At 63.9% G+C, this 95373-nt stretch carries 88 protein-coding genes, 1 tRNA gene, 1 other RNA gene and 1 riboswitch (1 of these 91 running past the window's edge); of the genes, 45 read left to right on the plus strand and 45 right to left on the minus strand.

Annotated features, from left to right (window positions below; genetic code table 11):
- The 8 genes from prmC to argS form a co-directional block, all read right to left on the minus strand.
- Window positions 1–156, minus strand: partial view of a peptide chain release factor N(5)-glutamine methyltransferase gene (gene prmC / locus ACX80M_RS04175; protein ID WP_104061165.1) — the 5' end (the start) only. The gene continues 714 nt to the left of window position 1, outside the view; 156 of the gene's 870 nt are visible here — the first part of the coding sequence; the start codon lies at window positions 154–156; its stop codon lies off the left edge, out of view.
- A gap of 12 nt (window positions 157–168) precedes the next feature.
- On the minus strand, window positions 169–1242 hold the full coding sequence (prfA, locus tag ACX80M_RS04180) for a peptide chain release factor 1 (protein WP_058932004.1): 1074 nt from the start codon (window positions 1240–1242) through the stop codon (window positions 169–171).
- 108 nt (window positions 1243–1350) lie between these two features.
- Window positions 1351–3570 carry a transcription termination factor Rho gene (rho, locus tag ACX80M_RS04185; RefSeq protein ID WP_459308972.1) on the minus strand — a complete coding sequence of 740 codons (2220 nt, stop codon included), beginning with the start codon at window positions 3568–3570 and terminating at the stop codon, window positions 1351–1353.
- Between the two features lie 296 nt (window positions 3571–3866).
- Entirely contained in the window at window positions 3867–4841 is a 975-nt protein-coding gene (gene thrB / locus ACX80M_RS04190) for a homoserine kinase (protein ID WP_252600094.1), read from the minus strand.
- 2 nt (window positions 4842–4843) lie between these two features.
- The gene (gene thrC, locus ACX80M_RS04195) at window positions 4844–5950 is read right to left on the minus strand and encodes a threonine synthase (RefSeq protein ID WP_141140976.1); all 1107 of its coding nucleotides are present in this window, start codon (window positions 5948–5950) and stop codon (window positions 4844–4846) included.
- Window positions 5951–7267, minus strand: coding sequence for a homoserine dehydrogenase (locus ACX80M_RS04200; RefSeq protein ID WP_252600095.1), 1317 nt, complete (start codon window positions 7265–7267; stop codon window positions 5951–5953). It abuts the gene before it with no gap.
- Entirely contained in the window at window positions 7260–8765 is a 1506-nt protein-coding gene (gene lysA, locus ACX80M_RS04205; RefSeq protein ID WP_252600096.1) for a diaminopimelate decarboxylase, read from the minus strand. The genes ACX80M_RS04200 and lysA overlap by 8 nt, the downstream gene beginning before the upstream one ends.
- Window positions 8766–8770: 5 nt before the next feature.
- Entirely contained in the window at window positions 8771–10420 is a 1650-nt protein-coding gene (argS, locus tag ACX80M_RS04210; RefSeq protein WP_252600097.1) for an arginine--tRNA ligase, read from the minus strand.
- Window positions 10421–10591: 171 nt separating this feature from the next.
- Here argS and ACX80M_RS04215 point away from each other — a divergent pair, with 171 nt between their 5' ends.
- The 8 genes from ACX80M_RS04215 (at window position 10592) to ACX80M_RS04250 (ending at window position 24690) form a co-directional block, all read left to right on the plus strand.
- Window positions 10592–11065, plus strand: coding sequence for an FMN-binding protein (locus tag ACX80M_RS04215; protein WP_252600098.1), 474 nt, complete (start codon window positions 10592–10594; stop codon window positions 11063–11065).
- A 3-nt stretch (window positions 11066–11068) separates the two neighbouring features.
- Window positions 11069–11935: an FAD:protein FMN transferase gene (locus ACX80M_RS04220; protein ID WP_252613426.1), complete on the plus strand. Its 867-nt coding sequence runs from the start codon at window positions 11069–11071 to the stop codon at window positions 11933–11935.
- A complete protein-coding gene (locus ACX80M_RS04225; RefSeq protein WP_252613424.1) occupies window positions 11932–13494 on the plus strand; it encodes a ferredoxin--NADP reductase in 1563 nt (520 codons plus the stop codon). The genes ACX80M_RS04220 and ACX80M_RS04225 overlap by 4 nt, the downstream gene beginning before the upstream one ends.
- A gap of 78 nt (window positions 13495–13572) precedes the next feature.
- Window positions 13573–13645: transfer RNA gene (locus tag ACX80M_RS04230), tRNA-Arg, on the plus strand.
- A gap of 731 nt (window positions 13646–14376) precedes the next feature.
- Entirely contained in the window at window positions 14377–17787 is a 3411-nt protein-coding gene (locus ACX80M_RS04235; RefSeq protein ID WP_459308977.1) for a helicase-related protein, read from the plus strand.
- Window positions 17788–17917: 130 nt separating this feature from the next.
- Entirely contained in the window at window positions 17918–20632 is a 2715-nt protein-coding gene (locus ACX80M_RS04240; protein ID WP_459308979.1) for a DUF1156 domain-containing protein, read from the plus strand.
- Between the two features lies 1 nt (window position 20633).
- The gene (locus ACX80M_RS04245) at window positions 20634–23996 is read left to right on the plus strand and encodes a DUF499 domain-containing protein (protein ID WP_459308981.1); all 3363 of its coding nucleotides are present in this window, start codon (window positions 20634–20636) and stop codon (window positions 23994–23996) included.
- 550 nt (window positions 23997–24546) lie between these two features.
- Window positions 24547–24690 (plus strand): excisionase family DNA-binding protein, encoded by a 144-nt coding sequence (locus ACX80M_RS04250; protein ID WP_459308983.1) that lies wholly within the window; start codon window positions 24547–24549, stop codon window positions 24688–24690.
- Between the two features lie 257 nt (window positions 24691–24947).
- Here the strand turns inward: ACX80M_RS04250 and ACX80M_RS04255 are convergent, their stop codons facing one another.
- Window positions 24948–25046 (minus strand): three-helix bundle dimerization domain-containing protein, encoded by a 99-nt coding sequence (locus ACX80M_RS04255; RefSeq protein WP_459309081.1) that lies wholly within the window; start codon window positions 25044–25046, stop codon window positions 24948–24950.
- Between the two features lie 305 nt (window positions 25047–25351).
- Here ACX80M_RS04255 and ACX80M_RS04260 point away from each other — a divergent pair, with 305 nt between their 5' ends.
- The 11 genes from ACX80M_RS04260 (at window position 25352) to ACX80M_RS04310 (ending at window position 34485) form a co-directional block, all read left to right on the plus strand.
- Window positions 25352–25783, plus strand: coding sequence for a LexA family protein (locus ACX80M_RS04260; RefSeq protein WP_459308985.1), 432 nt, complete (start codon window positions 25352–25354; stop codon window positions 25781–25783).
- Window positions 25776–27074 (plus strand): Y-family DNA polymerase, encoded by a 1299-nt coding sequence (locus ACX80M_RS04265; protein WP_459308987.1) that lies wholly within the window; start codon window positions 25776–25778, stop codon window positions 27072–27074. Before ACX80M_RS04260 ends, ACX80M_RS04265 begins: the two co-directional genes overlap by 8 nt.
- A 51-nt stretch (window positions 27075–27125) precedes the next feature.
- On the plus strand, window positions 27126–27449 hold the full coding sequence (locus tag ACX80M_RS04270) for a hypothetical protein (protein ID WP_459308989.1): 324 nt from the start codon (window positions 27126–27128) through the stop codon (window positions 27447–27449).
- Entirely contained in the window at window positions 27449–27856 is a 408-nt protein-coding gene (locus ACX80M_RS04275; RefSeq protein ID WP_459308991.1) for a hypothetical protein, read from the plus strand. Before ACX80M_RS04270 ends, ACX80M_RS04275 begins: the two co-directional genes overlap by 1 nt.
- Window positions 27857–27865: 9 nt before the next feature.
- Complete coding sequence (locus tag ACX80M_RS04280; protein ID WP_459308993.1) at window positions 27866–28012, plus strand: hypothetical protein; 147 nt, start codon at window positions 27866–27868, stop codon at window positions 28010–28012.
- 5 nt (window positions 28013–28017) lie between these two features.
- Window positions 28018–28689: a Helicase associated domain protein gene (locus ACX80M_RS04285; protein WP_459308995.1), complete on the plus strand. Its 672-nt coding sequence runs from the start codon at window positions 28018–28020 to the stop codon at window positions 28687–28689.
- A 916-nt stretch (window positions 28690–29605) separates the two neighbouring features.
- Entirely contained in the window at window positions 29606–30238 is a 633-nt protein-coding gene (locus ACX80M_RS04290) for a hypothetical protein (protein WP_459308997.1), read from the plus strand.
- 237 nt (window positions 30239–30475) lie between these two features.
- Complete coding sequence (locus ACX80M_RS04295) at window positions 30476–31213, plus strand: hypothetical protein (RefSeq protein WP_252565085.1); 738 nt, start codon at window positions 30476–30478, stop codon at window positions 31211–31213.
- Window positions 31206–32810 carry a hypothetical protein gene (locus tag ACX80M_RS04300; RefSeq protein ID WP_459308999.1) on the plus strand — a complete coding sequence of 535 codons (1605 nt, stop codon included), beginning with the start codon at window positions 31206–31208 and terminating at the stop codon, window positions 32808–32810. The genes ACX80M_RS04295 and ACX80M_RS04300 overlap by 8 nt, the downstream gene beginning before the upstream one ends.
- 212 nt (window positions 32811–33022) lie before the next feature.
- A complete protein-coding gene (locus ACX80M_RS04305) occupies window positions 33023–34036 on the plus strand; it encodes an EcsC family protein (protein WP_459309001.1) in 1014 nt (337 codons plus the stop codon).
- A 74-nt stretch (window positions 34037–34110) separates the two neighbouring features.
- Window positions 34111–34485 carry a hypothetical protein gene (locus tag ACX80M_RS04310; RefSeq protein WP_459309003.1) on the plus strand — a complete coding sequence of 125 codons (375 nt, stop codon included), beginning with the start codon at window positions 34111–34113 and terminating at the stop codon, window positions 34483–34485.
- A gap of 340 nt (window positions 34486–34825) precedes the next feature.
- On the opposite strand, the gene ACX80M_RS04315 is transcribed toward ACX80M_RS04310, so the two are convergent.
- The 4 genes from ACX80M_RS04315 to ACX80M_RS04330 all read right to left on the minus strand — a co-directional run bounded on the left by ACX80M_RS04315 (window position 34826) and on the right by ACX80M_RS04330 (window position 37916).
- Window positions 34826–35530 (minus strand): hypothetical protein, encoded by a 705-nt coding sequence (locus tag ACX80M_RS04315; RefSeq protein ID WP_459309005.1) that lies wholly within the window; start codon window positions 35528–35530, stop codon window positions 34826–34828.
- A 302-nt stretch (window positions 35531–35832) separates the two neighbouring features.
- The gene (locus ACX80M_RS04320; RefSeq protein WP_459309007.1) at window positions 35833–36438 is read right to left on the minus strand and encodes a S1 family peptidase; all 606 of its coding nucleotides are present in this window, start codon (window positions 36436–36438) and stop codon (window positions 35833–35835) included.
- Between the two features lie 131 nt (window positions 36439–36569).
- Window positions 36570–37091, minus strand: coding sequence for a hypothetical protein (locus ACX80M_RS04325; protein WP_459309009.1), 522 nt, complete (start codon window positions 37089–37091; stop codon window positions 36570–36572).
- Between the two features lie 513 nt (window positions 37092–37604).
- On the minus strand, window positions 37605–37916 hold the full coding sequence (locus tag ACX80M_RS04330; protein WP_459309011.1) for a helix-turn-helix domain-containing protein: 312 nt from the start codon (window positions 37914–37916) through the stop codon (window positions 37605–37607).
- A 377-nt stretch (window positions 37917–38293) separates the two neighbouring features.
- Between ACX80M_RS04330 and ACX80M_RS04335 the strand changes: the two genes are divergently transcribed.
- The gene (locus ACX80M_RS04335; protein WP_459309013.1) at window positions 38294–39250 is read left to right on the plus strand and encodes an LAGLIDADG family homing endonuclease; all 957 of its coding nucleotides are present in this window, start codon (window positions 38294–38296) and stop codon (window positions 39248–39250) included.
- A gap of 1419 nt (window positions 39251–40669) precedes the next feature.
- Here ACX80M_RS04335 and ACX80M_RS04340 read toward each other — a convergent pair.
- The 4 genes from ACX80M_RS04340 to ACX80M_RS04355 form a co-directional block, all read right to left on the minus strand.
- Window positions 40670–40975, minus strand: a complete 306-nt coding sequence (locus ACX80M_RS04340) for a hypothetical protein (protein ID WP_459309015.1) — start codon at window positions 40973–40975, stop codon at window positions 40670–40672.
- Window positions 40976–41426: 451 nt separating this feature from the next.
- Window positions 41427–42119: an HNH endonuclease family protein gene (locus ACX80M_RS04345; RefSeq protein WP_459309017.1), complete on the minus strand. Its 693-nt coding sequence runs from the start codon at window positions 42117–42119 to the stop codon at window positions 41427–41429.
- Window positions 42120–43026: 907 nt separating this feature from the next.
- Window positions 43027–43455, minus strand: coding sequence for a hypothetical protein (locus ACX80M_RS04350; RefSeq protein ID WP_459309019.1), 429 nt, complete (start codon window positions 43453–43455; stop codon window positions 43027–43029).
- 259 nt (window positions 43456–43714) lie between these two features.
- On the minus strand, window positions 43715–43945 hold the full coding sequence (locus ACX80M_RS04355) for a helix-turn-helix domain-containing protein (RefSeq protein ID WP_459309021.1): 231 nt from the start codon (window positions 43943–43945) through the stop codon (window positions 43715–43717).
- Window positions 43946–44088: 143 nt separating this feature from the next.
- On the opposite strand from ACX80M_RS04355, the gene ACX80M_RS04360 reads away from it, so the two are divergent.
- A complete protein-coding gene (locus tag ACX80M_RS04360; protein ID WP_459309023.1) occupies window positions 44089–44730 on the plus strand; it encodes a hypothetical protein in 642 nt (213 codons plus the stop codon).
- A 163-nt stretch (window positions 44731–44893) separates the two neighbouring features.
- Window positions 44894–46075, plus strand: a complete 1182-nt coding sequence (locus tag ACX80M_RS04365; protein WP_459309025.1) for a tyrosine-type recombinase/integrase — start codon at window positions 44894–44896, stop codon at window positions 46073–46075.
- A gap of 391 nt (window positions 46076–46466) precedes the next feature.
- Here the strand turns inward: ACX80M_RS04365 and ACX80M_RS04370 are convergent, their stop codons facing one another.
- Complete coding sequence (locus tag ACX80M_RS04370; RefSeq protein ID WP_459309027.1) at window positions 46467–47915, minus strand: HNH endonuclease signature motif containing protein; 1449 nt, start codon at window positions 47913–47915, stop codon at window positions 46467–46469.
- A gap of 227 nt (window positions 47916–48142) precedes the next feature.
- Here ACX80M_RS04370 and ACX80M_RS04375 point away from each other — a divergent pair, with 227 nt between their 5' ends.
- Together ACX80M_RS04375 and ACX80M_RS04380 are read left to right on the plus strand one after the other, a co-directional pair.
- Window positions 48143–49201: a M4 family metallopeptidase gene (locus tag ACX80M_RS04375; RefSeq protein WP_252600102.1), complete on the plus strand. Its 1059-nt coding sequence runs from the start codon at window positions 48143–48145 to the stop codon at window positions 49199–49201.
- A 60-nt stretch (window positions 49202–49261) separates the two neighbouring features.
- Window positions 49262–49585, plus strand: a complete 324-nt coding sequence (locus tag ACX80M_RS04380) for a protealysin inhibitor emfourin (RefSeq protein WP_252611714.1) — start codon at window positions 49262–49264, stop codon at window positions 49583–49585.
- A 12-nt stretch (window positions 49586–49597) separates the two neighbouring features.
- Here the strand turns inward: ACX80M_RS04380 and ACX80M_RS04385 are convergent, their stop codons facing one another.
- Window positions 49598–50566 carry a GlxA family transcriptional regulator gene (locus ACX80M_RS04385; protein WP_252600104.1) on the minus strand — a complete coding sequence of 323 codons (969 nt, stop codon included), beginning with the start codon at window positions 50564–50566 and terminating at the stop codon, window positions 49598–49600.
- Between the two features lie 81 nt (window positions 50567–50647).
- On the opposite strand from ACX80M_RS04385, the gene ACX80M_RS04390 reads away from it, so the two are divergent.
- Window positions 50648–50815 (plus strand): hypothetical protein, encoded by a 168-nt coding sequence (locus tag ACX80M_RS04390; RefSeq protein WP_181037140.1) that lies wholly within the window; start codon window positions 50648–50650, stop codon window positions 50813–50815.
- A 62-nt stretch (window positions 50816–50877) separates the two neighbouring features.
- Here the strand turns inward: ACX80M_RS04390 and ACX80M_RS04395 are convergent, their stop codons facing one another.
- Entirely contained in the window at window positions 50878–51024 is a 147-nt protein-coding gene (locus ACX80M_RS04395) for a hypothetical protein (protein WP_252600105.1), read from the minus strand.
- Here ACX80M_RS04395 and hrpA point away from each other — a divergent pair.
- Entirely contained in the window at window positions 51023–54976 is a 3954-nt protein-coding gene (gene hrpA / locus ACX80M_RS04400) for an ATP-dependent RNA helicase HrpA (RefSeq protein WP_459309031.1), read from the plus strand. The two genes, ACX80M_RS04395 and hrpA, sit on opposite strands and share 2 nt — an antisense overlap.
- Before the next feature lie 65 nt (window positions 54977–55041).
- Here the strand turns inward: hrpA and ACX80M_RS04405 are convergent, their stop codons facing one another.
- Genes ACX80M_RS04405 through ACX80M_RS04415 form a run of 3 tightly spaced genes read right to left on the minus strand, consistent with a single transcriptional unit; the run spans window position 55042 to window position 57535 of the window.
- Entirely contained in the window at window positions 55042–55470 is a 429-nt protein-coding gene (locus ACX80M_RS04405; RefSeq protein WP_459309033.1) for an HIT family protein, read from the minus strand.
- Complete coding sequence (locus ACX80M_RS04410) at window positions 55467–56651, minus strand: NAD(P)-dependent alcohol dehydrogenase (protein WP_256471263.1); 1185 nt, start codon at window positions 56649–56651, stop codon at window positions 55467–55469. The genes ACX80M_RS04405 and ACX80M_RS04410 overlap by 4 nt, the downstream gene beginning before the upstream one ends.
- A complete protein-coding gene (locus tag ACX80M_RS04415; protein ID WP_252611708.1) occupies window positions 56648–57535 on the minus strand; it encodes a sulfurtransferase in 888 nt (295 codons plus the stop codon). Before ACX80M_RS04415 ends, ACX80M_RS04410 begins: the two co-directional genes overlap by 4 nt.
- Before the next feature lie 100 nt (window positions 57536–57635).
- On the opposite strand from ACX80M_RS04415, the gene ACX80M_RS04420 reads away from it, so the two are divergent.
- Entirely contained in the window at window positions 57636–58715 is a 1080-nt protein-coding gene (locus ACX80M_RS04420; protein ID WP_459309036.1) for a PLP-dependent cysteine synthase family protein, read from the plus strand.
- A 4-nt stretch (window positions 58716–58719) separates the two neighbouring features.
- Here ACX80M_RS04420 and ACX80M_RS04425 read toward each other — a convergent pair whose 3' ends face one another.
- Window positions 58720–59376 carry an MBL fold metallo-hydrolase gene (locus ACX80M_RS04425; protein WP_252611704.1) on the minus strand — a complete coding sequence of 219 codons (657 nt, stop codon included), beginning with the start codon at window positions 59374–59376 and terminating at the stop codon, window positions 58720–58722.
- 110 nt (window positions 59377–59486) lie between these two features.
- On the opposite strand from ACX80M_RS04425, the gene ACX80M_RS04430 reads away from it, so the two are divergent.
- Window positions 59487–59969: a Fur family transcriptional regulator gene (locus ACX80M_RS04430; protein ID WP_459309038.1), complete on the plus strand. Its 483-nt coding sequence runs from the start codon at window positions 59487–59489 to the stop codon at window positions 59967–59969.
- Between the two features lie 42 nt (window positions 59970–60011).
- On the opposite strand, the gene ACX80M_RS04435 is transcribed toward ACX80M_RS04430, so the two are convergent.
- From ACX80M_RS04435 to ACX80M_RS04455, 5 genes are all read right to left on the minus strand, one after another.
- Entirely contained in the window at window positions 60012–60887 is an 876-nt protein-coding gene (locus tag ACX80M_RS04435; protein WP_459309040.1) for a metal ABC transporter permease, read from the minus strand.
- Entirely contained in the window at window positions 60887–61702 is an 816-nt protein-coding gene (locus ACX80M_RS04440; protein ID WP_459309042.1) for a metal ABC transporter ATP-binding protein, read from the minus strand. The genes ACX80M_RS04435 and ACX80M_RS04440 overlap by 1 nt, the downstream gene beginning before the upstream one ends.
- A complete protein-coding gene (locus tag ACX80M_RS04445; RefSeq protein WP_459309044.1) occupies window positions 61699–62697 on the minus strand; it encodes a metal ABC transporter solute-binding protein, Zn/Mn family in 999 nt (332 codons plus the stop codon). The genes ACX80M_RS04440 and ACX80M_RS04445 overlap by 4 nt, the downstream gene beginning before the upstream one ends.
- Window positions 62698–62810: 113 nt before the next feature.
- Window positions 62811–63881: a hemolysin family protein gene (locus tag ACX80M_RS04450; protein WP_459309046.1), complete on the minus strand. Its 1071-nt coding sequence runs from the start codon at window positions 63879–63881 to the stop codon at window positions 62811–62813.
- Window positions 63878–65212, minus strand: a complete 1335-nt coding sequence (locus tag ACX80M_RS04455) for a hemolysin family protein (protein WP_252611695.1) — start codon at window positions 65210–65212, stop codon at window positions 63878–63880. The genes ACX80M_RS04450 and ACX80M_RS04455 overlap by 4 nt, the downstream gene beginning before the upstream one ends.
- Before the next feature lie 500 nt (window positions 65213–65712).
- On the opposite strand from ACX80M_RS04455, the gene ACX80M_RS04460 reads away from it, so the two are divergent.
- The 5 genes from ACX80M_RS04460 (at window position 65713) to ACX80M_RS04480 (ending at window position 72016) form a co-directional block, all read left to right on the plus strand.
- Window positions 65713–69513, plus strand: a complete 3801-nt coding sequence (locus ACX80M_RS04460) for a multifunctional oxoglutarate decarboxylase/oxoglutarate dehydrogenase thiamine pyrophosphate-binding subunit/dihydrolipoyllysine-residue succinyltransferase subunit (RefSeq protein ID WP_459309048.1) — start codon at window positions 65713–65715, stop codon at window positions 69511–69513.
- A 121-nt stretch (window positions 69514–69634) separates the two neighbouring features.
- Window positions 69635–70234, plus strand: coding sequence for a GDSL-type esterase/lipase family protein (locus ACX80M_RS04465; protein WP_252614324.1), 600 nt, complete (start codon window positions 69635–69637; stop codon window positions 70232–70234).
- A 99-nt stretch (window positions 70235–70333) separates the two neighbouring features.
- Window positions 70334–71176, plus strand: coding sequence for a DUF4097 family beta strand repeat-containing protein (locus ACX80M_RS04470; RefSeq protein ID WP_252614325.1), 843 nt, complete (start codon window positions 70334–70336; stop codon window positions 71174–71176).
- Complete coding sequence (locus ACX80M_RS04475) at window positions 71176–71787, plus strand: PadR family transcriptional regulator (protein WP_252614326.1); 612 nt, start codon at window positions 71176–71178, stop codon at window positions 71785–71787. The genes ACX80M_RS04470 and ACX80M_RS04475 overlap by 1 nt, the downstream gene beginning before the upstream one ends.
- 154 nt (window positions 71788–71941) lie before the next feature.
- On the plus strand, window positions 71942–72016 hold the full coding sequence (locus ACX80M_RS04480; protein ID WP_104061284.1) for a 50S ribosomal protein bL37: 75 nt from the start codon (window positions 71942–71944) through the stop codon (window positions 72014–72016).
- Between the two features lie 167 nt (window positions 72017–72183).
- On the opposite strand, the gene rsrA is transcribed toward ACX80M_RS04480, so the two are convergent.
- Window positions 72184–72444 carry a mycothiol system anti-sigma-R factor gene (gene rsrA / locus ACX80M_RS04485; RefSeq protein WP_185260958.1) on the minus strand — a complete coding sequence of 87 codons (261 nt, stop codon included), beginning with the start codon at window positions 72442–72444 and terminating at the stop codon, window positions 72184–72186.
- A complete protein-coding gene (locus tag ACX80M_RS04490) occupies window positions 72441–73265 on the minus strand; it encodes a sigma-70 family RNA polymerase sigma factor (RefSeq protein WP_459309051.1) in 825 nt (274 codons plus the stop codon). The genes rsrA and ACX80M_RS04490 overlap by 4 nt, the downstream gene beginning before the upstream one ends.
- A gap of 316 nt (window positions 73266–73581) precedes the next feature.
- Between ACX80M_RS04490 and ACX80M_RS04495 the strand changes: the two genes are divergently transcribed.
- From ACX80M_RS04495 to ACX80M_RS04545, 11 genes are all read left to right on the plus strand, one after another.
- Window positions 73582–74118: a DoxX family protein gene (locus ACX80M_RS04495; protein ID WP_252600117.1), complete on the plus strand. Its 537-nt coding sequence runs from the start codon at window positions 73582–73584 to the stop codon at window positions 74116–74118.
- 6 nt (window positions 74119–74124) lie between these two features.
- Entirely contained in the window at window positions 74125–75525 is a 1401-nt protein-coding gene (gene aroA / locus ACX80M_RS04500) for a 3-phosphoshikimate 1-carboxyvinyltransferase (RefSeq protein WP_459309054.1), read from the plus strand.
- Window positions 75509–76624, plus strand: coding sequence for a ribosome small subunit-dependent GTPase A (gene rsgA / locus ACX80M_RS04505; RefSeq protein WP_058931974.1), 1116 nt, complete (start codon window positions 75509–75511; stop codon window positions 76622–76624). The genes aroA and rsgA overlap by 17 nt, the downstream gene beginning before the upstream one ends.
- 52 nt (window positions 76625–76676) lie before the next feature.
- On the plus strand, window positions 76677–77489 hold the full coding sequence (hisN, locus tag ACX80M_RS04510; protein ID WP_104061136.1) for a histidinol-phosphatase: 813 nt from the start codon (window positions 76677–76679) through the stop codon (window positions 77487–77489).
- Between the two features lie 159 nt (window positions 77490–77648).
- Window positions 77649–77762, plus strand: a riboswitch (SAM riboswitch).
- A gap of 35 nt (window positions 77763–77797) precedes the next feature.
- On the plus strand, window positions 77798–79237 hold the full coding sequence (locus ACX80M_RS04515; RefSeq protein WP_252611687.1) for an aminotransferase class V-fold PLP-dependent enzyme: 1440 nt from the start codon (window positions 77798–77800) through the stop codon (window positions 79235–79237).
- A 121-nt stretch (window positions 79238–79358) separates the two neighbouring features.
- Window positions 79359–80117 carry a class I SAM-dependent methyltransferase gene (locus ACX80M_RS04520; RefSeq protein WP_252611685.1) on the plus strand — a complete coding sequence of 253 codons (759 nt, stop codon included), beginning with the start codon at window positions 79359–79361 and terminating at the stop codon, window positions 80115–80117.
- A gap of 31 nt (window positions 80118–80148) precedes the next feature.
- Complete coding sequence (locus ACX80M_RS04525) at window positions 80149–80862, plus strand: metal-dependent transcriptional regulator (RefSeq protein ID WP_252611683.1); 714 nt, start codon at window positions 80149–80151, stop codon at window positions 80860–80862.
- A complete protein-coding gene (locus tag ACX80M_RS04530) occupies window positions 80863–81297 on the plus strand; it encodes a fluoride efflux transporter FluC (protein ID WP_252611681.1) in 435 nt (144 codons plus the stop codon). It abuts the gene before it with no gap.
- Window positions 81297–81692 (plus strand): fluoride efflux transporter FluC, encoded by a 396-nt coding sequence (locus ACX80M_RS04535; protein WP_252600147.1) that lies wholly within the window; start codon window positions 81297–81299, stop codon window positions 81690–81692. The genes ACX80M_RS04530 and ACX80M_RS04535 overlap by 1 nt, the downstream gene beginning before the upstream one ends.
- 43 nt (window positions 81693–81735) lie before the next feature.
- Window positions 81736–82104, plus strand: a complete 369-nt coding sequence (locus ACX80M_RS04540) for a hypothetical protein (RefSeq protein WP_056343264.1) — start codon at window positions 81736–81738, stop codon at window positions 82102–82104.
- An 81-nt stretch (window positions 82105–82185) separates the two neighbouring features.
- Window positions 82186–82323 (plus strand): hypothetical protein, encoded by a 138-nt coding sequence (locus ACX80M_RS04545; RefSeq protein ID WP_167349845.1) that lies wholly within the window; start codon window positions 82186–82188, stop codon window positions 82321–82323.
- A gap of 4 nt (window positions 82324–82327) precedes the next feature.
- Here the strand turns inward: ACX80M_RS04545 and ACX80M_RS04550 are convergent, their stop codons facing one another.
- The 14 genes from ACX80M_RS04550 to ACX80M_RS04615 all read right to left on the minus strand — a co-directional run bounded on the left by ACX80M_RS04550 (window position 82328) and on the right by ACX80M_RS04615 (window position 93774).
- Complete coding sequence (locus ACX80M_RS04550; RefSeq protein ID WP_459309059.1) at window positions 82328–83305, minus strand: S1C family serine protease; 978 nt, start codon at window positions 83303–83305, stop codon at window positions 82328–82330.
- Window positions 83306–83508: 203 nt separating this feature from the next.
- Window positions 83509–83877: a transfer-messenger RNA gene (gene ssrA, locus ACX80M_RS04555) on the minus strand.
- A gap of 87 nt (window positions 83878–83964) precedes the next feature.
- The gene (gene smpB / locus ACX80M_RS04560; protein WP_056343258.1) at window positions 83965–84435 is read right to left on the minus strand and encodes an SsrA-binding protein SmpB; all 471 of its coding nucleotides are present in this window, start codon (window positions 84433–84435) and stop codon (window positions 83965–83967) included.
- Between the two features lie 87 nt (window positions 84436–84522).
- Window positions 84523–85929: a peptidoglycan DD-metalloendopeptidase family protein gene (locus ACX80M_RS04565; RefSeq protein ID WP_252600125.1), complete on the minus strand. Its 1407-nt coding sequence runs from the start codon at window positions 85927–85929 to the stop codon at window positions 84523–84525.
- Between the two features lie 27 nt (window positions 85930–85956).
- Window positions 85957–86871: a permease-like cell division protein FtsX gene (gene ftsX / locus ACX80M_RS04570; RefSeq protein ID WP_252600126.1), complete on the minus strand. Its 915-nt coding sequence runs from the start codon at window positions 86869–86871 to the stop codon at window positions 85957–85959.
- Window positions 86868–87662, minus strand: a complete 795-nt coding sequence (ftsE, locus tag ACX80M_RS04575; protein WP_252600127.1) for a cell division ATP-binding protein FtsE — start codon at window positions 87660–87662, stop codon at window positions 86868–86870. The genes ftsX and ftsE overlap by 4 nt, the downstream gene beginning before the upstream one ends.
- Before the next feature lie 175 nt (window positions 87663–87837).
- The gene (prfB, locus tag ACX80M_RS04580; RefSeq protein ID WP_058931963.1) at window positions 87838–88956 is read right to left on the minus strand and encodes a peptide chain release factor 2; all 1119 of its coding nucleotides are present in this window, start codon (window positions 88954–88956) and stop codon (window positions 87838–87840) included.
- A 63-nt stretch (window positions 88957–89019) separates the two neighbouring features.
- Window positions 89020–89433, minus strand: a complete 414-nt coding sequence (locus tag ACX80M_RS04585) for a pilus assembly protein TadG-related protein (protein WP_252600148.1) — start codon at window positions 89431–89433, stop codon at window positions 89020–89022.
- Window positions 89434–89497: 64 nt separating this feature from the next.
- A complete protein-coding gene (locus ACX80M_RS04590) occupies window positions 89498–89890 on the minus strand; it encodes a hypothetical protein (protein WP_252600128.1) in 393 nt (130 codons plus the stop codon).
- A gap of 73 nt (window positions 89891–89963) precedes the next feature.
- Complete coding sequence (locus ACX80M_RS04595; protein ID WP_252600149.1) at window positions 89964–90386, minus strand: TadE family protein; 423 nt, start codon at window positions 90384–90386, stop codon at window positions 89964–89966.
- Between the two features lie 24 nt (window positions 90387–90410).
- A complete protein-coding gene (locus ACX80M_RS04600) occupies window positions 90411–90677 on the minus strand; it encodes a hypothetical protein (protein ID WP_252611669.1) in 267 nt (88 codons plus the stop codon).
- An 81-nt stretch (window positions 90678–90758) separates the two neighbouring features.
- Window positions 90759–91700 carry a type II secretion system F family protein gene (locus tag ACX80M_RS04605; protein ID WP_459309063.1) on the minus strand — a complete coding sequence of 314 codons (942 nt, stop codon included), beginning with the start codon at window positions 91698–91700 and terminating at the stop codon, window positions 90759–90761.
- Window positions 91697–92551, minus strand: a complete 855-nt coding sequence (locus ACX80M_RS04610; protein ID WP_252611665.1) for a type II secretion system F family protein — start codon at window positions 92549–92551, stop codon at window positions 91697–91699. Before ACX80M_RS04610 ends, ACX80M_RS04605 begins: the two co-directional genes overlap by 4 nt.
- The gene (locus ACX80M_RS04615) at window positions 92551–93774 is read right to left on the minus strand and encodes a CpaF family protein (RefSeq protein ID WP_459309066.1); all 1224 of its coding nucleotides are present in this window, start codon (window positions 93772–93774) and stop codon (window positions 92551–92553) included. Before ACX80M_RS04615 ends, ACX80M_RS04610 begins: the two co-directional genes overlap by 1 nt.
- A 272-nt stretch (window positions 93775–94046) precedes the next feature.
- Between ACX80M_RS04615 and ACX80M_RS04620 the strand changes: the two genes are divergently transcribed.
- Window positions 94047–95373, plus strand: a 1327-nt coding sequence (locus ACX80M_RS04620) for a GH25 family lysozyme (RefSeq protein ID WP_459309068.1), incomplete at its 3' end; no start/stop codon positions are given.

Here is a 95373-nt window from a genome sequence, read left to right on the forward strand (position 1 = left end):
CAGCATCATCGCCCGGAGCCTCCCGAGCCCCACACCAAGCAGGTGGTCCGCCAGGAGTTCCGCGTCGACGCGGGGGCTGGGGACCCCGGCGTCCCGGAGGATCACCGTGGCCTCGCTGACGGCAGCCGCGAGGGACTGCCCAGACCCGAGTGTCATGGGTGCCGGCGGCTAGTCGCCGATGGCGTCCAGGCGTGCCTGTTCGTCCATCTCGATGGCGGACTGGATGACCGGTTCCAGGTCCCCGTTCATGACCTGGTCCAGGTTGTAGGCCTTGTAGCCGGTGCGGTGGTCCGCGATCCGGTTTTCCGGGTAGTTGTACGTGCGGATGCGCTCAGAACGGTCCATGGTGCGGATCTGGGATTTACGCTGGGCCGAGTTCTCGGCGTCGATGATTTCCTGCTGGTGCGCCAGAATGCGGGCGCGGAGCACGCGCATGCCGGCTTCGCGGTTCTGCAGCTGGGATTTCTCGTTCTGCATGGCCACCACGATGCCGGTGGGAAGGTGCGTGATACGGACAGCGGAGTCCGTAGTGTTCACGGACTGGCCACCGGGACCCGACGAGCGGTAGACGTCGATCTTGAGGTCGTTCTGGTTGATGTCCAGCTCTTCGGGCTCGTCAACTTCGGGAAGGACCAGGACGCCGGCGGCAGAGGTGTGGATGCGGCCCTGGGATTCGGTGACGGGCACACGCTGCACGCGGTGGACGCCGCCTTCGAACTTGAGCCGTGCGTAGACGCCCTCGGCAGGATCGTTCGAGTTGCCCTTGACGGCCATCTGGACGTCCTTGTAGCCACCGAGATCGGATTCGTTGGCCGAGATGAGTTCAGTCTTCCAGCCGCGTGATTCCGCGTACCGGGTGTACATCCGCAGGAGGTCGCCGGCGAAGAGCGCGGCTTCGTCGCCGCCTTCGCCGCCTTTGACCTCCAGGATCACATTGCGGGCGTCGTCGGGGTCCCGCGGAATGAGGAGCCTGCGCAGCTTCGCAGAAGCCTGCTCCAGCGCTTCTTCCAGCACGGGAACCTCGGCAGCAAACTCAGGGTCCTCCGAGGCCATTTCCTTCGCAGCGGCGAGGTCGTCCTCCAGGGCATGCCACTTGTTGTATGCCTCCACGATGCCATTGAGCTGCGCAGAACGCCGCCCCAGCTTCCGGGCCAGCCGCTGGTCAGCATAGACAGCAGGATCACCAAGCTGCGCCTGGATAGCATCATGCTCATCAAGCAGGCCCTGTACGGACTCAAACATTTTCAAAACCTCTTTCGACTCTTACAAGTCTAGTTTCACGAGACTTAACGACGAACCGCTCAAAATATGCCGGCCAAAGGGCCGGCATATTTTGAGCGGTGAGCGTAGCTACTTGTCGTTATCCGACTTCGCACCAAGCGTTGTCTTCTGGACCTGCATGAGGAACTCGACGTTGCTCCCGGTCTCCCGGATCTTGTTGGTCAGCAGCTCAAGGCTCTGCTGCGTTTCGAGTCCGGAAAGGACGCGCCGCAGCTTCCACATGATCTTGACTTCCTCGGGGGAAAGCAGGTTCTCTTCGCGGCGTGTGCCGGACGCGTTGACGTCCACGGCCGGGAAGATGCGTTTGTCCGCCAGCTGGCGGGACAGGCGGAGCTCCATGTTGCCGGTGCCCTTGAACTCTTCGAAGATGACCTCGTCCATCTTGGAACCGGTCTCCACGAGGGCGGTTGCCAGGATGGTCAGCGAGCCTCCGTTTTCGATGTTGCGGGCTGCACCGAAGAAACGCTTCGGCGGGTACAGCGCGGCGGAGTCGACGCCACCGGACAGGATACGGCCGGAGGCCGGTGCTGCCAGGTTGTAGGCGCGGCCCAGGCGGGTCATGGAGTCCAGGAGGACCACCACGTCCATGCCCATTTCCACCAAGCGCTTGGCGCGTTCGATGGAGAGCTCGGCCACGGTGGTGTGGTCATCGGCCGGACGGTCGAAGGTGGAGGCAATAACCTCACCCTTGACAGTGCGCTGCATGTCCGTGACTTCTTCGGGACGCTCGTCAACGAGCACCATCATGAGGTGGACCTCAGGATTATTGATGGTGATGGCGTTAGCGATGGACTGCAGGATGAGCGTCTTGCCGGCCTTCGGCGGGGAGACGATCAGGCCACGCTGGCCCTTGCCGATCGGGGCGACCAGGTCGATGACGCGGGGGCCGATCTTCTTGGGATCCGTCTCAAGGCGCAGGCGCTCGGACGGGTACAGCGGAACCAGCTTGGCGAATTCGACGCGGTCCTTGAGCTCTTCCGGCGTCTTTCCGTTGACGGAGGTGACGCGGACCAGGGCGTTGAATTTCTGGCGGGCGGTCTGCTGGCTGCGGTCTTCGCCTTCACGCGGTGCACGAATGGCACCGACGCAGGCGTCGCCCTTGCGCAGGTTGTACTTCTTGACCTGGGCGAGGGAGACGTAAACGTCGTTCGGACCCGGCAGGTAACCGGAGGTGCGGATGAACGCGTAGTTCTCCAGCACGTCCAGGATGCCAGCGACGGGCAGCAGGACGTCGTCCTCGGTGACCTCGACGTCGTCGACGTCCGGTCCCTGGGTGCGTCCCCGACGGCGGTCGTTGCGGTCGCGGAAGCGGTCGTTGCGGGAGTTGTCCCGGCTGTCCTGGCCACCCTGGCCGCCGGAGCGGTCATTGCGGTCGTTCCGGTCGCGGCGGTTGCGGCGGTTGCGGCGGCTGCCGCCGTCGGAATCGTCGTTATCGCGGCTGTCATCGCGACGGGCGCCGTCACGCTGGCCGGAGTCACGGTTGCCTGCGTTGTCGCGGCCACCATCGGTGGTCTCGCGGGCGGTGGTTTCACGAGCCGTGGTTTCACGGGCTGTGCTGTCACGGGCCGTGGTGTCGCGGGCGCCACGGGTGCGGCCGCTCTCGCGGCGGTCAGCACGCTGGCTGTCGCCGGATTCGGCGCCCTGGGTTTCCGTGCGCTGGGAATCGGCACGCTGGGTTTCGGTGCGGTCAGCCTGGCGCTGCTCAGCGGCGGGCTGCTCGGCCGGAGCCTCAGTGGCTTCTGCCTGCGTAGACGTGGCAGCCGCATCGCCGCGGCGCCGGTTCCGGGTGCGCGGCTGGCGGCGTTCGCCCTCAGCTGCTGCGCCGGCCTCAACGGGCGCTGACGCCGGAGCCTCAACGGGCGCGGCGGCCGGAGCTTCAATGGCCGTTGCCGCGGCGGGGGCCGCAACTACTCCGTCACTGACAGCGCGGCGGCTGCGTCCACGGCCACGGGCACGGGTCCCCTCAGTGGCCGGGGCCTCCGAGGTTTCGCTGGCGGCAGCCACCGGTACGGTAGCGGCCGGGGCTACGTGGTTTTCGGTCGCCTTCTCGGCAGCCTTGGCCGGGGCCTTGCTGGCTGACGTGCCTGCGCGATGGGCGGAAATGGCGGTCACCAGATCCCCCTTACGCATGCGGGATCCACCGGAAATCCCCAGCTGGCTGGCAAGTGCCTGCAGCTGGGCGAGCTTGAGGCCGGCGAGGCCACTGCTCTTGGCGGGTACGGCCGTTGACGATCCGGCAGCAGAAGTTGATGGTTCCACAGCTGAAGACAGCTCAGTGGTTTCGGTCACGAAGGATCCTTCCCCCTCGACGGCGTCCAGACTGGGAGCTGGACGCGATGATTTGATCTGGGCTGCAGTTCAGATCTGCAGCCGCATTTTCGGTCTTGCCGGTTGGATTTCGGCCAGCAGGGCCGGATACTGATTCACCTCACGCACCGATTAATGGCGGGGCGCTGGGCTGACTATTCAGGGGCAGACAATTCAGCTGCAGATTCCTGCGACAGACCAAGCAGGCGGCACCGGAAAATATTGCGCAGTAGGAGATCACTAACAACTGAATGCAGCTGCCGATCAGATAGGCGGAATTACCGCCGGTGCAAGTCCACCTTAGCACCTTCGACGTCCACTGCCAGCTTTAGCACGCGCCAGCCGATGCCCGGCGTGTTCGCCTCTGTAAAGGACTCAATAAACCCAAGGACCTCGGCGGCTTCGGCTTCGCCGTCGGCGAGAACCAGGACCGTAGGTCCGGCACCCGAAACCACTGCCGCGTGGCCCGCGTTGCGCAGTGCCCTGATGAGGGACGCGCTGGGCCGCATCGCCTCGGCCCGGTAGCTCTGGTGCAGGTAATCCTCGGTGCCGGCGTGCAGGAACTCGGGCTTCTGGGTCAGCGCATGGATCAGCAGCGCAGCCCGTCCGGAGTTCATGGCCGCGGCATGATGGCCCACAGACGCCGGCAGCAGGGCGCGCGCGGCCTCGGTGGACAATTCAAAATCGGGGACGGCCACGATGGGAATCACGGAACCGGCCACGGAAGCGCACGTGCTGCTGTACCGGTCACTGTCCTGCCATGACAGCGCCAGTCCGCCGAAAATCGCGGGCGCGACGTTGTCCGGATGGCCTTCCATCTCGCTGGTCAACTGCAGGATCCAGTCCCGCCCGCGACGCGCCGCTTCGGGCACCATGGCATTGGCGGCCGAGACGGCCGCCACCACTGCCGACGCCGATGATCCCAGGCCCCGGCCATGGGGGTTGACGTTCGTCGCCGTGATCCTGAGGCCGCCGTGCCGGTATCCAAGCCGGGAAAAGGCAGCCTCCATCGCCCTGACCACCAGGTGGCTGGCGTCCTGCGGCAGCGTGTCCGCCCCCTCACCGCTGAGCTCGAAGACGAGCTCAGCGGATTCGAGGCTTTCCACCGTCAGGGTGTCGTGCAGTGCCAGGGCGAGGCCCAGGCTGTCGTAACCCGGTCCGAGGTTTGCGCTGGTGGCCGGGACCCTGACGGTGACGCGCTGGCCTGCTTCGATGACGGGCAGGTCAACGGCGGTGGGCGAGGTGGTTTCCAAGGCTACTTTTCTTCCAGTCCCAGTTCAGCTGCGACTGTCACGACATCGTTTGAGACCTTGACCGGCTGCACTTCACTGCCGTCCTCGGTCCGGAGGGCCCACTGGGGGTCCTTGAGGCCGTGGCCGGTCACGGTGATGACGATGGTCTTGCCGGTCGGAACTTCACCGGCGGCGTGCTTCTTGAGCAGTCCGGCCACACCGGCGGCGGAGCCGGGCTCCACAAAAACGCCTTCGCGGGCGGACAGCCAGCGGTGGGCATCCAGGATCTGTTCGTCAGTCACGGCGTCGATGAATCCGCCGGACTCGTCACGTGCCGCGATGGCACCGTCCCAGGACGCCGGGTTGCCGATCCGGATGGCAGTGGCGATGGTGTCCGGTTCCGTGATGGGGTGCCCTGCCACGAACGGTGCCGCGCCGGCGGCCTGGAAGCCCCACATCTGGGGGGTTTTGGTGGATACGGCGGGCAAGGTTCCGGCCGTGTCGGATTCGAACGGCGCCGAGTACTCCTTGTAGCCCTTCCAGTACGCCGTGATGTTGCCGGCGTTGCCTACGGGCAGGACGTGGATGTCCGGAGCATCGCCGAGCGAATCAACAATCTCAAACGCGCCCGTCTTCTGGCCCTGGATGCGGGCCGGGTTCACGGAGTTGACCAGGAACACCGGGTAGGACTCCCCCAGCTTCCGTGCAATGTCCAGGCAGTTATCGAAGTTGCCGTCCACCTGGAGCAGCGTGGCGCCGTGCGCGATGGCCTGGCTCAGCTTGCCCATGGAGATCTTGCCTTCGGGGACCAGCACAGCGCATTTCAGTCCCGCTGCCGTGGCGTAGGCCGCGGCGGACGCTGAGGTGTTGCCGGTTGACGCGCACACGACGGCCTTGGCGCCGGACGCGACGGCGGCCGTCATGGCCATGGTCATGCCGCGGTCCTTGAACGAACCGGTGGGGTTCATCCCCTCGACCTTTAGGTACACCGTGGAACCGGTGAGCTCGGAGAGCTTCTGCGCGTGGACCAGCGGAGTGCCGCCTTCGCCCAGCGTGATGACCCTGGTGGATTCCGTTACGGGCAGCCGGTCAGCGTATTCGCGGATAACGCCGCGCCATTGGTGAGCCACTTAGACTCCTTCTACCCGCAGAACGGATGTCACTGAATTGATGACGTCCAGGCCTTTGACGGCCTCGACGGTGGCTGCGAGGGCAGCCTCTGATGCGCGGTGGGTAACGATCCGCAGTTCGGCAGACTCCACGTTGGACTCTGCGTCCCGGTGGATGGTCTGCCGCATGATTTCGATGGACACGCCGTGCTCCGCAAAGAGCTGGGCGATCCGGGCCAGCACGCCGGGCTGGTCAGCGACGTCCAGGCCGATGTAGTAGCTGGTGATGGCTGAGGCGATGGGCAGGGCCGGGACGTGGCCGGTGGTGGTCTCCGTGCGTCCCGGGCCGCCCAGCACAATGCGGCGGGCGGCCGAGACAAGGTCACCCAGGACGGCGGACGCCGTCGGGGTTCCGCCGGCACCCTGGCCGTAGAACATCAGCTCGCCGGCGTTTTCCGCCTCGATGAAGACCGCATTGAACGCGCCACGAACGGCGGCCAGCGGGTGCTCGCGCGGCAGCAGCGTGGGGTGCACGCGCACGGAAACGCCTTCGCCGCCGTCGGCATCCGTGAGCTTTTCGGCAATGGCCAGCAGTTTGATGACAAATCCGGCGTCCTTGGCTGCAGCGATGTCCGCCGCGCTGACGGACGTGATGCCTTCGCAGTGGACGTTCTCCAGGGCGAAGCGGGTGTGGAAGGACAGCGACGCGAGAATGGCGGCCTTGGAGGCGGCGTCGTGGCCTTCGATATCGGCGGTGGGGTCAGCTTCGGCGTAGCCAAGGCGCTGGGCCTCGGCGAGGGCGTCAGCGAACTGCGCGCCGGTGGAGTCCATCTGGTCCAGGATGAAGTTGGTGGTGCCGTTGACGATACCCAGCACGCGGGTAATGCGGTCGCCGGCCAGACTGTCCCGGATGGGGCGCAGGATGGGGATGGCACCGGCTACGGCGGCCTCGTAGGACAGCTGCACGCCGGCCTTGTCCGCCTCTTCGTAGAGAGTGGGGCCGTCCTGGGCGAGCAGGGCTTTGTTGCCGGTGACTACACAGGCGCCGTTGCGCAGCGCGGAGAGGATCAGCGTGCGGGCAGGCTCGATCCCGCCCATAAGCTCGATCACCAGGTCGGCGTCCTTGACCAGGGTGTCGGCGTCGGTGGTGAAGAGGTCCTGCGGCAGGTCCACATCCCGCTTGGCATTGACGTTGCGCACCGCGATGCCGCTGAGCTGCAGGCGGGCCCCGGTACGGGCGGCAAGGGCGTCGGCGTCCTCAATGAGAATCCGCGCAACCTGGGCCCCAACGTTGCCACAGCCCAGCAGGGCTACTTTCAGGGTTCGCAATTCAGTCATTCGGCACTCCCATGTCGCGGTTAAGCAGATCTTCTTCGGTTTCCCCGCGGACAATCAGCCGGGCAGATCCGCCGCGCACCGCGACAACGCCCGGCCGGGCCAGATAGTTGTAGTTGCTTGACAGGGCCCAGCAATAGGCGCCGGTCCCCGGTACAGCAAGCAGATCACCGGCTGCCACGTCCTCGGGCAGATATACATCTCTAACAACTATGTCGCCGCTCTCGCAATGTTTGCCCACTACGCGGGACAGCTGCGGGGACGCGGCGGACGTGCGTGAGGCCAGAATCGCCGAATAATCCGCGTCGTAGAGCACCGGGCGGGCGTTATCGCTCATGCCTCCGTCCACTGACACATAGCGGCGCGGATGCGTAACGTTCTCGTTGGCCTCTGAATCGCCCGGCGCGTCGACGCGGACAGTTTTCAGGGTACCCACCTCGTACAACGTGAAGGTGGTGCTGCCGACAATCGCGCGTCCGGGTTCGATCGAAATCCGGGGAGCAGTTATACCCAGCTCAGCACACGTGGAACGCACGACGGCGGCCATCGCCTGCGCGACGTCAGCTGCGGGGCGCGGGGTGTCCACCGGGGTATAGGCAATGCCGTAGCCGCCGCCGAGGTCCAGCTCGGGCATCACGATGGAGTACTTTTCCTGCATGGCAGCGTGGAAGCGCAGGAGCTTCTGCGCGGCGAGTTCAAAGCCGTCCGGCTCGAAGATCTGCGAGCCGATGTGGCAGTGCAGGCCCAGCAGTTCGATGCTGGCGTATTCCGTGGCCGCAGCCACGGCCTCCTCCGCTGCTGACAGTCCGGCCTGCTCGGTGGTATCCCCGGCCATGGATAGACCGAACTTCTGGTCCTCGTGGGCGGTGGCGATGAACTCGTGGGTGTGCGCGTGGACGCCGGGAGTCAGGCGCAGCATAACGTTGGCAATTTCGCCGCGGCCCGAGGCGATTTTGGCAACGCGGTCCAGCTCATCGAGGCTGTCCACCACAATTCGTCCCAGCTTCATATCCAGCGCCCGGTTGATCTCGGCGTCGGATTTGTTGTTGCCGTGCAGGCCCAGGTTTTCGCCCTTGATGCCGGCCCGGGCCGCCACCGCGAGCTCGCCGCCGGAACACGTGTCCAGCCGGAGTCCTTCGTCTGCCACCCAGGCGGCTACTGCTGTGCACAGGAAGGACTTGCCAGCATAGTAGACGTCCACTCCCCCGCAGATGTCGGCAAACGCGGCATCAAAGGCGTCCTTGAAGGAACGTGCGCGGGCCCGGAAGTCTGTCTCGCTCATCACAAAGAGCGGCGTGCCGAACTGCGCCTTGAGCTCGCTGACGGCGATGCCATCGATGGCGAGCTCACCGGCGTCGTTCTTCCGCACATCCTGCGCCCACATGGGCTCGTGGAGCGCATTCAGGTCCGCGGGAACGGCCAGCCACTCGGGAGCCAGCGGGGATCCGCTGTTGGTGTCCTCTGCTGACACCTTCTGCGTCGAAGTTTCCTGTGCCGACATCAGTTTCACATCCGTTCCGGTGCGGACACGCCCAGCAGATCCAGTCCGTTGGCCAGCACCTGGCTGGTGGCGTCGTTCAGCCACAGGCGAGTGCGGTTGACGTCGGTGACGGCTTCGTCGCCCTGCGGGGCAACACGGCAGGCGTCGTACCAGCGGTGGTAGGCGCCGGCAATGACCTCGAGATGGCGGGCCACACGGTGGGGTTCACGCAGTTCGGCGGCTTTGGCCACAATCGAGGGGTAGCTGCCCAGGTAGGAGAGCAGTTCGTTTTCCGTGGCGTGATCCAGAAGTGAAGCATCGAACGCGCTCCGATCCACGCCGGCAGCCACAGCGTTGCGGGCGGTGCCGCGGGACCGGGCGTGGGCGTACTGGACGTAGAACACCGGGTTCTCGTTGCTGTGCTTCTTCAGCAGATCGGGATCCAGGGTGAGCGGGGAATCTGCCGGGAAGCGGGCCAGGGAATAACGAACGGCGTCCTTGCCCAGCCAGTCGATAAGGTCCTTGAGCTCGATGATGTTGCCGGCACGCTTGGACAGCTTGGCGCCGTTAACGGACACCAGTTGGCCGATCAGCACCTCGATGTTCACCTCGGGATCATCGCCCGCGCAGGCCGCAATGGCCTTGAGGCGGTTGATGTAACCGTGGTGGTCCGCGCCCAGGAGGTAGATCTTTTCCGTAAAGCCGCGGTCCTTCTTGGAGAGGTAGTACGCGGCGTCCGCGGCAAAGTAGGTGGGTTCACCGTTCGCGCGGATCATCACGCGGTCCTTGTCGTCCCCGAAGTCGGTGGTGCGCAACCAGACCGCACCGCCGTCGTCGAACACGTGGCCCTGCTCGCGAAGGCGGGCGACGGCATTTTCGATGTGGCCGGTGTCGTGCAGTTCCTGTTCTGAGAAGTAGACGTCAAACGCAACGCCAAAATCGGCAAGGGTGTCCTTGATGTCCTTCATCTGGGCCTTGTAGGCGGCGGCGCGGATGACAGGAAGTGCCGCCACCTCGGTGAGTTCGCGGATGTCGGGGTGCTGGGTGAGGACGTCGTGGCCGAGGTCGGCGATGTACTGGCCCGGGTAGCCGCCGTCCGGCACCGGAAGTCCATGCAGCCGCGAGTAAACAGAGTTTGCGAACACGTTCATCTGCGAACCGGCGTCGTTGATGTAGTACTCGGCGGTGACCTCCGCGCCCGAAGCACGCAGCACACGTGCGATGGCATCGCCCAAGGCTGCCCAGCGTGTGTGGCCGATGTGCAGCGGACCGGTGGGGTTCGCCGACACAAATTCCATGTTCACCACGTGGCCGGCGAGCGTGGTGGTGGTGCCGTAGTCACGTCCGGCTTCCACGATGGCCTTCGCCAGGGCACCCGCAGCGGCGGCGTCCACGGTGATGTTCAGGAAGCCGGGGCCAGCGATATCCACGGCAGCGACGCCGTTGATGGACTTCAGCCGGGCGCTCAGGACGGTGGCGAATTCGCGCGGGTTGGTGCCGGCCTGCTTGGACAGCTGGAGGGCGATGCTGGTGGCCCAGTCGCCGTGTTCCCGGTTCTTCGGTCGCTCCACGCGCACCTCATCAGGGACAGCTGATGCGGAAAGCGCGATTTCGCCGGCGGCGACGGCGTCTTTTAGGCAGGCGGATATGGCGAGGGAGAGTTCTTCGGGAGTCACCCCTCTAGCCTACCGGGGGCCGCCACTGGGACGAATTTGGGGGTGGTGCGTGACTGGTTCCGCACAACTTTTCCTCACAGCGGACGCACTGCTGATTCACAGGGTGAACCATTACGCTGAATCCGACGTTGAGTACAGCGCAAGCACCCAGCCCACGAAACGAGCCCCATCATGAGACCGTCAGTCCGCAAGAGTGTTTTCGTCGGCATCGCCGGCCTGTCCCTCGCTGGAACGGTGGCCGGCTGCGCGCCGTCGGCCACGCCCGCGGTGCCCGCCGCGGCTTCCGACAGCACGTCCGGCGCCACGACGGCCCCTTCCGGCACGGCATCATCGCCGGCCAGCAGCGCCTCCCTCTACCAGGACGGCACCTACAGCGCTGACGGCACCTATGTTTCCCCCAACGGGACCGAAACCGTGGGGGTTGAGCTGACGCTCGCCGCGGGCACGGTCACGGCCGTGAACATCACCCAGCACCACTCGAACCCCAACACCCGGAAATTCCAGGGCGAATTCGCCGGCGGGATCGCAGCGCAGGTTGTGGGCAAGAGCATCGACGAACTCAACGTCTCCAAGGTGGCAGGATCCTCGCTCACCAGCGGCGGCTTCAACCAGGCGCTGGACAAGATCAAGGCCGAGGCCCAGTAGGCCGTGCCGGACCCGGAGGACTTCCGCTTCGACGGGATCGGAACCCGTTGGGAAATCTCCACCCCCCGTCCGCTTGACGCCAGCGTCCGTGCCCGGCTGCTCGCCTTGGTGGAGCGGTACGACGGCGACTGGTCCCGGTTTAGGTCCGATTCGACCGTCGGTGCCATGGCCCGCCAGCCCGGGCGGTATGAGCTGCCGCCGGAAGCGGCGGACCTTGGCCGGCTGTACCGCTCGCTGTATGAGGTCACCGGCGGTGCAATGACGCCGCTGATCGGTGGCAGCCTGGAGCGCCTCGGGTACGACGCCGCCTATTCCCTGCGGCCGGCAGGGAACGCGCTTCCGGCACCCCGCTGGGAGGACGTCCTGACGTGGGACGGCAACGTGCTCACCACGACCGCTCCCCTGGTCCTGGACATCGGTGCCGCCGGTAAGGGGCAGCTGGTGGACCTTCTCGCTATTGAGCTGCGCTCCTGCGGCGTGGACTCCTTCGTGATTGACGCCAGCGGCGACCTGCTGCACCGCGGGCCTGATCCGGTCTCCGTGGCGTTGGAGCACCCGTACGATCCGGCGAGGGCCATCGGGACCGTGCCGCTGGCAGGCGGCGCATTGTGCGCGTCAGCCTCAAACAGACGGGCGTGGGGCGACGGCCTGCACCATGTGCTCGATGGCGCAACAGGGCTGCCCGTCAGTACGGCGGTAGCCACGTGGACCATGGCAGAAAGCACCGTAGTTGCCGATGCCCTGGCCACCGCCCTGTTCTTTGTTCCGGGCAAAGAATTGGAACGGAGTTTCGATTTTTCCTGGCTGACGGTTTTTTCTGATGGAAGCGCTGCCTACTCGGACGGATTTGAAGGGACACTGTTCTCATGAGCCCCGTTGACGCCCCCAAGGCAACTGCCGTTTTCACTGCCGGCCGGCTGGACACCCTGCTGGGCAAGTACACGATGTACCGGCTGATCCTGCTGGTGCTGGCAGCCCTTGCCACGTACAGCCTTCTGCTGAATGCCCTTGGCTGGCTCACTTTCGGCATCCCGCAGATGCTGGTGCACTTGATGCTGTGCCTTGGCCTGACCTACGTGTCCAACCGAGGGCTGGCTGCCCTTTTCCACGTCCGCCCGCATTCCGAGTCGTCGCTGATCACCGGCCTGCTCCTGTACTTCCTCTTCTGGCCCTCCTTTATGCCCCTGGATATGGCGGGAGTGGCCTTGGCCTGTGTGCTGGCCTCCGCCTCGAAATACGCGCTGGCCTGGCGTGGCCGGCACATCTTCAACCCCGCCGCCGCCGGGGCGTTTGTCACCGGGCTGACGGGGCTGAACATCGCAACGTGGTGGGCCGCCACGCCTGCCATGCTGTGGCTGCTGGTTCCGGGCGTCCTCCTGGTGCTCTACCGGACGCGTAAGTTGCTCATGGCGGCCGTGTTCCTTGTGGTTGCCACATCAATTGTGAGCGCTGAGCTGCTGCAGGCAGGGCTTACCCTGGGCAGCGCACTCTGGCAGGCCCTGGCGCAGCGGCCGCTGCTGTTCTTCGTCGGCTTTATGCTGACGGAGCCGCTCACCCTCGCTCCACGCCGCTGGCAGCAGCTCGCGCTCGCCGCACTGGTTGGTGTGGTGTTCGCAGTGCCGTACAACTTCAGCTTCATCGCCAACTCGCCGGAGCTGGCCCTGCTGGTCGGCAACCTGCTGGCGTTCCTTGTGGGCCAGCGCGGCGGGCTCAGGCTCCGGTTCGCTGGCTCCCGCCCTCTGACGCCCAGCACCACAGAGTTCGCCTTTGAACCGTCCCGGCCCGTCCGGTTTGTGCCGGGACAGTACATGGAACTGGATCTGCCGCACGCCAAGTCTGACGGTAAAGGCCGACGCCGGGTGTTCAGTTTGACCAGCGCCCCCGGTTCGGGGACGGTGAAGTTTGGCGTCCGGACGGCGGAGCCCCTGTCCGCGGCGAAGAAAGTCCTGCTGGACCTGAAGCCTGGTGATGAGGTGGCCGCCACATCCGTGGGCGGAGATTTTGTCTTGCCCCGCGATCCCCGGGCCCCCGTCCTCCTGATAGCCGCGGGCATCGGTATCACGCCCTATCTTGCGCAGCTGGCTTCCGGCGCCGCGCAGGACCGGGACGTGGTTCTCCTGCTGCTGGCGCGCAACGCTGCCGAAATTGCCTACACTGCCGAGCTGCAGGCGTCCGGGGCGCGCATCCTGGCACGCCTCGCAGACGGTTCGGTCCCGCCGTCGTTCATCACCGATGCCGGGACGCTGGAATCCGGGGGCGCTTCAGCTGGCGCCCGCCTGGACGGAGATTCCCTGAAGGCCCTCGTTCCCGACATTGCCGGCCGGGCTGTCTACATCTCCGGGTCCCCTGCGAGCGTCGCATCGCTGCGCCGTGCAGCCCATAAGGCCGGCTCGCGCCGGGTATACGTGGACTCTTTTTCGGGCTACTGAGCAGGGCCGTTTTTCCTTGCAGGCACCTTCCTGCTAAGCTCTAGGACGTCCCGCTGGCAACGGCAGGATCCCTGAATTGCCCTCGTAGCTCAGGGGATAGAGCGTCTGCCTCCGGAGCAGAAGGTCGTTGGTTCGATTCCAATCGAGGGCACAGATAAAAACCCCGCCACTTCAAGGAAGTGGTGGGGTTTTGCTTGACTTCTTGACAGCGCTTGATGTTTATGCGTTACCTCCAATGACCACCTTTTCCCAACGTCGATGTCGCTTTTATGTCACCTACGATGTCAGTGCGGCTGCGCGTGCCTGGGCATCGACGCCCGCGCCGCCGGACTACTGCTTGGCTTTCTTGGCTGGGCAAGCACGGCTGCCCCAGGCCGCTGGGGCAGGGCGTAAGTGACATCCATCCGTGGAGTTGGCGGAGGGCGCCGGGCTGCGCGTGGCCAAAGGGCCCTCATCCTCGCGCCTCTTCGTGGCAATAGTGTGCCTCTCCCCCGGCCCCCGGAAAGCAATCTTCTCCTTGAACTTCCGACTGAAAATCGAGAGGTCACCGGATCGACGCCAGTCGGAGCCACCAGCTAGGACAGCTCTTGACCCGTGTTGACACGGGATCTGCGCGTTTTTTGCTTTCTAGACCGACGTGCCAATCGCCATAGATCAGCCTTCATCAGCCAAGTTCTGAGACAGACCTCTGGTATTCCCGCGGTACGTAATGCCATCCTCGACTGACTAGCTGTTGCGTTCATCAGCGTGACGCTAATCACGCCACGTAGGGTTCCCCGTGTTTCGCGGCAGAGTCTACGTCGGGCCTGGAGCCGACAAAGCTGATTTTGTCAGACCCGTCGACTAGCGTGTTGGTGGGCTATCGACCAGGAGGTCAAATACGTGCTGCTTGAGGAACTCAAGACTGGTCTGCGCATTCAAGGGCTCATCCCCGCCGAGGTGGTTACTGTCATTGCCGTGCAGTGGCACGGTGAGGACGCACTTGAATTGACGTACAAAACGGCGGCCGGCGGTCTCGGACAACAGGTGGTGTTCCGCAATGACGAGGACGCGCTAAAGGTCGCACAGACCGGCAGCCGTTCCTTCGACGCCTCTGCCAACGATTTCAAGCTCGTTGCCGAGGCCCAGCGAATCACCTTGGCAGGCCTGTTCGACCCGATGCTCGCAGTCGCGACCAGTGATGTGCGGCCACTGCCCCACCAAATCCGTGCGGTCTACGGCGAGTTGCTGCCGCGGACGCCGCTTCGCTTCCTGCTGGCCGATGACCCAGGGGCGGGTAAAACTATCATGGCCGGCCTCTACGTCAAGGAGCTGATCCTCCGGGACGATGTCAAGCAGTGCCTGATCGTCGCGCCCGGTGGGCTGGTAGACCAATGGCAGGACGAATTGTTCTTCAAGTTCGGGCTGCGATTCGACCTGCTGAGTAACCAGTTGATCGACGCTAACGTCAACCTCAACGTCTTCGAGTCCAACCCTTTGCTTATCGCGCGGATGGACCAGCTCTCCCGCAACGTGGAGTTGCAGACGCAACTCAAGGAGACTGAGTGGGATCTAATCATCGTCGATGAGGCGCACCGGATGGGGGCGCACTACTTCGGCGGCAAGCTGGAGAAGACGAAGCGGTTCCAACTAGGTGAGGTCCTCGGAGGTATCACCCGCCACCTTCTGCTGATGACCGCGACCCCACATTCCGGCAAGGAAGAAGACTTCCAACTCTTCCTGTCACTGCTCGACCAAGATCGGTTCGAGGGCAAGAACAAAGCCACCGCCGACACCAGCGGGATCATGCGCCGCATGGTCAAGGAAGACCTACTCACTTTTGAAGGCAAGAAGCTCTTCCCGGAGCGAATCGCCGAGACCGTCCCGTATCAGCTGACCGCGTTAGAGTACGACCTGTACGAGCAGGTTACCGGCTACGTCCGCGAAGGCATGAACCGCGCCGACAGGATCGGCGGGAAGCGGAAGAATACAATTGGCTTCGCCCTCACTGTCCTCCAGCGCCGTCTCGCATCCAGCCCCGAAGCGATCTATAAAAGCCTCGTGCGTCGCACCGAGCGGTTGGAGCGGAAGAAGCAGGAGATACTTAACGGCACCTACTCCGAGTCCGAGCCCAGCGTCGACCTGGAGGGCTTGGATTCCGACGACTTCAATGCCGAAGAGGTCGAGGAACTTGAAGAGGAGCTGCTCGACGCCGCGACCGCGGCCCAGACGGTCGAGGAACTCAACTCCGAGCTGATCGAACTCGCCGGACTCGCCAGGGCGGCCAAGCAAGTCCGTGACCTGGGCACCGACCGCAAGTGGACCGAGCTATCGACGATCCTCCAGGACAACGCGCTGACCACCGACAAGAACGGCTGGCCGCGCAAGTTCATCGTCTTCACCGAGCACCGCGACACCCTCGGCTACCTCCAGGCTCGCATCAGCTCGCTACTAGGCAGGCCGGACGCGGTCAGGGCGATCCATGGTGGTGTGCGGCGCGGCGAGCGGCGCCAGATCACCGAGGAGTTCACCAAGAACCGCGACTGCCAGATCCTGCTGGCCACCGACGCGGCTGGCGAGGGCCTCAACCTCCAAGCGGCGCACCTAATGGTCAACTACGACCTGCCATGGAACCCCAACCGCATCGAGCAACGCTTCGGTCGTGTTCACCGCATTGGTCAGGAAGAGGTCTGCCGCCTCTGGAACCTCGTAGCCTCCAACACCCGCGAGGGCGAGGTCTTCTCCCGGCTACTGGAGAAGATTGAGGAGCAGCGCAAGGCGTACGGCGGCAAAGTATTCGACGTCCTCGGAGAAGCATTCAACGACATCCCGCTGCGCCACCTGCTCCTGGAGGCCATCCAGTACGGGGAGCGGCCGGACGTGAAGGCGAAGATGCACGAGGTTATCGACGCCACCATCGGCGACGGTCTCAAGGAGATCCTCGACGAGCGAGCCCTCGCCTCCGAGCACCTCGCAGAGGCCGACCTGGCGGCACTGAGGGCCGCGATGGACGAGGCGCGCGCCCGTCGGCTCCAGCCGCATTACATCGAGCTGGCGTTCAAGGCGGCGTTTACGCGGCTTGGCGGACGCATCGTAAAGCGGGAGCGGGGTCGCTACGAGATCGCCAACGTAGCCGCCCACGTCCGCGCAAACAAGCACGGCCCGATCGCGACCAAGTACAACAGGGTCACGTTCGACCTGCCCCACGTACAACCCGACGGACTCGCTCGCGCGGACCTTCTCGGCCCAGGCCATCCGCTGCACGACGCCGTGATGGACGAGGCGATCAGGAAGTTCGGCGGCACCCTCAACCGCGGCACGGTCCTGGTCTCCTCAACGCTGGAAGAGCCTCATCTACTGGTTGGGGTCATCGAGGAAGTCGCCGACGCCACCGGGGCAAGCGTCGCAAGGAGGTTTGGCTACGCCTATGTCGACAGCTTCGGCACCGTTACCCCAGCCGGGCCCGCCCCTTATCTCGACTGCGTCGCAGCCCCCGACACGCCAGCGGCCACGGCCGCCCGGCAACTCCCGTGGCTGCCGGACGCCGAAGACAAGGCCAAAAGCTGGGTCATCGCCAACCAGCTCCCCGAATACCTCGCCCAGGTCCAGCCGCGTCGAACGTCAGAACTCGGCAAGACCCGCCTGCTCGTCACCAAGCGGCTCGAAAGTGAACGCGACCGTCTCGTTCTCGACGCTGCGGTCGCTAGTGAGAAGGAGCGAGCAGGTGAGAAGGCCAAGGAGACTTCTGAAAGCCTCAACCGCAAGGCTGTCGAACTCGACCTCCGCCTCCTAAAGCGCCTGGAACTGCTCGACCAGCAGGCCGTGATGTCCACCAAGCCGCCGCACATCGTCACCGCCGCGCTCGTGCTCCCCGTTGGCATGCTCCAGAACGACCTCCCAACCAACGCGCCCATGCACGCCAAGGAAACAAAGGAGGTCGAGCGCCGGGGCGTCGACCTCGTGCTGGCCTGCGAACGCGAACTTGGTCGCAAGCCCGTCGAGCAGGCGTTCAACAACCCCGGTTTCGACGTCCTCTCCACAGCGGCGAATGGCGACACCTACCGGATCGAAGTCAAGGCTCGCATCGAGGGGGCCGAGGACTTCTTCGTCACCCACAACGAAGTGATGACCGGCAAGAACGCCGTCCCTCTTTACCGCCTCGCCCTCGTCCGCGTTGACCAGCGCGGAGCACAGCACGACGAGGTCCGCTATCTCGACGACCCCTTCGCCACGACCGACCTAGGCGACTTTCACGCCACCGGCATACGCGGCGACTGGACCAAGATGTGGGCCACGGGAACGGACCCGTTTTGAGGCCCGAGCAATCTGCCGATCAAGTAACACGATATCTTTCGGGTAATGCCGCTAAGGTTCTATGTGTTTGTTCGGGCGCCAATTTGGCGCTCTTGAGAATCGGCCCTGGAGCCGAGTTGAGGGGTCGAAAATGGTGCTGAAGCGCAAGCTGATAGAGGTGGCTTTGCCGCTGGAAGCCATCAACAAGGCATCGGGGCGTGAGAAATCAATCAGGCACGGCCATCCGTCCACCCTCCACCTCTACTGGGCCAGACGACCCCTAGCCACTGCCCGAGCAGTTCTCTTTGCACAGCTAGTCGATGACCCAAGTAGTCACCCGGACAGGTTCCCTGACGAGGATGCTCAGCGACGGGAACGGGAAAGGCTCCACGAACTCATCGGGAAGCTGGTGGTCTGGGAGAACCTTCAGGATGAGAAGCTCCTGGCTGAGGCATACCGGGAGATCGCAGCCTCAACTGGAGGTAATCCTCCGCCGGTTCTCGACCCATTTGCGGGCGGGGGAACTATCCCGCTTGAGGCACAGAGGCTGGGGCTGGACTCGCATGCGTCCGATCTGAACCCTGTCTCAGTACTGATCAACAAGGCCCTAATCGAGCTCCCGGTAAAGTTTCGGGATGAGAAGCCTGTCTTTCCCGGGGTTGCCGATTCGCAGTACAGGACCTGGCGAGGCGCCGAAGGGCTGGCTGCCGACGTGAAAGCGTACGGCACATGGCTCAGAGACGAAGCTGAAAAGAACATAGGTGCCCTATACCCGCCGATGAATGGGGAGACCGTCATCGCCTGGATCTGGGCTCGCACCGTGACATGCCCGAACCCAGCGTGCGGAGCCGAGGCACCCCTGGTTAACTCGTTCAGTCTCTGCACGAAACGTAATCGCCCCGTGCATGTACGGCCATTCGTGGTTGGCAAGGAAGTGCGATACAACATTGAGACGACGGCTAAGGCTACTTTCCCCGGCACAGTCACACGCGCAGGCGCGAGCTGCCTTGTTTGCGAGGCGCCCATCCCGCTCACATATGTCCGTCAGGAAGGCAAGAAGCATCGCCTTGGCCGCCAGCTCATGTCTGTCGTGACGGAAGGCAACCGAGAACGCCACTACCGGGCACCGGACGCTTTGCAGGTGCAGACGGCCGATGTCGACGATCCCGGTGCGGTCCTCGGTACTCCACTGCCAAAGCGCGCGCTGGGCTTCAGGGTGCAGGCATATGGTCTGGAGACTCAGGATGATTTTTACACCCCGCGACAGCGACTGCTACTCAGCGAGCTGGTGAACCTAGTCCCGACTGTTCGGGAGAAGATGCTGTCAGATGGTGGATCACCGGAACGCGCTGACGCCCTCTGCGTCTACCTAGCGCTGCTCATCGGGCGGGTTGCAAATCGCTCATCAAGCCAAAGCTTCTGGGATGCGACTCGCGAAGGTGTCCAGCAGGTCTTCGCGCGCAACGCGATGCCCATGATCTGGGTCTATGCCGAAGCCAATCCATTCTCGCGGTCCAGCGGCAATGTGCTCGGACAGTTGGACTACCTCGTCAATGCCATTGACAGGTTACCTCTCGCGGGAAGCGGGAACGTTGTTCAGCGATCTGCGACGGACATTCCTATGACCGGGTTCGTTGTGAGCACCGATCCTCCCTACTACGACAACGTCCCTTATGCAGACCTCTCCGACTTCTTTTACGCATGGCACCGTCTCGTGCTTCGCACTATCCTGCCGGAGATGTACCAAACCATGACGACGCCAAAGACCGAGGAGCTAATAGCGGAGCCGGCGCGTCATGACTCCGCCCAGGACGCCGCCAAGTTTTTCGAAGAAGGCCTCGGCGGAGTGTTTGCCCGCATCTCGGCTAGTCATCCCGATGACATTCCTTTCACTGTCTACTACGCATTCAAACAATCGGAAACGGACGATGATGGAACGGCGTCGACCGGGTGGGAGACGATGCTTCAGGCGTTGATAGACTCTCCAGCGATTGTGACTGCAACGTGGCCGGTGCGGACAGAGCAGGCGGGCGGACTGCGCGAGCTCGGCAGAAACGCACTCGCCTCCTCCGTTGTGATCGCAGCTCGCAGGCGGCCAGACGGCGCACCAACCACCGATCGCAGGGGGTTTATCTCAGCCCTAGAATCCGAACTGCCGAGTGCGCTCCGCAGATTGCAGGAGGGGCAGGTGGCTCCGGTTGACCTCCCACAAGCGGCGATTGGTCCTGGCATGGCGGTTTTCAGCCGCTTCAGCGCGGTGCTTGAACCAGACGGCACGAAAATGAGCGTTCGATCTGCACTGGCACGAATCAACGAGATCCTCGACCAGGTTCTGAACGAGCAGGAGGGCGACTTCGATGCGACATCGCGCTTTGCAATCGCTTGGTACCGGCAGCATGGATACGGACAGGGCCGCTTCGGCGACGCTGACAATCTGGCGCGAGCCCGAAATACGAGCGTCGTTGTCATGGATCGCGATGGCATCCTTAGCTCACGGGCAGGCATGGTTCAGCTCATCAAGCCAGAGGACTTGGCTTCGGGCTACGACCCTGCTGCGGACCCGCATACTAACAACTGGGAGGCGCTCCACCATCTGATCAAGACGCTGGAGCGCGACGGCATTGCTCCTGCAGGGGACCTTCTGAGGTCCGCGCTCAACCGAAACGACGGAGCAGTAGACGGTGACCTCGTTAAGGAGTTGGCTCACCTACTCTTCCGAATCGCCGAGAGCAATGGGTGGACCAGGGACGCATTGAGCTTCAACGCGCTGGTGACCAGTTGGCCAGAGCTCCTTGAGGTCGCGCGAAGTCAGAAGAAAGCCGAGCACTCCCAAGCTACGCTCGATTTCGAGGGAGGAGAAGACTGACATGGCTCTGAGTAACAGGGACCGTATCGATCGGATGTTCCAAGTGATGGCTCCATCGCTGGACAGCTTCATCTCGGTCGTAATTGGCCAGGCGGATCAGGCTTTAGGGGCGGAGTGGATCAAACTCGTCCAGGGCAAGGATCTGAAGAATAACGCGCCCATTGGACGGGTCTATGATCCACTCGACCCCCAAGTCCAGTTCCGTATGTTGACCGAAGGCAACATCACAAGTGGCTACCGTCAAGGCTGGTATCCGTTCAACCAAGCGCTGGGCAAAGCCGGCGAGTCTTTCGCGATCGAATTGCGAGAAGTCCGTAACAACTGGGCACATAACGGAACATTCAGCGACGATGACGCCTACCGTTCACTCGACACCGGCGAACGGCTCCTCATGCTTGTCGGCGCGGCAGCAGAGGCGGAAGAGGTTCGAAACATCCGGCTGAACCTGCGCAGGGTGACTGCCGACAAGGACGACAAGAAAGTCCTCAAGGCCGCTGTGACCAACCCGGAGGCAGCTGGACTGAAGCCCTGGCGCGAGGTACTCCAACCGCACGACGACGTTGCAACCGGAAACTTCCACGCCTCAGAGTTTGCAGCTGACCTCTACAAGGTCGCGACGGGCGGCGAGGTCGACTCGGACTACGCCGATCCAGTGGAGTTTTTTAAGCGCACCTATCTCACCGAGGGACTTCGCGACCTGATAGGTCGAGCTGTTCGGCGCTTTGCCGGGGACGAGAACACCTCACCCGTCATCAACCTTCAGACCAACTTTGGCGGCGGCAAGACACATTCGATGCTCTCGCTGTGGCATGTCGCAGCCGGGATCCCGATCGGGGAGTTCCCGCAGGAAACCCAGGAGCTGCTGACCGCTAACGGATACACCGGCACCAAGGTAAACCGCGTAGCAATCGTGGGAAACCACTTCAGCCCGTCCGGTGTCACGAAGAACGACGGCACGCAGGTCAACACGATCTGGGGCGAGTTGGCGTGGCAGCTCGGCGGACTGCAGGCGTTCGCCATGGTTGCTAAGGCCGACGCGGACCGAACCCACCCCGGGGAAGCGCTGCACGCGCTACTGGCTAAGTACGCTCCCGCTGTCATCCTGATAGACGAATGGGTCGCCTACGCCCGCTCGCTCGTAGGCCGCGACGACCTGGCCGGCGGAACGTTTGACGATCAGTTCACCTTCGCGCAGTCACTGACCGAGGCATGCAAAGGAACCTCCGGGGTCCTGCTGGCGGTCTCAATTCCAGCCTCGGAGAGCGGAGGCAACGGTGACATAATCGTCGCCGGGAACGCTGAGGAGGTGGGCGGCGCCAACGGCCTGGAGGCGCTGAAGCGATTGCAAAACGTCGTCCGCCGTGTGGCTGACCAGTGGCGTCCCGCCTCATCGGAAGAGGCGTACAACATCGTCAAGCAGCGCCTTTTCAAGCAGGCCGACGCCGCCGGACTTGCCTCGATCGGAGCGACCGCGAAGGCCTATGTCGAGATGTATCGGAAGTACACCGACGACTTCCCGGGCGAAGCCCGCGACGTGAACTACGAGGACCGGATCAAGCGAACCTATCCTATCCATCCCGAGTTGTTCGACACGCTCTACGAAGAGTGGTCCTCCCTCGAACGCTTTCAGCGCACCCGTGGCGTGCTGCGGTTGATGAGTACTGTCATCCACGCACTGTGGACCGGCGAAGACGCCTCACCGCTTATCATGCCCGGCTCGATCCCGCTGGCGACCGCAAACGTGAACGCCGAGCTGACACAATACCTCCAGGACTCATGGAAGACGATCATCGACGCGGACGTCGACGGACCAAACTCTGAGCCTGCGCGCATCGACACTGAGAAACCCCTCTTCGGACAGCGGGCGCTGACCAAGCGACTCGCTCGAACGGTCTTCTTCAGCGCGGCGCCAACCATCGCACCGGGTTCGATCCACAAGGGGACAGGCACGCAGCGCGTGTTCCTAGGCACCGCAGTCCCTGGGGACGTGCCCGGCAACTTCCACTCCGCACTCACCCAGCTAGGCGACCGGGCGACGTACTTCTACTCCGGCTCAGGTAAGTATTGGTACGACCTCCAGCCCAACATCACCCGAACCGCCAAGGACCAGGCCGAGCGGCTGCACAAGGAAGATGTGTGGGCCGAGATCGTCAAACGCCTCCAAGGGCAGGCTCGCACCCGTGGTGACTTCGCCGGGGTCCACGTTTGCCCTGAGACCAACGGTGACATCCCCGACACGGACGAGGCTCGGCTGGTCATCCTCCACCCCAAGGTGGCACACAAGCGCGGTGTAGACTCGGCGGCCAAGGAATTCGCGCAGAAAGCCACCGAGCAGCGCGGAAGTGCTAACAGGACCCACCGCAACATGCTGATCTTCCTCGCCGCTGATGAGACTCGGCTGGAGGAACTCAACAGCGCCACCCGTGACTATCTCGGCTGGACCCACGTATTGACCAATGAGGCCGACCTCGATCTGACGCAGAACCAAAAGAACCAAGCCGCACAGCGGAAAGCACAGTCTGACCAGACTGTCACTTCACGCCTGTTGCAGACCTTCACCTGGGCGCTAGTCCCGGCACAGCCTGACGCCGGGGCGCGGTTCCTGCTCCGTGAGACCAAGGTCGAGGGCCAGTCTGACTCGCTCGCCGACCGCGTGTCACGTCGGCTCGGGAACGACGGTGACCTATCCACCCGGCAAGCCGCGGCCACGGTCCGGCTCGCTATCAGCAAGGTGCCGCAGATTTGGAAGGACGGCCACGTCTCGCTCGGAGCACTGTGGGCTCTCTACAGCCGGTACCCCTACATGCCACGCTTACGTGACCGCCGAGTCCTCGATGAAGGCATCGTTGACATGCCGATGATCTGGCAAACCGATGCCTTCGCTCTGGCAACTGGCTACGACGAACCAGCTGGTCGCTACGTCGGCCTGTGGATCCCGCAGGACAAGGGTGCCGCCCCTGTTGCCACGGACTCGCTCCTGCTCGTTCGTCCCGACGTCGCAGCCGAACAGCGGGAAGGCGAGGCCCAGGCATTGATCGACACACCGACCGATACGCCGAGCGACCAGCCGACCGTCGACCAGCCCGCCACGCCGCTATGGCCCCGGGCCGAAGTCGTGTCCCCGACGGCCAAGAAGCGCTTCTATGGCGTCAAGACGCTCAACGCCGACAAGATCGCTATGGACTTCAAAAGCATCGCCGAAGAAGTCCTCGCTCACCTCCGTGCCGACGCAAGTACCAAACTCGTCGTCCGCATCGAGATCGAAGCCACCGACACGACTGGATTCGATGCGAGCAAGGTCCGCACCGTCTCGGAGAACGCCCACACACTAAAGTTCGACCAGCACGGCTTCGAGGAGTTGTGAGGCATAGCCAGCAATTGCGGGGCGACCCTAACCTGGCCGACGTTGCTTGTCCGTCGGCTCCCGATCGCGGCCCGCTCACTTGAGTCAGGCCGCTGGTAACTTGCAGACACCCCTAATACCGTCGCAGTAAGCTTCTCGCGTCATCGGCACGTTGGCTGAACGTCGCCGAAGTTGTTGGTGCTGCCCTAAGTGAGAACGCCTCTAAGGTAAGCCGCACAATCAAAGTGGAAGCCCCGGGGGAGCATACATTACCGGCGACTGGGCCGTTTGGGAGTTCAATTGTAGTTTCACGCGGCAACCTGAGCCGCACACATGCTAACTGACATTATCGTGTGCAATACCGGCTGGTTTTATACGAACTGTCTCAAGATGAGGCATCGCGGGCAACTCGCCTGGCCCGGTATCGAGCCCCAGTGAAGACGGCAGTAACGAGGAATTTACCTCGCCCTGTCGATCAATTTTGCTCGGGGTGGACGCTTGGCCTAGCCGAACTGCGTGTCAGAGCATCGGGCAAGGCCGAGCAGACGTATCGGCGAATACGATGAAGACCATGTCGCCACCGAACAAGCCGTCACCGCGCTTCCTCACCATTGATCAGATCGCCAATGAACTCAACGTCGGTTTGCCTCAAGTTCGGGCGCTGCTCAAGAACGGGGAGCTGCGGGCCATCCAAGTCGGGGACAATGGAGAATAGGCGTGCAGGACTTTGAGAACTACATAATCGAGGCGTACCGTCAAACAGCCGAACGAATTGAAGCTGGACTTGTCGAAGAATTACCGGTTGAGACCGAGGCATGAAGAAACTACGCAGGTCAATCCACCCACCCCAGTAATGATCCACCTCGAGGACCAGCCCATGGGAGGATTCGTGCGCGGTGTGCGGAATCGGCGATGTATTCGCGCTCGCTGTGGACGAACGGAGTCCGGTCAAGCGGCGCGTGGAAGCGTCAGTCAGTGTCTGAGGCGGTCCTTGGCGGCTCGTTCAACCAGAACTGGCACATAATCCCGGATCGATCCATCACGTAGCGCGTCGATTTCCTCGCTAACGATCGCCTCAGCTTCTGAGCGCGGCTTTTCGGGAAACCCTGCACCAACCGATCGATGACGTGCGCCACCGCCTGCGCTTCATTGTCCGTAGCCATCCACTCAGTTTCGCCCCGGACGATTGAGGGCGCCAACGGAACATGAACTCACCCAGCTCCGCCCCCAGAGCCGCAGGATCGTGCCGTGGCCGCCTGACGACGTTCCGGCTCCACAGGCTCTTCGTGCATCTGATCCAACATGGTGGAGAACGAATGTCCGTCCCCACGAGTACACTGAAATGAATCGAACATATATTCGAATAAGGGTGTGTTGTGGGCGTTGTTGTCGGTCCCCGCGTGATAGGCGCGGGTGTGTCGTTGTTGTCGGTGCTGATCTCTCCGGTGCCGGTGGCTGCGGGGTTCCCGTCGCCGGCTCAGGACTATTTTGATGGCCGGATCGATCTGAATGTGCACCTGATCAAGGACATCACCAGCACGTACGTGGTGAGGGTGTCCGGGGACTCGATGGAAGGCGCCGGCATCAGTGACGGCGATGAGCTGATCGTGAACCGGGCGCTGGAGCCGCGGGACGGGTGCGTGGTCGTCGCGGTCCTGGACGGGGAGCTCACGGTGAAGCGGTTGCGGATTACGGCCACCGGCGTCGTGCTGCAGGCGGAGAATCCCGCGTACGCGGACATCCGGGTACCCAGCCTCAGCGAACTGACCATCTGGGGTGTCGCAACCAGGTGCCTTCACCATGTCTAAGCCGGCCGTGATGCGGCGGATGCCGCAGATCGCGCACGTCGATGTGAACTGCTTCTACGCGTCCGCCGAGCGGGCGTTCGACCCGTCCCTAGAAGGCCGGCCGGTCATTGTGCTGTCCAACAACGACGGCTGCGCCGTCACCCGCTCCCCCGAAGCCGAAGCCCTCGGCATCCCCATGGGCGAGCCCTGGTTCAAACTCGCACCCCGGGCCAAGGAATGGGGACTCGTTGCCCTCTCCAGCAACTACGAGCTCTACGGCGACATCAGCGCCCGCGTCATGGAACTGCTGGGCCGCTACTCGGCCTGGCTGGAGGTCTACAGCATCGATGAGGCCTTCCTCGGTGTCAAAGGCACGCCGGCCGAACTCCTCGCCCTCGGCCGTTCCATGAAAGCCGCCGTGCGGCGGAACGTCGGCGTCCCGGTCTGCGTCGGGATCGCCGCCACGAAGACCTTGGCGAAGCTGGCCAACAAATGGGCGAAGAACAACCCCGGCTTCGGCGGGGTCTGCCACTGGGACTCCGTCCCCGCCCCCGAAAGGGAAGGACTGATGGGGCGGCTGTCCGTGGTGGAGATCTGGGGCGTCGCGACCCGGCTGACCAAACGCCTGAACGTGATGGGCATTTTCTCGATCCTGGATTTGTCCCGGGCGGATCCGGTCATGATCCGGGACCGGTTCTCCGTGGTCATGATGCGTACCGTCCTGGAACTGCAGGGCACCCCGTGCATCCCGATGGAGGAAGAACGGATCGGGCGGGAGCAGCTGATCTTCTCCCGCTCCTTCGCCACTCCCATCACCACCGCCGCCGGAATCCGGCAGGTCATGAGTGTGTACGGGCAGCAGGCATCAGCCAGGCTGGCCAAACACGGCCTGCAGGCCAAAGTCCTCACCGCCTTCGCCGGCACCTCACACTTCAATCCCAAAGACACCTCGTACCCCTCCGTCTGCATCCCGCTGCCGATGCCCACTGCAGACCCGGTCATCCTCACCAAGGCCTCCCACGCACTCCTCCCCTACATCAACGAGGGCATCCGGTATGCCCGGGCCGGGATCATGGTCACCGATCTGCGCCCCACCGGCAACCAGGCACCGTTGTCCCTGTTCGAGAACCCGCACGAGGAACGCCACGTCGGCAGCCTCCTCGAAGACGTCACCCGACGCTACGGCCGCGGCTCTATCGGCCTGGGCCACGCCGGCATCCGCGGCGGACCGGACTGGACCATGAAACGGGACATGCTCTCCCCCCGCTACACCACCCACTGGGACGAACTCCCCCTCGTCAAAGCCGCCTAACACCGCACGAACGACCGTACTGGCACGTCAGCACCACGAAAGAACGAGTTCATGACCATCACCCAAGAAGCTCCCACGCAGACCAACGACGTCCAGGTCCGGCTCGCCCCGTCGGGTAACCCCTTGGCCATCCGTCACGAAGGACGGATCTGGCTGGTCGACCCGGCCACGAATTCCCAACACTGGTACGGACGCGACTCCTGGTGGGACACCCGCCGCACTGCAGCCAAAGGCAGCGGTGACCTGGTCAGCGTCGAATACTGGCGCGTCCAGGCCCGGATCCCCGGCTCCGACGCACCGCTGAGGACGTTCACGCTGCGCCGTCAGCCTCTCGCCACGCAGTGGCTGCTCGAGTCCATCGACGACGGCAGCTAATGCCCTCCCCCATCATCGGCAGACCCGTGTCCGACCAGGCCTGGGAGTCCATCAGGTCAGAATTCGGCCTGCCCACCCTGGAGCAGGTCCGGCGCCGGCTCGCCGAACTCATGGAAGACACTGACCCGGTGATGCGGCAGCTCGTCCGGGTCTTCGTCCGCGAGGACACGTACTGCCCGGGCTTCCAATTCCTCCCCGGCGGCCAGATCCACCCCACCGTGGCGTCCCTGTTCCGGCACGCCCTGGAACTGAGGATTGCGCACAACTACTTCACTGCCTGGATGATCACCCCTGCCCATGACCTCGGCGGGGCGCGGCCCGTGGACTGCCTCCCTCGTGCGGGGCAGCTGCACCGCGCCCTGGAGGGTTTCGCCGCACAGCTGCCGGGAACCGGGAGAGCCAACTAGGCTGATCCGGTGGAACTCACCGGAACACTCCAGATGGCCGACGGCAGCATCGACCACATCGCTGCCCAGGGCGACGACTACGACAACGCCAAGGCCGCACTTGAGGCTGCCATCCCCGAAGGCACCAAATTGATCGCCATCCGCAAGGACAGCTGACCAGAATGCCAGAACATAAGACAGCGCCACACCCGGAGTGGGTGCAGATGTACAGGCAGGGCCTCACCACCGCCAAGATCGCCACCACCGCAGGTATCGGCCAAAGCACCGTCCGCTACCACCTGGCCATCGCGGCCGCCGCGGAACCGTCCATCAGGGACGACCACCGCAACGCAAGCCGCCCAGCCCCGGTCACCCGCATCACTGCGGAAGGGCTGCAAAACCTCAACGACACCATCGCCCTGTACAAAGCCGAACACCGACTCCCCTCAAGCAGTTCCCCCTCCGCCCGGGAGCGGTCCCTGGCCATATGGCTAGTCAGACGACGCCAGGACCACGACAGGGGAACCCTCTCCCCCACCTACGGTGACGGCCTGCAGGAAATCCCCGGCTGGGAACAGCGGACCCGCACCTCCAAAGACGAAGCCCGCTGGAATCAGCGCCTACAAGAGCTCACCGCCCATGTGGCTGCCGGGAACGACTGGCCCCGCCACAAGAGGACGGACACCGAAAAAGAACGGGTCCTGGGCATGTGGCTGCACATCCAACGCACGAAGTACCGCCGCAACGAACTGGACCACGACAAAGAAGCACTACTGAACACGCTCCTTCCCGGCTGGCGGAACGGCCGGACCCGCGGCCGCCCACCCGGATCCCCAAACATCCGAAAAGCCTGACGATCGCAAACCTGAGCCGCACCGCGGTTCCAATACTGGGCCAGTAGATGCAGGAGCCGGTCACTGACAATCTGGCCCGGCGTGCGTAGCGTGGGTCCATGGGACTCATCTACGACGATCCGCCCCTTGCGGCGCTGACGCTGACGCGATCGCGGCCGAGGAATCTGAAGGCCCCAGCGAGCTGACGGGACGCAATGCACACCGTTCTGGACGACTTGGTACACAGCAATGGGCCCGAGTACCTCGCGGAACTGGCCATCGTCCTGGCGGGTGCCCGGTTCATCGCCCTCGATGACCTCGCCCGCACCACCTGGACCAGACCAGCGCCTGCCCGGCCGCCTACTCTTCGAACTAAAATGGGACGGCTACCTTCACCGCACCCTGTCAACCCGTGGTCCCATCTGCGAGAAACGCAGGCGCCTTCGCTAGGCGTTCGTGAAGCTCATGCCTGGATAGACCGCCACCCCTTAAGGTCATCGCGTCGAAACGCGGGGCGCCGTTGAACTCCTTCGAGGGCCGGCGTCACCTGTCTCATAACTAACGATGAACACGCCGATTTCACCAGTAGGTTGCGAGACATAGTTACGAGAATTTCCGGGTCGCAATGGAACGTGCAAGATTCCGCGAAACCTAAACCAGTGCAGTCGAAACGTCTAATCAGCCGCTGAGGCGCCTTGTATCCCAAGGGTTTCGAGACGATTTTACCGTGGAGCGTTAAGGGCGGCGGGCCGCCTCGGCGTCCGGCAAAGGATCCGTCCGGGCGGCCGACGACTCCTTCTCCCGGCGGTCGCTACCACGCACTGAACTCCGCCAGCCCCTGAGAACGGATCGTGTCCCGCCGGGACGTCTGGATGAAATACCGGATTCTGAACGGATGACTTCTCCCGCGGGGCAGTTCCAAATGTATGCTCCGTTTATGACAGACGAGATTCAGTGGTTGGTCCCGCCCGCGTCTCTTAGTCTTTCCGGTGATGAGAGGTTCACCGGAATGCCAGGAACGACTGTCCGGGACTTTTGGCAGTTCGCCCTCGGTGATCTGCGGATGAACAACGCGCGCGGATATCTTGCTGAATTCCTCGTCGGCAAAGCACTCGGGATCAAAGATCTGAAGCGGATCGAGTGGGACTCCTACGATTTACTCTTCGGTGACATCACCATCGAAATCAAGTCATCGGCCTATCTGCAGTCCTGGGAGCAGAAGAAAATCAGCGCCCTGTCGTTTTCAGGTTTGCAAGGAACTCGCTACCACCCCCGGGCGCCGGGAGACGGCATGGATCCTGCAGGAAGACGCTTCAATGCGATGGTCTACGTTTTCTGCGCACACACCGAGACCGACCACGCCAAGTATGACCAGCTGAACGTTCTCCAATGGGAGTTCCACGTCGTACCCCGCAGCGTTTTAGCCGCGACTGGGCTGAAAAGCCTGGGAATCGCCAAAGTCCGCCAACTCTCCGGTGGTCCGACCCCTTGGGCCGAACTTGCGTCGCGGGTCACGGCGGCCGCCGCTGACCAACGGCGGGATGACGACTCACCCTGGTGGACCCAATAGCTCCGCTCCTACAGAACGGGTTTTGAAGCACTGCTAACAGTCCGTGATCGGATCCACTGCGGGCGGCTGACCCCTTCTCCTAAATGCGGTGTGTCTCATAACCCATGTGTCCTGAATCCCTAGGGTTTCGATACACCGGGATTGATCGGGTCTTTGCCGCACGGGGTGATCGAAGCGGGGCGTTTCTCTTGCTAGCCTGTGAGGGACCGCCAGCCATTAGCCTAGAGGGAGATTTCGATGAACCAGCCCCTGGACTCGGTTGCGCCAGTCGACATGCGTCGGTATCTGCAAGACCTGCAAGCGGCGGCGTCTCGGTGTTCTGAATCGGCTGTTGCTGATCATCGGGGCGCCTTGGGCGCGGTGCATCAAGTCGACGATGACCTCCGGCTGTGGGTGGATCTGATCACTGGTCCCGAGGTTGATCAACTTCGGGCGGCGCGGCGCGAACTGGCTCTCGCTGAATTTTGTGCAGCTTTAGGCCTATACCGACAAGCCTTTGCGAGCCTTCGTCTTTTTCTCGAGTTGAGCTTCGCGGCGGTCCATTTTTCTGTGCATGAATTTGAGCGGCGGCGATGGAGATCCGACAAGAGCGACTTTTCCTGGTCTAGGGCGCTAGACGAAGAGACTGGCCTGCTGTCGAAGCAGTTCGTTGACGAATTCGCCCCTCAGTGCCGAGGTGATGCATCCAAATATGCTGGGGATGCTGCACGCACTTACAGATACTGCTCCCAATTCATTCATGGCAAAGCAAAAGTGTCCGACTCATTGCCCGAGGCATTGGACTACAGCAGCGAGGCCGTTAGCGATTGGTGCAACCACGCGTCATCATGCGGAACAGCCGTTCTGTTCCTCCTCTATATCCGCTACGGTGCGGACGTTAACGCCCATACCGAAGCGACCTTGAGCGAAGTGCTCATCAATCGATTCGGACACCTCAACTCCATGCGCGTATCTCTAGGACTGGCTAATGACTAACGGCACCGGGGATCTCTTCTACCGAACCGAGGACCTCCAACTCGACGAAGTCCTCGGCTACTTTGTAGAAACGTCGGGCGATCGAGTAGTTGTCGATCGTTTGAAGTCAAGATCACCTGTGCTCCTGCGAGGGAGTCGTGGAGTTGGGAAATCCTTCCTTCTGCGAGTGGCCGAAGCAGAACTGAAGAGAGATTTTGACGCAGACAGAATCCTTCCTGTGTACGTTACCTTTGCTCGCGCAGGTCTGATTCGTCAAACAGAAGATGGCTTTATTCCCTGGATGATTTCCAAGATTTCGACAGGCATTAAGCGGGCGCTGGTCACGTACGGCCTATCACTTCCCCCTGAAAGCGCTCTTGCAGCCTTGATGACTCCGCCCTCAAGGTCCCCGGCCGGCCGTGCCATCGACGACACGGTCCAAACCGAGTATGAAGAGTTCTGGAAGAACGGAGAATCGGTTCCATCTGGACGCCTTATCCCTGATCCCGACGTACTCAGGGACGCCATCGACGACCTCTGCCAAGAGCTGGGGCTGAAGCGCATTGCCCTTTTGGTTGACGAGGCAGCGCACGTATTCATCCCTGATCAACAACGACAGTTTTTCACGCTGATGCGTGACCTTCGAAGTCCCAGATTGGCGGTGAAGGCGGCGGTGTATCCGGGGGTCACCTCCTACGGCGAGTCGTTTCAACCGACCCACGATGCGACCGTTCTGGATGTCGAACGCTCTCTGACCGACTCGAGATATGCCTCGTCCATGCGTGAGATAGTCCTAAAACAGGACGCGACTCTAAGGCGCTCCATTGAGCAATACGGGGAGGCGTTTGATGTTCTTGCATTTGCGGCCACCGGTAATCCGCGAATTCTTCTTAAGACTTTTGCTGCCAGCACGCCTATCAATCGAGCTCGAGTTCAGGAAACCATAAGGAACTACTATCGGGAGGAGATTTGGGCCGAGCACTCCAACCTGGCGGAACGGTATCCCGGGCATAGGGATCTCATCGATTGGGGCCGAAACTTCATAGAACGCGACGTTTTGCCCGTCCTCTATGCACGAAATCAGGGAGCATCCGAGACATCGTCGGCTATATGGATTCACCGGGATGCTCCGCAGGCCGTGCGGGAAGGGCTTCGTCTCCTTTGTTACAGCGGAATTCTCCTTGAGGGAATCTCTGGAATCCGTGCAACCCGCAGCGAAGTCGGCACGAGATACATCGTCAATTTAGGCTGCAACTTTGCCCAGGACGCGGAACCTGTCCAGTATGGCTCTGCCGTCAGATCAACTTTGAGCATCAAGCGCATGCAAGAATTCGGTGCGAATCATCCGTCATACAAGCTGATTGAACAAATGGGGATGGAATCCCTGCAGTCAGATAGCAACGTGGCGCTGGAGGCCCGGCTTGCTGCCGGCATAGGTAATCTGGATCTCACCTATTTCCAGAAGTCGAAGCTGCGTGAGCTGAACTTGACGTCAATTGGTGACGTCCTCGGTGCCTCGGAAGCCGACTTTCAAGCTCTCTTCTACGTTGGCAGGGTTCGATCTAGGCAGATGAGAAATGCCGCCATCATGGCCGTGATTGAGTATCTGTCAGGCTAACAAAGCGTCATGAGGCTCCAAGCGGACGTGTGTTGTAACCTCGGTGTCTCATAAGCCATGGGTTGCGAGACGGTCACACAACCAGTTCTCGGTGTCGCTGCGGTTGGACGTGCAGTCGACACTAGACATCGAATCGGCGCTGCGGCGTCATCCGCCTGCTAGCCGATGCGGCATCATGGACCCAGCGATCAAAGTCGAAATGGAGAACCTGGATGAGTACCGATACCGACCCACTCGTCGACGGCGCAACCCCGATGAGCGCGTATGAGGTGCAGATATGGGGCACGCTCAACGAGCACTGGCAGCGCCGCAACAACCGCCGCGGTCTGCCGAACTGGGCGAGTACCGCGCTCAATCGCGCCGGTGAGGTCGCCGTTGAAGCTGCGAGCAGGGTTACCGACGCCGTGCCGGATGTGGTCAAGGAACCGATCCGTCGTGCTGGCGACGCGGTCGCTAACACGGGCATGCGACCGGCATTCAAAGCCGTGGCCGCGCTGCTCGATCTGGTCAACGACTGGGCACTGGAGCTTAACGACCCGAAGGGCGTCGAGAAGCTCGCCCGCAAACGAGGTTTCGAGATCAACAGTTTCACCGAATTGCGGCAGCAAGACCTCAAGGCCTGTGACCGGCTTCTAAAATTCAACACCCTCACGTGGCATACCGCTGGCGTACTCGAAGGCGGCGCCATGGGCCTGCTGGCCATGGTTCCCGTCGCCGGGACCTTCGCTGCGATCACCGCGGACATCGTTATCATCCAGGTCCTGAGCACGGCTATCGCAACGCGCATCGCGTACTCCTACGGCTACGACGCCAAGGACCCACGTGAGCAGATCTTCATCCAACGTTTGGTGCGCCGGTCCTTCATGGCGCAAGCGGCCAAAGTAGAGCCATTACGTGAGGCCGCCCGTGCAGCCGACGCGATCAAGGGGCGCATAAAGTGGTCAGACAAGCTCCGCCAGGACCACCGCCTCCTGGCCGCTCTTGAGAAGTTGATGCAGCAAGGAGGCAAGGCCGGCTCCAAGGTCCGAGTTCAGGACGTCGCCAAGGCCGTGCCCTACGTGGGGATCCTCATTGGCGCTAGCACGAATTCCGTAATCCTCGGCAATGTGGCCGCCGACGCCCAGCGTTACTGTCAGACCCGATTCCTGTGCGACAAGTATGGGCTTCCGCTTCCAGCCGCGCTGGCGATCGACCTGGACGACGACCCCCAGACCCGCGCCACCTAAATAATGGCCGCTGGGTCAGCGTGCGCCGCGGGGCCACCTGTTAGTGTTCCTGCTACACAGCGGAAGGAATACCTATGCCGGTCCCGTCAACCGAGTTCGCCCCCCTCATGCGTGAAATGTCCGAGATGCTTTTGAAGGGGTTCCCGACTGCGTCAGTCTTCGCCTGGCACGTCCTGACCGACTGGGGAGGTCAGACGCTGGACAGGCCGCAGGTTTACATCTCGGGAATGTACGACGGCGACGGAGAGTGGATTGGCGGCGAGAGCCTGGGCTCAGCGGAGAACCTGATCGTCGCACGCTATCAGGACCGGCTCGGCTGGGCGCAGCGAGAAGAAGGCATCGGTCACGCCTATTCGGTGAAGCAAGCCAGAGAGATCACAGACGTCGACGGCACTGGGACTCTGGATCCCGAATTTGCGGCGCACCCAGGCCTGGAAAGTTTCCAATGACCCCGAAACGAGACGACGTTTGTGATCCGGGTGACGGCGGTGCGGCCGTCAGGACCCCGCGTGTCTGGACTCAGATTTAGCTAAAGCCCGAATGACGTGCGGTTGTTACCAAGGGCACGACACGCACGCATAGCCTGTGGCGTGAGTGTCGGGCGGCTGACGAGGAGACGCAGCAAGTCTCTTATGGATCGTCTTACAGTTCGTGCAACAACCATCACGGTAACAACCATGACCAGTCATATCAGAATTCCTGCCACAAGATGCGTCCACTGTGGCACTGCAAAGGCCGACCAAGGCCGTGGCGGACTACACGGCGAGTCGTGATGTTGCGCCCGTCGGGTTAGTCGGGCGGCAGTGACGCCGGCGACCAGTACACGGTGTGTGAGGTCGGATAGGGCCGTCGCCTCGTTCGTGGATTGAAGTCTGCATCCGTGGCCTCGACTGTCTGTGGCTGTCCGCACACATCAACGATCCTCGCCAGATCAGATCCGCTTAAGTCGTCGATCAGCCTTTGCCGGACTGGCTCTGTCACTGAGAAGAGGAGGTCGTCCGCTGCTTCGACGAGCTCGCCGAAACGATCAACCAGCCGGGGAGGGAGCGTCTGCGACACAGTCGCTGCCGCCACGTCCCGCACTCGAAGAGTCGGGGCATCGAGGAAACCCACCGGGAACGTTGTCGCTAGGTTCGACTGAGAATGTGCAATCGTGGTGTTCCTGAATGCCCCCACCAGCCCGTGAATGTCTGACAGTTCGTCGGGGATGTCTATGTGGTCGGTCAGTGGCTTTCTCACTTTCGAGGGGAAATACGTGCGGCAGTATGCAACGACAGCGAATGCGATCAAGTAGGCAGCCGCATCCTCAAGGTGAGAGCCCTCGCCGCGGGACTTGATCGCGAGATCGAGGGCATGTCGAGCCTCTGCGAGATCCGCCCCGTAACTCGACAGCTCGATGAACAGTCGGGCGTCTGCGGAGTCCGGTACCGTCACAACCTTGAAACTTGGTTCCTCAGCGCTATTCACAGAGCCATCATCGTCGACATCGACCATCTTGGCCTCCCTTGCGGCTGTGACACATTGTGAAGCGGTCAGTAAGGTTGCAGTGTGTACCGCCGATGCCTCAGTTGAAACGCGTGGGAACTTCGCTGCCCCGTCGGGCCGGTCTCTAGGGTCGATGGACGACTCATGGCTGGTGCCCCGTTACACCCCCGTCGGAAGCGACCACGTCGGTGGCGGGGGTCATCGTCCGGGCATGACAATCGGTTCAAATTTTCCAGGGCTACCGGCCCATAGGTCGCCGGCGGCCTCGGTATGGAGTGCTCTTTGCTGATGAATCCGAGACCACTGGATCCTCAGTCGCAGCCAGCCCCGTTCGAGAAGTTCGAGGGATCCTTGAGCGCTTGGGTTAGGGCCGCCACCGGCACGGCGACATACTGGCCGCCGCCACCGGCATAGGCCACGCCCACAAGCTTCCCCGATGAATCGACCAGTGGGCTGCCCGAGCTGCCGTGCTCAATGGGCGCGCTGTTATACATCATCTGCAACGGTGACGAGCCCAGTGGGTCGCGGTCGTACCGCAACACCTTTCCGCTCGTGGTTGTGAGTTCGCCGCCCAACGGGTACCCGACGGCTGTCACCTCCGCGCCGAGTGGCGGGTTCGACAGCGCGAGCTGGAGCGTGGCCGGTAGTGGTTCCTTCGTCCACACCAGGGCCAGGTCGGCGATAATGACCGCGCCCACGGCGTTGACCGTTATGTCCCTGCCGTCGTAGGTGCTTACTTGCAGGAGCGCTGCCCCGCCGACTACGTGGCGGTTCGTGACGAAAACATGATCTGCAATGGCGAAGCCAGACCCGCGCGAGACCCCGCCGCAGCCGATGTTGCGCACCCGCAGCGCAGCCCGCTCGTAGGCGCTGAACCCGGACGGGGTGATGATCGGGGCCGGAGCAGTCGGGGACACTATCGGCGATGCCGGGGCAAGGGTCCGCGCCGCGCTGGTTACGGGCGGCGGTGGCACAGGTGTGAGTCCGCAGCCTGATAGCGCCAGCAGGCAGAGGACGCCTGCGCACGCGACACGCCGACCCCCGAACGTCACTTCTTCAGTCCCTGGATCTTCTGCGTGAGGCTGTCGCTGTCTGCCCGTGCGGTGTTGCACTCCGAGTTGACGCCCTGCACGAAACTGATCAGTGCTGCCTGATCATAAGCGGCGTAATTCACCAGATAGGTCTGCAGTTTCTGAAGGTCACGGATGCACGTAGACATTTGCGTGCTGACATTCTGGGACGAGGCGATCAGCTCCGCCAGAAACGCGGTGTCGTCCCCGAGCTGGGCCTTCTCGTTCGCGAGGGAGCGGATCCGAGCGCTGGCGTCGTTGAGCTTGCTCGTCGTGTCATTCAGCTTGCTCGTCGTGTCATTCAGCTTGCTCTTCGTGTCGCTCAACTGCGAAGTCAGGGACGTGTTCTTCTCCGAGAGCCCATCCCGCTCGGCCGTCATCGAGGCGAGGTTACGCGAAGTCTTGTCCGCGGTCGCACGCCACTGGCCTGCGGAGTTCGTGCTGTAGGCGTAGGCGGCACCGAGGCCGAGCAGGCCGACGGCCAAGACGACGATGGTCACAACATACGGCCATTTCCGCGGCCTGCGCTCCCCCGGTTGGTGAATCGCTGCCCCCTCCACTGGCGGAAGGTCTCCTGGACCGGGCTCTTGAGTCATGTCATTCCCCAATCAAAGTTTGCGCAAACAGCTAGGCAAGATTATGCGCCCCGAACGGCCCGAACACCTAGGCAAGATTATGCGGCCCGAACGGCCTCATCAGGCGTTTCGAAGCGGCAGCAGTCCACCGACCGGCAGCAGGCGGATCTTCTGGCCGCCGGCGTCCGAGGCTATGACGCCCTACGCTGATCACGGTGTGTCTGGGGCGCGAGCTTCACGACCCCAGTTCGATTCGCGTGTGCATGACCGCCCGATGGCTGCGAGAGGTATCTGATGACTCTCTCGCACCTCGGGGGTGGTGTGGGTACGAGTCGATATACCGTTGTCAGCAAATTCATCCAAACGCCCGTTGAGGAGGTGCTGGCGAGCGCAGAAGTGGGGCCTACCGTAGCCTCCGCCCTGAAGTCGCCGCCGAGGCTAATTGCCCATGGGTCGCCTACCGCCCCGGTAAGGGGAAGTCTTGGCAGCCGAATCTGGCGGGAGAAGAAGCTGGCTGATCGGTACATCCAGAACGTCAGCGATATCCCAAAGGCGCTCGTAGGCTACGCTCTTCCCTCCCCACTCGATCCCGATGATCATATTCCGGCTCAATCCCGGCTCCAGGGCCAGAGCCTCCTGGGACAGGGCCTGCTCAAGGCGTAGCTCTCTAATTCGCGCCCCGACCAGGGCCCTACGGTCAGCCCAGCGGGGCATCTGCTCTTGGGAGGACTGGAACGGGCGTGTGGGCATGAATCAATACCAACGAATAATGTCAGCCTTGTCTGCTCCACTAGTTGATACATGGTAGAAACTAATCGAAAGGGGCTGACAACATGACGCTTGCCAGAAGCGCAAGCGATGCTGGAGGGGCTGACTCCACCGGTCTCAGCGCACAGTTTTGCAGAGTTGGTGAATCTGAAAGGCAGGTTGCGCCGGGGCCTATCTGTGTGTCCCTACCGCTGGAGGATCGGCCGGCAGCTCGGCGGGAGGCGGACGGAGTCTTGAAGGCCGGGCCTTCGTGTCTCGCGCTGCCTTTAGCAAAAGAAGTCGCTGCAGATTCTGGATTCCTGGCACTGACTTGCCGCATAGCCACGGCAGTCGGTTGGAAGTCGCTTGCCGAACTCACCGTGGGCAACTACGTCTACGACGGATATGGCAACCTGCAGCGGGTCATCGCGGAGACGCCGATCTTCCAGGACCTCAAATGCCACGAAGTAACGTTCGACGACGGCCAAAAAATCACAGCCACAGCATCGCACAGATGGACCGTCGAGACCCGCAACGGCCACGACGACGGCTTCGTCCACGTGACAGTCTCCACTGAGGAGCTGGAGCGCATGAAACGCAATCGGCGGTCGGCGATCAGCGTCCCAAATGGCTCCCGCATCAGCAACGACGTCGTGCTTCCAGTCGACCCGTACTTGTTCGGCTACTGGCTCGGAGACGGCTACGCTGCCAACGGCGCCTTTGCCGTAGGGCGCCAGGACGTGGAGGAAGTGACAGCCCTCCTAAGGAGCGCACTGCTGCCTTACGAAACCATGTCCTCCATTTACTACGACTACAACCTTTGCCACTTCCTGAACATCAAAAACATTAAGAAGCCCTCCCGCGACGCGGTGGACCAATCGTTGTTCCAACGCCTGCGGACGCTCGGAGTGCTGCGAAACAAGCACGTACCGGACGTCTACCTCTTCGCCGGCACCGAACAACGCCGCGCCGTCCTGCAGGGCATGATCGACTCCGACGGGGCCGTCACACCCCAGAAGGGCCAGGTCCTCTTTACTAACACGAACCGGCGCATCATGGGCGGCTTCGTCGAGATCGCGCGGTCGCTGGGATACAAGCCAAGTGTGCGGGTGCATCCAACGTCGGGCTGGAATGCCGTGTTCCAAGTCGCTGACGACAAGCCGATTGCCCGAATTCTGCGCAAGCAATCACGCGTCATTCCCGGCGGGCGTATAGCAGGGCGCCGCTACATCCGGTCAGTGCTACCGGTCGATTCGGTCCCCGTGAAGGGTCTCGGCATCGAGGCCGGCAGCCACTCGTTCCAGGTCGAGGGCGGCATACTTACACACGGCAACTAGGCCCCCGGACGTAGTCCCGCCCGCCGTGCCCCGCGACGATCCGCCTGCTCTCCCGAGAACGCGAGCGGACGACTGCCATCTTGGAGAATCGGGACAGCCGGTCACCCCAGTGCATGGGCAGGCTCGTCTCTCTCGGACGCACAGCGCTTCCCCCAGCTCACCTGCGTCTCTTGCGTGCGGATGGCGCTTCGCGAGTTCACCTGCGTCTTGCGCGGTCAGGGCTCCGTTGTGAATTCACCTCCGCGTCTCGTGCACGCGAATCCCCGACCCTGGCGTTCACCCGCCAGTGGGCACCGGAGCCTTCTGGCCTCTCCTGCCTGCCCGAGCGAGCGCTCCCCAGACTCGCGCCCGCTGCCACAAGCGGTAAGAATCCACACATGGGATCACGCCCGTCCTCCGGCCCATGTATGCCGAGGCGTCGTCAAGAATTCCAAGCACACGGCCTCTGGTCAGGGTGTCAGGACCAGTTGTCCGACGCTTTGAACTACGCCCTTGCCCCGATGCGGCTTGGCTAACAATCGCGACCTCGTCGCAAAGCGACCAGCCCCCGGCCACGTGGGCAGGACTGCCGCGAGAATTGGGAAGAACGTACGGAGTCGTTGGAGCTGCATGTCCACTTGGGCCAAACACCTTACCGTCACCAGCGACACTGGGCTTGAGACCTTAGGCCGCTGGACATCGCCTAGCCAGAGCTCCGCCCCCGCAGAGACCTAACATTTCCGGTAGGCCCGGTCATGAGGACCTTGGGCAATGCTCAGGTACAGAACTAGAACAACCGGTACTTCAACGAAGGTGCCGAAGGGGCGCGGCAGGCACCGGCCTGCTATTTTCCACTCTCGACGCCCAGCACGGAGAACTCACACGGGCGATAGCGCCTGCCCGGCCGTCATTGGTTGCATGACGCTCGCACGGGGCCCTTGGCGGGCGTAGCACTTTGGCAGGACCGACTGCGCAAGGAGCCATCACAGCGCTGATGTTTCCTTGGACGGGACAGCTGGCGATCATCGTGGTAATTATGGTTATCAACAGCATAGGAGGGGCTGCGGCGGCGGCATACCTCCGCCGCCTTGCTCGCCGTCTACTTCGAAGGGGTGCTGCTGACACGTGGATGTCTGGCAAGGGGTGGGGGTAACCCCCGTTGGACTTGTGTGCCGGCCCGGCCGTGGTAGCGCCCCCGGTCGCGTACGGGTTGAAAAGTAACCGAAATAGGTTGATAAGTGATAATCAGCCGGTATGGGCTTCGACTCCATCCAGTACGTTTTGATGATCTGGCGCCCCATGGGGGTGATGCGCTTTGGCGCTGGTGAACCTCCGGGTCGGCGCGGACGGCATGGTTCTGAGTTTGGGACGGAACACCTTCTCCGTCGGTCAACCTGCGGGGCCGCGCTCCTATGTGGACCCCGGCCCGGCGAAGCAAGCCTAACCGAGCTGCTCGAGCCGGGATCTCAATCGGGCAAATACTTCCGACGGCGCCGCCGGATGCGGCTGCGGCTGCACAAGGGGCGGCGGCTCCGGCTGCTGCTCCGCCCGCTCCTCGGCTTCCTTGAAGTCGCGGTCCCATGCGCCCTTGTCCTGGGCAGCGGACCACCTGCGGGTCCCTGTCCACTTCCGCCAGTAGCCTCCCCCCGCCGTGGGTCCTGGGGACTCCGCCCACGGCTTCGGCTGCTCAACGCTGCCCGCACTGCCGGCCTCCGCTCCACCGGCCTGCTCCAGCTTGGATTTCAATCGGCCATATACGTCCGCTGAGACCGGCTTCGGCTTCGCCGGCACCGCCAGCTGTGGCTTCGTCTTGCAAAAGGCTATGAAGAGGAAAACGAAGAAAGCCGGGATACCGACGTAACAGAACAGCCCCCAGAGCAACATCAAAAGTAGCGTCTCCATGGCAAACATTAACTTCTAGACGGTCCATTACGGAAGGGCCCGGCCTTGCCGGCAACAGTCCGATACATCTCCCTGTTCCAGACCTGCGGACATGGTGACGGCAACGGACGTACCTGACAAGTGGACCTCCGGTGCTGGAGGATTTGAGGGGTCGCTTGGCGCTGATGGAAGGTGTAGGAAGCTTGGGCCCTCTACGCCCTTCCCGCAGCAGCGTTTAGCACCATCCCAGCGGAGAGCCTCGACGCGCCAGCAGTCGGGGCTTATGGACGTGGCAGTGGTAATCCGTAATCCGTGGTTATATGCGGGCGAAGTCGGCCCCTGTCACCTTGGCGGTATCCTCCGATGGCGGCGAGACCGGCAGAGAATCCCACCATGCCGGGTTCCCGTAGGGCAAGCCATTGGCTTCGGCCCAGGCGTCCATCTCCGGGCTGACCGGGATGTGGCCCAAGATCCAGACCGTGCCCGCGGGAGCGAAAGCTCGCTCATCGCGGCGCTTAGTGTTGACTGTCCCGGTCACGACCTGCATGTGGTCTGGCCGCACGCAGAGCGGCCGGTTGCATGTGTGATCCAAAGTCTTCCCCTTGGCGTGGCCACCGTAGAACCAGACATAGGCGAAGCGGTGGGCCAGCCAGGGCCCGCCTGCGTGGAACTTCCCGTAGCCTTCGTCTGGCCGCTCTCGCCACAGCCAGCAGCCATAGAACCAGTCCGGCTCGATAGCGCTAAGGAATCTGGCCAGAGTCTTCTCCTGGGCGGCTTGGGATCTGGTCGTCAGAGCCAGCCGCTCGTGAGGCCGACAGTAGTCGGCCCGCGTCTTCCTCTCCTTGGAAAACAGCTTTGTCTTGCACCCATCGGCACGGCACTCGGGTTGCTTCCGCCACCACTGCTGATAGTGCGTGGTGCACCGTTTCTTGCCCTTGTAATCCTTGCCTGTGGTGCACGTTATCGGATTGCCGTCACCGTCCATGGAGCAGACGTTTTTCTTCGCCAAAGCGTTCACCCATCGTGTAGCGGATTTTCAGGCCATGCACCATTTCGGATGCCCGGTTTCCCGGTATCGCTGGGCGGTTTCCTGCCTGAGTTCAACAGCCAGCTTCAGAGATGCCCTTTGTGTATTTACGGGTGGCCGCTGGGGTGGCCCGCGTAGCTCCAGCGGAGCGGGCCCTGGTGTCTGGTCTCCCCTGGTCCCGGCGTAGGCCTCAAGCCGTAGCCGGTGTTTTTGTTCCTTCCATCGTTCAGTTCAGCGGTAATTGGCATAGGAACGGTTCTACAGAACCGGGCTCCGCAGAGGGAGGAAGGAGGGCGGGGGCTTGCCCTGTTGCCCACAGGGCACCTGTGGGGCTGAGGGCAAGCGTTGACACCGGCCCGTCGGACGGTTGGTGTTGGTTGGCTACGTGAGTAGCCCGCAAGACCCACGGCATTACTGTGGATAGTGGCGGCACATGCAACCGGATCCTGCAGACCTTGAAGGTCTGCTGTAGGTGCTGGCACTCTTCGTCTCGCAACTGTTTACATCGTGCCCCAGCGCGCATTTATTGATGCTGCCAGGCCGACACGGACTCTTGGGAGTCGTGCCCTGTGCCGTTGTCAGACAATCCCCGCCCAGGGCCGCTACTGACCCACCCCCGGGCGAAGCGATGAGGAGAACTCGGCCCCGCGACGAGGAGAGTTGGACCGCCACCTCCCGGGCTTGACTACGGGAAAGGTATCGACCAGCGACTGGCATTCGTGACACGGCGGATCGATCCGGGAGAATCCCAACTGGTGGCCCCAGGCCGCCTGGGCGGCACAGGGGAAGCAGAGGCCCAGACGAACATAGTGGCGCTTCATGGCATCAAAGATCCTCGCCTGCCAGGGAGTTTCAACAGGATCCTGGGCGCGACGGGAGATGGGAGCTTTCAAAGGGATCCCGGGTTCTTGTCGTCGAGTTCGTTGCAGTTGACACTGAGCGGGATCAGCAGCGTCCACCCATAGTTCTGGCCGAAGCGTTCGTCGATGTTGCGGTCGAGGTATCCCTTCAATGCGAGTTCTGACATAGTCTCGATCACCGTGAGATCCCTCCTGTCGCGCCCAAGCGCTGCGTTGATCCGCTGCCAGTCCGTGAATGCCACGCGGCCGATACCAACGGAACGGGCCATCACAGTTGTCGCCTGGAGCGCTTCGGACGGCAGACTGCCGTCGCTGGCGATCGCGTGGAGCCAGTCGACCAGGAACGGGTTTACGGTTGCGAACGCGGAGCTGTTGGCGCCTTCGGCGTCAGCAGTACGCGGCTCGCCTGTCTGCTTCACAGGAACGGCTTCAGGCGACGGTTCGGTCAGCGGGGTCATGGATACCTCCATTTGTTGGGTCAAAAAGGGCGCGGGTACAAGCAGCAAGAAACCGCGAAGTGGAAGCCGCTATCAGGGAGACTGCTTCAGCCGCAGTGACTGGTCACTGCCGAACGACAGGCGCTCGGGACGACAAATTCAAGAGTGCAGATTGGCGACGGTCGACGACCGGTCGGCGGACTACCGGGGTCAGCTCAGATTCTGAGCTGGCTCGGTCATGCATACCTTCAGGACGATCGACCCGCGGCGAAGCCACCGTTCACGATGTGCGCTGCTGGCGAGCCCAGTTCACGACATCGTCGATGGAATAGCGGCACTGCGCTCCAAACTTGTGAAACCGCGGCCCCATAGCGCGGCCCGACTGGGCCAGCCATTTCTCGGAGACATTGAGGTAGACGGCCACCTGCTTCCTCGTCATGTACGGCGACGCCGGTAACGCAGCAAGCCCGGTCGTGGTCGAATTCGAATTTCGTGCGGGGCTATTGTTCAACCCAGTTCCTTTCGTAGAGGCCAGTAACACAGTTTGGTTGGCAATCAATCTGTTCAACAGAAGAAACATAACACCGTTCGCTTGGCATGTAAACAGTGTTCAGCACTTTTTTCTTGGCATGTGACCTGTGCTAACGTTTCCACATGACGACACCGGCACTTCCCCAGCTCGCCCCCAAGGTCGAATATCTAGGCCGTCCAGATGGGCCCGATATGCAAACCCACGACGACGGAGGTGTGGCGTATACCGTATTGAGGGCCAGATACCGAGTCCATGGCCTCCGCGTCGAGATCGGCTGGGTCGTGGGCCACCCGATGGGGAACTTTCGCGAGCCAAACCAACTGAGTATCGACTTTGACTCCATGGACTACGCGTTGTCGCAGGACGGGGAACGCCAAGCCGAAGCCTGGGACGGGATCACGACCTCGGTACTGCGCGCCATCCCCATGGCGCACGCTCGCGCCTTGATGCGGGACCGGCACGAGCAGTTGTCCGTCATTGACGTTCGCCGGGACATCACGCCGTTGCCGGCAAGGGTCGAGACGGATCGGGATTACGTTCATGCAGCGTCGGCATACGTGGCCCTCGGCGCCGTGTCGGTGGAACCGATCAAACGGCTGGCCGAGTGGTCCGGCGAGAGCATAGATACATGGTCAGCTCGACTCCGTCGCGCCAGGGCTAAGGGGATACTCGAGGGCAAGGGACGAGATGCGCACATAGCAACGGCGTTCTTGGACCAGTCGAACGGAATATGGGCGGAAATGCGGGCACGCACGCAGAGGTAGTGCGCCTGGCGCGGAAGCGATCCACGAGCGTTAGTCATGGAGATGGGGACCGGCAAGCATGGTCGGTGACCTTGCGGCCATCGCGGTTTGCTGCTTCTGGCCCGAATAATCTCTTTGAGACTAATGTCTGCCTTTTGAAGTCACTGTCACCTATGGTTGTTGCATGGCGATAACAGATCTGAAGACGGTCGGCGAGTGGAAACCCGGCGCGAAGTCTAAGCGGTGGCAGGTTGACTGGTTGGCCGACGACGCTGCAAAGGGCAAGGTGCGCCGCCGAAAACGCTTTTCCACAAAGGCCGAAGCTGAAGATTTCCAGGCATCCACCAGGCAGGCCATTCGCGCGGGCTCATGGGTGGACCCAAAGCTCGCTGACAAGATGACGGTGGGCAAGCTGGCGCTCGAATGGCTGGAAAGGGTCAAGTCCGTCGGCGCAAACGGCCGAAGGCCAGTGACCCCCAAGACATACGATAATTACATCCGCCTCTACGAGAACTACATTGAGCCACAGTGGGGCATGACTCGCGTGTCCGGCGTCACCTATGACGCGACTAGCGAATGGATAACCTCACTCAAAGGCATGAATGGCGAGCCAGCCGGTGCCCGAACGCGGGAACTTGTGAGCAAGGTTTTTGGCCGCATCATGGGCTTCGCGGTCAGGAAGCGCCTGCTCCCAGCCAACCCCGCGAAGGATCCCACCGGTCGCGCCGACTATATTCCAGATGCCCGCCCCGTCAAGCGCCACACCTACCTGACCATGGAGCAACTAGCCACCATCGCCCGCGAGGCCGGGGACGGGGCCCTCATGGTGATGCTCGCGGGAACATGCGGGCTCCGGTGGGGTGAAGTGACAGCACTGACAGTGGCCAACGTGCGGCTGGGCAATAGGCCCATGCTGGCGGTAACGCAGGCCTACAGCGAAGTCTCTGGCAAGCTGATCCTCGGCCCGACCAAGGGCGGCGAAGACCGGCAGGTCCCCATCCCGAGACGAATAGCTGATCGACTGAGAGACGCGGTCGAAGGCGCACCGTCAACAGCGAGGGTCTTTCAAAGCCCCCGAGGTACGGTGCTTCGAAACGGCAACTTCACAAAGAACGTCTACAAACCCGCTATCGAACGGGCCGCAGCCGGCGACCCAGACTTCCCATCGCCAACTTTCCACGATCTGAGGCATACCGCCGTCTCCCTGGCGATCAGCGTTGGATCCAACGTCAAGGTGGTCCAGCGCATAGCTGGCCACGCGTCCGCGACCCTAACCCTGGACACCTATGCCGGCCTCTTTGACGACGACCTCCACGACAGCGCCAGCCGGCTAAATGACCTACTTCAGGGCATCGATTGGCAGTGAGCGCTGGATTCAATGTCACTTTGATGTCACTGGAATGGCATAAAACTCAATGGTGGCAGGCCTAAAACTACTGCCTCCGGAGCAGAAGGTCGTTGGTTCGATTCCAATCGAGGGCACATATGAAACCCCCGCCGCTTGCAAAAGCGGCGGGGGTTTCTGCGTTCCTCCCCCCACAGGCGCGAGCGGATCCTCACAGACACTTGAGGCCCTGCCGAGCTGGGCAGCCGGACACATGAGGCCCTACCGAGCTGGCGCGGCCGGACACCGGCCGCATGTTTATTGCGACGGGCTGTGGCACGCCGGTTTATTGTGGCGCGGCTGTGGCACTCCGGCTTGTCGGACTCCGCGGCTGACGCTGCGCCTCAATACCCAGCCCGCGACATGGCCCGCGCTAAGGCGGCGTGGTGCATAAGGCTCCTGTTGTTTCCGGTGCTGGCAACGTCGGTGGTTCCCAGTCGGGGTGTTCGCTCGCGTAGTGCCGTCCGGTGGGTGAGATCCAACCGGGTGGTTCATTCTTGCCCGCGGTGGTGGGTTTCCATGCGGTGGTGTGTCTGAGCCGGTGGTGTTTGTGGCACGGCTGGCCGAGATTACTGATCCCGGTGGTGCCGCCGTGGCCCCAGGCGAGGAGGTGGTCCGCTTCGTTGTCGAGGGAGTGGTTGCTGCAGCCTGGGAACGGGCATTTCCCGTCGCGCAACCTGAGCCATTGGCGTTGGGCTTTCGTGAGCCGGTAGCTGGTCCGGCCGATCTCGAGCGGTGCGCCATCGCGGGGATCGATCAGGACGCGGTGGAAGGATTCGGCACCGTCGGCGATCAGGTGGCGGGCCATGGACGGCGGGATCGGCCCGTATCCGTCGAGCATGGCCGATTCATCGGTGAGGCCGGGCAGCGCCATGACCGGGACCGTGATCAGCACCTGCGCCCGCGGTGAGGGAATACCGCCACCCACGCCGACGGATTCCCGGCCAGAGCTGAGATCGGTTCCGCCGGTGATGCCGCTTGATCCGCCGCTGATGCAGTCCGCGTTTACGCCGAGGAGCCAGGTGGCAACGGTGTCGGCGCGGAGCTGAGTGAGGGTCCGGTCCTCATGGGGGCCTTGGAGGGCGCGGGCGGCGGTGGTGGTGCGGTCCCAGATCCCCGCGGCCTGATCCGCGGGCAGGTAGGCGGAGAGCCAGGCCATACCGTCCCGGTCCGGGGCATACTCCACCCGTCGATCCCGGACACCGCGTGCGTGGCGTTTTTCGATGCTGACCGGGTGGTGCCGCTCCCGCCAGGTCCGGGCTTTGTGCCGGAACCGGCCGGGGATGAGCTCACCGGCGCGGCCACGTGCCGGATTCACGACGAAGGGGTCCAGGAAATGTGCCTCCAACGCCTGCGCCCCGGTGAGGTCAAGGTTGGTGGTTTCGTCGACCATGATCCGGGCGTGCTGCCACGAAATCGTCCCGGCCTGCAATGCCGCGAACGTCAGCGGCAAGGCCGTGGTCAGTACGTGGGATTCGGCGAGCAGGGCACCGGCACTGCGTTCACTCACTGTCAGGGCGCAAGCGACCTCAGCGACGACAGTCATCTCCTGACCTGTGTGGTCCTGCGGCGACTCGGCCGGACCCGCCAGGGCCTCGGCAGCGGCGCCGTAACCGGCAGCCAGCCAGGCCTTCAGTGCGGCACTTTTCGCGTCCAACCGCGAGATCTCGGCCAGCCCGTCCAGGAAACCACCCACCACCCGGCGCAACGGATCAGCCTCCCAGGGACCGGAGGCTTCGGCACCTTCACTGATCACAACAGCCAGCTCAGCGAAAGACACCGCAAGTGCCTCCGCCGTCACCACAGCTGCTCTGGTATCCATACTCAAATGATCCCGCGAGGGTCTGACAATAACGGCCAGCCTAAACGGCTATGTGCACAACTCCGCGAAACAACGATCCGTGCCTCCAGCCGCCGCGGAGTTCAGGGCCACAGCTGTCCCCTCGCGCACGGGGCCCCAAGTGTCCGTTCGCGCTGGATTGAGTGCGCCTTCGTCGGATTGTCGGCGCCCCCTCGTAGGCTGATTCAACGAACGCGAGGGGGTAGACCATGCACATTCCAGCCACATTCTGTTCGATCGTTCCGCCTTACTTGCTGCGGCGGTTGGCCCGCCTGGACGAGCCGAGGTTTTCAGCCGCCGCACGGGCTGCCAAGGAAGCGCTAAGCCACGTCCGGTACGTCCAATCAGCCCGTACCCAGCCGGCGCCTGCCGCTCCCCCGGCACTGCGGGACGTCCGCCCGGGCCCGCCCAACAGGAGCGTCTACGATGCCGGCGGATCGGAGAACCTGCCCGGAAAGCTCATGCGCAAGGAAGGCGAACCGGCCTCCGGCGATCAGTCCGCTGATGAGGCGTACGACGGCCTTGGGCACACGCATCGCCTGTTTGCCGACGTCTTCGGCCGTAACTCCATCGACGGGGAAGGCCTGCCGCTCGATGCCACGGTGCACTTTGGCAAGCTCTACGACAATGCTTTCTGGGACGGCCGGCAGATGGTCTTCGGCGACGGCGACGGCGAAGTCTTCGACCGTTTTACGCGGTCGCTCAGCGTCATCGGGCACGAACTCACGCACGGCGTCACGCAGTACTCGGCGGGGTTGGCTTACCGCAACCAGGCCGGTGCCATCAACGAATCCATGTCCGACGTTTTCGGCGCGCTCGTGGAGCAGTACCTGAACAGCCAGTCCGTGACCGACGCCAGCTGGCTGATCGGCGAAGGGCTCTTCACGCCCCAGGTTGAGGGATCGGCTCTCCGATCCTTGAAGGCCCCGGGCACAGCGTACGACGACGACGTGCTGGGTAAGGACCCCCAGCCGGATTCGATGGACTCGTACGTGCGGACCAGCGCGGACAACGGCGGCGTCCACATCAACTCCGGGATCCCCAACAGGGCCTTCTACCTCACGGCGGAGACCCTGGGCGGCAACGCCTGGGAGGCGCCGGGACGGATCTGGTACGACACACTGACGGGCGGCTCGCTGCCTGCCACCGCCACCTTCCGCGTCTTCGCTAGGGCGACGGCGGCATCTGCCGTCGACCTGTTCGGCACCGATTCGCCGGAGCATGACGCCGTGCGGCAGGCGTGGGAAACTGTGAAGGTCAAGCTTTAGTTGAACGCCTGCCCGCCGCGAGCCGGCGGCCAGGCTGCAGGAAAGCCCAGGACCCAGGCCATGAAGATCAGTGTGGAGCGCAGCGGCGGCATCGCAGCCCTGACCCGCGTATGGACAGTGCACGCCCAGACCGCGAGCGCCAAAAGCCAGTGGCAACCCATTGTGGAAGCATGCCCTTGGGACGCGGTGCCCAAGACCGTCCGGGCCGCAGCCGCGGAGGTGCAGGACAACCAGCCCGACCGATTTATCTATTCGATCCGGGCCGGCCAGCGGCGGGCGGCGCTGCCGGAGCAGGCTGTCACCGGACCATGGCGTGTGCTGGTGGACACCACCCGGGCGGCAGCCGGGGACAGCCCCGACCGGCGGGGTCCTGTGCAGGCTTAGCTGCGTCTCCAGTCAGCCTGCTGTTACCAGTTGCCCCCGGAAGGCCCGGCGGTAGGACTGCGGGCTGGTGTCCAGCACCTTGGCGAAGTGATGCCGAAGGAGGACGGGGTGGCCAAAGCCGGATTCCCGGGCAACCTCGTCGATGTTCAGGTCAGTGGATTCCAACAGCACCTGCGCCCGGAGGACACGCTGCGAGTTCAGCCAGGCAGCAGGGGTGGCCCCCGTTTCGGACCGGAAGCGGCGGGCGAAGGTCCTGGCTGACATGTGGACGCGGGACGCCAGCTCAACGACGGTGTGCTCCTGCTCCAGGTTCTGCACCATCCAGCGCAACAACTCTTCCATCGGCGCCGATCCACAGGCTGGCACGGGCCGGTCGATGAACTGAGCCTGGCCACCGTCGCGGTGCGGCGGCACCACCATGTCCCGCGCAATGGCGGCAGCCACATTGGCGCCCAACTCAACGCGCACCAGATGAAGGCAGGCATCAATTCCTGCCGCTGTTCCGGCGCTGGTGATCAGGTTGCCGTCCTGCACATAGAGCACGTTTTCATCGACTTGCACTTCCGGGTACCGGTTTGCGAGTTCATGGGAATAGTGCCAGTGCGTGGTGCAACGCCGCCCGTTCAGCAGACCGGCGCGGGCCAGGGCAAAGGCTCCGGAACAGATGGACATCACCCAGGCTCCACGGGCGTGCGCGGCGCGCAATGCCTCCAGCACGGATTCCGGAACGTCGTCGTCGCGTCCGAAGGGGGTCATGATCACGAGGTCCGCGTCCGCCGTTGCCTCCAATCCCAGCGAAACATTCAAGGAGAGTCCCGATTTCATCCGGACGTTACCAGGTTCGGGTGCGCAGACCCGGAAGTCGAACGCCGGAACGTTGCTGCCGCGTCCTGATCTGTCGATACCAAAAACCTCGCAGGCGGTGGCGAACTCGAAGACAGAGAAGTTGGGAACTACGATGACTGCCACTGATTTGAGCATGCTTCCATTATGGCAGAAATTCGAGCTTTTTGGGCATTTCTGCCACTGTTTCTTCACAGCCCACGGGAGCAGCATTGAGTCATGGAAATCTTCGGAATCGCCCTAGTGGTCCTGCTCCTCGTTGTTCTCGCCGCCACCGTCTCAGCGCTCCTGCGTGATGGCCGCGGCCACACCCCGCCCATCACCTCCGACCAGCCTTGGTCCGCCCTGGACCTGCCCAGCGTTAACTACACCCTGCGCATTTTCTAACCAGAAGGCATGCCTCAACCCGCCATTGTTAACCCATCCGTACTAACACGAAGGGACCCGGCTCATGTGAGCCGGGTCCCTTCCTCATGTTCTGATTGAGTGGCGTCCGGGAGGGCGGGGAAGGTGGGATCAACGGCCGGGCCGGCGTCGGGGTTGCCAGCAGCAAGCGTGGGAAACAGGCGCCGCCCCAGTAGACTGGCTGCAGCCATGACATTTCATATCTCCTACCCTGCTGAGCTGCCCGTTTCCGAGCGCCGCGAGGACCTGAAGGCTGCCATTGCAGCGAACCAGGTGACCATCATCGCCGGCGAGACCGGCTCCGGCAAGACCACCCAGATCCCCAAAATGTGCCTCGAGCTGGGCCTGGGCGACAACGGCCTGATCGGGCACACCCAGCCGCGGCGGCTCGCAGCCCGCACCGTCGCTGAGCGCATCGCCGAGGAACTCGGTGTGGAGATCGGCCAGGAAGTCGGCTTCCAGGTGCGGTTCACGGGCGAAGTCAGCCGCGCCACCAAGGTCAAGCTCATGACCGACGGCATCCTGCTCGCCGAGATCCAGCGGGACAAGCTGCTGCGCAAATACAACGCCATCATCATTGACGAAGCGCACGAGCGCAGCCTCAACATCGACTTCATCCTGGGCTACCTCAAGCGCATCCTGCCGCAGCGGCCGGACCTGAAAATCATCATCACCTCGGCCACGATCGATCCGGAGCGGTTCGCGAAACACTTCGGGTCCGACGACGAGCCCTCCCCCATCATCGAGGTGTCCGGGCGCACGTTCCCGGTGGAGATCCGGTACAGGCCGCTGTCCCAGCCGGCCGGCGGACCCGCCGATCGCGAAGATGCAGACGCCTCCGATGACGAACTCGAAGAGGACCGCGATCCGCTCGACGCCGTCTGCGACGCCGTTGACGAACTCGCCACCGAGGCCCCCGGCGACATCCTGGTCTTTTTCTCCGGCGAGCGCGAAATCCGCGACGCAGCAGAGGCACTCAACGCCAGGATCCAGTCCAACCGGCGCCTGGCCGGCACCGAGGTGCTCCCGCTGTTCGCCCGCCTGAGCCTGCAGGAACAGCACAAGGTGTTCCACCCCGGCAAAAACCGCCGGATTGTGCTGGCCACCAACGTGGCCGAGACGTCCCTGACGGTCCCGGGCATCAAGTACGTCATCGACACCGGCACGGCCCGCATCTCCCGCTACTCGCACCGCACCAAGGTCCAGCGGCTGCCCATCGAGCGCGTGTCGCAGGCTTCGGCGAACCAGCGCTCCGGCCGGTGCGGCCGTGTGTCGGACGGCATCGCCATCCGGCTCTATTCGGAAGAGGACTTCGGGTCCCGGCCGCTGTTCACGGATCCGGAAATCCTGCGCACCAACCTGGCGGCCGTCATCCTGCAGATGACCGCCATGGGCGTTGCCCGCGGGCCCAAGGACGTGGAGAACTTCCCGTTCGTCGAGCCGCCGGACTCGCGGGCAATCAACGACGGCGTTACGCTCCTGCGCGAGCTCGGCGCCCTGAATGCCGTCCGGCCAGGTGACGCCAAGAGCGGCGGACTCACCGCCGTCGGACAGCAGCTTGCCCAGCTGCCGGTGGATCCCCGCCTCGGCAGGATGATCGTGGAGGCCGGCAAGCGCGGCTGCGTCCGCGAGGTAATGATCCTGGCCGCGGCGCTGACCATCCAGGACCCGCGTGAGCGTCCCACGGACAAGCAGCAGCTCGCCGCCGAGAAGCATGCCCGCTTCCGCGATGAAAACTCGGACTTCACCGGCTTCCTGAACCTGTGGAACTACCTGCAGGAGAAACAGCAGGAACTCTCGTCCACCCAGTTCCGCCGCCTGTGCCGGACCGAGTTCATCAACTACCTTCGGGTCAGGGAGTGGCAGGATCTCTTCGCCCAGCTCCGCCAGATGGCCCGCCCGCTCGGGATCAGTCTGGACAACAAGCGCCTTGCCGATCCTGCGGGCAACCACGAGGGCATCCACATGAGCCTGCTGTCGGGCCTCCTCAGCCACATCGGCATCCTGGACGAGCGCAAGCGCGAATACGCCGGTGCCCGCGGCAGCCGGTTCGCAATCTTCCCCGGTTCGTCGCTCTTCAAGAAGTCCCCCACGTTTGTGATGGCTGCCGAACTCGTGGAGACGAGCCGCCTCTGGGCCAGGGTCGCAGCCAAGTTCGATCCCGTCTGGGCAGAACAGGTGGCGCCGGACCTCGTTAAGCGCAGCTACAGCGAGCCGCACTGGTCCACCAAAATGGGCGCGGTCATGGCGTACGAGAAGGTCACCCTGTACGGCGTGCCCATCATCCCGCAGCGCCGGGTCAACTACAGCCGAGTGGATCCTGTGCTGGCCCGCGAGCTGTTCATCCGGCACGCCCTGGTGGAAGGCGATTGGAAAACGCACCACAAGTTCTTCCACCGCAACCGCGCCCTGCTTCTGGAGGTCGAGGAGCTCGAAGCCAGGATGCGCCGCCGCGACCTGCTGGTGGACGACGAAACGCTGTTTGAGTTCTACGACGCCAGGATCGGCCCCGACGTTGTATCCGAACGGCACTTCGACAAATGGTGGAAGGAGGCCCGGCAGCAGAATCCGGACCTCCTCGACTACGACAAGTCATTGCTGCTCAACAACGACGCCGATGGCCTGGACGAAGCCGCTTATCCGAAGACGCTATTGCACAAGGGCTTCGAGCTCCCGCTCAGCTACGAGTTCCACCCGGTGGCGCCCGGGTCACCACCCAACCCGTCCGACGGCGTCACAGCCGAAGTCCCGGTGCTCTTCCTTAACCAGCTCGATGATGCCGCCTTCCGCTGGCTGATCCCGGGCCAGCGCGCGGAGCTTGTGGCTGCCCTGATCAAGTCACTCCCCAAGCAGGTCCGCAAGAACTTCGTCCCCGCTCCGGATGTGGCCCGGCAGGCCGTTGCTGCCCTGGATTCGGACTTCGATCCGGCGCACGATGAGCTGGAAGCTTCACTGGAACTGGCCTTGCGCCGGATCCGCGGCCACGTCATCCCGCCAGATTCCTGGAACTGGGACGCTGTGCCGTCCCATCTGCGGGTGAGCTTCAAGGTTGTCGATACGCGGGGCAAGGTGCTGGATGAGGGCAAGGACCTCGCGGTCCTTCAGGAGCGGCTGGCCCCGGCAACCCGCCGCGCCATCGCTGAATCCTTGGGGGCGACGCCGGGAACCACCGCGCCGCAGTCTCTTGGAAATTCGAAGACACCCGGAAAGGCCGGCGGAACAGTACCCGCGTCATCTACTGGCGGAAATGCAGCCGGCAGCGGCACAGGCTTCCAGGAACAGACCGGCCTGACCGAGTGGGCCTTCGGCACGGTCCAGCGGCAGGTCAGCAACACCGTCAACGGCCACATGGTCACCGGCTATCCGGCGTTGGTGGATGAAGGAACATCCGTGGCGCTGCGCGTCTTCCAGACCTCGTCGGAGCAGCTCGAGGCCATGCGCGGCGGTGTGATCCGGCTCCTCGCCCTCAGGGTACCGGCACCGGACCGTTACGTCCTGGAGCACCTCAACAACACCGAAAAGCTGACGTTCAGCCAGAATCCGCACGGTTCGGTGTCAGCCCTCATTGCCGATTGTGCCCTGGCTGCCGTGGACAAACTGACCCCGGCGGAACTCCCGTGGGACCGGGGGTCCTTCGACGCCCTTTACGAACAGGTCCGGGCGGAACTGATCGATACCGTCTTCAGTGTGACGGCCGTGGTGGAGCGCGTCCTGGCCAGCACCCGGCGGATTGAGAAAATGCTGAAGGGCACCACCAGTTTGGCACTGATCAGTGCCCTGAACGATGTCAGGAGCCAGCTCGAGCAGCTCGTGTTCCCGGGATTCGTGGCCCGCACCGGCTATATGCAGCTGAGCCAGCTCCCCCGCTACCTTGCCGCCATCGAGAAACGCCTCGAAAAGCTCCCCGGCAACGTCCAGCGGGATGGCCTGAGCATGGCCGCGGTCCAGCGGCTGGAAGACGATTACGACGACGCCGTGTCGGCGCTGCTGCCCGGGCGTCGGGTCGGTGCAGAACTGACGCAGGTCCGCTGGATGATCGAAGAGCTGCGCGTGAGCCTCTTCGCCGTCGAACTCGGAACGGCCTATTCCGTCTCCGAAAAGCGGATCAGGGCTGTCCTTAACAAGGCGCTCGCGCCGGCCTAGGCCTGCCGGCCCACGGCTGGCGCGGGCAAAGACCTGGACGGGCCAAACCGGCGCGAGCGTCAGGCTCAGCTGGCGGGAACGAATTCCGCGTAGCCGGCGGCCCGAAGCCCGGCGCGCAGCGTTTCGGCGTTCGCGTCCAGCACCGCGGGATCCGGGTTCTGGTCGGCAGAGGCGAAATCGAAATCAGCCATGGTCCTGGACGGCCACACGTGGACGTGCAGGTGGTTGATCTCGTACCCGGCCACAATCAGCCCCGCCCGCTCGGCGGGGAAGACGTCCAGCTGCACCGCACCGATCCGGCGGGCCACTTCCATCACCTTGGCGAGGGTTTCCGGGGACGCATCCGTCCAGCGGTCCACCTCCTCGGTGGGGACCACCAGGGTGTGCCCGTCGGCCAGGGGACCCGTGGTCAGGAAGGCCGCAACGTCAGCCTCCCGCCAGACGAAGCGTCCGGGGATCTCGCCATTGATGATTTTCGTGAACAGAGTGCTCATACGTCTGCCTTCGCGGCCGGAGCCTGCAGGGTGCTGGTGTCCAGCACAAACCGGTATTTGACGTCGCCTGCCACCATGCGGTCGTAGGCCTCATTCAGCTGGTCTGCGCGCACCAGTTCGATATCCGCCACCACTCCATGGTCGGCGCAGAAGTCGAGCATCTCCTGAGTTTCGGCGATGCCGCCGATCAGCGAGCCAGCGTACGCGATCCGCCGCCGGATCAGGGCCCCCGGATTCACCGGCGGCATGGCGTCGGAGGGCAGGCCCAGCTGGAACAGGGCGCCGTCCACGCGCAGCGTGCGGAAAAACGGGTTCAGGTCGTGCGGAGCGGCCACGGTGTCGATGATGAGGTCGACGGTGCGGTCCGCGGCGGCCATGGCGTCCTTGTCCCGGGACAGGATCACGTCGTCCGCTCCGAGTTCCAGTGCGGCCGGCACCTTGCCTTCGGAGGTGGTGAATACCACCACCCGCGCCCCCATGGCCTTGGCCAGCTTCACGGCCATGTGTCCGAGCCCACCGAGCCCCACCACGCCCACCACGTCGCCTTCCTCCACGTCGAAGTGCCGCAAGGGAGAGAACGTGGTGACACCGGCGCAGAGCAAGGGGGCGACGGCGGCCGGGTCCAGGTTGCCGGGCACTCGGACCACGTAGCGCCGGTCCACCACCACGGCGGACGAGTAACCGCCCTGGGTGATGGCATCGCCGTTGCGCGGATCCTTGGCGCCGTAGGTCCCGATCAGCCCGTTTTCGCAGTACTGTTCCAGACCGTCCAGGCAGCTCTCGCATTCACGGCAGGAATCAACCATGCATCCGACGCCCACACGGTCCCCCGGGGTGAAGTCAGTCACGGCCTCGCCGACGCGGCTAACAGTTCCGACGATCTCGTGGCCAGGGACCAGCGGATATTTCTGGCTGCCCCATTCGCCTCGCGTGGCGTGCACGTCCGAGTGGCACAGGCCGCAGAATTCGATGGCAATTTCGACGTCATCTGCTTTGGGGGCACGCCGGGCCAGCGTCAGGGGTGCCAGGCCGCTGTCGGCGGAAACCGCGCCATAGGCTGCTGCCAGCACGCCGGTGCCCGGAACGGTGTCCAGGTGCGTAGCAGGATGAGCAGCAACAGCATCGTCGTTCGGCAATACGGGGCGGGCAAGGGGCGGCGGTACGGGGCGTCCTGGGGTCATGCTTCGACGCTACCCCCGCGGGCCGCCGCATGGCCACTCGGCCGGCCGCCCGTCGCCACCGGCAGCGCGGGATTGTTGGACCATTCCGAGAAGGATCCCGGATAGAGGGCGGCCCGGAATCCTGCGATTTCAAGGGCGGCCACCTCATGGGCGGCGGTCACGCCCGAGCCGCAGTACACGGCCACCGGGACGTCGTCGCGGACGCCGAGGTCCTCGAATCGGCGCCGCAGCAGGTCCGCGGGCAGGAAATGCCCGGCCCCGTCCACGTTCTCCGTTGTGGGTGCGCTCCGGGCGCCCGGAATGTGGCCGGCGCGGGGGTCAACGGGTTCAAATTCGCCCCGGTACCTTTCGCCCGCCCGGGCGTCCAGGAGGACGCCCGTTGCCGGCCAGTCCGCCGCTCCGGCCGCGTCAATGCTGGGCATCCTGCCTCCGGCAGGGGAAACATCAAAGGAAACACGCCCGACGGCGGCGTCCACGGGTCCGGTGTCCAGCGGCAGTCCGGCGTCCCGCCACGCGGCCAGGCCGCCGTCGAGCAGGTACACGGCCTGGAACCCGGCGTTGCGGAGCATCCACCAAAGGCGGGCGGCAGCCATATTGCCGCTGTTGTCATAGGCCACCACAACGTCGCCGTTGTTGATCCCCCAGCGCCTGGCAGTTTCCTGGAATTCCGCGTGGGTGGGCAGCGGGTGCCTGCCGCGGGCGGGCGTGGCCGGCGTCGCCAACTCGGTGGCCAGGTCCACAAAAACTGCCCCCGGGAGGTGGCCCCCAAGGTAGTGTTCGCGGCCGTGCGGGTCGCCCAGCGCCCAGCGGACGTCCAGCACCACGGTCCGCTGTCCGGCGTCGAAACGCGCCGCCAAAGCCGGGACAGCCATCAGTGGACCCATCGTGCTCCTTGGCAATTGTGCTTGTGAGGTGTGCAGTCGCTGATCCAACTCTAGCTGCGGCAGAGCGCCTTGCACGGAGGGCCGACGGTAGGCTGGTCCGGTGAAGAACGCGAGCGCGGACCGGGCCTGGGCTGACGAGGCCATCAGAAAAGTCAATGCAGAAAACAACCGGTCCGCCGATACCCATCTCTACTCGGTACCGCTCCCGCAGCACTGGGGCATCCAGCTTTACCTCAAGGACGAATCCACGCACCGTTCGGGGAGCCTCAAGCACCGGCTGGCCCGGTCGCTGTTCCTCTTCGGCCTGGTCAACGGCTGGATTCGCGAAGGTACCACTATCGTGGAGGCGTCCAGCGGCAGCACCGCTGTTTCGGAGGCATATTTCGCGCAGCTCCTGGGCCTGCCGTTCGTAGCAGTCATGACCCGCACGACGAGCCCGGAGAAGATCGCGCTGATCGAACAGTTCGGCGGCACGTGCCTGTTGGTTGACCACGCCTCAGAGGTTTATGCTGCGGCGGCGGACGTCGCTGCCACATCCAACGGCCACTACATGGACCAGTTCACCTACGCGGAGCGGGCCACAGACTGGCGCGGCAACAACAACATCGCGGAGTCCATCTTCGGGCAGCTGGCGCTGGAGGAACATCCCGTCCCCCGCTGGATCGTGGTGGGTGCGGGGACCGGGGGCACGAGTGCGACCATTGGCCGCTACCTGCGCTACCGCGGCCACGACACGCGCCTTGCGGTGGTAGACCCGGAGAATTCCGCGTTCTACCCCGGCTGGCTGAGCGGTGCGGGTGAGGCCAGCACCGGACTGCCGTCACGGATCGAAGGGATCGGCCGGCCGCGGATGGAACCGAGCTTTGTGCCCGCCGTCATCGACCACATGATCCAGGTCCCCGACGCCGCCTCCGTCGCAGCCATGCGGCACCTGCGCACGGTCGCCGACCTGCATGCCGGACCGTCCACGGGCACCAACCTGTGGGGTGTCTGGCAGCTTATGGCGGAAATGGTGGCCGAGGGACAGCGCGGCAGCATTGTGTCGTTGATGTGCGACGGCGGCGACCGCTATGCGGGCAACTACTACAATCCCGCGTGGCTTTCAGGGCAGGGCCTGGACCCCGAGCCGTATGAGGAAGTCATCCGCCGGTTTTTCCAGACCGGCGTCTGGAACGCGTAGCCGGTCAGACCTCCACTGATTCCCGCGGGGCAAGGCGGGTGTACTCGGTGCCGTATTTCCGGCCCAGCCGGGCAACATGGGATTCTGCGACCTTCAGGCCCGTTTCGTTGAGCAGCCCGTCGTGGATCTGGAACGCACGCGGGGCCCGGACGGCAATGACAAAATCCACCACCTCGCTGACCTTGCTCCACGGCGCGTGGAGCGGAACCAGCAGCGTCTGCACGCTGAGGCCGTCCGGGATGATGAAAGAGTCCCCAGGGTGGTAGACGTTGCCGTCCACCAGGTAGCCGATGTTGGCCACGATGGGAACCTGCGGGTGGATCAGTGCGTGCTGTCCGCCGAAGCTGCGCACGTTGAAGCCGGCCGCGTCAAAACTGGAACCGGGTTCAACCGTGTGGATCCGCACTGCGGCCTGCGGCGCCTCCTCCCGCAGATGGGCGGCCACTCCGGCCGGCGCGAAGACCGCCAGGACGTCAGAGCGGCGCAGTGCGTTGATCATGGCCGGCACATCCACATGGTCGGCGTGCTCGTGCGTGATCAGCACGGCCTGCGCCCCGGCCAGGGCTTCGGCGGTCTCGGAGAATGTTCCCGGATCCAGCACCAGCACCCCGCCGTCCTTCTCAAGCCGGACGCACGCATGGGTGTATTTTGTCAGCTTCATAGCGCCAGCCTAGGGTCCGGCCCCAAGCCTGTCCAAGGGGCGTCCGGCTGTTCAGCCCCGGCTGGTAATCTTGATGATTGCCACCGTCCCTCAGGGAAGCGAGTACCTTCATGCCGTTCGGCACCAAAGCTGACGCCACGCCGTCGACCGCTGCATCCGGCGCAGGCACCGTTAGTGTGCCCGGCAAGGAGCAGCGCGTCACCAAGCAGCGTGTGGCCGTCAGCGCTGCCCTGGACGAGCTGGATGACTTCGTCAGCACGCAGGAGCTCTACCGCATCCTGCAGAACAAGGGCGTCTCAGTTTCCTTGGCAACGGCGTACCGGATCCTGCAGTTCCTCGCCGACGAGGGCCTCGTGGACGTGCTGCGCAACGGCGAGGGCGAAGCCGTTTACCGGCGCTGTGCCGTGACCGGGCACCACCATCACCTGCTGTGCCGCAACTGCGGGAAGGCCGTGGAAGTCGAGGCCCCGGCGGTGGAAACCTGGGCCGCCCGGATCGCCACCGAACACGGCTACACAGAGGTGGCGCACACCGTGGAGATCTTCGGCCTGTGCCCGGACTGCACAGCCCTCAGGGCCACCGGCAAACTCTGACGGCCTGCGCGGCCGCGGCCTCACGCATCCCGTTCGACCGTGTCAGCGGGCGTGCACCAGCCGGCCGTTGATGCCTTTCTTGGCCCGGACACTGCCCACGAGGCGGCACACCACGTAGATCAGGAATGACAGCGTGGTGACATAGGGGCTGATGGGGATCCGCCCGCCCAGGGCCAGCAGGATTCCGCCCACCGTGGCCGTGACGGCGAAAACAACGCTGAGCGCCACCACGGCCACGGGCGCGGACGTCACGCGGAGCGCCGCGGCTGCCGGGGTGATCAGCAATGCGAGCACCAGGAGCGCCCCCACCACCTGGATGGACAGCGCTACGCTGACTCCCAGCAGGACCATAAAGATCAGCGCGAGCGTCCGGACGGGCACCCCGCGGGCCTCTGCCAGTTCGGGATCAACGCTGGCAAAGTTCAGCGGGCGCCAGATGGCTGCCAGGGCCGCAATGACCAGCACGGCGGCGCCGGCGAGGACCTGGAGCTGGACGGTGTCCACGGACACGATCTGCCCCGTGAGCAGGCCGAATTTGTTGGCGGCACGGCCTTCGTACAGCGACAGGAACAGGATGCCCAGCCCCAGTCCGAACGGCATGATCACCCCAATGATGGAGTTCTTGTCGCGCGCCCGGACGCCCATCAGGCCCAGGAGCAGCGCCGCCGCCACCGAGCCGATCAGTGAGCCAAACACGATGTCCGCGCCGATCAGGAGCGCAAAGGCCGCCCCCGCGAACGAAAGCTCGGAGATGCCGTGGACGGCGAAGGCCAGGTCCCGTTTCATCACGAAAGTGCCTACCAGCCCGCCGAGCAGGCCCAACACGGCCCCCGCCCAGATGGAGTTCTGGACCAGTACCAGCAGCTCGCCGTAGTTCTCGAAGCTGAAGATCGCTCCGATGATGCTGTCCGCATCCATCAGGCCACGTCCCCCGCCGTTGCGTGGACATCGGCATGGTGGTGCGTGGTTGCGTCGGGCAGGCCGACGACGACGATGCGCCCGTTCGCGTGGATGACCTCCACATGGCTGCCATAGAGCTCAGACAGGACCTCAGTGGTCATGACCTCTTCCGGGGTCCCCACCCGGAACCGCCCTCCGGCCAGATACAGCACCCGGTCAACGTAATCGATGATGGGGTTGATTTCGTGGGTGACAAAAACCACCGCGCTGTTCTGGGCGTGGCACTGCTTGTTGATCAGCGCGCTGACGGCCTGCTGGTGGTGCAGGTCCAGGGACAGCAACGGTTCGTCGCAGAGGAGGACCTTGGGGTCCGTGGCCAGCGCCTGGGCCACCCGGAGGCGCTGCTGCTCGCCGCCGGAGAGCTGGCCCACCGGGACTTTGGCGTAGTCACTGGCGCCCACCAGTTCCAGAAGCTCATCGATCCTGCGGTTTGCCCCGGACCTGCCCAGCCGCAGCCCCCAGCGGTGGCCATCCACACCGAGCCCCACCAGGTCCCGGGCACGCATGGGGGTGTCCGGAGCAAAGGATTTCTGCTGCGGAATGTAGCCGATCAGTTTGCTGCCCCGCTCCACGGGACGGTCGCCCAAAGTGGCCCGGCCGGACTGCAGTTCCTGAAGGCCCAGGAGAACCTTGAGGAAACTGGTCTTTCCGCTGCCATTCGGACCCAGGACGGCGAAGAACTCACCGGGCCTGATATCCAGGTCGAGATCCTCCCAGAGCAAGCGTTTGCCGAACTGCAGGGACGCCCCGCGGAGGCTGACCACCGGTTTCAACTATTTTTCTCCAAAACTTTGCTGACGTTGTCAACATTGTCCGTCATCCACTGCAGGTACGTCTTGCCTTCGGGCAGGGTTTCGCTGAAGTCAATGACGGGAACGCCGGCTGATTCGGCTGCCTTTTTCAGCGCCTGCGTCTGTGGTCCCTCTGTCTGCGCGTTGTAGGCCAGGAACCTGATGTCCTTGGATCCCGCCAGCTCCGTGGCGGCCTTCAGCACGGCTGGCGGAACGTCCGAGCCTTCCTCGATCGCGGCTGTGTAGTCGGCCGGAGTCCTGTTCTCCAGCCCTGCTGCCTCGAGCAGGTACAGCGGGACAGGTTCGGTCACGGCCACGGCTGCGCCTGTTCCGTTGGCCTTCAGCGCGGCGAGCTTGACGGCCAGGCCGTCCACCCCGGCTTTGAAGGTTGCGGCATTGGACGTGAACAGGGCGGCTGATCCCGGTTCGAGTTCACCCAGTTTTGCCGCCAGTGAATCAGCGAGCTTACCCATGGCATCCAGGCTGTACCAGGCGTGCTCGTTGAACTCACCGTGCTCGTGGCGGTGGCCGTCAGCTGACTCGCTCGCCGCCGACGGCGAATCGGTGTGGCCTTCCTCCGGAGCCAGGCCAGCCACTTCGACGGCCGTGACGATATTGCTGTGCGGGATGTTGCTGTCGTCGACCATCTTGTGGAGGAAGGCGTCGTAGCCGCCGCCGTTCTCGACCACCAGTTCCGCTTTGGACACCAGCAGCCGGTCCTGCGCGGTGGCCTCGTACGAATGCGGGTCCTGGCTGGTCTTGGTGATGATGGAGGTGACGTTGACGTTGTCCCCGCCGATGATCGCGGCGATGTCGCCGTACACGTTGGTGGACGCCACCACCTCGACGACGCCGGCGGGTGACTCCGTGCCGGACGTCGCCGACGGTGCACCGCCTCCGGAGCCGCAGGCGGTGAGCAGCAGGCTCAGGCCGGCGAGGGCTGCGAGGGACGTTCGGATGGCGGCGGGGTGGCGCACGGAAACCTCAGTTCGGTACAGGGATGGACTTTTGCGTCTCGAAAAAGCTTACCCCTAAATGTGAATGATTCCTATTTAGGATAGCCGGGCCGGTCCCTTGCGGACGGGCGCGCTCAGTCACCGTTCGGCTCGCCCAGCCTCCTGATGCCTGTGGCCTGCGTGGCGTCCCGGATCTCTCCCACCAGCTGCTCGATCACGTCTTCCAGGAAGAGGACGCCGTTGGTCTGCCCGTCCGTGCCGATCACGCGGGCCAGGTGTGAGCCCGTGCGCTGCATGACGGACATGGCCGTTTCAACTTCGTCGTCCAGCGCGAGGTTGGCCAGCGAACGGATCCTGCTCTCGGCGATGGGGTGCTGGTAGTCCGAGTCGGGAATGGACAGCACATCCTTCACGTGGAGGTAGCCGGACAGCATGCCGTCATCGTCCAGCATGGGGAACCTTGAGAACCCGGTCCTGCTGACGGCTTTTTCAAACTCCACCGGAGTGGTGGCCGCCTTCAGCATGACCAGGTCGTCCAGCGGAACCATGATGTCCGACGCCGCGTATTCGGAAAATTCCAGGGCGCCGGTGATCAGGCCCGCGTCATCATCCACCAGCCCGTGACGGGTGGATTCCTGCACGATCGACTGGACTTCTTCGAGGGTAAAGGACGAGTTCACCTCATCCTTGGGCTCAATCCGCAGCAGCTTGAGGATGTGGTTGGCGGACCAGTTCAGCGCGACGATGGCCGGGTTGACCAGCTTCGCAACAAACATCAGCGGCGGCGCCAGCAGCAAGGCAGCCTTGTCCGCCACCGATACCGAGATGTTCTTCGGCACCATCTCGCCGAACGTCACGTGGAGGAAGGTCACCACCATCAGGGCAATCGCGAACGCTGCGACGTCGGCAACTTCCACCGGCAGCCCGACAGCTTCCAGGGGAGCCGCCATCAGGTGGTGGATGGCCGGTTCGGCCACCTGCAGGATCAGCAGCGAGCACACAGTGATGCCCAACTGCGCACAGGCCAGCATCAATGAGACGTTCTCCATGGCGCGCAACGTGGTCTGTGCCCGCTTGGAACCGGCCTCGGCGAGGGGTTCGATCTGGCTGCGCCTGGCCGACATCACGGCGAACTCGGCGCCGACAAAAAACGCGTTACCCAGCAGGAGGACAACCAGCCAGGCAATTCCGGCCCAGTCACTCATCGTTCACTCCCGTCTTCCGGAGCAGGCTCCGCTTCAGGCGCCGCCGGATGGAAGGAGATCCGCTCGATCCTTCGGCCGTCCATCCTGGTCACGCTCAGCGTGCCTCCGCCTACGTCGACGGTGTCCCCCACTGCGGCGATCCGGCCCAGTTCACTCATGACGTACCCGCCCACGGTTTCGTAGGCGGCTTCGTCCGGAACGGTCAGCCCCGGGATCTGTTCGGAAAGCTCGTCGGGGCGCAGCAACCCGGGGAAGTACCAGTCCCCGGAGGCGCTCTGGAGCAGTCCAGGGCGTACCTTGTCGTGCTCGTCGGACACTTCACCGACGATTTCCTCCACGAGGTCCTCAAGGGTGGCGATGCCTGCGGTTCCGCCGTATTCATCCAGGACAATCGCGAGCTGGAGGTTTCCCTCGCGCAGCTCGGCCAGGAGGGCATCGAGGTGGATGGTCTCCGGCACGCGGAGCACATCGGTCATGATGGCTCCGGCCTCCAGGTTGGCCCGCCGGTCCCACGGCACGGCAACGGCCTTCTTGACGTGGACCAGGCCCTTGATGTCGTCGGAGGACTCCCCGATGACGGGGAAACGGGAGTACCCGGTGCGCCGGGCGGCGTCCAGGATGTCCGAGACAGGCTGGTCTGCGTCGATGGTTTCCATCCGGATCCGGGGCGTCATAACATCGGCGGCCGTCCGGGCCGAGAAGTTCAGGGTGCGGGCCACAAAGTTGGCCGTCCCGGCGTCGAGCGTTCCCATGGCGGCGGAGCGCCGCACCAGGGAGGCGAGCTCGGCCGGCGTCCGGGCACCGGAAATCTCTTCCTTGGCCTCCAGGCCAAAGACGTTCAGTACCTTGTTGGAAAAGCCGTTGAGCACCACGATGGCGGGCTTGAAGATGGCCGTAAAGACCAGCTGCGGCCGCGCCAGCGCCTTGCCCACTTGGAAGGACAGCGCAATGGCCATGTTCTTGGGCACCAGTTCGCCAAGCAGCATGGACAGCAGCGTGGCCAGCGCCATGGCGATGACCAGGGAAACGGATGCCGCCGCCACTTCGGGAATACCGACGGCAGCCAACGGGCCCTCGAGGAGGCGTCCTACAGACGGTTCCATCACGTAACCGGTCAGAAGGGTGGTCAGGGTGATGCCGAGCTGACAGCTGGAAAGCTGGGTTGAGAGGGATTTCAGGCACTTGAGCAGTGGGACGGCACCCGTGTCACCGTTATCGATGGCACGTTGGACCGTGGCCTGGTCAAGGGCAATCAGGGAAAATTCGACGGCGACGAAAAAGCCGGTGCCGGCGATCAGCAGGAGGCCTGCCGCTAGGAGCAACCACTCCATTCAGCATCCCGCCCGAAAGTCGGGAGAATTTGTGTGAAGCCGGGGGAAACGGACCGGCGGAGGATGATCGGCCGAAGCCGACGCTGTTTCCATAGGGGCTCCGCCGGGGTGGGCTGACGGAGAATGATGGGCGCGTGTTCGGGGTTTGCCGGCTCTGCGGGTGGACTGCGCGGTGCTGTATGTCGTGCTCCGCTGACAGCCCCCAGGCCGGCACCTAGATTTACTGTCCATAAGAATTTCAGTCTACAGGAGCAGATTGCGCCTTTCGGATGGCCGCACTGAGGTCACGGCGCACCCGCGCCGGGACGGTTTCCGGACGCCACAATCCGCGATCTCCGCGTCATTGCCATGATTTGGGTCACCGTTATTGGCAGTTAACACAGAATGCTCATTAGACTGGCAACGGTCCGGGTTCAGGACGCAGAGACTGGTTCGAATGTTGTGCTGCGGCACCGTGGCGGCCAGAGAGAAATCAAACTCATGGAAGAGGCGTATTTCAAGTGCCAGAGCAGCCTAGCCACCGTCTACCAGAGGAATTTGGCGGAAACGAGTGGCTCGTTGACGAACTGTACGAGCAGTATCAGAAAGACAAGAACACGGTGGATACCAAATGGTGGCCCCTTTTCGAGTCCTTCGATTCAGGCAGCGGTTCTTCTTCCAACGGAAGCACGGCGGTAGCCGTGGCCCACCCAGCAACCCGCGAAATGCCGGCTGTACCGCCGGCACCTCCGGCTTCTGCAACTGCTGCACCGGCAACGTCGCCGGCCGCACAGCCCGCAGCGCCAGCCACCGCCCCCGCGGCGGCAAAGAAAGCTCCCGCTACGGTCGCCCGCGATGGCGCGAAGAAGACCGAGCCCGGAACCGGCGCCCAGCCGATTCCCGCCCAGCTTCCCAAGAACGTCAAGGCACCCACGGCTCCGGAAGAGGACGTGGTCTCCGTTCTTCGTGGCCCGGCCAAGGCCATCGCCACCAACATGGTCACCAGCCTTGAGGTCCCCACGGCCACCAGCGTCCGGGCTATTCCGGCCAAGCTGTTGATCGATAACCGCGTGGTCATCAACTCCAACCTGGCCCGTGCACGCGGCGGCAAGGTTTCCTTCACGCACCTCATCGGCTACGCCGTGATCCGGGCACTCGCCCAGTTCCCCTCGATGAACGTCTACTACGACGAAATCGACGGCAAGCCCAGTGCTATCCAGCCGGCCCATGTCAACTTCGGCATCGCCATTGACATGCCCAAGCCGGACGGCACCCGCCTGCTTATGGTGCCCAACATCAAGAAGGCGGAGACCCTCAACTTCTCCGAGTTCTGGCACACCTATGAAGACCTGATCAAGCGTGCCCGCGCCGGCAAGCTGACCGCTGATGACCACTCCGGCACCACGGTGTCGCTGACCAACCCCGGCGGCATCGGCACCGTTCACTCCGTGCCGCGTCTGTCCAAGGGGCAGGCTGCCATCATCGGCGTCGGCGCGCTGGACTACCCGGCCGAGTTCCAGGGCGCCAGCGAAAAGATCATTGCGCAGAACGCCATCAGCAAGGTCCTCACGCTGACATCCACCTATGACCACCGCGTCATCCAGGGAGCCGGCAGCGGCGAGTTCCTGAAGCTTGTGCACCAGCTGCTGCTCGGTGCCCAGAACTTCTACGACGAAATCTTCGAGTCCCTCCGCATCCCGTACGAGCCCGTTCGCTGGAGCCCGGACCTGCAGGTGGACCCTGCAGACCAGATCAACAAGGTTGCCCGGATCCAGCAGCTGATCCACTCCTACCGTGTGCGCGGCCACTTGATGGCAGACACCGATCCCCTGGAGTACGTCCAGCGCAAGCACCCGGACCTTGACGTCCTCACCTATGGGCTGACCCTGTGGGACCTGGACCGTGAGTGGCCCACCGGCGGTTTCGGCGGCGCGCCCATGCTCAAGTTCCGCGACATCCTCGGCGTACTCCGCGACGCATACTGCCGCACCACGGGCATCGAGTACATGCACATCCAGGAGCCGGAAGAACGCAAGTGGTTCCAGGACCAGCTGGAGCACGCATACTCGAAGCCGAGCCGCGAAGAGCAGCTGCGCATCGTGTCCCGGCTCAACGCGGCCGAAGCGTTTGAAACCTTCCTGCAGACCAAGTTCGTCGGCCAGAAGCGCTTCTCCCTAGAAGGCGGCGAATCCCTGATTCCGCTGCTGGACGCCATCATTTCCGATGCCGCTGACGACGGACTGGACGAAGTTGCAATCGGCATGGCCCACCGCGGCCGCCTGAACGTCCTCACCAACATCGCCGGCAAGACCTACGCCCAGGTGTTCCGCGAATTCGAAGGCACCCAGGATCCCCGCTCCGTGCAGGGCTCCGGCGACGTGAAGTACCACCTCGGTACCGAAGGCACGTTCACCTCGGAAAACGGCAACGAGACCAAGGTCTACCTCGCCGCCAACCCGTCCCACCTCGAGGCTGTCGACTCGGTGCTCGAAGGCATCGTCCGCGCCAAGCAGGACCGCCTGGACCAGGGCGAGGCCTTCCCGGTCCTGCCCCTCATGGTCCACGGAGATGCTGCGTTCGCAGGCCAGGGCGTGGTTGCTGAGACGCTGAACCTGTCCCAGCTCCGCGGTTACCGGACCGGCGGCACCATCCACGTGGTGGTCAACAACCAGGTCGGCTTCACCACGGCGCCGTCGTCGTCGCGCTCGTCCACCTACTCCACGGACGTCGCCAAGATGATCCAGGCGCCGGTGTTCCACGTGAACGGTGACGATCCCGAGGCAGTGGTTCGCATCGCCCAGCTCGCCTACAAGTTCCGCCAGCGGTTCCACAAGGACGTTGTGATCGACATGGTGTGCTACCGCCGCCGTGGCCACAACGAGGGTGACGACCCCTCGATGACCCAGCCCATGATGTACAACCTGATCGAAGCCAAGCGCTCCGTCCGCAAGCTGTACACCGAGGCACTCATCGGCCGTGGCGACATCACCGAGGAAGAAGCGGAGCAGCTGCTCCGCGACTACCAGGAACGGCTGGAGCGGGTCTTCGCCGAAACGCACGCGGCCCAGACCTCGCCCATCCCGATCATCACCGCGGACTCCGCCGCCGTCTCCGACATTGAGCGTCCCATCGCCCAGCAGGCTGACTTCGGCACCAACGCCCCGGCGTCCACTGCCATTTCTCCGGAGACCCTGGCACACATCGGCAAGGCCCACGTCCAGATCCCCGAGGGCTTCACCGTCCACGCCAAGCTCAAGCAGCTCCTCGAAAAGCGCGAGCAGATGTCCCGCGAAGGCGGCATCGACTGGGGCTTTGGCGAGATCGCGGCCTTCGGTTCGCTGATCATGGAAGGCGTTCCCGTCCGGCTTGCCGGCCAGGACTCGCGCCGCGGCACGTTTGTGCAGCGCCACGCAGTGTTCCACGACCGCGCCAACGGCGGCGAGTGGCTGCCCCTGGGCCACCTCTCGGATGACCAGGCGAAGCTGTGGATCTACGACTCCCTGCTGTCCGAATACGCGGCCATGGGCTTCGAATACGGCTACTCGGTGGAACGCCCGGATGCCCTGGTGCTGTGGGAAGCGCAGTTCGGTGACTTCGTCAACGGCGCGCAGACCATCATCGATGAGTTCATCTCCTCGGCCGAGCAGAAGTGGGGCCAGCGCTCCTCCCTGGTCCTGATGCTGCCGCACGGCTACGAAGGCCAGGGCCCGGACCACTCGTCGGCACGCATCGAACGCTTCCTGCTGATGTGCGCCGAAGAGAACATGATCGTCGCCAACCCCACCACGGCGGCATCACACTTCCACCTGCTGCGCCGCCAGGCGTACAGCCGGCCGCGCAAGCCGCTGATCATCTTCACGCCGAAGCAGCTTCTGCGCCTCAAGGCAGCCGCGTCGTCCGTCGAGGACTTCACCACGGGCTCCTTCCGCCCCGTCATAGGTGACCACGAGCAGCTGGCGGCAGACGCCGTCGAACGCGTACTGCTGGTCTCCGGCCGCCTGTACTACGATCTCCTGTCCACCCGGCAGAAGACCGGTGACAAGACCACCGCGATTGTCCGTGTGGAGCAGCTCTACCCGCTGCCGCACGAAGAAATCGCAGCGGAACTGGCCAAGTACCCGAACGCGGAGGTTGTCTGGGCACAGGACGAGCCCGCCAACCAGGGACCGTGGCCGTTTATGGGCCTGAACCTCCCGGAGGCGCTGGACCGGCGCGTTCGCCTGGTGTCGCGTCCCGCATCGGCCTCCACGGCGGCTGGCTCCATGAAGCGACACGCAGCTGAGCAGGATTCACTGCTGAAGCAGGCATTTGCACGGAAGTAGTCCCAGTGGCTGCCCGGCCGGACGTCGAAATACCAGACTCCGGCCGGGCAGTTCTGTTTAATGAAGATGGATCATAGCCACGCCGATTGGCCTGAATCGGCACGGACGTAAAGAGGGACTTGTGGAAGACAGGAAGCTGCGGATCGCAGCTGTTGGAGATGAACTGCTGGCCGGGCTAGGCGATCCCAGGGCCCTCGGCTGGCTGGGCCGCGTGTTGGCCCGCACTCCGCAGGACGGCATGGTCCTGGAAGCGTATGCCCTCCCCTGTCCCCAGGAAGGAACGGAGGGGCTGGCTGCCCGCTGGCAGGAGGAGGCCGGGCGGCGGTTCGGCGACCAGCACGAGAACCGCCTGGTGATTGGCCTCTCGGGCCGGGACATCGAGTTCGGCCTGTCGACCGCCCGCAGCCGCCTGAACCTGGCCAACATCCTGGATACCGCCACGCAGAACCGGATCGAGGTGTTTGTGGTGGGCCCGCCGCCCACGCTGGACCCGGTACAGAACCGCCGGCTCGCCGATCTGAACACGGCCTTCGCTGACGTCACCACCAGGCGCAAGCACCTCTATGTGGACACGTTCTCCCCCCTTCTGAACCACGAACAGTGGCGCCAGGACCTTGCGGCGAACACCGGCACGCCGGGGCAGGCGGGCTATGGCCTGATGGCCTGGCTGGTCCTCCACCGTGGCTGGTTCCAGTGGCTGGGCATGGACGCCCCCGAGTAGGCTTCGCCAACCCTTCCAGTCGCGATATATCTTGACGGGTCCAGCGGTCCGTTATATCTTGAGATATCAGTCACGATATATCGCGGTTTTGGAGGATTCATGACAGAGGACAGCTGGACCGTCACAGGTCCGCAAACCATCGACGTTGACCACGTCCGGTCGCTGAAGCTGGGCATGGTCCGCGGCAGGTTCGACGTCGTCACGCACGCCGACGCCGTGGCCCGTGTGGAGATCAACGACGTCCAGGGCGATCCCGTGTCGGTGACACTGACGGACGGCAGGCTTGAGGTCCGCCATCAGCTGCACGGCCCCCAGGGCTGGTTCAAGAACCTGATGGGCACGGTCAACCACAACAGCAACAACTCAGCGGTGATCAGCATCGCTCTGCCGGCCGGCGTCGAGGTGGAGGCCGGCACGGTCAGCGGCGATGGCCTCGTGTCCGGAATCAGCGGGCGCACGCGGCTCAATACCGTCTCGGGTTCTGTGATGGCAGACGGCACATCCGGGGAACTTCACGTCAACACCGTCAGCGGCGAAGTCATCGCGCGAAACCACGACGGCGTCCTGACCGCCAAGAGCGTCTCCGGCGAGGTCACCGCATCCGGCCGGTTCAGCAACATCAGGGCTCACACGGTCAGCGGCGACATGAGTTTTGACCTGCTCGGCTTTACCCACGACTTCGGTGCCAATTCAGTCTCCGGCGACCTCACCATCAGGCTGCCGCACGACGTCGGCGTGGACATCGTCGCGAAATCGGCCAGCGGCGTTGTGGTGATTGATGACCAGCAGTACTCCCAGCCCGGCGGCAAGGTGGAAACCATTGCCGGACCGGACGGCAAGCTGATGCTGGTGCGGACCAACTCGGTGTCCGGCAAAACGTCCATCTTTCATGGCCAGCCGGCCCGCAATGACGACGCAAGTAGCCCGGAAACGGGGCACTGATGCCTCCGGTGTTCGCCCATGGTGCGCTCCGGCTGTACTTGCTCGCACTGCTGGAGTCGGGGCCCAAACACGGCTATGAACTGATCAAAGCCCTCAGCGAACGGTTCGGCGGCACCTACTCCCCCAGCGCGGGAACCATCTATCCCCGGCTTGGGAAGCTGGAGGAAGAAGGGCTCGTCGCCACTGAATCAGAAGGCCGCCGCACGAACTACCGCATCACCGCGGCGGGGCTTGCTGAACTCAACAAGCGCCGGGAGGAACTCGCCGGAGTCGAGAACGACATTTCCGCTTCCGTCCGCCGCCTGGCGGACAACCTGCGGGCGGATATCCGCGCCAACATGCGCGGGTTGCGGGCAGACCTGGCGGCCACGGCCGAGGCGGCCCGTTCCACGGCGCGGGCCGCCGATTTCCGGAAAGCCGGCCGCCAGTCTTCGGAAGGGTTCCAGGAGCTGAAGGAAGCGGAGATGCTGCTGCAGGCGTTCCGGGACGACCTGCGCGTGGAACTGCGGCTGCAGGCCACCCGGCAACCGCTCAGCGCCGTCACGCTGGAAACTGTCAGGACCGTGCTGGACCAGGCGCGCATCTCCATCCGCAACTCACTGCCCGGCTGAGCCGCCCGGCTGAGCAGCCCGGCTGAGCAGCCGGACTGCGCCGCCGGACCGGTGTTGCCCCCGGTCACAGCCCGTTTCGGTTTCGCGGCGTGTCCCATGGTGTGGGAGACTTGAGGGCAGCTCTTTTGAGTACCAACATTTAAGGAGGCCAGCTATGAGCAAGCGTGCACGTAAACGTCGTGACCGTAAGCGTGGCGGCGCGAACCACGGGAAGCGCCCCAACGCCTAAGCTAAAGCTTGGAAAACGGTTTAAGCGAAGGACCCCGGAAGCCAAACGGCTTTCGGGGTCCTTCGTCTTTGCGCTGGTCTTTGGCGCCTGCGGTTCTGCTGACGGGCATCGACGCAGTCCGGCGTCGATGCGGTCACGTGGGTCCCTGCAGACGGGTACCGCTTGCGTCAGGCGTCCACCGGGCGAATGGAGTGGATCCGGTCCAGGATGGCGTTCTTCAGGTTTTCCGGAGCGGCCTCGGTGCACGAGCGCTTCACCATGGTGCGGATCACGCACTCGAGGTCGTACTGCTCCGTGCACTCAGGGCACTCATCAAGGTGGGTCTTGATTTCCGTGATGTCCTCGCGGGTCAACGCCCCGTCGAGGTATTCGTAGATGCGTTGCATCCGGGCGTCATCGCAGTCGCCCAATCCCTGGCAGTCGCTCATTTCCTGTTCTCCTGTTTTGTGCTCGCGGCCGTGTCCTGTGATTCGACGGCGCCTTTGAATCCTCGTTCGGCGGCATAGTCCGCCAGCATGTCCCGCAACATTTTCCGGCCGCGGTGGAGCCGGGACATCACTGTCCCGATCGGCGTGTTCATGATGTCCGAGATTTCCTTGTACGCGAAGCCTTCGACGTCGGCGAAGTACACCGCCAGCCGGAACTCCTCGGGAATGGCCTGGAGCGCCCGCTTGACGTCCGAGTCCGGCAGGTGGTCCAGCGCCTCAGCCTCGGCCGAGCGCAGGCCGCGGGACGTGTGCGACTCCGCCCTGGCCAGCTGCCAGTCCTCGATGGTGTCCGAGTTCGACTGCAGCGGTTCCCGCTGCCGCTTGCGGTAGAGGTTGATGTACGTGTTGGTCAGGATCCGGTACAGCCAGGCCTTGAGGTTGGTGCCGGGTTTGTACTGGTGGAACGCTGAGAACGCCTTGGTGTAGGCCTCCTGGACCAGGTCTTCCGCATCTGCGGGGTTCCTGGCCATCCGCATGGCGGCCGAGTAGAGCTGATCCACGTACTGCATGGCATCACGCTCAAAACGGACCCGGCGTTCTTCCGCTGATTCGGTGGCCACATCCACGGGTTGCTCGGCGGGCGCAGGCTCAGCGGGCACAGGCTCAGCGGGCGCAGGGACATCCCCTGCAGGCTGCGCGTCTGCCGGCCGCGAGTCACTCCCTGCCGGCGCATCGCTGCGGGCATTGGCTTCGCTGCTTGTTTTGGCTTCGCGTACGGAGGCCTCATACATGGCCTCGAGGGCCGGATCCAGGGTGCTCATTGCGTTCAAGTCTACTGTGACGGCCTTGGCACGCGGCGATCCGTACTCCGGAGGATCGGATTCCAGAGTCTGCAGTGCTACGGGTCCGGCGGGCTCCGTCCCGTCCTTCAGTAACCTCAAGGGCAACTCCAGTCTGTGTCAGGCCATAGTGTTCCAGGCAAATACCTGCCGGGGAATCCATGATGAGTCAATTCGTCCGGTGTTCGGCGGACCCGCAAACCATAACCGCTGGCGGCAGGCAAATATTCCCCAAAAGTGCAAGACTAGAACGGACTCCGCCGCATCCGGTGCGGTTCGTCCAGCCAGGAGGAAATCCATGTCCTTTGTCCGTACTCTCGCCCGCCCCATGCTGGCTTCCAGTTTCGTAGTCGCCGGACTGGACAAGCTGAAGAATGCCGATGACACCGCCACCCAGCTCTCGCCGCTCCTGCAGAAGGCAGCCGCGTCGCTGCCGTTCCAGGCCGACGAAAAGATGCTGGCACGGGTGATCGGAGGAACGCAGGTGGGTGCAGGCGTACTGTTCGGCCTGGGCAAGTTCAGCCGCCTCTCGGCAACGCTGCTGACAGTCATCTCGCTCCTGAACACCTTTGTGGAATGGCGCAGCGCAGACATCAGCACCAAGGAAGGCCGCCAGGCCCGCCGGAACCAGCTGCTCAAGAACATTTCCCTCAGCGGCGGCGCCCTGCTGGCCTCGGTGGACACCGCTGGCAAGCCGGGCCTGGCCTGGCGTGCCGGGCACCTCGCCGCGGACGCCCGGAAGAGCGCCGCCGGCGCCCGCAAGACCACCGGCCAAAAGCTTAACAAGGCAGACAAGGCCGTGCGCCGCGCCGTCGAACACGCAACGGGGGCGTAAGGACGGATGACCGGTTCCACCCCGCCCGCAGCCACCGACTCACACAGCTCCACCGGCACCGTTCCGCACTGGCCGGCCCCCTTCGCCAGCAGGCCCATCAACGCCACCGTCACGGTGCCGGGTTCAAAATCCCTGACCAACCGGTTCCTGGTGCTGGCCGCGCTGGCTGACGGGCCGTCCCGCCTCCGCGCCCCCCTGCATTCCCGGGACTCTGCGTTGATGATCGACGCCCTCCGCCAGTTGGGAGCCACCATCACGGAGGTGCCCGGCGACGGCGCGTTCGGGCCGGACCTTGAGGTCATGCCCCTGAGCCAGGAGGCGCCGTCGTCACGGACGCACATTGACTGCGGCCTCGCCGGAACAGTAATGCGTTTTGTTCCGCCGCTTGCGGCGTTGCGCAACGGCGTGAGCGTTTTCGACGGCGACCCCCACGCCCGGAAGCGTCCCATGGGCACCATCATCGAGGCCCTGAAAGCCCTCGGGGTGGCCCTGACCGCGGACGACGGCGGGACCCCCTCGTCGCTGCCGTTCACCGTGGAAGGCACCGGGGAAGTCCGGGGCGGCCACCTGGTGATCGATGCCAGTGCGTCGTCACAGTTCGTCTCGGCCCTCCTGCTGGTCGGCGCCAGGTTTACCGACGGACTCCACCTGGAGCACGTGGGCAAACCGGTGCCGAGCCTGGACCACATCAACATGACCGTTGCCGTACTCCGCGGCGTCGGTGTATCAGTTGACGATTCCGTGCCCAACCACTGGGTAGTGACACCGGGCCCCATCCGCGCCTTTGACCAGCGCATTGAGCAGGACCTCTCCAACGCCGGCCCGTTCCTGGCCGCCGCGCTGGCCTCCGGCGGCACCGTCCGGATCCCGGACTGGCCCGCCGGCACCACCCAGGTGGGAGACCTCTGGCGCAGCATCCTGGCGGACATGGGCGCGGACGTCAGCCTGGCTGACGGCGTCCTGACCGTCACGGGCGGGCCAGAGATCAAGGGTGCGGATTTTGACGAAACCAGCGAACTCGCCCCTACTGTGGCGGCCCTCTGCGCCCTGGCAAGCGGACCTTCACGGCTGACCGGCATCGCGCACCTTCGCGGCCACGAGACGGACCGGTTGGCCGCGCTGGTCACAGAAATCAACCGCCTCGGCGGCGACGCGGAGGAGACCAGCGACGGCCTGGTAATCCGCCCGGCAAAGCTGCACGCCGGCGTCGTCCACAGCTACGCGGACCACAGGATGGCCACCGCCGGTGCCATCCTCGGCCTCGCGGTGCCGGGCATCGAAGTCCAGGACATCGCCACCACTGCTAAGACCATGCCGGAATTCCCGCAGATGTGGGCCGACATGCTGGCCCAGGGCGCTGCTGCCGACAAGCGCGCGGAAGGCCCCACTGGTGGCACGCAGCACTGATTCCTGGGACGAGTCCGACGTCCGGATCCGGCCCAGCAAAAAGGGCTCCCGGCCGCGCACGAAGGACCGCCCCAGCCACGACGACGCCGTCACGGGCCGCATCATCACCGTGGACCGCGGCCGGTACACCGCCGTCGTCGGCGAAGACTCGGGCGACGAGCGGATCATCATCGCAGCCAGGGCCCGCGAACTCCGCCGCTCCCCCGTGGTTGCCGGCGACTTCGTCTCCCTCGTTGGAGATGTCTCCGGCGAACCCGACACGCTGGCCCGCCTGGTCCGGATCCAGGACCGCAGGACCCTGCTGCGCCGCAGCGCCGATGACACTGATCCGATCGAGCGTGCGGTGGTGGCCAACGCCGATCAGCTGGTGGTGGTGGTGGCCGCCGCAAACCCGGAGCCGCGCACAGGCTTCATCGACCGCGCCCTGGTGGCCGCTTACGACGCCGGCATTGAGCCGCTGCTGCTCGTCACCAAGGCGGACGTCAAGGATCCGGCGGAACTGCTGTCCAACTACGAGCACCTGGACTTCCCGGTGATCATCAGCCGCACGTCGGACTCCGAAGCCTCAGGTATCGATGCCCGCTCCGACGACGGCCTCTCGGCCCGCCTGGACAGTGACGCAGTTTCGCAGCTCCGCGCGTACCTCGAGGGCAAGGTCTCGGTGATGCTGGGTCATTCCGGCGTGGGCAAGTCAACCATGGTCAATGCGCTCACCGGGGCCGAACGGGCCACCGGTGGTGTGAACGCCGTGACCGGCCGCGGCCGCCACACGTCGTCGTCGGCCCTAGCCCTGAAGCTGACCGGAGCTCCCGCCGGAAGCTGGATCATCGACACCCCTGGCATCCGTTCGTTCGGCCTGGCCCACGTGGACCCGGACCGGATCCTGCGGTCCTTCCCGGACCTGGAGCCGGGTACGGATGCCTGCGAGCGTGGCTGCAAGCACAACACCGCGGCCGTCAACTGCGGCGTGGATGCCTGGGTGTCCGCCGGCCACGCGGGCCCCACCGGCCCGGCCCGGCTCGCGTCCCTGCGACGGCTGCTGGGCACGGATCCCCGCCTGGTGGGCCAGGAAACCAAGGAACTCGGCAGCATCGGCTAGACGGGACGCCGATGTCCCCAACACTGCGGCCCTGAGACGGTAGTTTGGAACCATGATCCAACCCGCTTCGAGCTACAACGATGACTTGCGCCTTGCCCATGTGCTGGCAGATTCCGTGGATGACCAGACCATGAGCCGCTTCAAGGCACTGGACCTCCGCATCGAGACCAAGCCGGACCTGACGCCGGTAACGGACGCGGACAAGTCCGCGGAGGAAGCCATCCGCGGCCAGCTGTCCCGCTCGCGTCCGCGCGACGCCGTGCTGGGCGAGGAATTCGGCAGTTCGGGCCATGGCTCCCGCCGCTGGATCATTGATCCCATCGACGGCACCAAGAACTTTGTCCGCGGCGTCCCGGTTTGGGCCACCCTGATCGCCCTCGTGGACGAAGGCGAACCCGTGGTGGGAGTGGTCAGCGCGCCCGCGCTGGGCAAACGCTGGTGGGCCGCCAAGGGTTCCGGCGCGTACATGGGCAAGTCCCTCGCCGCCGCAACGCGGCTCCGCGTCTCCGACGTCTCCAAACTTTCGGATGCCTCCCTGTCCTACTCCAGCCTGGGCGGCTGGAAGGAACGCGGCAACCTGGATGAGTTCCTGGGCCTGACCGAGGACGTGTGGCGCACGCGCGCCTACGGCGATTTCTGGTCCTACTGCATGGTGGCCGAAGGTTCCGTGGACATCGCCTGCGAGCCCGAACTGAACCTGTACGATATGGCTGCCCTGGTGCCCATCGTAGTGGAAGCCGGCGGCCGCTTCACCTCCTTGGAGGGACAGGACGGGCCGTTCGGCGGCAACGCCCTGGCCACGAACTCCATCCTGCACTCAGAGGTGCTCAAGCGGCTGAACCCGGATCTGGACGATCTCCTCTAGGCACTTTCTTCGAATTATCGACGGCGGACGCCTCCTCAAGGGGGCGTCCGCCGTCGTATCTTCGACAAATGAGGCTGTTCCTCAAACGCGCGTAACAAAGTCCTTAACATTGGGCCGAGCTTCCTTTCTGCAGCGGCGGATGTTCTACGCTTCTTAACAGGTCACGAGTGCCAGCGCGAAACCCCGGTTTGCTGGCCGGCAACCCTCCATTCGCGGTGGGGTGCCCCGGGTGACGACCAGGCCGGTCCGGAATGGACACGGCAAGCGCGGATTCCCGTTACCGGGAGTCCTTCTAGAGTGAGGTCTCCGTGACAACTGCCACTGTCTCCCCCAACACTGTTTCTCCCAGCAACGCCGCCCCCGCCAATGCCACTGCGCTGATCCACGATGACGCCGCTATTGCAGGGCGCCCCCTCTCTGCGGTCACCGGGGCGGAAATCCAGGCACCGCTGATCCAGGGCGGCCATGTCCGGTACGCGAACCTGGACTACGGCGCATCCGCTCCCGCCCTCTCCGTCGTGTCGGCCTACCTCAACGAGATCCTGCCGTTCTACGCCAGCGTCCATCGCGGCGCCGGCTACGCGTCGCAGATCAGCACCTCCGTCTACGAGAACGCCCGGGACATCGTGCGCGACTTTGTGGGCGGGCGCCCGGACGACTCCGTCATCTTCACCCGGAACACCACCGACTCGCTGAACCTGCTGGCGGGTTGCCTGCCGGCGACGGACGGACGGCCCAATGGCGATGTCCTCTACTTGGACATCGAACACCATGCCAACCTGCTTCCGTGGCAGGGAGTCCCGCACCGCAGCGTTGTCGCCGCGGACACCATCGTGGGGACCATCGAGGTCCTCCGCGCCGAACTTGAGCAGGGCAACGTCAGCCTCCTCGCGGTCACGGGCGCCTCCAACGTCACCGGCGAGATCCTCCCGATCAAGGCCCTGGCCGCCCTCGCCCATGAGTACGGAGCGCGGATCGTGGTGGACGCCGCGCAGCTGGCGCCGCACCGGCGCATCAATATCAGCACCGACGACGTCGACTACCTCGCCTTCTCCGGGCACAAGCTCTACGCGCCGTTCGGCTCCGGCGTCCTGGTGGGCCGCACCGACTGGCTCGACGCCGGCACGCCCCACCTGGCCGGCGGCGGCGCCGTCCGCGAGGCCAGGCTCGACGGCGTCAGCTGGGCCACCGGTCCGGCCCGGCACGAGGGCGGCTCCCCCAACGTCCTCGGCGCGGCCACCCTGGCCCGCGCCACCCAGGTCATCGCGTCCCTGGACCACGACCGCTGGCACGCCCACGAGGCAGCCATCAGGTCATTCCTGGTGGAAGGGCTCGGGAAGATCGACGGCGTCACCGTGCACCAGATCTTCTCGGACACGGACGCTGAAGCGGGCACCATCGGCGTGGTGAACTTCTCCGTGGCAGGGTACGACGCCGGGCTTGTGGCCGCGTACCTGTCGGCCGAGCATGGCGTTGGCCTCCGGGACGGCCGCTTCTGCGCGCACCCGCTGCTCAAGCGCCTCGGCCTTCCCTCCGGTTCCCTGCGGGCCAGCTTCGGCGTGGGCTCACGGCTGGAGGATGCCCAGCGCCTCCTTGCCGGCCTGGAGCAACTCCGCCGGACCGGCCTGGGCTGGGACTACGTGGTGGACGCGGGCCGCTGGGTTCCGGCCAACGACTCCCGCACGTACCCTCACTGGGCTCCCAACACCCCGGGCACCGCCGGCGCAGCTCCGTGCCTTGACGACTGACTGACGCTTTCCTCCCCTGGTTCCTGACCTGACCGCTGCCTGACTGCCGCCTGCCCCAGCGGCTGCGGCCCATGCGGTAAATTCGAAGGATACCGATGGGCACAGTTGAAGGAGGCCGCACGTGGCACGGGGTGGCCCCAGACTTGAGCACGGACGCCGCCTGGAACTCGGACAGAGTTTCCAGGACGGCGGCGAACATTACCAGCGCGTACGCCCTGGCTACCCTGCCGACTCAGCGGACTGGCTGATCCCTGCCGGGGCCACGGACGCCGTGGACGTGGGCGCCGGAACCGGCAAGTTCACCGCCCTTCTGCTGGAACGCAGCCTGGCGGTTTCCGCCGTGGATCCGTCGCCGGACATGCTCGAACAGCTGCGGGCCCACTACGCGGCGGCGGACGCGACGCAGGGGACGGCAGAGGCGACGGGACTCGCTGACTCCTCGTTCGACGTCGTAAGCGTGGCGCAGGCCTGGCACTGGTGCGATCCGCTGCAGGCGAGCACCGAACTGGCGCGGATCCTGCGGCCCGGCGGAACTCTGGGGCTGATCTGGAACCAGCTGGACACGTCCGTTCCGTGGGTGCACCGGTTGTCCCGCATCATGCACGCGGGCGACGTCTACAAGCCCGGGTTCCGCCCGGTGGTGGGGCCGGAGTTTGAAGGCCTCGAGAGCCATGTGACGCGGTGGGAGGACAGCCTCAGCACGGCGGACATCATGGAACTGACGAAGTCCCGCAGCTACTACCTGCGCGCCGGCGAAGCCACGCGCGGCAAGGTCCTCGCCAACCTCGACTGGTACCTGCACGAACACCTGGGGCACGCCGCCGAAGAGGAGATCAGCCTGCCGTACCTGACTTTGACGTGGCGGGCCACGAAGGCGTGACGGGCGCTGACCACCGGGTAGGCTTGGGAACGTGAAGACCAGCGCGCCCTCCTCCTCGATCGAGGACTACGTCAAGGTCATCTACGGCTTCACGGAGTGGCAGGACAAACCCATCACGTCCTCGCAGCTCGCGCAGCGCCTGGGGGTGGCCAATTCCTCGGTCTCGGAGATGGTCCGCAAGCTCAAGGACCAGGGCCTGGTGGACCACAAGCCATACAGCGCCATCACCCTTACAGACTCCGGGGTCCGGCTGGCATTGTCCATGGTGCGCCGGCACCGGCTCATTGAGACCTACCTGGTGCAGGAGCTTGGTTACAGCTGGGACGAAGTCCACGACGAAGCCGAACTGCTGGAGCACGCGGTGTCGGACACGTTTATTGAGCGTATGGCGGCAAAACTGGGCAACCCGCAACGTGACCCGCACGGTGACCCGATCCCCGCCGCGGACGGCACCGTGCGCCTGCCCGAGGCCCACCTCCTCGGCGAACTCGATCCCGGGCACACCGGCCGGATCACCCGTATCAGCGACGAGAACCCTGATCTGCTGCGGTATCTTTCCGCCGAGGAAATCGACCTCGACGACGAGGTCGAGGTAGTGGGCCGTAAGCCGTTTGGCGGAGCGCTGGTGGTGCGGATCAGCAACGCCGGCAGGAAGCGGGACTACGATCTCGCGGATGAAGTCACCGCGGCGCTCTGGGTCCACAGTGACCACCCCCATACCGGCTGCACCTTCAGCGGCAGCTGAATGACGAACGCCCGCGTTCCGCACTGGCGGGCCTGGCTGGCCGTGGCGGCAGGCGGCCTCGCCGGAACGGAACTCCGGTACGGGCTGGGACTCGCCTTTCCGGAAACCGTGGGGGCAATGCCCTGGACCACCCTGGCCATCAACGTCACCGGAAGTTTTGTGCTGGCTGCCCTCACTACGGTCTGGATGGCCCGGCCGCAGACGGCATTCTGGCTCCGCGCCGGCCTGGGGCCCGGATTCCTGGGCTCGTTCACCACGTTCTCAGCAGTCGTTTTCTCGAGTGACCAGCTGTCCAGGGCCGGCGAACATCCCGTGTGGATCGCCTACCTGGGGCTATCCCTGCTGCTGGGACTGGGCGGCGCGGCCGGTGGCTGGCGGACCGGACGGCTACTCACCGACCGGCTGCAGGGTGACCGGGCGGGGACAGCGCCGTGATGGGCGCGGTCCTGGTGGGAGTGTTCGGCATGGCGGGCGCCCTGCTGCGCTTCGCCGTCGACAGCTGGTTCGCCCACCGCGAGGGGCTCCGCACGGCCGTCAGCCCGAGCGGTAGGCTGCGGCACTGGCCGTGGGCCACGCTCACCGTCAACGTCACCGGGTGCCTGATCATCGGACTGTCCATCGGCATCACCGGACGGCTCGGCCTTGCCCCCGAGTGGCAGACCGCTGTCGCCACCGGCCTGGCGGGCGGGCTCACCACGTTCAGCTCCTGGACCACCGCCACGGTGCGGCTCCTGAGCGAGTCGCGGTTCAGTGCCGCCGCCCTGAACATCGGCGCCAACCTGGCCGCCGGATTTGCCGCGGCGGCTGTCGGCATCGCACTGGCGTCGTAAGGGACTCATTCAGGTTTGTCCCGGTCCCGTATCGTTGACTCTGATGATTAGCAGACGCGACGCGGCAATTGCCCTTGATGTACCGATGGAAATGGCCCAGCGCCATGGCATCCCGAAACGACTGACCGAGGCGGAGCTGGGCGAAATCCTGGACAACCCACCGGCATGGCTGATCCAGTCGCGGGCCAACCGGACCGGCAAGCGTCCGGTCTGGGTGCACCTGGAATGTGCCGTCTGCGGCTACGAGGAAGCGGCCCGGCCCAAAAAATGGTGGCCGGAATTCACGTATGTGGTGTGCGAGCACCATGCCCCGGACGAGGTGCCGCCGCTGCGGCCGGGCCTCATCAGGAGCGAGTTCGACGGCGTCGGGACCCGTTTCGTGGGCATCGCGGACGTGGCAGTTCCGGACTGATTCGGGGCATTACATTCGGGGCTGAACAGGCGTATTTTACGAAGTGGGACGCAGCCCGTCCCCCGTTGTAAGGAGCACGCCATGCCGGACAAGTCACCACATCAGCAGCTGCACAAAAAGCCGGTCAAAACCATCAAGGAAAAACGCGCGGAAAAGAAGGCCAAGAGCCCGGTTGAAGGCCCGCAGGACCCGGTAGCGCACCTGAAGAAGCGCCGGTAGCGGTTTACCCGTTCCCGGCCATCTCTTCGGGCACTGCCACAATGTCCACTTCCTGGCCGTCCCTCAGCACTCGAATCGGCAGCGGCTGGCCGATCGCATCGGCGAACAGCAGCTTCTGCAGGCTCTCGGCGTTGCTGACGGGACGGCTTCCGGCTGTCAGGATGACGTCACCCGCCCGCAGGCCCCCGCGGTCTGCAGGCGAACCGGCCAAAACCTCCACCACGCGCAGCCCGTCCCGTTGTCCCGTTCTGATCACCGCGCTGGCATTGAGCCGGAAAGGTGTGCTGACCACGCCGAGATAAGCCCGCCTGACACGGCCGTCCTTCAGCAGCGCTGAGATGATGCGCCGCGTGGTGGTGTTGATGGGCACGGCCAGGCCCAGCCCCGCTCCGGCCACCGCTGTGTTAATTCCCACGATGCGGCCGTGCGTATCGGCCAGCGCTCCGCCGGAACTGCCAGCATTGAGTGCTGCGTCGGTCTGGATGACGTCCTCGATCACGCGCCGGTTGCCACTGGACCATACCGGAATGGCACGGCCCAGGCCGCTGACCACACCCGCTGTAACTGATCCGGCCAGGCCCAGCGGATTCCCCACCGCAATGACCAGCTGGCCCACCCGCAACGTCTCGGCATCGCCGAACTGCGCCGGGGCCACTTTCGGTGCCCTGCCGTGGAGCACCGCGAGGTCGGACAAAGGATCCGCCCCCACCAGTGCAAGATCGGTCCGGCTGCCGTCAGCAAAGGCGGCATGGCCTTGATGGGTGCCGGCCACCACATGCGAATTGGTGAGCAGGTAGCCGTCTTCAGTGAAGAGCACCGCCGAGCCTGCGCCCATGCGGAACCGGCCGTTACGGCGGTTGCCGGTCATTTCAATGGCCGCAACATGCGGGGTGACCGTCTCAGCCACGCGCATGACGGTCTCCGAATACGAGTCCAGCGGACCGTCGTCGGCCGCTGCATTGGGTTCCTGCGCCTGTTCCATGGCACACCTCCTGGCTGGCGTTGCTGCCCCCGGCTTCCAGACCTGCTGCTGCGCCGGAGCTTATTGGCGACAACCACGGGGTAGCACCGCGTAGTCCCGGAAAAGCTACGCCGTGGGTGAACAGGGCACTCAACACCGCGCTTAAATGCCAGAAGACCCGGACGCGGGTCCGGGTCTTCTGGCAATGTCTTGCGACATTCAAAATGTGGAGATGGGGGGAATTGAACCCCCGTCCGATGTTGTGTTAACAGGGCTTCTCCGGGCGCAGTTTGCGTCGGACTTTCTCGGCCCCAGCCCTCCTGCAAACAGGTGGCTGATCCGGGCCCAGTCATCTAAGAGTCCCGTTTGCCCCGATGACGGAGGCAAGCAGCAGTGGCTATCTAAATGACGCCAGGATCCGGGGCAATAGCAACCTCGGGCTGACGGACTGTCTTACTGCTTAGGCAGCGAGAGCGAAGTCAGTGCGGTTTGATTTGGCACTTATTGGTTTGCAGACAGCGTTTACGAGATAATTCTGCATCCTCGGCCCGCTTCACCTGTCGCGACTAACATCGTCGAAACCGATCATCCCCGTATTTTGTTTTCAAACCGGCCGGGCTGTGCACGCACAAATCCCTGCCGGACTATCTATCATAACGCATGCCCGGCGGAAATCATTCCTACCTGCGGTTGCGTTCCCGGACCTCGCGAAGGGCTTCGCGGTTGTCCTGCTGCTCACGCAGGGTCTGGCGCTTGTCGTACTCCCGCTTACCGCGTGCGACGCCGATCTCCACCTTGGCCCGGCCATCGAGGAAGTACAGCTGCAGCGGCACCACTGTGAAGCCGGACTCCCGGATCTTCACGGAGATCTTGTTGAGCTCTTCACGGTGCAGCAACAGCTTCCGACGGCGGCGTGCGGAGTGATTGGTCCAGCTCCCCTGGTTGTACTCCGGGATATGGATGCCCTCCATCCACAGCTCGTCGTTATAGAACGTGCAGAAACCGTCCACCATGGAGGCGTGGCCTTCGCGCAGCGACTTGACCTCGGTCCCCATCAGGGCGATGCCAGCCTCGTAGGTATCCAGCACGTGGTAGTCATGCCGGGCCTTGCGGTTGGTGGCCACTACTTTACGGCCACTTTCTTTGGGCACGGTTGAACTCCTCAGTTCTTGGATCCTGGTTGGCTCCGGCCGTTCCGGCGCGGAGTCATACCAGTGTACGGCAGGCGCGGACCGGCGTTACAGCAGCCGCATCGGGTCCACTGCGGCCCCGTTGAGCCAGGTTTCAAAGTGTGCGTGGCAGCCCGTTGAGTTGCCGGTGCTGCCCGAGTAGGCGATGAGCTGCCCGGCGGAAACCTGCTGGCCGTTGGAGACCACGACGCTGGCGTTGTGGTAAACAATAGTGGTCAGCGAGTTGCCCTGCACCACTCCGTGGGAGAGCTTCACGCGCCAGCCGCCGCCGTCGGCGGAGTTCCAGCCTGAGGAGAAGACCTCGCCGGCTGCCGCTGCGTAGACCGGAGTGCCGCAGGCGGCGCCGAAGTCGATGCCGGTGTGGAGGTAACCGCCGGTGCCGTAGAAGTCGATGGTTCCCGGCGGGGTTGAGCGCCAGCCAAAGCCGGAGGTGATGGGCACGTCGCCCGAGAAGGGATGCCGCAAGCCAAAGGCCGACGGCGATCCGGTCACCGGGGCGTACGGCTGCTCGGCCTGGCCCTGCGCCCGTGCGGCGGCAGCAGCAGCCTCAGCGAGGCGGCGCTGCTCTGCTTCCCAGGCCTCCCGGAGTCTGCGGTCACGTTCGGCGATCTCGTTGGCTATGGCGTTCTGGCTTGCTGCAACCGCCGCCATTTGGGACTGAATGCCAGGTTTCGCTGCCTGGAGTTCAGCGTCAAGTCTTGTTGTATCGGCGATCAGCTGGTCAACCTGGGCCTTCTTGGCAGCCGCCTCGTCACGGGCAGCCTTTTCCCGTTCCAAGGCGGCGTCTGCCTTGGCTTTGAGGTCCCTGATTTCTGCCTCAACGGCTTCGAGCCGGGCCTGCGAGTTCACATTTGTGGCGCTTTGCTGGGACAGCTTGTCCATGGCGGCGTTCTGGCTGCGCATGGCCTGGTCCGCGAGGTCCATGGTGTCGGTCAGGCTGCCGCCGTTGTTTGCCCCGAAGAAGAGGGTCAGGTTCGACGGCACGCCTCCGGACTTGTAGGCCTGGGTGGCGATCTGGCCGATCAGCTTCTTGGTGTCCGCGATCTTCTGCTTGTCAGCCTCAAGCTGCTGGGTGATTTTGGCCTTATTCTGCTGTGCAAGGTCAACCCGCGCCGTCAGGGCTTCGACTTCCTTGACCGCACTGGCCACGCGCCCCTGGGCCTCCAGGAGTGCCTGCTGGGCGCCCGGCAGCTGGCCCTGGTAGATCACTAGATCGCCGGCGGCCTTCGCGATGCGTGAGTCCACGAATTCCAGGGACTGCTGAACCCGGGCCGCCTCAGCTTCGAGGGCGGCACGCTTGTCATCGAGCTCATCGGCGTGCGCCACCGGGGCTGACGCACCCATGCTGGCGGCGAGGAGCAGGGCCAGGACGCCGCTGATCAGGCCGCCGCGGCGGCCCGCAGGTCGCCGGCGTTCGGCCCGGTGTCGGGGCGCAGTTCGGTGCAATTCGTTCATCAGGATTCCTTGTTCGGTTTGCACAGCCTAGACCTTCAAATATCTGCGTAAGGTCAAGAGCGACGAAATTCCTGCCAAAGATCCGCCAAGGATCAGCAAGGCCGGCGCAAGAATGAGCGTCTGGCCCGGCGAGATAAACGCCGTGTCCGGATACTGCTTGGACAGGTATTCGCCCAGGAAGAAGTGCGCCACTGCCCACAGCGTGCCGGATGCCAGCGCGGCGCCGATCACCGCCGCAATCACGCCTTCAAGGATGAACGGCAGCTGGATGACGATCTTGGACGCGCCCACCAGGCGCATGATCCCGGTTTCGCGGCGGCGGCTGAAGGCCGAGAGCCGGATGGTGGTGGCGATCAGGAGAATGGCACAGATAATCATCACGCCGGCGATGCTGACAGCAACCAGGGAGGCGGCATTCATGGCCGAGAAGAGCCGCTCGAGCAGCTGGCGCTGGTCAATGACCGTTTCGACGCCCGGCTGCGAGGAGAACGTCTCGCTGATGATCTGGTATTTTTCCGGATCCTTCATGTTGATGCGGAACGATGAAGGGAGCTGGTCCGGCGTGACGGAATCCACGATCGGAGAATTCGAGAACTGGTCCTTGAAGTGCTTGTAGGCCTCTTCCTTGGACTCGTACTGGAAATCGTTGACGTACTGGGCCACGGCGGGTGATTCGAGCAGGGTCTGCAGGTTGTCCTGCTGCTCCGGGGTGACCGGGCCCGTTGCGCAACCGGCCGCCGTCGAACCGTCACTGCAGAGGAAGATGGCAACCTGGACTTTGTCGTACCAGTAGCCCTTCATCTGGTTGATCTGGAGCTGCAGCATGCCTGCGGCACCCACGAATGTCAGTGAGACAAAGGTGACCAGGATGACCGAGACCACCATGGAAACGTTGCGGCGCAGTCCGCTGCCGATTTCGCCGAGGACAAAGGCGAGCCTCATCGCTGCTCCTCCCCTGCGCCCGGATTGCGTTCCCCTGATGCGGGCGGCTGGGATTCGTCGCGGCCGCTGGCGTCCCTGAGCCGGCGGGACTGGCCCACCACGGGGATCATGGAGGTATACATTGCTTTGGCCTCGTCGCGGATGACGATGCCATTCCTGAGCTCTACAACGCGCTTGCGCATCTCGTTGACGATGTCGTCGTCGTGCGTGGCCATGACCACCGTGGTGCCGTTCTGGTTGATCTTGTCCAGCACGCCCATGATGCCCATGGAGGTGGTGGGGTCCAGGTTGCCGGTGGGTTCATCGGCGAGGAGGATGCCGGGGCGGTTGACTACGGCACGGGCGATGGCCACACGCTGCTGCTCGCCGCCGGAAAGCTCATGCGGAAGGCGGTTTTCCTTGCCTTCCAGGCCCACGGTCTTCAGGACTTCGGGAACGGTGTCGCGGATGACGCTGCGGCTCTTGCCGATGACCTGCATCGCGAAGGCTACGTTGGCGAACACGCTCTTCTGCGGAAGGAGCCGGAAGTCCTGGAAGACCACGCCGATGCCGCGGCGGAGCCTGGGCACGCGCCAGCTGGAGATCTTGGCGACGTTTTGCCCGGCGACGTACACGGCGCCCGAGGAGGCCCGGTCTTCCTTCAGCACCAGCCGCAGGAACGTGGACTTTCCGGATCCGGAAGCGCCGACGAGGAAGGCAAATTCACCACGGTCAATCTCAAGGCTGACATCGTCCAGCGCAGGCCGGGCCGTATGGTCGTAGACCTTGGTGACATTTTCGAATCGGATCATGGCCCTAATTACCCTGCAGGGCACGGCTGATACAGCCCAGATCTGCAGCCGGAGCACGGGCATTCGTTTGGGGGAAGTAGAGCTCCGGCTCCTCGACTATACGCAGGCTTTTGGCCGGTTTTCGGGGGCTTCGGGGGTGTGTCGCGCGATCAGGCCTACCGGGTAGGCACAGCAGCTACGACTTCTCGGCGTTCCGGTTGTCGGTGCGCCAGCGGATCCCGGCGTCGATGAAGTCGTCAATTTCGCCGTCGAACACGGCGGAGGTGTTGCCTACCTCGTGTTCGGTCCTGAGGTCCTTGACCATCTGGTACGGGTTCAGGACGTAGGAGCGCATCTGATCGCCCCAGGATGCCTTGACATCGCCGGCGAACGCCTTCTTTTCGGCGTCCTCCTGCTCCTTCTTCAGGAGAAGGAGCCGGGACTGCAAAACGCGCAGGGCTGCTGCCCGGTTCTGGAGCTGCGACTTTTCGTTCTGCATCGACACCACGGTGCCGGTGGGGATGTGGGTCAACCGGACGGCGGAGTCGGTGGTGTTAACCGACTGCCCGCCGGGACCGGAGGACCTGAACACGTCCACACGGATCTCGTTGTCCGGTATGTCGATGGAGTCCGTTGACTCGATGAGCGGAATGACCTCGACGGCGGCGAAGGACGTCTGGCGGCGGCCCTGGTTGTCGAACGGGCTGATCCGCACCAGGCGGTGGGTCCCGGCTTCGACGCTGAGCGTGCCGAACGCATACGGTGCCTTGACTTCGAACGTTGCGGACTTCAGTCCCGCCTCTTCGGCGTAGGAGGTGTCCATGACGGTGGTGGGGTACCCGTGGCGTTCGGCCCAGCGAAGGTACATACGCATGAGCATTTCGGCGAAGTCTGCGGCGTCCACGCCGCCGGCCCCGGCCCTGATGGACACCACGGCTTCACGTTCGTCGTACTCTCCCGAAAGCAGCGTCACTACCTCGAGTTCCTTCAGGGATTTCCTGATGGACTCCAGCTCGGTTGCAGCTTCGCCCATGGAATCGGCGTCATCCTCGTCCTGGCCAAGCTCCACCAGCACTTCCAGGTCATCGATCCGCGATACCAGCCGGTTCAGCCGCTCCAGCTCGGACTGGCGGTGCGACAGGCGGGAGGTGATCTTCTGCGCCGCGGCGGGGTCATCCCACAGGTCAGGCTCGCCGGCGCGTTCGCTCAGTTCGGCGATGTCTTCCTTCAGAGCCTCAACATCGCTGACTCGCTCGATGGAGGTGTAGGTGGCGCGAAGAGCGCGGATTTCTGCGGAAAAATCAATATTGGCCATGGTCGTTTAAGCCTACGCTATCCGGCCGGAGTGCCGGACTTCTCCTGGCTTCTCCGCTTCCGGTCAGCGCGTGAGCCGGGAACGGGCCGTGGAGGCCGCTTCAATTCTGATGCCATCAGGCACCAGGAAGTTCACCACCGGAGGGTGGACAACAGCGCTGAGAACCACGACGGCGGTGGACCCGTCAGGGCTGCCGGTCGCCGCTGAAACGGCTAACCCGTCGAACCGGGCCGACGACGGGCTCCGCGCGATAAAGTCGGCCGCAACGCTGCGGACGCGTCCAGGGCCCAGTACGGCTGAGGGGCTCCCGCCCTCTCCCCCGACCTCGCCCAAGGTGTAGCTGTCGGCGGCGGCCAGCGAGGCGCCGTCGGCCAGGGACAACAGCCGCTTGTGTTCGAGGTAGACGCTGGAGATGCCGATGACCACTGTGACCACCAAGAGGGCCAGCGCGACGTAGCCGATGATCATGACGGTCATCTGGCCGCCCTCACCTGGATCGCTCTGCGTGGCTTCGGGGATCGCTTTCTGCGTCACTTTTGGGTCACCGGAACCTGCCCACCAGTTGGGTGGACGAGGCTTCAACTTCGCTGGCCTTGAGCCTGAAGTCCTCGTTGAATGGCACGAAGGGCAGCGGGACAGTGAGGTTGACCGTGACGGTGATGGCCGTGCCCGCAGCCTGGCAGTCGGCAGGGTCGCAGCGGGTGGATACGCGTGCCTGCTCGGCATCGTGGCCGAAGTCCGCGAGGGCGATGAGGGCTGCCCGTTCGGCAGCAGCCTCGGCAGACTCTGCATCCGGTTGGGCGACGAACACCTTCGCGGCCTGGTCGGCGGCGCCGACCACGGCGAAGGACCCACCCTGGATCTGTCCCACGGTGATGATGAAGTAGACCAATGGGACCATCAGGAGCAGCGCGAGGAAGGTGAATTCGACCACTGCACTCCCCTTTTCCCTGTGCTCGTTGCTGAGCGCCTCGCTGAATCGCTTGCGTAGGCGGGAACGCCAGGTGTTAGGGCTGGATGGCCGCATGGCCTTTCACCTCCAGCAGGTCCCGGGGGCCGATCAGCCCGATGACGGGCATCGGAGCCTTGATGGTCACTTCGAGGGTCCGCAGGCCCTGGAACGTCACTTCGGCAGTTGTGATGTCCTGCGCGAACTCAGCGTTTAGGGAAGTCTCGATGAGCGTCGCCGCCCGTTCCTGGGCATCTGACGCTCCCCGGTCTGCGAGGGTTCCATAACGTGCCCCTGAGGCTGCCGCGTCGATCAGTGTGTTGCGGACGTGCAGGACCAGGGTCAGCTGGATTATCGCCAGAAAAAACATGGTGAGCAGGCCACCCACGAGGACGAAGTCCACGACGGCAGAACCGCGTTCATCCGTGCGCCAGCCCGGCTCAGCGCCGATCCGGGACTGGCACGGTTCCCGGCTGGGCATGCATTGGCTGGCGCCCAGCATGACTTACTTTCCGACCTTGTCCATGGCCTGGTTGAACATCGTTTCGAGGGCTGGGCCGGCGAGAGCCAGCAACCCCGCCACCAAAACTGCGGACATTAAGGTGATCATCACCCAACCGGGGACGTCGCCACGTTCCGGGTGGTCTTGTGCCGGCACGTCGGGATCCGTCGCTGCGTACCTCCGGCCTGACACAGTTTCACTGGTCCGTGCCCACAGGCCGGCCAGCAAAGCGAGGAGCAGCAGGCTGCCCGAGATTCCCATGTTTTTCATTTCGGTCCCATTCGTTGTGTAAATGACGCGGTGGAAGTCATGTGGCGGTTAGCGGCTGTGACGGCTTGGCGATGCTCATGGCTAAAGTCCAAGGCTGATGGCCGCGATGCCGGGGAACACTGCGAAAACCACTGTTAAGGGCAGTACACCAAAGACCAAAGGAACCATCATGGCAATTTCTTTCTTGCCCGCCGACTCCATGAGGTCCCGTTTTGCGGTGTCCCGGACGTCCTGGGCCTGAGCCCTCAGCACATCTGCCAAGGGTGTGCCCCGCTCGACCGCCACGATGATTCCGTCGACAAATCTGACGAGCGGCCCCAGATCTGTCCGCGAGGAAAACTCCTGGAGCGCTTCCACCAGCGGTTTTCCCGCTCTGGTCTCAGCAAGAATCTTGGAAAACTCCTTGGCCAGCTCGCCACTGGCACTGCGACAGACGCGGTCCAGGGCCCCCGTGGCACTTTCACCGGCACCGACAGCCAGGGCCATGAGCTCGGCAAGACTGGGAAACTCCGCCATCATCCGGGATTCCCGCCTGCTGATCTGGACGCCCAACCAGAAGTCACGGAAGAGAAAGCCGCCGAGCGCGCTTCCGAGGACGGCGACAACCGCGAGGAATGGACTGAACCGGCCGGCTACCGCGCCCAGCACCACCGCGGCCATGGCGGCGGCGAATCCAGCAGCGGCCCAGAGGAGCTGTTCGGCCCGGAAATCTATGGGTGATTTGTTGATGCCGGCTTGGGCGAGCCTGCGGGTCAGCGCCTTTGACCCTAGGTTCAGCTTCCCCAAGGCTGCGAGTCCGTCGTGGAGCAGGGGACGCACGATCCGTTCCAACGGTCCGAATGGCGTGGCGTTCTGTCCGCTGGCCCGCAGCAACCGCGATTCAAGGTTTTGCGATTTCAGCTGCGGATCGATGCGCTCGACGAATGTGAGCGGCCGCATAAAGGGCAACCGGACGAAGATCAGCCACAGGCCCGTCCCGAGGACGATGCCGCACACAATCGCAGCCGCCGAGATCCCGTTCATCGCAGCACCCGTTCGTCCTGCGGAAGGGCGCCGATGCGGAGCATGATGGAGTAGCAGACCAGCGACACCACGAGCCCGCCGAGGAGGACGCCGGCTCCCATGGGCGTGTTGTAGGCGTTCACGGCTTCAGGCCGGGTGGCCAGGAGGAGCATAACGATCCAGGGAGCGGCAACCGCGAGCCTGGCGGCGTTGACAGTCCAGGACTGCCGGGCCTCGAGCTCGCTGCGTGTCCGCGCATTTTCCCGGAGAAATTCCGCAAGGGTGCCCAACAGTTTCCCCAGGTCCGAACCGCCCACTTCACGGGTCAGCCTGAGTGCCTCGACGATCCGGTCCGCCACCGGGTCCGCCAGCCGGTCCTTGAGTTTATTAAGAGATGCATCGAATTGCCCGCCCGCGCGGTAGTCGGCTCCGAAGTCCCGGAAAACATGCCGAAGCTCCTCGGGGCCTTTCTCCCCCAGCTGGATCAGGGCCTCCGGCAGTGAAAGCCCGGCGCGGATGGCCGACCGCAGGTGGTCCACCACGTCCGGCCAGAGCTGGCGTAGGACGGCAGTTCTCCTGGTCGCCCGCCACCGGACAATGCTGACGGGCAGCCACCCGCCGAAAAGTCCGAAGCAGACGGATATAGGCCATGACCGGCTGACGACAAAGAGGATGAGAGCCACAAATATGCCCAGTCCCAGGCACGACGCGACGAGGCCCGTCCCGGTGACCTTTTCGATTCCGGCGGAGGCCAGCAGGTCCTCGAGGCGGCTGGCCCGCGGGCGGCGCTTCAGCGCTGCCGGCTTTTCCCAGAACGACCACCAGATCAGGAAGAGCCCGGCGCCCGCAAGCACCCCTACCAGAGGCGCCATCAGCGCGGCTCCAGCAGCGCCGCGACGTCGTACCCTGCCCGGGAAAACTTCTCCGCCGCGGGCATGGAGTTGGCCCGCGGCTGCAGCTGGCCGTCCTCCATGGCGAAAACCATGGAGGATTCGATGATGCCGTTTTCCACCCGCCGGCCGAGGGAAAGGATCTCGGTTACTTGGCGGCGGCCGTTGGCGTGCCGGCTGCAGTGGACCACGAGGTCGATGCAGGACGCCACCGTGGGGACGACGAAGGCAGACGAGATATTTTCACCGGCGAGTAGCGGAAGGGTACAGATCTTGGTCACAGCGTCGTGGGCTGAGTTTGCATGGACGGTGCACATCCCCGGAAGTCCACTATTTAAGGCGATGAGCATGTCCAGGCTTTCCGCTTCCCGTACCTCTCCCACCACTAGTCTGTCCGGGCGCATCCGGAGGGCTTCCTTTACAAGCCTGCGCAGTGGGATCTCGCCTTCGCTTTCGAGGTTGGGCTGCCTGCATTGGAGTCCGACGACGTCCCGGAGCGGGAACTGGAGTTCGAAAATTTCCTCGACCGTAATGACGCGCTCACGGCTGCCGATGCTCGCTGCCAGGCAGTTGAGCATGGTGGTCTTGCCCGCCTGGGTTGAGCCCGACACGAGGATGTTCAGTCCGCTGGACACCGCTGCACCGAGGAATCGGGCGGACTGTGGTGTCAGGGTTCCAAGCTCGACCAGGTGCTCCAGGCGGCTGGCCTTCACCACGAACTTGCGAATATTCACGGCCCAGTGCCTGCGGGTGACATCTGGAATAACTACGTGGAGTCTCGAACCATCAGGCAAGGCTGCGTCCACGAAGGGCGATGACATGTCCAGGCGGCGGCCGGAACTCTTCAACATGCGTTCCACGAGATCGCGAACCTGCTGGTCCGTGAGGCTGAGTGAGGTCAGTTCCGACTCGCCGTTCCTGGCCACGTAGATTTCGTTGGGCGCGTTGATCCAGACTTCCTCGATGGTCGGATCGTCCAGCAGCGGCTGAAGGACACCGAAGCCGGCCACCGCATCAAAGACAAACCTGCGGGCGGCCTCCAGCGGACCAATCGGAGGGAGCGGCCCCATCAGGGCCCGTTCGTCGTAGTCGCTGACAGCCGCCTCTACGAGACGACGGACCTCGCCCGCCTGCCGCAGCGGATCAAGACCCCGACGGCGGATCAGCTCGCGGACTTCGTCTTCCACGATTCGCACAGCGTCCATGTAGTTCCCCAATACAACTCCCGCCCCCGGCGGAGGCAGTTCAACTGGGTACAGCCTAGGGAGCGTACAGCACGCCGCCAAGTCATATGAGGCGGGCTGTGGATAACAGTGACGCATCTTTCACATTGGCAACACCGGAAACACTGGTTGCAGCAGTCACTGCGGTGTTAGGGTAGGCGCGTTAAGTCTCGATTTAACCAGTTCAGTGACTCCTGAACTGCAACCCACTTGTGACGCGCTCACGTCAGCGCCGTATTGTCTCCGGAGCCAAAATGAAGCGGAACCAGTCCAACAATCATCGTCCCCTCCGGCAAGTCTTCGGGACAGCAGTTTTGGCTGCCGCTCTCGTGGCGGGCCCCGGCCTGGCGGGCGTCGCGTTCGCTGTTGAACCGACCCCGACTCCGACGCCTTCAACATCCGCGCCGACGCCGGCTCCCACTTCTGCGGTTCCGACGACGCCTCCCGAGGCGGTATCACCGACCGCCACCGCGGCTCCCTCGGTGGCGCCGACAACGGTTGAAGATCCGGTGACAACCCCAGTGCCGACCACGGACTCCGCCGCTGCCAAGGCAGCCATGGCTGAAGCCATCGGCAGTGGCGGAGCGGAGATGGGACAGCGCTCCGCCCGGGTGACAGCATCTTCCTCAAGCACCAGCTTCAAGAAACTCACCACGGAGGCCTTGTCCGCCGAAGGAACGTGGATGCCGACCTTTGGCATCCAAGGACTGGATGTCAGCAGCCACCAGCCCAGCGTGGACTGGCAGCAGCAGTGGAACATGGGTGCGAGGTTCGCGTATGTGAAGGCGAGCGAGGGAAACTACTACACGAGCCCTACTTACAGCTCGCAGTATCAAGGCTCGAGGAATGTTGGCATGATCCGCGGGGCTTACCACTTCGCCATCCCCAACTGGTCCTCAGGCGCCGACCAGGCACGCTACTTCGTACAGAACGGTGGTGGCTGGACCGCCGACGGATACACGATGCCCCCGGTGCTGGACTTTGAGTTCAACCCATACGAGGGCAGGACCATCAACGGATTCTACTTCGGCAACACGTGCTACGGCATGTCGCCAGCTCAGTTGGCTTCGTGGGTCCGCGACTTCGGCAACACTATGCTGTCGATGACCGGCCGGCTTCCCGTTATCTATACCAACACCAACTGGTGGAACCAGTGCCTCGGCAATCCCGCAGGTTTTGGTGCTTACCCGCTTTGGGTTGCGGCGTACCCTAGCTCTCCGACGAACAATGCAGGCTCGGTTCCCACAGCGAGCTGGAGCACCTATAGCATTTGGCAGTACAGCAGCACCGGACCGTTTGCCGGCGACTCGAATGTTTGGAACGGCAGTTACGCCGACCTTAGCGCGTTTGCGAACGCAGGAATTCCTCAAGCAGCTTTTAAGGCCATCGCTGACTTGGCAGCTGGGTCTCCGATGCTCGGCAAGCCAGTCACGAATGTGCGGGCAGGGCTGAACGGAGGCGTGTCCCAAGGCTACGAAAACGGCGCCATCTACTGGACAGCCTCCACCGGCGCCCACATCTCCGCAGGCGTCATTCGCGATGCCTGGGCAGCCCAAGGCTGGGAAACCGGCCCTCTCGGCT

This window comes from Pseudarthrobacter sp. MDT1-22 (genome assembly GCF_054511035.1).

Bases quoted from the DNA above. Each gene is read 5' to 3' on its own strand.
- ACX80M_RS04310 (WP_459309003.1), top strand. From the start codon at position 34,111: ATGCCGGTCCCGTCAACCGAGTTCGCCCCCCTCATGCGTGAAATGTCC.
- rsrA (WP_185260958.1), bottom strand. From the start codon at position 72,444: ATGAGCGACTGCCAGGGATTGGGCGACTGCGATGACGCCCGGATGCAA.
- ACX80M_RS04470 (WP_252614325.1), top strand. From the start codon at position 70,334: ATGACAGAGGACAGCTGGACCGTCACAGGTCCGCAAACCATCGACGTT.
- ACX80M_RS04295 (WP_252565085.1), top strand. From the start codon at position 30,476: ATGAACCAGCCCCTGGACTCGGTTGCGCCAGTCGACATGCGTCGGTAT.
- ACX80M_RS04285 (WP_459308995.1), top strand. From the start codon at position 28,018: ATGCCAGAACATAAGACAGCGCCACACCCGGAGTGGGTGCAGATGTAC.
- ftsX (WP_252600126.1), bottom strand. From the start codon at position 86,871: ATGAGGCTCGCCTTTGTCCTCGGCGAAATCGGCAGCGGACTGCGCCGC.
- ACX80M_RS04410 (WP_256471263.1), bottom strand. From the start codon at position 56,651: ATGACCCCAGGACGCCCCGTACCGCCGCCCCTTGCCCGCCCCGTATTG.
- ACX80M_RS04305 (WP_459309001.1), top strand. From the start codon at position 33,023: ATGAGTACCGATACCGACCCACTCGTCGACGGCGCAACCCCGATGAGC.
- ACX80M_RS04395 (WP_252600105.1), bottom strand. From the start codon at position 51,024: ATGGCTGCAGCCAGTCTACTGGGGCGGCGCCTGTTTCCCACGCTTGCT.
- ACX80M_RS04350 (WP_459309019.1), bottom strand. From the start codon at position 43,455: ATGACCCCGCTGACCGAACCGTCGCCTGAAGCCGTTCCTGTGAAGCAG.
- lysA (WP_252600096.1), bottom strand. From the start codon at position 8,765: ATGTCGGCACAGGAAACTTCGACGCAGAAGGTGTCAGCAGAGGACACC.
- ACX80M_RS04425 (WP_252611704.1), bottom strand. From the start codon at position 59,376: ATGAAGCTGACAAAATACACCCATGCGTGCGTCCGGCTTGAGAAGGAC.
- hrpA (WP_459309031.1), top strand. From the start codon at position 51,023: ATGACATTTCATATCTCCTACCCTGCTGAGCTGCCCGTTTCCGAGCGC.
- ACX80M_RS04595 (WP_252600149.1), bottom strand. From the start codon at position 90,386: ATGCCCAGCCGGGAACCGTGCCAGTCCCGGATCGGCGCTGAGCCGGGC.
- ACX80M_RS04225 (WP_252613424.1), top strand. From the start codon at position 11,932: ATGAGCCCCGTTGACGCCCCCAAGGCAACTGCCGTTTTCACTGCCGGC.
- ACX80M_RS04600 (WP_252611669.1), bottom strand. From the start codon at position 90,677: ATGAAAAACATGGGAATCTCGGGCAGCCTGCTGCTCCTCGCTTTGCTG.
- ACX80M_RS04530 (WP_252611681.1), top strand. From the start codon at position 80,863: ATGACGAACGCCCGCGTTCCGCACTGGCGGGCCTGGCTGGCCGTGGCG.
- ACX80M_RS04245 (WP_459308981.1), top strand. From the start codon at position 20,634: ATGGCTCTGAGTAACAGGGACCGTATCGATCGGATGTTCCAAGTGATG.
- ACX80M_RS04585 (WP_252600148.1), bottom strand. From the start codon at position 89,433: ATGACCGTCATGATCATCGGCTACGTCGCGCTGGCCCTCTTGGTGGTC.
- ACX80M_RS04275 (WP_459308991.1), top strand. From the start codon at position 27,449: ATGCCCTCCCCCATCATCGGCAGACCCGTGTCCGACCAGGCCTGGGAG.
- ACX80M_RS04385 (WP_252600104.1), bottom strand. From the start codon at position 50,566: ATGCTCAAATCAGTGGCAGTCATCGTAGTTCCCAACTTCTCTGTCTTC.
- ACX80M_RS04475 (WP_252614326.1), top strand. From the start codon at position 71,176: ATGCCTCCGGTGTTCGCCCATGGTGCGCTCCGGCTGTACTTGCTCGCA.
- ACX80M_RS04550 (WP_459309059.1), bottom strand. From the start codon at position 83,305: ATGGAACAGGCGCAGGAACCCAATGCAGCGGCCGACGACGGTCCGCTG.
- ACX80M_RS04455 (WP_252611695.1), bottom strand. From the start codon at position 65,212: ATGGAGTGGTTGCTCCTAGCGGCAGGCCTCCTGCTGATCGCCGGCACC.
- ACX80M_RS04430 (WP_459309038.1), top strand. From the start codon at position 59,487: ATGCCGTTCGGCACCAAAGCTGACGCCACGCCGTCGACCGCTGCATCC.
- ACX80M_RS04290 (WP_459308997.1), top strand. From the start codon at position 29,606: ATGACAGACGAGATTCAGTGGTTGGTCCCGCCCGCGTCTCTTAGTCTT.
- ACX80M_RS04315 (WP_459309005.1), bottom strand. From the start codon at position 35,530: ATGGTCGATGTCGACGATGATGGCTCTGTGAATAGCGCTGAGGAACCA.
- ACX80M_RS04215 (WP_252600098.1), top strand. From the start codon at position 10,592: ATGAGACCGTCAGTCCGCAAGAGTGTTTTCGTCGGCATCGCCGGCCTG.
- prfA (WP_058932004.1), bottom strand. From the start codon at position 1,242: ATGTTTGAGTCCGTACAGGGCCTGCTTGATGAGCATGATGCTATCCAG.
- ACX80M_RS04330 (WP_459309011.1), bottom strand. From the start codon at position 37,916: ATGCCCACACGCCCGTTCCAGTCCTCCCAAGAGCAGATGCCCCGCTGG.
- ACX80M_RS04535 (WP_252600147.1), top strand. From the start codon at position 81,297: ATGGGCGCGGTCCTGGTGGGAGTGTTCGGCATGGCGGGCGCCCTGCTG.
- ACX80M_RS04200 (WP_252600095.1), bottom strand. From the start codon at position 7,267: ATGACTGAATTGCGAACCCTGAAAGTAGCCCTGCTGGGCTGTGGCAAC.
- hisN (WP_104061136.1), top strand. From the start codon at position 76,677: ATGATCCAACCCGCTTCGAGCTACAACGATGACTTGCGCCTTGCCCAT.
- ACX80M_RS04405 (WP_459309033.1), bottom strand. From the start codon at position 55,470: ATGAGCACTCTGTTCACGAAAATCATCAATGGCGAGATCCCCGGACGC.
- prfB (WP_058931963.1), bottom strand. From the start codon at position 88,956: ATGGCCAATATTGATTTTTCCGCAGAAATCCGCGCTCTTCGCGCCACC.
- ftsE (WP_252600127.1), bottom strand. From the start codon at position 87,662: ATGATCCGATTCGAAAATGTCACCAAGGTCTACGACCATACGGCCCGG.
- ACX80M_RS04495 (WP_252600117.1), top strand. From the start codon at position 73,582: ATGTCCTTTGTCCGTACTCTCGCCCGCCCCATGCTGGCTTCCAGTTTC.
- ACX80M_RS04450 (WP_459309046.1), bottom strand. From the start codon at position 63,881: ATGAGTGACTGGGCCGGAATTGCCTGGCTGGTTGTCCTCCTGCTGGGT.
- ACX80M_RS04365 (WP_459309025.1), top strand. From the start codon at position 44,894: ATGGCGATAACAGATCTGAAGACGGTCGGCGAGTGGAAACCCGGCGCG.
- ACX80M_RS04270 (WP_459308989.1), top strand. From the start codon at position 27,126: ATGACCATCACCCAAGAAGCTCCCACGCAGACCAACGACGTCCAGGTC.
- aroA (WP_459309054.1), top strand. From the start codon at position 74,125: ATGACCGGTTCCACCCCGCCCGCAGCCACCGACTCACACAGCTCCACC.
- ACX80M_RS04360 (WP_459309023.1), top strand. From the start codon at position 44,089: ATGACGACACCGGCACTTCCCCAGCTCGCCCCCAAGGTCGAATATCTA.
- ACX80M_RS04605 (WP_459309063.1), bottom strand. From the start codon at position 91,700: ATGAACGGGATCTCGGCGGCTGCGATTGTGTGCGGCATCGTCCTCGGG.
- ACX80M_RS04250 (WP_459308983.1), top strand. From the start codon at position 24,547: ATGTCGCCACCGAACAAGCCGTCACCGCGCTTCCTCACCATTGATCAG.
- ACX80M_RS04435 (WP_459309040.1), bottom strand. From the start codon at position 60,887: ATGGATGCGGACAGCATCATCGGAGCGATCTTCAGCTTCGAGAACTAC.
- ACX80M_RS04375 (WP_252600102.1), top strand. From the start codon at position 48,143: ATGCACATTCCAGCCACATTCTGTTCGATCGTTCCGCCTTACTTGCTG.
- ACX80M_RS04265 (WP_459308987.1), top strand. From the start codon at position 25,776: ATGTCTAAGCCGGCCGTGATGCGGCGGATGCCGCAGATCGCGCACGTC.
- ACX80M_RS04240 (WP_459308979.1), top strand. From the start codon at position 17,918: ATGGTGCTGAAGCGCAAGCTGATAGAGGTGGCTTTGCCGCTGGAAGCC.
- ACX80M_RS04545 (WP_167349845.1), top strand. From the start codon at position 82,186: ATGCCGGACAAGTCACCACATCAGCAGCTGCACAAAAAGCCGGTCAAA.
- ACX80M_RS04380 (WP_252611714.1), top strand. From the start codon at position 49,262: ATGAAGATCAGTGTGGAGCGCAGCGGCGGCATCGCAGCCCTGACCCGC.
- ACX80M_RS04565 (WP_252600125.1), bottom strand. From the start codon at position 85,929: ATGAACGAATTGCACCGAACTGCGCCCCGACACCGGGCCGAACGCCGG.
- ACX80M_RS04540 (WP_056343264.1), top strand. From the start codon at position 81,736: ATGATTAGCAGACGCGACGCGGCAATTGCCCTTGATGTACCGATGGAA.
- ACX80M_RS04615 (WP_459309066.1), bottom strand. From the start codon at position 93,774: ATGGACGCTGTGCGAATCGTGGAAGACGAAGTCCGCGAGCTGATCCGC.
- ACX80M_RS04415 (WP_252611708.1), bottom strand. From the start codon at position 57,535: ATGGGTCCACTGATGGCTGTCCCGGCTTTGGCGGCGCGTTTCGACGCC.
- ACX80M_RS04390 (WP_181037140.1), top strand. From the start codon at position 50,648: ATGGAAATCTTCGGAATCGCCCTAGTGGTCCTGCTCCTCGTTGTTCTC.
- ACX80M_RS04370 (WP_459309027.1), bottom strand. From the start codon at position 47,915: ATGGATACCAGAGCAGCTGTGGTGACGGCGGAGGCACTTGCGGTGTCT.
- ACX80M_RS04610 (WP_252611665.1), bottom strand. From the start codon at position 92,551: ATGGCGCCTCTGGTAGGGGTGCTTGCGGGCGCCGGGCTCTTCCTGATC.
- ACX80M_RS04490 (WP_459309051.1), bottom strand. From the start codon at position 73,265: ATGAGCACCCTGGATCCGGCCCTCGAGGCCATGTATGAGGCCTCCGTA.
- ACX80M_RS04300 (WP_459308999.1), top strand. From the start codon at position 31,206: ATGACTAACGGCACCGGGGATCTCTTCTACCGAACCGAGGACCTCCAA.